The organism is Myceligenerans salitolerans, assembly GCF_017349295.1.
In the GTDB taxonomy this organism is placed as follows: Bacteria; Actinomycetota; Actinomycetes; order Actinomycetales; family Cellulomonadaceae; genus Myceligenerans; species Myceligenerans salitolerans.
Window position 1 is genome coordinate 1 of sequence record NZ_JAFMPK010000020.1, and the last position, 114,651, is coordinate 114,651.

Sequence of the window (114,651 nt, forward strand, 5' to 3'; positions counted from 1 at the left end):
ACCACTCGACATGGGACCGACCACACGGGGTCGCACCGTCCGCTCGGCGCGCTGTCTGCCGCGGGCGCAGACGGCGGGCGCAGACGGCGGGCGCAGACCGCGGGGGCGGCGCCACCAGGCGCCGCCCCCGCCGTCACCGGGCTCGGCCCGGCGTCATCCCGGAGCTCAGCTCTCGCCGCCCGCGCTTCCCGACGTCCCCGCGTTCACGTCGAGCAGGCGGTACTTCTCCACCGCCTTCGCCACCACGTCGGCCGGCACCTCGCCGCGGCGGGCCAGCACCTGCAGCGTCTTGACCACCATCGACGGCCCGTCGATGAGGAAGTACCGACGCGCCGCCGCACGCGTGTCCGAGAACCCGAAACCGTCGGCGCCGAGCACGGCGTAGTCGCCGGGCACCCAGGCCCGGATCTGGTCCGGCACCAGGTGGTCGTAGTCGCTCGTCGCGATGAACGGCCCGGACGCGCCCTGCAGCTTCTGCATGACGAACGGCACGCGCGGCTCGGCCCCGGGGTCGACGAAGGCCGCCTGCTCGGCGTCCAGCGCGTCGCGTCGCAGCTCCGTCCAGCTCGTCACGGACCAGACGTCCGCGTGCACGCCCCAGTCCTCGCGCAGCAGTTCGGCCGCCTCCAGGGCCCACGGCACGCCCACGCCCGAGGCGAGCAGCTGGGCACGCGGGCCGTCGCCGTCGCCCGCCGCCTGGATCCGGTGGATGCCGCGCTTGATGCCCTCGACGTCCACGTCCTCCGGCTCGGCCGGCTGCACCATCGGCTCGTTGTACACCGTGAGGTAGTACATGACGTCCTGGTCGCGCCCGTCGGCACCGACGCCGTTCTCGCCAGGGCCGTACATCCGCTCGATGCCGTCCCGCACGATGTGCCGGATCTCGTAGCCGTAGGCCGGGTCGTACTGCACGATGGCGCGGTTCGTCGCGGCGATGAGCGGGCTGTGACCGTCGGCGTGCTGCAGGCCCTCACCGGTCAGGGTGGTGCGGCCGGCGGTCGCACCGATGATGAAGCCGCGGGTGAGCTGGTCGCCCGCTGCCCAGAACTGGTCGCCGGTGCGCTGGAAACCGAACATCGAGTAGAAGATGTAGATCGGGATCAGCGGCTCGCCGTGCGTCGCGTACGACGTGCCCACCGACTGGAACACGGCCGCCGAGCCGGCCTCGTTGATACCGGTGTGCATGATCTGGCCGGACTCGGACTCCTTGTAGCTCAGCATGAGCTCGCGGTCCACGGCCAGGTAGTTCTGCCCCAGCGTGTTGAAGATCTTCGCGCTCGGGAAGATCGAGTCCAGGCCGAAGGTACGCGCCTCGTCGGGGATGATCGGCACGATCCGCTCGCCGAAGCCCTTGACCTTGAACAGGTCCTTGAGCATGCGGACGAACGCCATGGTGGAGGCGACCTGCTGCGTGCCCGAGCCCTTCGCCAGGAGCTCGTACGACTTGTCCTGCGGCAGCGTGAGCTGCGTCTTGGGCGTCGACCGGCGCTCCGGCACGAACCCGCCGAGCTGGCGCCGGCGCTCCAGCATGTACTCGATCTCCGGCGAGTCCATGCCCGGGTGGTAGTACGGCGCGTCGTACGGGTCGGTGAGCTCGTCGTCCGTGATCGGGATGTTGAGGGAGTCGCGCAGCGCCTTGAGCTCGTCCGTCTTGAGCTTCTTCATCTGGTGGGTCGCGTTGCGCCCGGCGAAGCCGGAGCCGAGACCGTAGCCCTTGACCGTGTGGGCCAGGATGATCGTCGGCTGGCCGGTGTGTGCGCGGGCCGCCGAGTACGCCGCGTAGATCTTGCGGTAGTCGTGGCCGCCGCGCTTGAGGTTCCAGATGTCCTCGTCGGTCATGTTCTCGACGAGCGCCTTGGTGCGCGGGTCGCGGCCGAAGAAGTGCTCCCGGATGAACGCGCCCGACTCGGCGCGGTACGTCTGGTAGTCGCCGTCCGGCGTGGCGTTCATGAGGTTGACCAGGGCGCGGTCCTTGTCGGCCTGGAGCAGGGCGTCCCACTCGCGGCCCCAGACGACCTTGATGACGTTCCAGCCGGCACCCCGGAACTGCGCCTCCAGCTCCTGGATGATCTTGCCGTTGCCGCGCACCGGCCCGTCGAGCCGCTGCAGGTTGCAGTTCACCACGAACGTCAGGTTGTCGAGCTGCTGCTGGGACGCGAGCTGGATCATGCCGCGGCTCTCCGGCTCGTCCATCTCGCCGTCGCCGAGGAACGCCCACACGTCCTGCTGGCTGGTGTCCTTGATCCCGCGGTTGTGCAGGTACTTGTTGGTCCACGCCTGGTAGATGGCCGAGGCCGGGCCCAGGCCCATCGACACCGTCGGGTACTCCCAGAAGTCCGGCATGAGACGGGGGTGCGGGTACGACGGCAGGCCGCCGCCCTCGTGCGACTTCTCCTGGCGGAAGCCGTCGAGCTGCTCCGCGCTGAGCCGTCCCTCGAGGAACCCGCGGGCGTACACGCCCGGCGAGGCGTGACCCTGGAAGTAGATCTGGTCACCGCCGCCCGGGTGGTCCTTGCCGCGGAAGAAGTGGTTCAGACCCACCTCGTAGAGGGTCGCCACGGAGGCGTACGAGGAGATGTGCCCGCCCACGGACAGACCCTCACGCTGCGCGCGGGTCACCATGACGGCCGCGTTCCAGCGGATGAAGGAGCGGTAGCGCCGCTCCATCGCCTCGTCGCCCGGGAAGTAGGGCTCCTCGTGGATACCGATCGTGTTGACGTACGGCGTGGCCGTCGTCGCGGGGATGTGCACGTTGCGCTCGCGAGCCCGCCGCAGCAGGTTGAGCATGACGTACCGGGCCCGCGGGCCGCCCTTGTCGTCGATCAGTCCGTCGAACGACTCGACCCACTCGGAGGTTTCCCCGGGGTCGATGTCCGGCACAGCGCTGAGCAGACCGTTGATCAGCGGTCCGGTCTCGTCAAACGAAGCCACCAGCAACCTCTCCCTTGCCGCTGACGCTCCTCGGGCTCCGCTCCGGGCGAGTGCCTCGTTCCTCGGCTCTCGCCCTTCGCCGCGCTCTTCGTCACGTCAGAGTCGTCGGCACGACCGGTTGGCCGTGCTTCTCTCGTCCTGCGCCACTCGGGGGCGATCGGCGTCGCGGTCAGCGACGCCCACCCGCGCACAGGTGGTCACAGCCATTCTGACCCCTCCCAGCGTGCGCTCACACCATAGGACGGTCAAGAAGCTCAGCGGGATGCGTGATCTGCGTTACTTCGCGCCGACTTTTCGCGGAGGAGACCCGCAGGTGAGACCGAGTATCGCTTTACTGATACCAAGTACGGATTTGGCGGTCCGTGGACGACGGCGGCCGTGGTGCGGCAGGCCCCACGGCCGCTGTCGCGGAGCCGGTACGGCCGGCGCGTGGACCGGCACGGCCTCGCCCCGGACCGACACAACGGTCCTGCATCACTGGCGCGCCCGTGCAGCGCGGCACGTCCGAGTGCACTACCTTTGCCACGAAGGACGCCTGGTCACCACGCGGCCCAGGATCGTGAGATGAAAGGAATGCAGAACCAAAGTGAGCGCGGACACCCAGGGTGCGGACCGACTCGGATTCAAGGCCGACCAAGTGGTTCAGGAGTTCGGCTGGGGCGACGACGTCGATGACGACGTGCGCACCGAGATCGAGAAGATCACCGGCAACGAGCTCGAGGACGAGGACTACGGCGACGTCACCGACGGCGTGATCCTCTGGTGGCGAGATGGCGACGGAGACCTGACCGATGCCATGGTCGACGTCACCACGCTCCTCGACGACGGCGGTCTCATCTGGATCTTCACGCCGAAGGCAGGGCGCGACGGGCACACGACGCCCGGAGAGATCCAGGAGGCGGCCAACACCGCGGGCCTGCAGACGACGAACACCTTCGCGGTGGCCGAGGAGTGGTCGGCCACACGGCTCGCCTTCCGGGGCCGCGGGCACTGATGACCTCGCCCGAACCCGCCGTCGCCCCGGGACAGGCCGTGGGCGCCGGCGACCCGGCGCCCGACTTCACGCTTCCCGACACCCACGGCACCCCCGTGCACCTGGCCGATCTGCGCGGCCAGACCACGCTCGTCGTGTTCTACCCGTTCGCCTTCTCCGGCATCTGCACGAGTGAGCTGTGCGAGCTGCGGGACAACATCGAGGACTTCGAGACTGCCGGGGTGCGGCTCCTCGCGGTCTCCACGGACCCCGTGTTCACCCTGAAGGCGTGGCAGGAGACCGAAGGCTTCGGCTTCGACCTGCTGAGCGACTTCTGGCCGCACGGCGCGGTCGCGCGCTCGTTCGGGGTGTTCGACGAGGAGTCCGGCCACGCGCTGCGCGGTTCGTTCCTGATCGACACCGACGGGATCGTGCGCTGGAGCGTGGTCAGCCCGCGAGGACGCCGGCGCGATCTGGAGGGCTATCGCCAGGCGCTGGCGGAGATCTGACGGCGGCGTCGTGGGTGGACGGCGTGGCCGGGCGTGTCGTGGGTGGACGGCGTGGCCGGGCGTCAGGACAGGTATCCTGGGCTGCGCCGTTCCAGGGCCTGTAGCTCAGTTGGTAGAGCACTACGTTTACACCGTACTGGTCGGGGGTTCGAGTCCCTCCGGGCCCACTTTGTGATGACGCGGGACACCGTTCAGCGATGTTCCGCGTCATCGTTCGCGTCACAGGAGCAACTGGTACAGCACATGGTCCTGCCACTCGCCGGCGATCCGCATGTATCGCGGGGCGTAGCCGAACCGCTGGAATCCTGCCCGCGTCAGCACCGTCTGCGACGCCGCGTTGTGCGGCAGCGTGCCGGCCTGCAGTCGGTGCAGGCGCAGCCCGGCCCGCGCGTGCTCCACAACCGACACCACGGCCCGCGTCATGAGCCCGCGTCCGGCGAGTTCCGCGTCGATCCAGTAGCCGAGGTGTCCGTTCTGGAACGCGCCACGCACGATGTCGGAGAGGTTGAGCCGGCCCACGACGTCGTCGCCGGCCGCGAGCACCAGGAACAGGCCGCGCCCACCGGCCGCCTGCTCCAGCTGGAGGTCGACGACGCGCTTCTGCGCCGCCTCGGTGAAGAAGTCGTCCGGCCGCGCCGGCTCCCACTGCTCCAGGTGCGCGCGGTTGCGCCGGTAGGCGTCGGCGAGCGGCCCGGCGTCGTCGATGGTGACGTCGCGCAGGACGACGTCGTCGGACAGGGATACGGCGAACGGCATGCGACCGATCCTAGAGAACCACCCCGAAGCCGCTCGGGCGCCGCGCGCGCAAGTATATTTTCGGGTGAAATAACGCACTGAGCAGGACTTCACCCGCTACTTCACCCCGTACCGGCTAGTACCACGCTGTGGCCGGTCGTAGCCTCGGAGGCATCACGTCCGGGCACGGTCCTGCCCGGTACGGCCCTTCGAAGGCGGAGTACGAAGCATGCGCGTTCCCGGCACCGAATCCCTTGTTCTCCGGCCGCGCCGCCGCCCGGCGGCCGGCGTGGCCGCGGTCGCGGTCGTCGCGGTCCTCTCAGGCGGCCTCGCGGCCGCTCCGGCGCTGGCCGCACCGGGAGCCCGCGACGTCCTGGTGACCACTCCGGCTGCCGGCGACGTCGCCACGACGGCGCTCTCCGCGGCCTCGTCCGCCGAACTGCCGGCGACCGTGAGCAGTGATCCGCTCCCGACCACCCAGATCGACGGCGTGGCCTGGACCCAGGTGGTGGTCGGCGACACCGTGTACGTGGGCGGGAGCTTCAGCTCGGCGCGCCCTGCCGGTGCAGCGCCGGGCACGGACGAGGTGCCGCGAGGCAACCTCCTCGCCTACGACCTTGCCACGGGAGAGCTCGACACGAGCTGGTCCCCGATGGTGAACGGTGAGGTCAAGGGGCTGGCGGTGTCGCCCGACGAAAGCGTGCTCTACGTCGTCGGGTCCTTCACGTCGGTGGACGGCGTCACGCGGTACCGTTCGGCCGCGTTCGACACGTCCACCGGCGCGCTCACCTCGTTCCGGCCCGCGGTGAACGGCCCGGTGTACGCGGTGGCGACCTCCGGTGACGACGTCTTCCTCGGTGGTTCGTTCTCCAGCGTGAACAACACGGCCCGCTCACGGGTGGCCGCGGTGGACGCCGCGACGGGAGCGACGACGCGCGCGTTCGAGGCGGCGGTCGGCAACCGTTCGGTGCAGGCGATGACCGCGGCGCCCGACGGCGGCTCCGTGGTGATCAGCGGCAACTTCACCGCGGTGGACGGGTCCTCGGATCCCGGTTACGGCCTGGCGCGGCTGGACGCCGCCACGGGCGACCTGCTGCCGCTCCCGGTCAACGACGAGGTCCGCAACGCCGGCGACAAGGCGGCGATCCTGGCTCTGTCCTCGGACGAGAACTACTTCTACGGCACCGGCTACCACTACGGTGGCGGCGGGAACGTGGAGGGTTCCTTCGCCGCGTCCTGGGAGACGGGCGAGCTGGTCTGGATCGAGGACTGCCACGGCGACACCTACTCCATCGTTCCGTTCCGGGGCGCCGCCTACCAGGCCAGCCACAAGCACTACTGCGGCAACAGCGGCGGGTTCCCCGAAACGAGCCCCCGCTCCTACTACCATGGAACCGCCGTCACGCTGACGGTCGAGGGTACGAACACGGCGGACATCTTCGGCTACCCCGACCATCCGGGAACGCCGCGGCCCGAGTTCCTCAACTGGTACCCCGACTTCTCGATCGGCACGTACACCGGGCAGGAGCAGGGCCCCTGGCACGTGACCGCGAGCGGTGACTACGTGGTGTTCGGCGGCGAGTTCCTCCGCGTCAACAACAGGCCGCAGCAGGGTCTCGTCCGGTTCGCGGTGCGGGACGTGGCTCCCAACGCCGACGGTCCGCGCCTCGGCGGCGCGTCGTTCGCGCTGAGCGCCTCGTCGCCCGCGAGCGGCGTCGTCCGGCTGACCTGGCCGCAGAACCACGACCGGGACGACAAGACCCTCACGTACTCCGTGTACCGCGACACGTCGTCGGCCCCCGCGGTCGCCGAGGTCGAGGCGACCGCGAGCTTCTGGGAGACGGAGACCCTGACCGCTCTCGACGTGGGCGCCACGCCGGGATCGACGCACCGCTACGCGGTGGTGGCACGCGACCCGTGGGGCAACGCCGCCTGGTCCGACTGGGTGGACGTCACCGTGACGGACGGCGAGCCGCTCGGCACCTACGCCCAGGACGTCCTGCTCGACGGCGCCAGCCACTACTGGCGGATGGGCGGCACCTCGGGCCCGGTCACCGACCTCGCCGGCGCGTACGACCTGACCGCCGGGACCGATGTCGCGTTCGGTACCTCGGGAGCGCTCGCCACCAGTTCCGACACCGCCGTCACCACCGACGGCACGATCGACTCCCGCACCTGGACCACCGGCACGGCGCGACCCGCACCGCAGACGTTCAGCGTCGAGACGTGGTTCCGCACCACGACGCCGGGCGGCAAGCTCATCGGCTACGGCGACCGCGGGAGCCGTTCGACGTCGAGCAGCTACGACCGGCACCTGTACCTCGACGGAACCGGCAGGCTCGTCCTCGGCGCCTACCCCGGCGCCCTGCGCACCGTCACGTCGTCCGCGCCGGTGACGGACGGCGCCTGGCACCACGCCGTCGGCACGCTCGGAGCCGACGGGATGCGCCTCTACCTCGACGGCGAGCTCGTGGCCACCGACACGAGCACCACCGGCGCGCAGACGTACAACGGCTTCTGGCGCGTCGGCGGGGACAACCTCGACGGCTGGTCGCCCTCCTCCCCGAACCGCAACTTCACCGGGGACATCGACGAGGTCGCCGTCTACGAGCACGTGCTCACGCCCGAGCAGATCGCGCGGCACCATGTCGTGGGCCTGACCGGTGAGGGCCCGAACCAGGCGCCCACCGCGGACGCCGAGCTCGGCATGTCGGACCTGACCCTCACCGCGGACGCGAGCGCGAGCACCGACCCGGACGGCGAGATCGCGTCCTACGCCTGGGATCTCGGCGACGGGGACACCGCCACCGGGCCGACGGTCGAGCACACGTACGCCGCGGCGGGCACCTACGAGGTGACGCTGACGGTCACCGACGACGACGGCGCCACCGACACCTACACCGAGGACGTCACCGCGACCGACCCGCCGCCGCCGGACCCGGCACTCGCGCGCGACGCGTTCGCCCGCACGGTGGCCGGCGGCTGGGGTACGGCCGACACCGGCGGCGCGTGGACCACCGGGGGCTCGGCCTCCCGGTTCTCCGTCGACGACGGGGCCGGAAGGCTGGAGATGGCCGGCGGCCTGACCCTGTCCGCGCAGCTCGGGGACGTGTCCGACACGGCCACGGACGTCACCGTGCGTGCGTGGGCCGACGACGTGCCGTCGGGCAACAGCTACCTGACGGTGCAGGGTCGACGTGTCGGCGGCGACCACCTGGGCGGGCGGCTCAAGCTGTTCCCGGACGGACGCGTCGAGGTGCACACGGTCCGGAACGGGACGCCGCTGGCGGGCGGGACCGTGACCGGGCTGACGTTCGCCGCGGGTGATCCGCTGCTCGTGCGGGTCCAGGTGACCGGGACGTCCCCCGCGACGATCCGCACGCGCGTCTGGGCCGAGGGCACCGCCGAACCGACGACGTGGCAGGCCGTGTCCACCGACGGCACCGCTTCCCTGCAGACCGCGGGCTCCGTGGGCCTCATGCTCTACACGGGCGGCTCGGCGGCGTCCTCCTGGGCGTTCGACGACCTGGTCGTCCTGGAGGCGCAGGACTGACCGCATCGGCGGGCGGCACGCGGCCGGAACCGCAGGCTACGGCTCCGCAAGCGCTCCCATACCCACGGAGCGCGGCGGGGCGGTCAGGTACCGGCCGCGCGCCGTTCGCTCGCGGCGATCTCCTTCGCCAGTTCCGCCTTGAGCTTCGCCACGGCGGACCGGTCCGGATGCATGTCCAGTGCCCGCAGGTGCTGCTTCGCCTCGAACGGCCGGTCCGCCTCGAGCGCGGCACGCACCAGGTGCTGCCCCACCTCGGGCGTGTGTTCCCGGACCCGCCAGTGCCCCACGCCGAGCCCGAGCGCCTCCACCGGCATGCCGGCCGCACGCAGGATCGACAGGCTCTCGGCCAGCGCCCGGCCCTCCGGGTCACGCTCGGTCGCGGTCGTGAAGCGCCGCACGGCGCCCTCCGGGTCCTCGGCGAGCGACAGCCGCCCCAGCTCCAGCAGTGGGTACCATCCGCGCGGGTTCCCGCCGATCTCCTCGGCGAGTGACCAGACCGCGAGATCGGCGGCCTGGCTGCGCATCTCGGCGGCGGTCGGCTCGTCCTCGGTGTCGCGCAGCGGGTCGAGCTCGCCGTGCCCCTCAGCAGCATGTCCCCGGACGATCTCCGCGAGTGCGGTGAACGCCTCGATGTTGTTGGGGTCGTCGGCGAGCTGGGCTCGCAGCGCGTCCTCGTGGATGGTGTCTCCTCGACGTGGGGCCGACGGCGAAGGATGGCGGGCGCCGATACTGGATGCAGAGGTAGGCCGATGGATGAGGCTGCGGAGCCGGTGCATCAGGGCCATACCCTCGACCCTACAGGGGACGGTGCGCCGTGGCCGCTGAAACGGTGGTGCTCCGTGCCGCTGTGGCGCGCGAGCGATTAGTCCGTTTGTGGACTCCGTACAATCCGGCCCGTATTCTCGCTCCGTGCCTGCTTCGCCCAAGACCGCCCCATCGACCGGCCCCGCGCCCCGACGCAGGACGGGTCCGGCGCCCAGCCGCACGGCCGCGGCGGCGCCCGCCCGGGACACCGGGACCACCGACGGGCAGAACCTGCAGCGGGTGCGGGACGCGAGCGGCAAGCTGACCTCCGCGACCCTGCGCCGTCTGGACGAGCACCTGTCGTGGTACCGCGACCTGCCCGCGGAGGACCGGTCCTATGTGGGCCTCGTCGCGCAGGCCGGGGTCAACGCGTTCATCACCTGGTTCGCCGACCCGCATCGCCCGCCGCACGGCGTGGACAAGATGTTTTCCGCCGCCCCACCGGAGCTGACGCGCACCATCTCCTTGCAGCAGACGCTGCAGCTCGTGCGCTGCGGCGTCGACGTGGTGGAGGAGATGTCGGACCAGATCGCCGTGCCGGGGGGCGAGCGGGAACTGCGCGAGGCCGTGCTGCGGTACTCCCGGGAGGTCGCGTTCTCGGCGGCGGAGATCTACGCCCGGGCCGCCGAGGTGCGCGGAGCGTGGGACGCCCGCCTGGAGGCACTGGTCGTGGACGCACTCGTGCGCGGCGACGGCAACGACGCGCTGCGCAGCCGCATGTCGGCCCTCGGCTGGAGCGGGAAGGGGGGCACGCTCGTCGTCGTGGGCACCACGAATCCCGGCCTCGACGAGGTGCGCGCCGCCGAACTGCGTCGCGCGGCGCGGCGCAGCGCGGGAGACGCCCTGGTGGGGATCCACGGCGATCGCCTCGTGCTGGTGCTCGGCGGCGAGGGCGACCTGGTGGAGGCCGCCACGGGCCTGCTCGGCCGGTTCGGCCCGGGACCGGTGGTGATCGGGTCCGCGGTGTCCGGGCTGGACGACGCCGCACGCTCCGCACGATCGGCCCTGGCCGGCATGGCGGCCGCACCGGCGTGGCCGCAGGCGCCCCGCCCGGTCATGGCCGACGACCTGCTGCCCGAACGCGTGCTGACCGGCGACGCCTCGGCCCGGCGCACGCTCGTGACACAGGCGTACACGCCGCTGGCCGAGGCCGGCGGCTCGGTGCTGGAGACGCTGTCGGCGTACCTGGGGACCGGGCGGTCCCTGGAGGCGGCGGCCCGGCGGCTGTACGTGCATCCCAACACGGTGCGCTACCGGCTGCGCAAGGTCTCGGAGATCACCGGCTGGGACCCGCTCGACGCGCGCGAGTCGTTCGTGCTGCAGGTGGCGCTCGCGCTCGGCCAGCTCGGCGAACGGTGAAGCCTTCACGGGAGCCCCGAATCTTGTAGAGATCCCACAACCGCCCTCGACAACCTTGGTACGCGTCGCGACGTCCCGGGTTGACATTGCGTTGGCAGAGTGGACGAGTGCTCGCCGTCGTCTGCCCTGGACAGGGCTCACAGTCCCCCGGGATGCTCAGCCCCTGGCTCGAGCTGCCCGGAGTTGCCGACCTGCTCTCCGCCGCCTCGGAGGCCGCCGAGACCGACCTCGCCACCCACGGCACGACGTCGGACGCGGACACGATCCGCGACACGGCTGTCGCGCAGCCGCTGATCGTCGCGTCGTCGCTCCTCGCGCTCCGCGCCGTCCTGGACGGCAGAGCGGCGCGCGACGTCGTCGACGTGACGGCGGGCCACTCCGTCGGTGAGCTGGCGGCCGCCGCCGTGGCGGGCGTCGTGTCCGACGCCGGAGCGGCCGGACTGGTCGCGGTGCGCGCCCGCGCGATGGCGAAGGCCGCCGCGGCGGCGCCGTCGGGCATGAGCGCGGTGGTGGGCGGGAAGCCCGACGAGGTGCTCGCCGCGATCGAGGCGGCCGGGCTGTGGCCCGCGAACGTCAACGGTGGCGGCCAGGTGGTGGCCGCGGGCGCCCTCGACGGCCTCGCGAAACTGGCCGACAACCCGCCCGAGCGCGCCCGCGTCATTCCGCTGCAGGTGGCCGGCGCGTTCCACACGCCCTTCATGGACTCGGCCCGGGAGGAGTTCGAGCGGGCCGTGACCGGGTTCCAGGGCGCGGCCGACCCGCTGCTCCCGTTCCTGGCCGACCTCGACGGCACCGCCTACACCGGCGGGACGCACGGTCACGGCACCGCCGCGGATGTCCTCTCCCACCTGGCAGCGCAGGTCACGGCACCGGTGCGGTGGGACCTGGTGATGGAGACCCTCGCCGCCCGTGGCGTGACGGCGCTGCTGGAGCTGGCCCCCGGCGGCGTCCTGACCGGCCTCGCGAAGCGTGGCCTCAAGGACGTGGAGACTCTCGCGGTGAAGTCGCCCGACGACATCGACGCCGCCCGCGACCTGATCGCCCGCCACAGCGCCGTCGGCGCCGAGTCCGTTGGCACGACCCCCGGAGCAGCACAGTGACCCTCCTGCAGCAGTCCGAGCCCACCCGCTACTCCCGCATCCTCGCCATGGGTGCGGAGCGGGGGGAGAACGTCGTCACCAACGACGACATCGCCGGGCCCATCGACTCCTCCGACGAGTGGATCCAGCAGCGTACCGGGATCGTCACCCGCCGCCGCGCGGGAGCCGACCGGGACGTGCTCGACCTGTCGGAGGCCGCGGCCCGCAAGGCGCTGGACGCCGCGGGCCTCACCGGCGCGGACATCGACGCCGTGATCGTCTCGACGATCACGCACATGCACATGACGCCCTCGGCGGCCTCGATCCTCGCCGACCGGCTGGGCGCCACCCCGGCCGCCGCGTTCGACATCTCGGCCGCCTGCGCCGGGTACACCTACGGCATCGGCCAGGCGGACGCCCTCGTGCGCGCCGGCCTCGCGCGCAACGTGCTGGTGATCGGCGCCGAGAAGCTGTCCGAGATCATCGACCCGACCGACCGGTCCATCTCGTTCCTCCTGGGCGACGGTGCCGGCGCGGCGGTCGTCGGGCCGTCGGACACCCCCGGCATCGGTCCGACCGTGTGGGGCTCGGACGGCTCCAAGCACACCGCGATCCGGCAGACCCACTCGTGGCAGGAGTGGCGTGAGGACTCCTCGCTCGGCTGGCCGACGCTGCGTCAGGACGGACCCACGGTGTTCAAGTGGGCGTCCTTCCAGATGGCTCCCATCGCCGCGAAGGCGATGGCCGACGCCGGTGTCGCGCCCGAGGACATCCAGGTGTTCGTGCCGCACCAGGCGAACATGCGTATCATCGATCAGCTCGTGAAGCAGCTGAAGCTGCCCGAGTCGGTGGTGGTCGCCCGTGACATCGCCGACACCGGCAACACGTCGGCCGCCTCGATCCCGCTCGCCACCGTGCGTCTCCTGGAGGAAGGACAGGCCACGTCGGGCGACATCGCCCTGCAGATCGGCTTCGGCGCCGGACTCGTGTACGCCGCGCAGGTCATCGTCCTGCCGTAACCTTCGCTTCGTACTGCTCGCCCCGGCGTCGGCCGGGCCGGGCGGTCACGGCAAGTCCCCCGGGAGCCCCGGCTCCCACCGAGAAGAAAAGGAAGCCCCATGGCCAACACCGAGCAGGAGATCCTCACGGGTCTCGCCGAGATCGTCGCCGAGGAGACCGGCCTCGACACTGCCGACGTCGCGCTGGAGAAGTCCTTCACCGATGACCTCGACATCGACTCGCTGTCGATGATGACCATCGTCACGCACGCCGAGGACAAGTTCGGTGTTCGTATTCCCGACGAGGAGGTCAAGAACCTCGCGACCGTCGGTGACGCCGTGAGCTACATCAAGGGCGCGCAGGACTGACGACGACGGGTCGGCGCCGCGTCGTCGTCCTCGCCCGCATCGCCCGACGGCGGTCCGCCGGTGGCCTGCCGCAGCGCAGGCCGTCCGGACCGCCGTCGGACATCATCTTCCACCGCACCACCTAGCCAGGAGCCAGACCCCATGACCTCCGCACGCGACGTCGTCGTCACCGGCCTCGGCGCCACCACTCCGCTCGGCGGGGACGTGCCCTCCACCTGGGAGGCCGCGCTCGCCGGGAAGTCCGGTGCGCGCACCATGGACAACGACTGGGCCGAGCGCTACGAGATCCCCGTGAACTTCGCGGCGACCATCAAGGTCAAGCCGGAAGAGGTCCTCAAGCGGCCGGAGCTCAAGCGCATGGACCCGTCGGCCCAGTACGCGGTGATCGCCGCGCGCGAGGCGTGGAAGGACGCCGGGGAGCCCGAGATCGACGGCGAACGGCTGGGGTCGGTCGTGTCGTCCGGCATCGGTGGCGTCTGGACCCTGCTCGACGGCTGGGACACACTGCGTGAGCGCGGCGCCCGCCGCCTGCTGCCCATGACCGTCCCGATGCTCATGCCGAACTCGCCGACCGCGTTCGTGTCGCTCGACCTGGGTGCCAAGGCCGGCTCCCACGCGCTCGTGTCGGCCTGCGCCTCGGGGGCCGAGGCCATCGGCTACGGCGCGGAGATGATCCGGTCCGGCCGGGCCGACGTCGTCGTCGCCGGAGGCACCGAGGCCACGATCCACCCGATGCCGATCGCGGCCTTCGCCGCGTCCCGCACGCTGTCGTTGCGCAACGACGATCCCGAGGGCGCCTCCCGCCCGTACGACGTCGACCGTGACGGCTTCGTCGTCGGCGAGGGCGCGGCCGTGGTGGTGCTGGAGAGCGCCGAGCACGCCGCCGCACGTGGCGCTCGGGCGTACGCGAAGATCGGCGGCGTCGGGCTGTCGTCCGACGCCTACCACATCACCTCGCCGGACCCCGACGGCACGGGTCAGGTCGCCGCGATGCGGGCGGCGCTGGAGGATGCCGGAGCCGACGGTGCCGACGTCGTACACGTCAACGCCCACGCCACGTCGACCAAGGTGGGTGACCTCACCGAGACGGCGTCGATCCGGCGCCTGTTCGGAAGCGACGCCGACCACGTGCAGCTGTCCGCGACGAAGTCCATGACGGGTCACCTGCTCGGCGGCGCGGGCGCGCTCGAGACGGTGTTCACGGTGAAGGCGATCGCCGACCGGCTCGCCCCGCCGACCATCAACGTCGCCAACCCCGACCCGGAACTCCAGGTCCCCCTGGTACGGGACGAGCCCGCGAAGCTCCCCGGCGGCGACATCGCGGCGATCAACAACTCGTTCGGCTTCGGCGGGCACAACGTGGCGCTGCTGGTGCAGAACGCCTGACGGACGACCACGAAGCCCCGCGACCACGAGGCCCCGGTCCGCGATCTCTCGCGGACCGGGGCTCGGTCGTCGTGACGCCGTGGGGTGGGCGGCCGGCTCGCCGTCAGCCGACCTGGTGCAGCCAGCGGACCGGCGCACCGGCCCCCGCCTGGCGGAACGGCTCCAGTTCGTCGTCCCACGCCGCGCCCAGGGCGAGGTCGAGCGCGTCCCGCACCGCGCGCGGGTCGCCGTGGTCGAGCGCGGCCCGTACCCGGTCCTCGGGGATGACGATGTTGCCATGGACATCCGTCATGGCATGGAAGATACCGAGGTCCGGAGTGTGCGACCATCGGGCGCCGTCGGCGCCCTGGCTCGGTTCCTCCGTCACCTCGTACCGCAGGTGGTCCCAGCCGCGCAGGGCGGACGCGATCCTGGCGCCCGTCCCCTGCGGCCCCTGCCACGAGTATTCAGTTCTGTAGAGCCCGCGCCCCGCGGGTTGAGGTGTCCAGTCCATGGTGACCCGGAGGTCCAGGACACCGCCTGCCTGCCACTCGATATGCGGACAGAGGGCACGGGGCGCAGAATGCACGAACAGCACGCCACGAACAATTCCGCCGGCCATGTCTTCCTCCCTGGTCGAGGCACGTCTTCCCCTACGTCCTCACCGGGCGGTGGCGCTGTGGCCGAGCGTCATGCGTGGTGTCCAGGTGCACTACTGCGTCCGCTGCCCATCCTGCACGACTCCCCGGCCCGGCGCACGCGAAGTAACGCGTTTGCGGCGAGAAATTTCACCTTTCCACCAACTTTCCGTTCCACATTACCGCTTTAACGGACTTTTTGGACCATCGTCCAAGTCAAGAACAGGTGAATCAGAGCCGTGCACGCAACTCGCGCATGGCCTCCTTGCGGGCCTCGCGTTCGAGCCGGTCCAGGTACAGCTTGCCGTCGAGGTGGTCGCACTCGTGCTGCAGGCAGCGCGCCATCAGCCCCTCCCCGGAGACCTCCACCTCGTTGCCGTCCAGGTCCGTGCCCACCACGCGCGCGTAGTTCGCGCGGACGGTCGGGTACCAGAGGTTCGGGACGGACAGGCACCCCTCGCCGCCGTCCTGCGTCTCCTCCCCCAGTTCGACGATGCTGGGGTTCAGGACGTACCCGATCTCGCCCTCGATGTTCCACGAGAACGCGCGCAGGCTGACCCCGATCTGGTTCGCCGCCAGGCCGGCGCGCCCCTCGGCGTCCACGGTCTCCACGAGGTCGGCCACGAGACCGCGTACGCGATCGTCCACGGTGGTGATCCGGTCGCAGGGGGTCCGCAGGACAGGGTCGGGCATCACCCGGATCTCACGCATCGCCATGGACGCAGATTCTTCCACGTCACACCGACAGTCCGTACACGCCCGGTGATGCACCGCCGCGCCGCCGCGACACCCCGCCATTTCGGTCCCGGCGACCACGCCATTTCGAGGCCAAGAACCTGCGATCCCTGTCCCGCGACCACGCCATGTCGCCGCGGCGACCACGCCATGCCGGCCGCGACCACGCCATTGCAGGCCGTGGAAGCGCGGCCACACCCGCAAGATGGCGTGGTCGACGGCCGGGGCACGAGGGCGCACACCGGCCCGGAGGGCGACGGGTGGGGTGCGGGGCGAGGGTGACGCCGGGGGCGGGGCGGGTGGGGCGAAGTTGCGTCAGCCCTTGACGCAGAGGATCGTGCGCAACCGCGCGACGACCTCGACGAGGTCGGACTGCGCCGCGATCACGGCGTCCAGGTCCTTGTAGGCGCCCGGGATCTCGTCCAGCACGCCCAGGTCCTTCCGGCACTCGACGCCGGCGGTCTGAGCGGCCAGGTCGTCGAGTGTGAACTCCTTCTTCGCCCGGTTCCGTGACATCTTCCGACCCGCGCCGTGTGACGCCGACCAGTACGACCGCGAGTTCCCCAGGCCACGCACCACGTAGGAGCCGGTCCCCATGGAACCCGGGATGAGGCCCAGGTCCCCGCGGCCCGCCCGGATCGCGCCCTTGCGGGTGACGATCAGCTCCGCGCCGTCGATCTGCTCACGCGCCACGTAGTTGTGGTGCACGTTCACGCCCCCGTCGAACCGCAGCGCGCCGTCGGCGTCGAGGTCCGGGAACTGCTCCCGCACCGCCTGCACCGCGAGCGACATCATCACGGCCCGGGAGCGGGCGGCGTAGTCCTGCGCCCACCACAGGTCGTTCAGGTAGGCGTCCATCTCCGGCGTACCGGCGAGGAACACGGCGAGCTCCCGGTCGACCAGGCCGCGGTTGTGGTCGAGGCGCTTCGCGATGCCGACGTGCTGCTCGGCGAGGGACTTGCCGATGTTGCGGGAACCGGAGTGGAGCTGGAGCCAGACACGGCCGTCCTGGTCGAGGCAGAGCTCGACGAAGTGGTTACCGCCGCCCAGCGTCCCGAGCTGCTTCCGCGCCCGCGTCTCGAGCTGACGCACCCTCGGGTGGAGCGACTGGAACCGGTCCCAGAACTTCTGCTCGCCCCGCAGCCGCTCCCGGCCGCCGGATCCGGCGACGGGCCGCAGACGCCGCAGGTCGACGGGCTCGTCATGGGCGGTGAACCCGACGGGAATCGCCGCCTCGATCCGGGACCGCAGCCGCGACAGGTCGTCGGGCAGGTCGTCCGCGGTGAGCGAGGTCCGCACCCCGATCATGCCGCAGCCGATGTCCACGCCGACGGCGTTGGGCGACACGGCGTCGCGCATGGCGATCACCGAGCCGACGGTCGCTCCCTTGCCCAGGTGGACGTCCGGCATGACGCGCACGCCCTCGACCCAGGGCAGCGCCGAGATGTTGCGGAGCTGGTTCAGGGCGGCGTGGTCGACGTCGTGCTCGTGGGCCCACATGAGGGTCTCGGCCCGGGCGCCGGAAAGCGCGACCGGGAAGGCGGTGGACATGCTTCTCCTGCTTTCGTCTCGGGATCGGCACCGGAACCTCCGGCCGGGGCCGGCGACAGTCGCCGCGGGCCGTGCCGCGCGGGCACGTGGCGGCGTGCCGCTGAGGCACCGTAGGGGAGCTGCCGTGCTGGGCACCACGGATTTATCGGCTCCGCGAGGTAGGCTCCTCCTCGCGGCACCCGCCGGCCCGGAAGGGCGTCCGGGTCGCCGCACGCCCCGTTAGCTCAGTCGGTCAGAGCAGCGGACTCATAATCCGTCGGTCCTGGGTTCAAGTCCCAGACGGGGCACCCGGTCAGGGAAACGGCGAAGGCCGGGACCGCAGGGTCCCGGCCTTCTTTCCGCTGCTCCCCCGACTGGACTTGAACCAGTGACCTGCCGATTAACAGTCGGACGCTCTGCCAGCTGAGCTACGGGGGATCGTGCCGCCTGTCCGGTGTCCCGCCCGGCGACCTGCAAAAGAGTAGCAGGTCCGGCGCGGTGAGCCCGAATCCAAATCCGCGCGGCCCCGAGCGACGTCCATCACATCACCGCCGAGCGCGGTGGGAACCCGCGACCCGGTGGAACCACCGGCCGGCTCACTCCGGCAGACCGACGGCGGACCGGGCCCGGGCCTCGGCCGCGTCGACCGCGGCGGCGACGGACGGATCGCTCAGGTCGAGGTCCGCGCCCCCCACCACCTGGGAGAACATCTCCCCGTTCGCCCGGCGGCGCACGGCGACCCGTGCGGACCGCCCACCCGGCAGGTTCACCGGGGCGGCGTGCACCACCGACCACTGCACCCGCTCACGCAGGGTCTGGGGGAAGGAGGAGCGTCCCCTGGTCACCAGCCGGAGCACCAGCGGAGGGCCGCCGTCGACCCACTCCACCGTGATGGTGGCGCTCTCCGGATCGGCGGTCGCGCGATCGACGTCGCACCACTCCCGGTCCACGGTGACCTCGCCGCCGCTCTCCACGACGAGTGCGGACCGGGAAGCGACCGCCCAGCCGCCGTCGCCGAGCTCGGCACGTGCCAGCGGCCGGTCGGTCCCGTGCTCGCGCAGGGCGGCGCGGACGGCCTCGGGCAGGCGCAGGAACATCTCCATGAACGCCACGCTACTGCGCCCGTGCCGCGCTGTCCGTGGTCGGCGCCGGCGCGCCCGCGTCGTCCTTCGCCACCTCGTTCCCCGCGCCGTCGACGGCGTCGTCGTCGGCCCGGCTCGCCACGCCACCTCGCCGCAGTCTGCTGAACACCGCCCAGGACACGGCCGTGAGCGGGACGGAGATCACGGCGCCCAGGAGTCCCGCGAGCACGGTTCCGCACGTGATGGCGAGGGCCATCGCCACGGGATGCAGGTTCACCTGCTTCCCGGTGATGAGGGGCTGCAGCACGTTGGCGTCGATCTGGGCGATGACGGTCATCCCGACGGCGACGATGATCGCCGAGGTCGGATCACCGGTGGCCAGGGTGACGACCGCGCTGATCACGATGGCCGCGACCGGCCCCACCATGGGCACGAACACGGCCAGGAACACGACCACCGTGAGCGGCAGCGCGAGGGGGTTGCCCATGAGGGTCAGGAAGATGCCCGCCATCGTGGCGTCGGCCAGGGCGACGAACGCGATGCCGCGCGTGTAGCCGGAGAAGGTGCGCCAGCCGGTGCGGCCCGCGATCTCCCATCGGTCCTGGAGCCGTACCGGCAGCTGCGCGATGAACCACCGCCACATGGCCCCGCCCCCGGTGAGGAAGAACACGGTGAGGAACATGGCCAGCACGATGACGGTCGCGCAGGTGGCGGCGAGGTTCGCGCCCTGCAGCGCCTGGTCGATCACGGCCCCGCTGTTCTCCTCGAACCAGGCACCGCCGTCGACGAGCCAGTCCTCGCTCGTGCCGACGTCGAAGGGAAGTGATCCGGCGAGGGAGTCCAGGCCGGTGGTGAGCTGGGTGGTCAGGTCGTCGGAGCGCGCCGCGATGGTGGAGACGACGTATGCCGCCAGGCCGCCCACGACGGCCAGCAGGGTCAGCAGTGACGCGACCATCGCGAGGCCTCGGGGCAGGGCACGGTCGTAGAGGTTGCCCAGCGGCAGGAGGACCGCGGTGAGCACCAGCGCGAGATAGACCGCGACGAAGGCGATCTGCACGAGGCTGATCACGTAGACCACCAGGCCGATCACGACGGCGATGCCGATGAGCCGCCACGCGGCGTCCCCGGTGGCGCGCAGCCACGTGCGCGCGGGCCCGGCGGCAGCCGCCCGGGGGACGACGGCGGCCGTCGGGTCGTCCGTGGCGGTCGTGTCGTCCGCGGCCGTGGTCGGCTCTTCCGGGCCGGCGTTCCGTACCGGCGCTTGGGTGGTCATGGCCGCTCCTGTCCTCGTCGCTTGCTCGGGTCTCGTCGTGTGATCGGGTCCGCCGCCTCGTGCGGACCTACCGCCCGACGCAACGGAGGAAATGTATCGGTTTGCCAGTCTTCGTAACAGCGCGGCCTGGACACCGTGCGCGCCGGCACAGCAGCATGAGCACGGCAACGCGCGGCAAGCGGTCTCGGGAGGCAGGCATGGGCAGGACGGCGATCGTGGCCGGTGCGGGACTGGGTGGGCTGGCCGCCGCCGTGGCGCTGCGGCGGTGCGGCTGGGACGTCACGGTGCTGGAGCGTTCGCCCGAGCCCCGGACGACCGGGGCGGGCATCGTGCTGATGGCCAACGCGTTGCGCGCGCTCGACGAGGCGGGTGCGGGTGAGTCCGTGCGCGCGCTGGGTGGCGTCGTCCACCCGGGCTCCCTGCGGGACGAGCGGGGTCGCGCTCTGGTGTCGGTGGACCCGGATCTGATCGAGGAGCGCCTCGGGACCCCCGCGATGGTCTTCCGGCGCTCCGAGCTGCAGGAGGTTCTGGCCGGACGGCTCGAGCCGGAAGTGATCCGTCACGGGGCTCGCGTGGCGGAGATCGACCCGGGCGACACCGCCGCGCACGCGGCCGTGACGCTGGACGGCGGAGAACGGCTGACCGCCGACCTGCTCGTGGGCGCGGACGGGGTACGCGGCGTGAGCCGCGGCGTCGTCGCACCCGACGCGCCCGATCCCGTGTACGTCGGCTCCACCACATGGCTGGCGATCACTGCGGCACCGGACATCACGACGTCGTCGCAGACCTGGGGTCCCGGCGGCGAGGTCGGCGTCCTCCCGCTGAAGGACGGGCGGGTCTACTGGTATGCCACGCAGGCCGGCCCGGCCGGAGGCGCGTCCGGCGACGGCGCGCGGCATCTGGACGAGGCCCGGGAGACGTTCTCCGGGTGGCACGAGCCGATCCCGGACGTGATCGGCGCCACCCGCCCCGACCAGGTGCAGCGGGTCGACCTGTACGCCTTGCCACGTCCGCTGCGCACGATGGTGCGCGGCCGCACGGCGCTCGTCGGCGACGCCGCGCACGCCATGCCTCCGAACGTCGGGCAGGGCGGAGCGTCGGCGATCGAGGACGCGGTCGTGCTCGCGGCGTCGGTCGGTGGTGCGGCCTCGGTCGCCGAAGGACTGCGCGCCTACGACGCCGCCCGCCGGTCTCGCACGGCCGGGATCCTGCGCGCCGCGTGGGCGTCCGCACGCTTCGGTGAGCAGCTGCGCAACCCGGTTGCCGTCGCGGCCCGCAACGCGCTGCTGCGCGCCCTGCCGTCGCGCGTCTACCTGGACGGGATGCGCCGCTTCACCGACTGGGCTCCCCCGCGCCTGCCGGCCGGGTGACCCGCGCCGCGCCTCGCCCGTGTCAGGCACCCCGCGCGGTCAGCCGCGCGTGCAGCGCCAGTGCCGACAGGTCCGTCAGTGAGGCGACCTGGTCGATCACCACGCGGAGGCGGGCGTCGTCGTCGGCGGCGTCCTTCCAGTCGGCGGCGAACAGCGGCTCCAGCTGGTCGGGCCGCTCGGTGAGCACCTGGACCAGCTCGGTGAGGATCTCGCGCTCCCGCTCGTAGCGCGGCTCCATGCCGCGCGGCGCCATCACATACGTCACGGCGATTCCCTTGAGGGCCAGGATCTCGAGCTCGGTCGCCTCCGGGACCATGAGCCGCGCCGCATAGCGCGTGAGCGAGCCGTCCCCGTACTCCGCCCGCGTCGCGTCGACCGCGGCGCCCACGAACCGGCCGATGAGCTGGCTCGTCATGTCCTTCAGCGACGCCAGGGACCGTCGTGACCCGTCGTAGGCGCGCAGCAGGTAGCCCTCCCCGCGCAGGTAGTCCTGCAGGCGGCCGATCGCGGCGTCGATCGCGTCGGCCGAGTACCAGTCGCCGTACCAGTCGCGCACGTACTCGGCCACGCGTGCCCGCTCCTCCGCGTGCGCCATGAGGTCGAGGTCGACCCGGCCGGCCACCACGCCGTCCTCGACGTCGTGCACCGAGTAGGCCACGTCGTCGGCCAGGTCCATGACCTGCGCCTCCAGGCATTTGATCCCGACGGGCGCGCGTTCGCGCAACCATGTGAACACCGGCAGGTCGTCGGGATAGACGCCGAACTTGCGGCTCGGCCGCCCGTCGGGGCGTTCGGGACCCGACCCGTACGCCCACGGGTACTTCACGCTCGCGTCCAGGGACGCACGCGTGAGGTTCAGTCCCACGGGCCGGCCGTCCTCCGCGAAGACCTTCGGTTCCAGCCGGGTCAGCAGCCGCAGCGTCTGGGCGTTCCCCTCGAAGCCGCCGATCCCGCCCGCGAGTTCCGCGAGCGCCGTCTCCCCGTTGTGCCCGAAGGGCGGGTGGCCGAGGTCGTGGGTGAGGCAGGCGGTGTCGACGACGTCGGGGTCGCAGCCGAGGCTGCGGCCGGTCTCGCGGCCGACCTGCGCCACCTCGAGGGAGTGGGTGAGGCGGGTGCGGACGAAGTCGTCGTGGCCGGCGCCGAGCACCTGGGTCTTGGCGCCGAGGCGGCGCAGGGCCGAGGAGTGCACGACGCGGGCGCGGTCGCGTTCGAAGGGGGTGCGGAAGACGGACTTGGGCGGTTCCGTGACCCACCGCTCGGCGTCGTGGTCGGTGTACGACGCCGGAGCGGCGGGCACGGCGGTCTCGTTCACGCCCACCAGGCTAGTCCTGGTGTCGGACAGCTCCGGCACGCGGTCCCGCGGCCCGGGCGGGCGGCCGTACCGCGTGCCGGGTCAGCCACGGTGGCCAGGACGCCGGGTGACGGTGAACGTCGCCTCGACGGGCGCCGACTCGCGGTCGCCCAGGGACTGGGTGGCACGCAGCGTGTGCTCGCCCTTCCGGAGCTGCGGGTGGACGCGGGCGGACCACGTGCCGTCGTCGTCCACGACCGTGGTGATCCGGCGGTTCTCGGGCGGCCAGGGCCGGTGGTCCCGGTCCCGGTGGTCCCGGTCGTCGCGGTGCCCGGCCCAGGGCCAGGTCGGGCGGGTGGGCTCGATCGTGACGTCCACGGTGGCGCCCGGGACGCCGGTGCCGGTCACCTCGCGGAGGTGGCGGACCCGGTCGCCGTCGGACAGGTCGACGGCGAGGCCGCCGAGGTCGGCGCGGCCCGTGAGCCATTCCTCGGGGCCGGTCGGGTGGTCGATGACGCGGGTCTCGCCGACGCAGCCGTGCCAGCCGTTGGTGGCGTGGTCGTCGACCCAGTCGGTGCCGATGAGCCACGGCATGTCCTGCTCGATGCTGTGCCCGAGGGTGTCGCCGGCGTTGCGCAGGACGGGTGCGCCGTCGACGTACATCGTGGTGGTGCTGTCGGCCGGGTCGTTCACCAGCGCGACGTGCACCCAGCGGTCCAGGATGATCTCGCCGGACCAGGCGGTGCGGTCACCCTTGGTGGTCTCGACGGGGACCTCGGTCCACTGGAACTCCTTGAGGTTCGACAGGCCGAGTGCGACGGGTGAGGCCGTGTAGTCCCACCGCGACCAGGGCATGCCGGGCAGCCGGGAGCGGTTGCCGGACCGGACGAGGGCCTTCATCCAGGCGTTGGTGTCCTCGGTGAAGCCGCCGTCGATCTTCAGGAACGTCTCGATCGTGTAGCCGTCGGCGAGGTCGACGTCGTTCACCGGGGCGTCCGCGTCGGTGGCGAGGTAGCTGAGGCGCTGCGCCGTCTTGTCGGAGTCGGCGAAGCAGACGGCCGCGCCGTCGGAGGAGAGCGGGTGGACCTGGTCGTGGGTGACGGTGACGTCCTCGACGTGCGCCGTCGGCGACCCCGACTCGCTGATCGGCACGCGGTGCATGTCGTTGTCGCCGGCGACGTCGGGGACGACGGCGTTCTCGGGCAGGACGCCGTCCAGGGTGCCGAAGCGCCAGTGGGCGAGCGTGCCGTCGACGCGGGGGTAGTCGCCGGTGGAGGCGGGCGGCTGGGTCGTCACCGGGTCGGGGCCGGTGAACCCGTCGAGGAGCAGGTCACGAGCGCGCTGCGTGAGGGACGGCTCGTCGGGCGTGCCGGGGCCGAACTCCGGGGCGAAGCCGCCGAACCGGTCGGAGAAGTCGATGTCGATCGTGAACTGCTGGTTCGGGCCTTCGAGGAACGGCTGGTCGTAGGCGGTGAGGGAGTCCTGCGGCTTCCACGTGACCCAGGGTGAGGCGGTCTGCATGGAGATGCGGTCGTTGGTCAGGTCGAACTCGAGCAGGCCGAGGTAGCCGTTCCCGCCGTCGTACGCCATCTGGTAGTCGATGAGGATCTGGGTGACCTCGTGCCCGGCGTCGTTCAGCCGGGTCTGGCGGGCGGCGCCGTGGAAGTGGCCGTTGAACGTGAGGAAGATCTGGTCGTTCGGGGCGATCAGCTCGTCCCACAGCGTGAGGCCGTACTCGGTGTCCTTGGCCGTGGTGCCGTCGGTGTCGACGTCGATCAGGGAGTGGGTCGTGAGGATGACGGGCAGTGTGGGGTGCCTGTCGATGACCTCGTTCGCCCAGGCGATGGTGGTGTCCGACGCACGCCACGTCATGGCGAGCACGAGGAACTGCTGCCCCTCCGCCTCGAAGACGTGGTACTGGCTGAGCCCGGTCGGGTCGCTGCCGCCGTAGGTCTCGTTGCGGACCGCGCGCTCGGGGCCGAACCAGTCGAGGTACGGCTCGGCGTCGAGGTCGTAGTCCTCGTCGGTGAGCCGGTCGTCGGAGTTCCGGACGTCGTGGTTGCCGGGCAGGATCGAGTAGGGCAGGGACGCCGCCTCGAGGGTGCTCATCGCGGTGTCGGCGACCCGCCACTCGTTCTCGACGCCGGCGCGGTCGACGACGTCGCCCAGGTGCGTCGTGAACGGGATGCGCAGCTCGTCCTGGACGTCGGCCAGCCACTCGGTCTGCACCTGGTAGGGGTCCGAGCCGTAACGGGGCACGAACTGGTCGCCGGAGTAGCGTGAGTAGAACTGCGTGTCCGGGAGGACCGCGAGGGTGAAGCGCGAGGCGGCGTCTTCCGCCGTTCCGCTGACAGCGGTGTCGTCGGCCGCGGCGGCGGCGTCCGCGGCCGCGGGGCCGGTCTGTGCGACGGTCAGCGGGGCGAGGAGGCCGAGCAGGGCGAGTGCGGTACCCGCGGCGCGGCGAGCCGTCCGGCTCGTGCGTGCGGGCACGGTGGGTGTGGGGTGCACGGGTGGTCCAATCTCCGGGTGGTGCGGGCCCGCGTCGGCGGGTCCGTCCCAGACTGGGCCCGCTGCCTGAACCCGCCTCTGCCGGACGATGAACTCGCGGAGAACGCCAGGGAAGGCGCCTACCCCTCGGCCGGCGCCGGCCTGTCCTTCGGCATGAGCGCCACCGCCAGGAGCATGAGTGCCGCGCACGCCGCCGTCGCGATGAAGACCAGGTGCATGGCCTGCGCGAGGCCGGGACCCTCCGGCGTGCCGTCCGGGCCCACCTGGGCGTGCGCGTTGACGATGGCGCCGAAGACCGCCACACCGACGGCGGAGCCGAGGGAACGGGAGAACATGTTGATCCCGGTGACGGCGCCGCGCTCGTGCCACGGCGCACTGGTCTGGGCAGCGATGAGCGTGGGCACGGCGGTGAGCCCCATCCCGGCGCCGATGAAGAACGTGGTGGCGGCCACCTGCCACACGGCCGAGTTCTCGCCCAGGAGGAACACCGCGAGAAGGGACCCGGCGATCACCAGCGTCGAGCCGATCAAGCCCGTGGCCCGGAAGCCGATCCGCAGGTAGAAACTGCCCGACCACGTCGCGGTGAGAGGCCAGCCCAGCATCATCGCGGCGAGGGCGAACCCGGCGACCAGCGGGCCGACGCCGAGCACGCCCTGCGCGTAGATGGGGATGTACGTGGACAGCCCGAGCACGATGACGCCGACCATCAGCGCGGCTCCCGTGGACGATCCGATGACACGGCGGCGCAGTACCCGCAGGTCGAACACGGGGTGGGCGGTACGCAGCGCCCACCAGGCGAATCCGCCCAGCAGTGCGACGGCCAGGGCGAACAGCCCCGCCGTCAGCGCGGGCGGCAGGGACGCACCCTCCAGCAGGCCGAGCAGCAGGGCGGTGCTGCCGGCGGTGAGCAGGACCGCGCCGACGTAGTCGATCGGTTCACGCTCCCCGTCGCGTTCCGACTCGTGGAAGCTGCGCCACAGCATCCCGGCGGCCAGCAGGCACAGCGGGACGTTGATCCAGAAGATCCAGCGCCAGGAGGCGAACTGCGAGAACACGCCGCCGAGGGTGGGGCCCACCACGGAGGACATGGCCCAGACGCTGGCCAGGTAGCCCTGGGTCTTCGCGCGCTCGGCGAGGGTGTACACGTCCGACACGATCGTCATGGACATCGGCATCACGGCACCCGCGCCGAGTCCCTGCACGACACGCCCGACGATGAGCCAGGTCATCGACGGCGCCAGCCCGCACAGCACCGAGCCCAGCAGGAACAGCCCGATGCCGGCGAGCATCACGCGCTTGCGGCCGAGGACGTCGGCCAGGCGCCCGTACACGGGCACGCTCACCGCCTGCGCCAGCATGTAGACGGAGAACACCCACGGCAGCCGCTCGAAGCCCCCGAGCTCGCGGGCGATCGTCTGGGCCGCGGTGGCCAGGATCGTGGCGTCCAGCGCGACGAGCGCTGCCGCGAGCATCAGGGAGCCGAGAATCGGGCCGCGCTCGGAGCGCAGGCCGACACTGCGGCGGGTCACGGGCTGGGCGGGAGCGGCGGAGGTCATGCGGCGGCCTCCGCGCCGACGGCGATCAGGGTGTGCACTCCCCGTACAAGGTTGCCCAGGGCACGTTGTATTCCCGGACGCCGCATACCCGCCGCTCCCACCCCCGGTCAGACGGCTGTCCCGAGCGACCCGTACCGCTCGCGGACGGCCCGCAGCCGCCGGCCGGTCTCCCCCGGGTAGGCCCGCGCGAGGTCCTCCGGGGTCGCACCGCCGAGGAAGTTCACGTAGGCCGGACCCCGGTCCACGGCGACCCGGGCGGCGGTGCCCGAGACCCAGCCGCGCACGCCGGCCTCCTTCCCGGGATCCGGCGTCATCCCCGCGACGGTCGCCATGACCGCCCCGTCACGGTGGGCGAAGGCCGTCTCGCCGGCGCCGACCCGCGCGATCGCCCCACCCATCACCCGCAGGTTGACGACGGCCGGCGGCTGATCGGCGTCGCCCACCGCGTCGATCATCACCGCGGCCGCCTCGGGGCCCGGCACGGGGACGAAGCCGGTCGCGATCGCCCCGCGCAGGCCCGCCACCTCGGGACCGCCGCCCTCGAACATCGCGGGGTACGGCTTGGGCGCGACGAGGTCGACGACCGGCGTGTGCGCTCGCAGCGGGGCCAGCGCGCCGTCGGCCTCCCCCGGCGCGCCCGAGAAGCACACCAGCGCCATGACGACGGGCTTGCCGTGCAGTTCGCCGGGCAGGAAGGGCGCCGGCGGAGCGAGCATCACGTTCACCATGCCGGACAGTTCGTCGGGGCCCGCGGCGACGGCCGCGACCACGTCGGACAGCACGCCGGGCTCCGCGCGCCACGCGAGGAGGCCGCCGACCACCTCGGACGTGGGCGCCAGCCGCAGGTCGAGCCGGGTGACGACGCCGGTCCCCGCACCCCCGCCGCGGAGGGCCCAGAACAGGTCGGGCTCCTCGTCCGGGCCCGCCTCGACGACCTCGCCGTCGGCCAGCACGACCTCGGCGCCGAGCAGGTTGTCGAGGGTCAGCCCGTCGCGGCGGCTGAGGAACCCGATCCCCCCGCCGAGCGTGAGGCCCGCGATCCCGACCGTGCCGGTGTCGCCGAACCCCGTGGCCAGTCCGTGCTCTGCCGCCGCGGCGGTATAGGCGCCGGCGGACGCGCCGCCCTGGGCATGCCCGGTGCGGGCCTCCGTGTCGATGCGGACCTCGTCCATGAGGCGCAGGTCGAGCACCACACCGCCGTCGACCAGCGAGGCACGGGTGTAGGAATGTCCGCCGGAGCGGACGACGAGCGGCAGTCCCGCCTCGCGGGCCGCCCGGACGGCACCGGACACCTCGGCGGTCGTGCGCGGCCGCACGAGCGCCGCGGGCACGCGGGGCGCGCCGGCGAAGACCGGCGCCGCGAGCGCGTCGAAGCCCGACGAGCCCGGGGTGAGCACGCGGTCGCCGAAGGTCTCGGCGAGCGCGGCGAGAGAGGGGTGGAGCGAGGCGATGGACACGGAATCCTCCAGGTCTGGGACACACGTTCGACAAAAGATTAGATCTCGAAGGATTAGAAGGCAAGGGCTTCCTGGCTAGGCTCGGCCCATGAGCGACACGCCCGCCGAACCTGCCGCCGCCGCGCCGGAGCCGGTCCCGCCCCCACGCGGGCAGCGTCCGGTCGCCGTGACCCTGTGGAAGACGGCCCAGCCGCTCATCCGCGGGTTCGACGCGATGCTGCTGGAGCACGGCACCTCGTGGCAGGTGTGGCACATCCTGCTCGCGCTCGGCACGAGCCCGCCCCGCACCCAGCGGGAACTGGCCGGCGCGGTCGGCATCCGCGAGGCGACGCTCACCCACCACCTGCGCGCCATGGAGGACAACGGGCTGATCACCCGAACCCGCGTGCCCGACAACCGGCGGGTGCAGCACGTCGAGGTCACCGACGCCGGCGCCCGCCTCTTCTCGCGGCTCCGCGACGCGGCGGTCGACTTCGACCGCCGGCTCCGCGCGGTCATCGGCACCGAGGACGACGTCGCCCGGTTCCTGGACGTGCTGGCGCGCCTGGCCGCGGCCGCACCGGAGGGCGCTCGCGACATCCTGCCCGAGGACTGGCCCCAGGAGCCGGGCTAAACGGTTCAGCGCCTACCGCGCCCGCACCCCGCCGTCGGACTCTGGGGCGACAACTCGTACCGACGAAGGAGTGGAGACGAGTGACGGCGACAACGAAGAAAGTCACGCGGGTGCGCGCGGTGGTCATGGCCGCGGCGCTCGCACTTCTCGGGGCGCTGCTGGTGGTGGTGGCCGATCCGGCGCCGCCCACGGCGGGCGCGCACGGCACCCCCTTGTTCCCCGAGTCACGGACGTATGCCTGCTATCGCGACGGCATCGACAACGGCGAGGGCGGTGGCCTGAACCCGCAGAACCCGAAGTGCGCCGCGGCGCTGCAGCAGCACGGCAACTACGCGTTCTACAACTGGTTCGGCAATCTCATCTCCGACGCCGGCGACCGGCACCGCGAGATCATTCCGGACGGCAACCTCTGCGGCCCCGGCCCCGACTTCGCGGGCATGCGCCCCGGCGGCACGGACTGGCCGACGACGCAGGTGGCCGCCGGCCAGAACGTCACGTTCCGCTACTCGGCGTGGGCGGCCCATCCCGGGAAGTTCATGCAGTACGTCACCCGGGACGGCTGGGACCCGAGCCAGCCGCTGACGTGGTCCGACCTGGAGCCGGAGCCCTTCGACGTCGCGTACGACCCGCCGACCCAGAGCGGTCCGGAGGGCGCCGAGTACTACTGGAACGCGACCCTGCCCAACAAGCAGGGGCGTCACATCATCTACTCGATCTGGGAGCGCTCGGACAGCCCGGAGGCGTTCTACAGCTGCTCCGACGTCGTCTTCGGCGAGGGCGACGGCGAGCCGGAGCCCACACCCACGCCCACCCCCGACCCGACGCCCACGCCGACCCCCGACCCCACCCAGGAGCCGGGAGGCTGCGAGGTCAGCATCACGTCGGTGAACTCCTGGGACGGCGGCTATCAGGGTGCCGGCGAGGTGACGACGGACACCGCCGTGTCCTCGTGGGACCTCGAGGTCACCTTCCCGGGCGGGGACACCGTCACCCAGTCGTGGAACAGCACGTACGCGCAGACGGGCGCCACGGTGACGTTCTCGAACACCGGGTGGAACGGTTCCGTCCCGGCCGGCGGCAGCGCGACGTTCGGGTACCTGGCGAACGGCGGGCCCTCGACGCCGTCGTCCGCCACTCTCAACGGGGCGGCCTGCTCGATCGGCTGACGCACCGAACGATCGGCTGACGCACCGAGCCCTCCGACGACGCCGGGGCGGCGGGCCACACCGGCCCGCCGCCCCGGCGTTCTCGCGCTCGGTCACTCGCCCTCGTCCGGTGGCCCTTGCGGGACGGACGACGGGCGCGCTATCGTCTTGGTCATTCGCCCAAGTCGATCGCCCAAGGAGGGACCGGTGTCCTCGCCGACCAGTGCCGACCGGGGCCGGGCGGTTCGTGCCCGGCTCCTGACCGCCGCGCGCGAACTCATCGGCGAGATCGGCTGGAGCGCGGTCAGCACCCGGAACCTCGCCCAGCGGGCCGGAGTACGGGCGGGCCTGGTGCACTACCACTTCGAGTCCCTGCCTGCCCTCCTGCGCCAGGCCACGATCGAGGGCATGCGCACCACGCTCGACGAGTCCGCCGCCTGGCTGTCCCGTGCGGACGATCCCGCCGACGGCATCGAGGGGCTCCTCACCGGTCTCGACCGGTACGCGGCGGACGACCCCGAGTCCCTCCTCTTCGTCGAGGCCTACCTCGCCGCGACCCGCGACCCGGTGCTGCACTCGCAGATGGCCGAGCTCATGCTCGCCTTCCGCCGGGACGTCGCCGCCGTGCTGGACCGCGCGGGCCATCCCGCGGCGGAGCCGACCGCCGCCGTCGTCCTCGCGGCGCTGGACGGCTTCATGCTGCACAAGGGCCTCGACCCCGGCCTCTCGGCGGGAACGATCGCGCCCGTCCTGCGGCAGCTCGCCGCGGGCACCGGCCGCCCCGGCGCGGCCACGACGGAAGGAGAGCAAGGATGAAGGCCATCGTGTGCGGGGCCGGCATCGCCGGCCTGTCCGCCGCCCACCGGCTGCACCACCACGGGTGGCAGGTCGTCGTGGTCGACTCGGCGCCGGGGCCCCGCGAGCAGGGCTACATGATCGACTTCTTCGGGCCGGGCTTCCAGGCACTCGGCGCGATGGGGCTCCTCCCGCGGCTGCGCGAGGCGGCCAGCCCCGTCGACGAGTTCCGGTACATCGACTCCCGCGGCCGCACCACGGTCGGGCTGCACTACGACCGGTTCACCCAGGCGCTCGACGGGGAGATCGTGAGCATCATGCGCCCCGCCCTGGAACGCATGCTGCGCGAGACCCTGCCCGGCGCGGTCGAACTGCGCTACGGAACCACAATCGAAGGGATCGGCGACGAGACGGTCGACCTGTCCGACGGCACGGTCGCGGCCGCGGACCTGGTGGTCGGGGCCGACGGCATCCACTCGGCCGTGAGGTCGCTCGTGTTCGGTCCCGGACGCGACGACGTACGCCCGCTCGGGATGCACACCGGCGCCTACGTCTTCCGGGACGCCGAGATGTACCAGGAGGTCCGCCGGCAGTTCGTGCTCACCGAGTCGCTCAACCGCCAGATGGGTTTCTACGGGGTCGGTGACGACCAGGTCGCCGTCTTCGCCGTGCACCGCACCCCCGACCTGGACCTCCCCGCCGACCCGCGTGAGGTCCTGCGGCACGAGTACGCCGGACTCGGGCGTCTGGCAGACCGCGCGCTGGCGCACTGCCCGCCGCCCGGCGAGATCTACTACGACCTCGTCGCGCAGATCGACACGCCTCGGTGGCACTCCGGCCGGGTGGTGCTCGTCGGCGACGCCGCGCACGCGGTGTCCCTGGTGGCGGGCCAGGGCGCCTCGCTCGGCGTCGCGGGAGCATACGTGCTGGCCGAGCGCCTGCACCGGGCAGGCACCGTCGCCGACGGGCTGGCCGACTACGAGCGCCTCTGGCGCCCGATGGCCGGGGGCGTCCAGGCGAACGCCCGGGACCGGGCGGCGGACTGGTTCGTCCCGGCGACGACGGCGAAGCTCCTGCTGCGCCGCTGGGGATTCCGCGCGATGCGGCTGCCGGGCCTCGACAAGATCCTGGTGGGCCCGCTGTTCCCGAAGGAGCACCGCACCGTCGCGGACCTGGTCGCCTGACCCGGCGGGGCCGCACCACCCCGGACCGGGAGCGTCACTTGGAGTTGCTGTACCAGCTCAGGCCGCCAGGGAGGTTGAGCGAGTGCTTCTTCGTGCGTGAGTTCCACGTCCAGAAGCCGAGCTTGATGCTCATCGAGGACAAGCCCTTCTGGGTGATGTTGAACTTCAGCGGCCCCAGCGACAGCCGCTTGCGGTACCGGAGGTTGCCTCCACCGAGCTTGACCATTCTCTCCCTCTCCAGCAAAGAGTCGCGGGCCGGGAGGCCCGCGACCGAACTCTGGGCAAAGAGTATCGAACACGTGTAGTCCGACAAATCCAGGTTTGAAACGCGGCGCGACCGCCGTCGTGCCCGCATAGACTCACCTGCGTGGCGGGGATCATCAGGCGCGAGGACGTGGACGAGGTCCGCGAGCGCGCGCGTATCGACGAGGTGGTCTCGGCCCACGTCACGCTCAAGCCCGCGGGCGTGGGCTCGCTCAAGGGCCTGTGCCCGTTCCACGACGAGCGCTCCCCCAGCTTCAACGTGCGGCCCAGCGTCGGGAGGTACCACTGCTTCGGGTGCGGCGAGGGCGGGGACGTCTTCACCTTCCTCATGAAGATGGACGGCATGGGCTTCGCCGAGGCCGTCGAGCACCTGGCCGCCAAGGTCGGCGTCCAGTTGCGCTACGAGGACGGCGGCCCGGCCCGGCCACGCGAGGAGCCCGGGAAGCGCCAGCGCCTGCTGGACGCGCACCGGGTCGCGCAGGAGTTCTACGCGGAGCAGCTGATGACGCCCGGCGCGGCCCCCGCACGGCGGCTCCTCGCGGAGCGCAGCTTCGAACGCGCCGACGCGGAGCACTTCGGTGTCGGGTTCGCACCCCAGGGGTGGGACAACCTGACACGCCACCTGCAGGGACGCGGCTACACACGGGACGAGCTCCTCGCCGCCGGCCTGGTGAGCCAGGGGCAGCGCGGTGTGTACGACCGCTTCCGCGGGCGCGTCGTCTGGCCCATCCGCGATGTCACCGGAGCGACGATCGGCTTCGGCGCCCGCAAGCTGTTCGACGACGACAACGGACCCAAGTACCTCAACACCCCCGAGACCGCGCTCTACAAGAAGTCGCAGGTCCTGTACGGGATCGACCTGGCCAAGCGGGAGATCGCACAGCGCAAGCAGGTCGTCGTCGTCGAGGGGTACACGGACGTGATGGCGGCCCACCTGTCGGGGGTGACGACGGCGGTCGCGACGTGCGGCACCGCGTTCGGCGCGGAACACGCACGCGTCCTGCGGCGCCTCATGGGCGACACGGCCGCGGGTGGAGGCATGCAACTCCGGTCCGGCACCACGCTCGGCGGCAAGGTCGTCTTCACCTTCGACGGCGACGAGGCCGGGCAGAAGGCCGCGATGCGCGCCTTCGGCGAGGACCAGCGCTTCTACGCGCAGACCTTCGTCGCCGTCGCCGACGACGGGATGGACCCCTGCGACCTGCGCGTGGCCAAGGGCCCCGAGGCGGTCAAGGCCCTGGTGGAGAAGCCCACGCCACTGTTCCAGTTCGTCATCGAGACCGATCTGAAGGAGTTCGATCTCGACACGGCCGAGGGACGCGTCGGAGCGCTGCGCAAGGCCGCGCCCCGCGTCGCCGGGATGCGTGACACCGCCCTGCGGCCCGAGTACGCCCGCATGCTCGCGGGCTGGCTCGGCATGGACGAACGCACGGTCGCGCAGGAGGTGAAGCGGGCGGCGAACACGCCGTCGCAGCGTGCGACGACGTCGGGCCGGCGCGGCGACCTGCCGTCCGGGCGCGGTCGGGCAGGCACCGCCCAGGACGGGCGCCCCGGAGGCGAGGGGGGGCCGGGCACGCCGGGTGGCGGGCCGGCGGCGGCCGTGCCGTCGGGCATCCCCGCGCCGGACCCGCGCGACCCCGTGGCGCGTGCCGAGCGGCTCGCTCTCGCCGTCGTGCTCCAGTACCCGCAGCACGTGCCGGACGCGTTCGACGAGCTGGGGTCCGACGCCTTCCTGACCCCCGCCTGGCGTACGGTCCACGAGTCGGTCGTCGCGGCGGGTGGCGCGGTGACCGGTAAGGCGGTCGGCCCGGCGGCATGGGTCGACGAGGTCCTGGACCGCGCCCCGGAGACGGTCGCCCCGATCGTCACGGAGCTGGCCGTCGTGGACCTTCCCGAGGACCGCGAGGCCGCCGTCCCGGGCTTCGTCGAGGGCGTGATCCGCAGGCTGGTCGACATGGGGCTCAACCGCCGCATCGCCCACGCCCGCAGCCGCCTGCAGCGCCTCGACCCGGCCGCCGACTTCGAGGCGTACCAGGCGGCCTTCGCCGAACTCACGAAGATCGAGGGCGAACGCCGCGCCCTCCGCGAGACGGCTTAGACCTCCGGCCGGGCGAGCTGCACCTGGTCGCCGCCGCCCCCGAGAGCCTCAGCCCTTGACCGAGCCCGCCGTGAGCCCGCCCACGATGTACTTCTGAAGGAGCAGGAACAGCACCACCACGGGAACCGCCGCCAGCACCGCACCCGCCGAGAACAACCCCCAGGGAGCGTTGCGCTCGTCCGACGCCCACTGGTAGAGGCCGACGGCGAGCGTCAGCCGGTCCGGGCTCTGCAGCACCGTCTTCGCGATGATGAACTCGCCGAACGTCCCGATGAAGCTGAGCAGTCCCACCACGGCGAGGATCGGGGACACGAGCCGCAGGATGATGGTCCAGAAGATCTGGGCATGGCCCGCCCCGTCGATCTTCGCGGCCTCGTCGATCTCACGCGGCACGGTGTTGAAGAACCCGTACATGAGGAACGTGTTGACCCCCAGCGCGCCGCCCAGGTACACCGCGATGAGAGCGAGCGTCGAGTTGGTGCCCAGCACGGGGATCACGTCTCCGATGGTGAGGAGCACCAGGAAGATCGCCACGACCGCCAGCATCTGCGGAAACATCTGCACGAGCAGCAGGGTGGTCAGGGCCGCACGGCGCCCCGAGAAGCGGAAGCGGCTGAACGCGTACGCCGCGGCACCGCCCATCAGCACCGTCCCGATCGCCGTCGTCGTGGCGATGACGAACGAGTTGACGAACCAGCGCCAGTAGCGCGACTCGAACAGCTCCGCGTAGTTGTTCAGGCCCACCTCGCTGAACAGGCGGTTCGACCCGGTGAACGTCCCCGACGGGTTGAGCGAGGCCGAGATCACGTACAGCAGCGGGACCACGCAGATCACGACCATCACGATCCCGACCACGTGCCGCCAGCCCACCTCGGTCCACCAGCGCACGCCACGCGGGCCGGCGTCGCGCCGGATCCTGTACCGGTCCGGACGGGGCACGGACTCGCGGGGCGCGGTCTTGGTCACGGCACTCACAGTTCCTCCAGGGTCCGGGTGCGGCGGAAGCCGAGCCAGGAGATGAGGCCGACGATCACGAAGATCAGCAGCGACACCGCGCTGGCGAGTCCGTACTGCTTGACGCCCGAGTCGAACGCCACGGAGTACACCATCGAGATGAGGATGTCCGTGTGCCCCACGAGCACCGGCGCGCCCTCGAAGTGCGGCCCGCCGCCGGTCAGCATGTAGATCAGCGCGAAGTTGTTGAAGTTGAACGCGAACGCCGAGATGAGCAGCGGTGCCGTGGACACCATGAGCAGCGGCAGCACGATCGAGCGGATGGCCCGCCACCGGCTCGCGCCGTCCACCCGCGCGGACTCGAGCACGTCACCCGGGATCGACTGCAACGCGCCGGTCGTGACGAGGAACATGTACGGGAACCCCAGCCACAGGTTCACCGCCAGCACCGAGAACTTGGCGAGCCACGGATCCGTGAGCCACGGGATCTCCGCCCCGCCGAGCAGGACCTCGTTGATCCAGCCGAACTTCTCGTTGAGCATGCCCCGCCACACGAGGGTCGCGAGGAAGGCGGGAAAGGCGTACGGCAGGATCAGCAGCGACCGGTAGACCTTGCGGCCCCTGACCCGCGGATCGTTGAACACCATCGCGAGGAAAAGCCCCAGCGCGAAGGTGGTGACCACCGACAGGCCGGCGAACACGAAGGTCCACACCAGCACCTGGAAGAACGGTCCGGCCAGGCGGTCCTCGGTGAAGATGGCGGTGAAGTTCTCGAAGCCCACACCGACCCGCCAGCCCGGGGTGAGCTCCTCCCCGTCCGCCGACACGAAGGAGCCGTGGTCGTTCGGCGTATAGGTCACGCCCGTGGTGGTGTTCGTGAAGGTGTCGGTGGCGGCGTCGTACACGAGCACCGGCGCGGCGACGAACCCGAGCGCGCCGTCCTGGGTGCGCAGACCGCCGGCGGCCGGGTCGCCGGAGAACGGGACGCGCAGGTCGGTGATCTCGGCCGAACGCGAGACGAGCTCGGCGAACTCGAGTGCGGTCCAGCCGTCGACGGCGGTGACGCGAGCGCCGTCGTCGGACCCGGCGGCGGGCTCCAGCGGCGTCTCGGCGTCGCCGACGACGATCTCACCGTCGCGCAGGATCGCGAACCCGAGCTCGCCGTCGCGTTCCACCACCGTGAGCGGGAACGTCTCCGAGCCCTCCACGCGCCGCTCGTTCTGCATCGAGATAGCAGCGATCGCGTCCACCTTCGTGGAGTTGTGGCCGTCGCCGTAGTTGGTGAACGCCACGTACGCCGTGTACAGCATGACGAACAGCTGGAACGCCAGCAGCAGCACCAGGCCGGGATACAGGTACTTCGCCGGGAGCATGCGGCGGGAGAAGTACACCCAGTCCGCGGCGGCCACGGCGAGCGCCAGGAACGCCGCCACGCCCCACGAACCCACCATGACGGCGGTCCAGACCCCGTACAGGCCCAGGGCGTTCACCGCCGCCATGAGCACGATCTTCACGTACCAGCCGGGCCCCGTGCGGCGGGCGTGGGAGTCGCTCCCTCGTGTGCCGCCCCTCCCGGCCGGGCCTCCGAGCGAAACCTCGGTCATCGTCGCCTCTCCGTCGCCTCCGCGGCAGCGCCCGCCGCGGCCGCCGTGCGGCGGGGGCGAGCGCTACCGCTCATGTCGTGATTCGGGCTGGCCAGCCGCGGGCCTCGTCGAACGGCTTCCTCAGGCTCCGCTTCGGGCGCAAGCCTCGTCCCTCGGCCCGCACCCTCCGCTGCGCCCTTCGTCAGCCGCGGGCCTCGTCCAACGGCTTCCTCAGGCTCCGCTTCGGGCGCAAGCCTCGTCCCTCGGCCCGCACCCTCCGCTGCGCCCTTCGTCAGCCGTTGATGGCGCTCTCGATGTTCTCGACCATCGTGTTCCACGACGCGGCCGGGTCGTCGGCCTTGCCCTGGATGAGCTCGACCTCGGTCACGCCCCAGAACTGCCACACGGAGCCCATCTCGGGGATGGACGGCATCGGCGAGGTTCCGGCGGCCTCGGAGAACTGCCGCATGATCTCGTCGTCGACCTGGCCGGCTGCCTCGGTCGAGGCGGGAGCGCGACCGCCCGCCTCGGCGAGACGCAGCTGCACGTCGGTGGAGCCGAGGTAGTTGGTCACGAAGTCGTTCGCGACGAGCGCGTTCTCGGTCTTGGCGCTGATGAACGCGCCCTGCACGCCGACGAACGGCTCGGCGGGCTCGCCGCCGGCGCTCGGGACGGGGAGCACGGAGATGTTCATGTCGGCCGCGGTGAACTCGGCGGCGTACCAGGGGCCGGTCACCATGTAGGGGGTCTTGCCGTCGAGGAAGAGCTGCTTCGCCTTCTCGCCGTCGATCGCCGGGTCGAGCACGCCCTGGTCGCCGAGCTCGCCGAGGTACTCGGCGAACGCCTCGCCGGCGTCACCGCCGAGCGCGAGCTCGGGGCTGTAGGAGCCGTCCGCGTTCTGCTCGAAGACCGGTGCGCCGAACGACGTCTGCAGCGGGTAGAGGTGGTAGGCATCGCCCTCGTCGCCCTGCTGGATGACGACGGGGTAGTCGGCCCCGGTGTCGTCGTTCTGCGCCACCAGGTCGTCAAAGGTCTCGGGCGTCTCGGAGACCAGGTCGTCGTTGCGGACCAGGGCGATGTTCTCGACCGCGTAGGGCACGCCGTACACGGCGCCGTCGTAGGTGAACGCGGCGAGGGACACGTCGGAGAAGCCGGCGGCCTTGTCGCCAAGCTCGATGGGCTGGACCACACCGTTGGTCACGAACTCACCGGTCCAGTCGTGGGCGCCGACGACGATGTCAGGTCCCTCGCCGGTCGGCACCTGCTGCACGAACTCCTCGCGGATGTCGCCGGACGCCTTCTGCACGACCTCCATCTCGATGCCCCGCTCGTCCGAGTAGTCCTCGGCGAGCTCGGTGAAGATGTCGATCCGGGTCTCGTCGACCCATACCGTCAGGCTGCCCTCCAGCTCGGGCGCCGCGCTCGACTCCTCGGCCGCGGGCTCCTCGCCGCCCGCGCAGGCGGCCAGCGCCAGCGTTGCCGCAACGGCGGTGGCCGCCGTCAGGATGCTCCGTCGCATCGGTACTCCCAGTAGGTTCACGGCCACGACCGGCGCGGTCGCGGACCTGGTTCATGTTCCGACGGCGTGGTGCCCGGCGCGCTCGCGCCCGGTCTCCCACCGACCTCACGGAGGCGGTCGCCCTCGGTTCGACGGAGCTGACGGTAGATGCGTTGCAACGCATTGTGCAAGTTCTTGCGATAAAGTTTCAGCATCGGTGTGCGGACGCCCTGGTCGTGACTCGCGGCGGGTCGCACCCCACCGCCGGACGCGGTCCGGCGGTGGCCGGCGACCAGTTCGACGACGAAACGGCGACACGATGCGGACCACCAGTACGACGACACGCGCGGCGTCACCTAGGCTTCCTCTCGTGCGCACCCGACTCTCCGACCTCGCTGCCCAGGCCGGCGTGTCCACGGCGACGGTCTCCCGCGTGCTGAACGGCAAGCCGGGTGTCGCCGGCGAGACCCGGCAGGCCGTCCTGACTGCCCTCGACGTGCTCGGTTACGAACGGCCGGCGGCCCTGCGCGCACGCCCCGCCGGACTCGTCGGACTCGTGGTGCCGGAGCTGTCCAACCCCGTCTTCCCCGCCTTCGCCCAGGCCATCGAGTCGCAGCTGACCGAGCACGGCTACACGCCGTTGCTGTGCACCCAGTCCCCCGGCGGCACCACCGAGGACGAGTACGTCGAGACGCTCATCGACCATGCCGTGGACGGCATCGTGTTCGCGTCCGGCAAGCACGCCGACATGCGCGCGTCACGGGAGCGGTACCAGCGGCTGCGCGGCCGGGGAATGCCGATCGTGCTGGTGAACGGATACGCCGAGGGGATCGACGCGCCGTTCGTCTCCCCGGACGACGCCGCGAGCATCGAGCTGTCGGTCCGCCACCTGGTCTCCCTGGGGCACCGCAGCATCGGGCTCGCGATCGGGCCGGACCGATTCGTGCCCGCGCGGCGCAAGATCGACGCCTTCTGCGCCGAGCTGGTGGCCCACGGGCTCGCCGGCAGCGCGGAGGAGGTCAAGGAGCGGCACGTCGTCGGCACGCTGTACACGCTGGAAGGCGGCCAGGCGGCCGCGAGCGAGCTCATCGCCGCGGGCCACACCGGGATCGTGACGGGGTCGGACCTGATGGCGCTCGGCGCGATCCGCGCCGCCAGACAGCGTGGCCTGTCGGTACCGGGCGACGTGTCCGTGGTCGGGTACGACGACTCGCCCCTGGTGGCGTTCACCGATCCGCCGCTGACGACGGTACGCCAGCCCGTGGCCGACATGGCCCGCGCGGCCGTCTCGGCCCTGCTCACCGAGATCCACGGGGAGCGTGCGCCGCGCACGGAGCTGCTCTTCACGCCCGAGCTCGTGGTACGCGGGTCGACGGGCGCGGCGCCCCACGCGTAGTCGCGGCCGCTGGTTGTACGCTGCCTGCAAAGTGCTGCAACAATCTTGCAGCGGCGTCGCACCCCGACCGATGCCTCGCCTGCCCGAAAAGACATTCCCGACTTGCAAGGACGACTCATCGATGACCCGCACCGAACTCCCCGCCGCTCCCTCGACGGCGCCCGGCCTGGTCCACGCGCCCGCCCCGGGTACCGAGTGGTGGCGTGACGCCGTCATCTACCAGGTCTACCCACGCTCGTTCGCCGACGGGAACGGCGACGGGATGGGCGATCTGCCCGGCATCACGACCCGGCTCGACCACCTGGCGAAGCTCGGCGTCGACGCGATCTGGCTCAGCCCGTTCTACCGCTCCCCGCAGAAGGACGCGGGGTACGACGTCACCGACTACCGGCAGATCGACCCGCTGTTCGGCACGCTGGACGACTTCGACGCGATGCGCGCCCGCGCGCACGAGCTGGGCCTGCGGGTCATCGTCGACCTGGTGCCGAACCACAGCTCCGACCAGCACGTGTGGTTCCAGGAGGCGCTGGCGTCCCCCGCCGGCTCACGCGCCCGCGAGCGCTACGTCTTCCGCGACGGCAAGGGCCCCGACGGCACCGAGCCGCCGAACAACTGGCAGTCGATCTTCGGCGGGCCCGCGTGGACGCGCCTCGCACCTCGCGACGACGACGGCCCCACCGGTCCCCAGTGGTACCTGCACCTGTTCGACTCCTCGCAGCCGGACCTCAACTGGGAGGACGCCGAGGTCCGGGCCGAGTTCGAGGACGTGCTGCGGTTCTGGCTGGACCGGGGCGTCGACGGCTTCCGTGTCGATGTGGCGCACGGCATGGTCAAGGCGGAGGGACTGCCCGACTGGGGTGGCAAGGTCGCCATGGTCGAGGGCTCGGACGCGGAGGAGCTCGCCGAGGGCACCGGCGCGGCGGGCGGCTCGAACGAGGGCCCGATGTTCGACCAGGACGGCGTGCACGAGATCTACCGTGCCTGGCACAAGGTGCTCGCCGAGTACGACGGCGACCGCTGCCTCGTCGCCGAGGCGTGGGTCAGCCCGATGTCGCGTCTCGCGCGGTACGTGCGCGAGGACGAGATGCAGCAGGCGTTCAACTTCGCGTTCCTCACCACGAAGTGGGACGCCGCCAGGATCCGTGCCGTGGTGACGGAGTCGCTCGAGACCATGGACGCGGTCGGCGCCCCCACGACGTGGGTGTTGTCGAACCACGACGTCGTACGACACGCGTCGCGTCTCGGCCTGGCCGACATGGCCGAGGGCCCGATGAACGGGATCGGCCCGCGTGACCCGCAGCCGGACGCCGAGCTCGGACTGCGGCGTGCCCGCGCCGCCACGCTCCTCATGCTCGGGCTGCCCGGGTCGGCCTACGTCTACCAGGGTGAGGAACTCGGGCTGCCCGACCACACGACGCTGCCCGACGAGGTCCGCCAGGACCCCGCGTTCTTCCGCACCGGAGGTGAGGAGACCGGCCGCGACGGCTGCCGCATCCCGCTGCCCTGGGAAGCGGACCGGCCCGGCCTGGGCTTCGGGTCGTCGCAGGCGACGTGGCTGCCCCAGCCCGACTCCTACCGCGAACTGGCCGCGGACCAGCAGTACGGCGTCGACGGCTCGACGTTCGAGATGTACCGCGCCGCGCTGGGCCTGCGGCGGGCGGAGGGTCTCGGCCGGGGCGGGCTCGCCTGGGTGGCCGGGTACGCGCGGGCGGAGGACGTCGTCGCCTTCCGCGTGGCCGGCGTCGTCGTCGTGACGAACCTCGGCACCACGCCGGTGCCGCTGCCGGAGGACGCCGAGGTCCTGATCGCCTCGGGCCCGCTGACGACGTCGCACGCGGGCACCGCCCTCCCGACGGACACGACGGTCTGGCTGCGCGCCTGACCCAGCCGACGGCGCGGTCCGGATCCGCGCCCGCCTCGCCCGGAAGGCGATGGACCGGACCCGCCGTACGGCGCGCCGCCGTGCCGCCCGGCCGCGCCTGCGCAATGGGGACATCTCCCCGTCGCGATTCGTAGCGTCCGTGCTGGTCACCGGTTACGTTTCGCAGGGAGAACGACGTCCGTCCGACGAGAGGCTCGTAGATGCCCGGCTCCAGGACCCTCCGGGTCGAGACCGCGGAATGGCAGCAACTTCAGCGCGCCGCACGCGCGGGCGCGACGGACGGAGTGGCGGGGATCCTCGCGGACCATCTGGCCGCTCCCGTCAGAGCGCTGCTGGTGACGACGTCCGGGGACCGCGGTGTGCGCTCGCGGCTGACGATGGTCGGCGGGCAGGCCGTGATCGCCGCCCAGCGCATCGCGTCGGTCGAGGGCGAGATCCGGGCCGAGCCGGGTGCACAGTTCACGTTCGCGGGCCCCGACGAGCTGTGGCCGTCGCTCGCCCGGACCCTGCCGGACACGGAGCTGCTGCGCGCGCCGGCCTCGGCCGCCGTCGGGGACGACGAGCCGTTGGCTCCGGGGTTCGAGGAGGCGCAGAAGCTCCTGGGCCGCGAGGAGTGCAACCTGCGCGTGCAGGTCGAGGCCTGGCGCGGGGGCGACGTCCCGGTGATCGTGTGGGGCCGGCTGTGGTCGGTGGCCGACGACCGGCTGATCGACGTGCGCGCCGACGACGGCGACCTGCGGCTCGTCGAGCGACCGGCGGGCTCCGTCGCGAAGGAACTGCGCTGGGCGCTGACCGGAGCAATCAGCGCTACCGCGGGTGCCGCGCCCACCCCTGAGGGGGCGGCCGGGTGAGCGAGCAGCTGTGGGGCCAGGACATCGAGCAGGTCCGGGAGCTGTCCCGGACGTTCGAACGTTCCGCCCAGAACCTGGAATCCTCCCGCCAGCTGATCGACGGCGTCGTGTTCGGCTTCGACGGCTGGGGCCCGAACGTCGAGCAGATGCGCGACCTGTGGTCCGGCGACCTCGCTCCCTCCCTGACCGACGCCGCGGACGCCCTCCGGGACGCGGGCGACAAGGCCGCGCGGAACGCCGACGACCAGCAGGACACCACCGACTCGTACGGTGGCAGCGCCTTCGCGGGTGCGACCGCCGCCGGCTCCGCCCCGGTCGGGAACCCGTTCGCGGGCGTGACCGGCACGATCTCCGGCGAAGCCGACGGCGGCGGCGGGCTGACCGACTGGTTCGGGGACCGCCTCGACGATGCCGGCAACGGGCTCGACTGGCTGGGCGGGCAGGCGTCCGACGGCGCGAACTGGGTGGGCGACCAGGCCGCCGACCTCGGGGACTGGTTCTCCGACACGGCGTCCGACGTCGGCGGCTGGGCGGCGGACACCGGTGCGACGTACGCGGACAGCTTCGGCGATCTCTGGGACACGGGCGGTCAGCTCTGGGACGCCACCGGCGGCTCGGTGCTGGACGGCCGGTGGCCCCGCACCACCGAGGTGGTCGCCTCCAACGTGCTGTTCGCGGGCTCCGTCGTCGATCACCTCGTGACGAACGCGACCTTCGGTCAGGTGGATCTCAACGTCTTCGACGACGGCGAGCCGTACGCGGACCCTCCGCGGCCCGTCGACCTGGAGAGCGACGCCGGCCGGTACCCGCAGAACATCGAGGACGTCATCTGGAGCATCTCGGACGCCTACAGCGCGGGTGACTCGGAGGTCCGCGTGACCACCATCGAAACGCCCGACGGACCGCGTGTCATCGTCAGCGTCCCGGGCACTCAGGAATGGGACCCGAGGACCGGTGACAGCCCGATGGACCTCACGGGAAACCTGGTCACCGCGGGCGGTGGCACGTCGACCATGACGGAGGCCGTCGAACTCGCGATGCAGAACGCGGACATCCCGCCGGGGGCCGAGGTCATGATCGCCGGGCACTCCCAGGGCGGCATGACGGCGGCCGATCTCGCCTCGGATCCCGGCTTCGTGTCCGAGTACAACGTGACGAACCTGATCACGATCGGCTCGCCGATCGACAGCAACCACATCGACCCGGGTGTCAACGTCCTGGAGTTGCAGCACGAGTACGACGTCGTACCCCGCCTCGACATGGGCGACGGCCTCCTGAACCCCCTCGGCCCGCTCCACCCGTCGCTGCCGAGCGGGTACGAGCAAGCCGGACCGAACCACACCGGGGCCACGCTCGAGAACCCGCCCAACCCGTTCGACCTGTTCGGGGGCAACCACTCGCATCAGGAGTACGGGAATTCGCTCCGGGATGCCACCACTCCGGGCGATCCCACGTACAACCCTTCGCTTGCCGCCTACGAACAGGAGCTGCGAAACTCCGGGTTCCTGGGCGAGAACGACGCGTCGAACACGAGCGCCGTCGATATCCACGTCGGGAGGAACCACTGACCATGGCACGACTCGGACGACTGCGCGCTGCGGCGATCCTGGCGGTCGGCGCCGCCCTGACCCTCAGCGGATGCGGCTCGGCGTCGTCGACCGAGGACTGCGAGGAGGCGTTCGAGTCCGCCGCGCTCAGTGTGACGGGCGTCTCCGCGGCAGAGTTCACCTGCACCGAGTCCTTCGGCGATCCGCAGCAGGAGGGCACCGTGACGCTCAGCGCGGGAACCGAGGAGGAGGCGCTCGGCATCCTCGACGACGTCCTCCAGGCCTACGCGTCGTCGGCAGGTCTCGAGGACGCGATGCTCCCGTACGTCGACTATGCCTCCGAGGACGCGAAGCTCGATGTCCACGCGTCCGACCTCGGCTTCAACGGAAGCCCGAGCATCGGTGTGCTCCGCGACCACTACGGGATCGAACCGTAGCGTCCCGCCGCAGCTCCCGAGCCGGTGGCAGGCGGCGTGCCCGCGTCCATGACGTGCCCGGCGTGGGTGGTCGCTCCACCCACGCCGGCGTGTCGCCCTCCGGCGCTACTTCCAGGCGTCGTTCAGGCCCAGCGATCCGTCCGGCCCCACCGTGGCGGTGCGGTTCGCGCCGCTCTCCCAGGTGACGTTCCCGCTCTCGTCGATCTTCACGTACTTGTACTCGAACGCGGTGCCGGCCGGGAGGTCGACCGTGCCGGTCCATGTCGGGTACGAGGCGGCCGACAGCGCGACGCCGTCGGACGGCGTCCACGACCCGAGCTCCGGCCGGTCGCCCACCAGGTAGACGCTCTGGCCCCAGACGGTCTCGGCGTGCACCGCGACGGAGACGTCGCCGGCATCCGGCGTCGGCGACGGCGCGCTGCCCGACGTCGCACCGATGTGCACCGCGAGCGCACCGTACGCCGGCAGCGTCGCGTCGAGCCGTCCGGCCCCGTCGACGGTCAGGGTGACCGAGCAGTCGGAGGCCGCGACGACGTCGCAGTACGTCCCGGCGGGAAGCGAGGTCTGGTACGTGCGGGTCACGGACGAACCGGTGTTGTTGATGGCGACGTAGCCGCGGTCACCGCGGCCGTACCCGATGTTGTTGCTGCCGTCGTCCCACCAGTTCGTCACGGAGGTGCCGGCCACCTCGTTGTGGAAGCCGACCATGCCCCGGATCTCGGTCCAGCGCTGGGTGCAGGTGAACACGCCGCCGCAGTTCGCATCCGGCACGGAGGTGTCCGTGGATCCGGGCACGCCGGCGTCGTGGCCGGAGAACTCGTAGCCCGAGTAGACGGTGGGCGAGCCGTACGGCCAGGACAGCATGAACGTGTTGGCCAGCACGTACTTGGCCCCCCACGTGTAGTTCATCGTCTCGCCGTTGCGCTCGGTGTCGTGGTTGTCGACGAAGACGCTCGCGACGTCGCTCGGCAGCTTGTCGTCGCCGATGTAGCGCAGGTTCTTGATCTGGCCGTCGAAGTCGTTCCTGAGCTGGCGGCCGTAGTCGAACTCGTGCACGTCGCCGTTGCCCGTGTACTCGGACGGCTGGATCGGTTCGCCGGCGGCGCCGATGACCTCCTGGACCCAGAACGCGCCCGAGCTCTGCGCCTTGATCGCGGCGAGATCCTCCGCGGGCATGTGCTTGGCCGCGTCGATGCGGAAGCCGGCGACGCCGAGCGACGTCAGGTCGTTGAGGTAGTCCGCGAGCCGGCCGCGCACGTAGTCGGAGCCGGTACGCAGGTCCTGGAGGCTGACCAGGCGGCAGTTCTGGACCTCCCAGCGGTTGCCGTAGTCGCTGATGTCCGTCCTGCAGTCGTTGAAGTCGTTGCCGCCGTAGATGCCGGGGAAGGAGTCCTGGCCGTAGGTGCTGCCCGCGACCCCCGACCCGGAGTCCGCGGCCATGTGGTTGACGACGGCGTCCGCGATGACGCCGACACCGGCCGCGTCGCACGCGTCCACCATCGCGGCGAACTCGGCACGGGTGCCGAGCTTGGACTCGATCTGGTAGGAGACCGGCTGGTAGGACGTCCACCACTGGGTGCCGGTGACGTGCTCGTTGGGTGGCGACACCTGCACGTAGCCGAAGCCCGCGGGACCGATGGTGCTGGTGCACTCCGAGGCCACCGAGTTCCACGTCCACTGGAAGAGGTTGAGGATCACGTCCCTGTCGCCACGCGGGGGTGTGCTGGCGGCCGCGTCCTTTGAGGTGGTGGCCGTCATGAGGCCGAGTGCCACCATGGTGGCGAAGGCCGCGAGAAGTGCTGTGAGCAGGGCGAACAACGGTGTTCGGCGCGTCATTGCGTCTCCCGGGGTTGTACTGACTGGATGCGCAGCAACCGTGCTGCAAGATTTTCCGAACTTCGTTGCAAGACGATACAGACTGCCCTGCCGAAAGAAAACCCCACGCTCCTCCTCCCGCCTCCCGCCTCCTGCCTCCCGCCTCCCGCCTCCCGCCTCCCGCCTCCCGCCTCCCGCCTCCCGCGATGCTCCCCGACGCCTCGGCGTCGACCACGCCAATTCCGACGCTGCCGACCACGCCATCTCGGGGGCATGGTTGCGCTCCCACCACCCAGAGATGGCGTGGTCGTCCAGAGATGGCGTGGTCGCGCGCGGTCGGCGTGGTCGCGCGCGGTCGACGTGGTGGTGCACGGCTGGCGTGCTCGTCCAGAGATGGCGTCGTCGCGCACGCCCGGCGTGGTCGCGCACGCCCGGCGTGGTCGCGCACGCCCGGCGTGGTCGCGCACGCCCGGCGTGGTCGCGTACAGATGGCGTGGTCGCGCGCGGCCGGCGGTGGTGTCGGGGTCACGGGTGGGTTTGGGACAATGGGGCGCGTGACTTCCCTTCTCGACCGCGCCGACACGCCCGCACCGGCACCCGTCCTGCCTCCCCTGCGGATCGGGCCGATCACCGTGGCGACGCCCGTGGTGCTCGCCCCCATGGCGGGCGTGACCAACCGGGCCTTTCGCACGCTGTGCCGCGAGGCCGGGCGGAGCACGGGCTTCGACCCGGGCCTGTACGTCGCGGAAATGGTCACCTCGCGCGCGCTCGTGGAGCGCAACGAGGCCGCGCTGCGCATCGTCACCTTCGGTGGGGACGAGTCACCCCGGTCCGCCCAGGTGTACGGCGTCGACCCGGCGACGGTCGCCGCGGCGGTCCGGATCATCGCCGCCGAGGACCGTGCCGACCACGTCGATCTGAACTTCGGCTGCCCCGTACCCAAGGTGACGCGCAAGGGCGGGGGCGCCGCCCTGCCGTGGAAACGCCGGCTCTTCACCGACATCGTGCGCGCGGCCGTCGACGCCGCGGAGCCGTACGGCGTGCCGGTGACGATCAAGATGCGCAAGGGCATCGACGACGACCATCTCACCTACCTCGAGGCCGGGCGTATCGCCGAGGGCCTCGGTGTCGCCGCCGTGGCACTGCACGCCCGCACCGCGGCGCAGCACTACTCCGGTGTCGCGGACTGGGAGTCGATCGCCCGGCTCAAGGAGGCGGTCCGCACGGTGCCGGTGCTGGGCAACGGTGACATCTGGTCCGCCGAGGACGCTCTCGACATGGTTCGCCGCACAGGAGCCGACGGCGTCGTCGTGGGCCGCGGCTGCCAGGGGCGCCCCTGGCTGTTCGCCGACCTGGCCGCCGCCTTCAACGGTTCGGACGCCCGCGTGCGGCCGGGCCTGCGTGAGGTGGCCGACGTGCTCTACCGCCACGGCGAGCTGATGATCGACTACTACGACGGCGACGAGCATCGCGGCGTCCGCGACCTGCGCAAGCACATGGCCTGGTATCTCAAGGGCTACGCCGTGGGCGGCGAGACCCGGCACGCCCTCGCCCGCGTCTCCTCCCTGGTGGAGCTCCGCGAGCTGCTCGACGGCCTGGACCTGACGATCGGCTACCCGGGCAGCGATGCCGAAGGCCAGCGCGGCCGCGCCGGCTCGCCGAAGACGCCGCACCTCCCCTACGGCTGGCTCGACTCACGCGACCTCGACACGGAGTTCGAGGCCAAGCTCCGGGAAGCCGAGCTGAGCGTCAGCGGCGGGTGACCGGGCCGGTCCCGCACGTCCGCACCTGCGTGACGGGGCCCGGCGCGCTCCCTGCGGAGCCGTTTCCGCTCCGTGATCTGCCGGAACGGCGCCCCGCTGGCACAATCTGGCCCATGCCGATCCCCTCCGTCCGGCGGAGCAGGCAGGGCGCCCTCCCCAGAACGGCCGACGTCGTCGTCGCCGGTGGCGGCGCCGTCGGGGCCGCCGTCGCCTACCAGCTGGCCGATGCCGGTGCGAGCGTGCTGCTCGCCGAGGCGTTCACCCTGCCCGACGGCGCCGACCCGGTGCACTTCTCCGCCGCGGCGCAGCGGGCCGCCCCGCCCGCGCCGATCACGAGGCGGGACGACGGCGGGCACGCCCCGGCCGCCGGCCGCTCGATCGAGGCTCTCGACCTGCGCAGCGCCGAACTCTATGCGAGCCTCCCGGCGCGGTCCGGAGCCGGCGTCGGGTACGGAGCGTCGACGCGGGCCAGCCTCCACCTGCTGCCCGACGACGACACCGTCGCCGCCTACACGAACGCCGTCGCACGGCAGGCTCGGCGCGGCCTCGACAGCATGATGATCCGCGCCCAGGACGCCGCGACGCTCAACCCCTATGTCGCCGCCTGGCAGTACGCGGGAGCGGCCCTCATCGCCCCTGAGCGGTGGCACGCGCCCGGCGCGGCCGCGGCCGACCTCCTGGCCGCCGCGTCAGACCGGGGCGCGGTGCTGCGCGAGCACTGCATGGTTCAGGGCATCGAACGGTCCGGCGGAACCGTCTCCGCCGCCTGGACCGAACACGGGAAGGTCCGTACCGGCGCGGTCGTGCTCTGCGCCGGGTCGCACTCGGCACGGCTCGCCGCCTCGGACCTCTCGTCCGGGCCCGCTCCCGTGGACACCGGGCCGGCCGGCACGCCCACGCCGGCCCCGGCCGACGACCTCGGGGACCGCGAGCGCCTGCGGCTTCCGCTCGTCGCCCGGCGGCGGGCGCTCGGCTTCACCCTGCCGCTCGTGCCGCGGCCCGGCCAGGTCCCGGCCACACTCGACGTCGGCTCCACGTTCTGGTTCGCGAACGCCGAGCCGGACCGCGTCATGCTCGGTGTCGAGCGGCCCGACCGGCCCCTGGAGGCGGGTCACGAACCCCGGCTCGTGCCCTTGCTGCGCCGGGCGGCGGCACACTGCGCCCCCGCTCTGGGCGAGGCCCCGCTGGCTCCGGGCTGGCTCGGCACGCGGACCGAGACACCCGACGGTCTCCCCCTCCTCGGCGCACACGGCTCCGGGCTGCTGTACGCCACCGGTTTCGACGGTGCCGCCGCGCGGGTGGCGCCCGCCGTCGGCGAGGTCGTGCGCGACTTCTTGGAACAGCACGAACCGGACATCGACGTGAGCCCCCTCGGCGTGGAAAGATTCTGGCGATAGCACGATGCGCCACAAGCGCTGAGGGAAGGATGGGGCATGTCTCAGGAGAAATTCCTTGAGCCCTGGCAGTTGCGGGCGGCGTTCGCCCGCTCCCTGTCAGACATGTACGGGAAGGAGGTCCCCGCCTACACCGCGCTCCTGGAGGTCAGCCACGAGGTCAACGCCGACTTCGTCGCCGCGTACGGCGCCGACGCCGAGCGGCTCGGCTCGATCGACCGTGTGACGGCGGAGCGGCACGGCGCGATCCGGGTCGGGACGCCCACCGAGATCGCGCAGGTGGCACGGATCTTCGGAGCCATGGGAATGCGCCCGGTCGGCTTCTACGACCTGCGCGACGCCTCGTCGTCGTCCGTCCCGGTGATCTCCACCGCGTTCCGTCCGATCGACCGCGACGAACTGGCCCGCAACCCCTTCCGCGTCTTCACCTCGATGCTCGTGCCGGGCGACCGCCGGTTCTTCACCCGGGACCAGGAGCGCCGCCTCGACGAGTTCCTGGGCGCCCGGCGTCTCTTCGGACCCGAGCTGCTGCGGCTCGCCGACCGCGCGGAGACGGAAGGCGGGCTTCCCGCCGCCGACGCCACCGAGTTCCTGCGCCTGGCGACCGAAGCCTTCGAGCTGTCCCGCGAGCCCGTGGACCAGGCGTGGTACCGCGAGCTGGAGGCCGTCTCCGCGGTCGCCGCCGACATCGGCGGCGTCACCTCCACCCACGTCAACCACCTCACCCCGCGCGTGCTCGACATCGACGACCTGTACGCCCGGATGACCGCCCGCGGCATCACGATGATCCCCGCGATCCAGGGGCCGCCCCGCTGGGAGGGCCCGGACGTGCTGCTGCGGCAGACGTCGTTCCGCGCGCTCGCCGAGCCGCGCACGTTCCGCACGCCGGACGGCCAGGTGGTCGAGGACTCGCTGCGCGTGCGGTTCGGGGAGGTCGAGGCGCGCGGCATCGCGCTGACCCGCGAGGGTCGCGCCGCGTACGACACCGCCGTCGCCCAGCTCGACGAACGCGCCGCCGGTGTCACCGAGGCCGAGCGACAGGCGATCGGCCGCGAGATCTGGCAGCGGACGTTCCCCGACACCGAGGCGGCCCTCGCCGACCAGGGACTCGGCTACCTCACCTACGAGCTGTCCGACGAGCACGGGGACGGCGGCGGTGCCGGGCACCACGGCAGCTCCGAGGGCCCCGGCACGCTCGCCGGGACCCGGGCACCCCGCGTTGTCCGTGCGCCCGTCGTCTACGAGGACTTCCTGCCCCGCTCCGCCGCCGGCATCTTCCAGTCCAACCTCACCGAGGAGGGCGCGAAGGACGCCGGCCAGACCGGTGCCAAGCGTGACGACGACTGGATGGCCGGCGCCCTGGACCGCGAACTGCACGACCCGTTCGAACTCTATGCTCGACAGGTCGAGCGGTCGCGTCGTGCCACCGCCGAGACCCTCGGTGTCGATCCCGAGACCCTGACCCCTGCCACGAACCCCGGAGGACAGTCATGACCGCCACCACCCCGGCGCAGTCCCTCTCGCCCCTCAGCACCGAGCTGCGCGCAGCCGCACTGGCCGCGCTCGAACGCCTCGGCGCGAACGTCCCCGACGTCGGCGAGGAGGCCGGCATCCCGGTGCGTTCGCCCCTGTCCGGCGAGCGGATCGTCACGGTACGTCGCGACGGCGCCGAGGAGACACGCGCCGCCGTCACCCAGGCCGCCGACGCCTTCACCACCTGGCGTTCCGTGCCGGCCCCCGCGCGCGGGCACGTCATCAAGCGGTTCGGCGAGCTGCTCGCCGAGCACAAGGCCGATCTGGCCGAGCTCGTGACGATCGAGGCGGGCAAGATCACCAGCGAGGCCCTGGGCGAGGTCCAGGAGATGATCGACATCTGCGACTACGCCCTCGGGCTGTCGCGGTCGATCGGCGGGCGCACCGTGCCGTCGGAGCGGCCCGGACACCGCCTGATGGAGACCTGGCACCCGCTCGGCGTCGTGGGTGTGATCAGCGCGTTCAACTTCCCGGTCGCCGTGTGGTCGTGGAACACCGCGGTCGCGCTCGTCTGCGGCGACACCGTGGTGTGGAAGCCGAGCGAGAAGACGCTGCTGTCGGCGGTCGGGTCGGCCGCACTGCTGGACCGGGCGCTGGTCGAGGCCGGCTACCCGTCCGAGGTGTCGCGGCTGGTGCTCGGGGAACTGGAGGCGGGCGAAGCGCTGGTTGCCGACGAGCGGGTCGCGCTGCTGTCGGCCACGGGGTCCGAGCGGATGGGCGCCGCCGTGGCTCCCGTCGTCGCCGGCCGAATGGGCCGCTACCTGCTGGAGCTCGGCGGGAACAACGCCGCCGTCGTGACGCCGTCGGCCGACCTGGACCTGACCACGCGCGGCGTCGTCTTCTCGGCGGCGGGCACGGCGGGCCAGCGCTGCACCACGCTGCGCCGCCTCGTCGTGCACTCCTCCATCGTGGACGACGTCGTCGCCCGGCTGGTCCGCGCCTACGAGGGCCTGCCGATCGGCGACCCGCGTGCGGACGGCACCCTGGTGGGCCCGCTGATCGACGCGGCGTCGGCCGAACGGATGGCCGAGGCCCTCACCGAGGCGCGGGCGGACGGCGGTGAGGTGCTCGTCGGTGGCGGCCGCGTGACGGTCGACGGCGCTCCGGGAGCCACCTACGTGGCGCCGGCGATCGTGCGGATGCCCGGCCAGACCGCCGTCGTGCGGCGGGAGACGTTCGCCCCGGTGCTGTACGTGATGACGTACGAGACCTTCGACGAGGCGATCGCCCTGCACAACGGCGTGCCGCAGGGCCTGTCCAGCTCGATCTTCACGCTGGACGCCCGTGAGGCGGAGCGGTTCCTGTCGGAGGCCGGGTCGGACTGCGGCATCGCGAACGTCAACATCGGGACGTCCGGCGCGGAGATCGGCGGGGCGTTCGGCGGCGAGAAGTCCACGGGCGGCGGGCGCGAGTCGGGCTCGGACGCGTGGAAGCAGTACATGCGCCGCGCGACGAACACGATCAACTACTCGGACGAGCTGCCGCTGGCCCAGGGCGTCAACTTCGGCTGATCCCTGCGGCCGGGCGGGCGAGCGGTCGGTCCGATGTCGAGCGGTCGGCTGGATGTCAGTGCGGTCGGTCCCTCAGGGGGCCGACCGCACTGACATCGGACCGACCGCTTCTGCCAGAACCGGCGGACCCGCCCTTCGGTCAGCCGCGGCAGTCCGCGCACGTCCCCCACAGCTCGATCGTGTGGTCGATGTCGGTGAAGTCGTGCGCGGCCCCGACCTTGGCGGCCCATGCCTCGACCGTCGGCCCGTCGATCTCGACGGTGCGGCGGCACGACCGGCACACCAGGTGGTGGTGGTGCTCCACGCGCTCGCAACGGCGGTACAGCACCTCGCCGTCGGCGTTGCGCAGCTGGTCCACCTCCTGCGCGTCGGCGAACGTCTGCAGCGTCCGGTACACCGTGGCGAGGCCCACCGAGTCTCCCCGGGCGCGCAGCACCTCGTGCAGCTGCTGCGCGGAGCGGAACTCGTCCTGCTGGTCGAGCGCCTCGGCGACGGCGGCCCGCTGCCTGGTCATACGAGTCGTCACGTACACACCTCCTGGTCGGTTCGCGCTCGTGCCCCCGGCGGCAGCTCGACGTCGTCGGGCAGGTCGGGGTGAGGGTCCGTGGCGGGACCGCGCCGGGCGACGAGCGGACGCACGGCGGCAGCCACAGCGTAGACCGCGATCGCGAGCACCACGATCGTCGCACCGGGTGACACGTCCTGGAAGTAGGTGATAGTCAGGCCGGTCACACAGACCACGACGCCGACCACGCTCGCCGTGCCCATCGTCCTGGCGAACGAGTGCGTGAGCTGCTGCGCGACGGCGACCGGAACGATCATCAGCGCGCTGACGAGGAGCAGGCCGACCACCCGCATCGCGACCGTCACGGTGAGCGCCGAGACGACGGCGACCATCGCGTTGAGCAGCCACACGGGCAGACCCGAGGCCACGGCGAACTCCTCGTCGTGGCTCACGGAGAACAGCGCGGCACGCAGCCCGATCCCGACCAGGAGGATCACGGCGGACAGCACGACGGTGAGCGCCAGGTCGGTGCCCGACACGGTCGAGATGGAGCCGAACAGGTACTGCATGAGATTCCCGTTCGATCCCCCGGCGAGCCCGATCAGAAGCACGCCGCCCGCGATACCGCCGTAGAACATGATGGCGAGCGCGAGGTCACCGGAGGTACGTCCCCGCCGTCGTACCAGTTCGATCGCGAGGGCGCCGGCGACGGCGGCGACCACCGCCCCGGGGACCGCGAACGCTTCGGGGGCGACGCCGAGCGCCGCACCGATGAGCCAGCCGAGGGCGACGCCGGTGAGGGCGATGTGCCCGATGCCGTCACCCAGCAGGGACAGCCGGCGCTGGACCAGATAGGTGCCGACGACGGGTGCGCCGGCGCCGACGAGGAGCGCGGCGAGCAGCGCGCGCTGCATGAACGGGTCGGTCAGCATCCAGCCGAGCTCGCTGAGCAGGTTCACGACACCACCTCCTCGGTACTTCCGTTGACGGGGTTCTGGGTGAGCGGCGCGGGACGGCGGGCTTCGTCGTCGTGCGGGTGCAGGTGACGGTGAGCGGCCGCGTCGTGATCGGCGCGTGGGCGCGGTGGGGCGCCGTCGTGCACGACCAGGCCGTGCCGGAGGACGACCGCGCGGGACACGATCTCGTCGAGCTCGCCGAGTTCGTGCAGGACGACGAGCACGGTGACGCCGCGCTCGACCAGGCGTCGCACGCTCGCGGCGAAAGCCTCCTGACTGGGGTGGTCGACGCCGGCCACGGGCTCGTCGAGAACAAGCACGTCGGGGTCGCGTACCAGGGCGCGGGCGATGAGCACGCGCTGCTGCTGCCCGCCGGAGAGCACGTGCATCGCCGACTCGGTACGGTCCGCGAGACCGACCTGGTCCAGCGCGTCGCGCACGCGGGTGCGCCAGCCGCGCGGCAGCCACCAGCGGCGGCCGCTCAGGAGGCCTGATGCGACGACCTCGGCCGCAGTCGACGGGACGCCCGTCCGTGCACCGGCCCGCTGGGGCACGTAGCCGACGCGCTCCCACGGCACACGATCGGTGCCGAGCCTCGCGCCCAGCACCCGGACGGTGCCCTGCGACGGTGCGGCGACACCGACGAGCGCCTTGACGAGGGTCGACTTGCCCGAGCCGTTGGCACCGAGCAGCGTGACGGCCTCTCCGGCCCGCACGGTCAGGTCGACCCCGCGCAGGATGTGGCTGGCGCCGGCATGCACGTGCAGGCGCTCGACCTCGATGACGTGTTCGGCGGTGGTACGGCTCACTCGCACACGAGCCCTTCTTCGAGAGCGGCCAGGTTCTCGCGCATGACGCTCAGGTAGTCCGCCCCGGCGGCGGTGGCATCGTCGCTCAGGCCCTCCAGCGGGTCGAGCGTCGCGGTCTCCAGGCCCAGATCGGCCGCCAGCGTCTCGGCGACCTTCGGGCTGACGAGGGTCTCCGAGTAGATGGTGGTGACGCCGGCATCGCGGGCGATGTCGCCGACCTCGCGCAGACGTGCGGGGGACGGCTCCGTCTCCGGGTCGAACGACGCGAGCCCGACCTGGTGCAGCGAGTAGCGCTCGGCCAGGTAGCCGAAGGCGGCGTGGCTGGTCACGAACGTCGCGCCCTCACAGGTGGCGAGCCCGTCGGCGAACTCCTGGTCCAGCTCATCCATCTCCCGGCCGAGCCGCAGCGCGCCGGCGGCGTACTCGTCCGCGTGCTCGGGGTCGACGACGGCGAGCTCGTCCGCGACGGCCTGGCCGAGCGCGGCCATGCGGCTGGGGTCGAGCCAGAAGTGCGGGTCGGTCGAGCCGTGGTCGTGCCCGTCCTCCTCGTGGGTCTCCTCCTCGTGCTCGTCGTGGGTCTCCTCCTCGTGCTCGTCGTGCGCGCCCTCCTCGGTGGCACCGAGGTCCGCGAACACGGCGGCGTCGACGACGTGTTCCGGTGCCCGGGTCTCGACGCCGTCGTCCACCGCGGGCTGCATGCCCGACAGGTACACGACCAGATCGGCGTCGCCGATCCGGCGCGCCTGCGCCGGAGCGAGCTCCAGGTCATGGGGCTCGGCCGAGGGCGGCGTGAGGTTGTCCACCGTCACCAGCTCACCTCCGACCTGTTCGGCGACGTACTGAAGCGGGTAGAAGGAGGCGAGCACGGTGACGCCGTCCGAACCGGGGTCCCCCGGGCCACCCGCGGCGGAGCATCCGGCGACGAGGAGAGACGTCGCCGCGAGGGCGGCGGGCACGGCGAGGAGTCGGCGATTCATGAGAACGATTCTCACGCTTGGTGAGAACGGAAGTCAAACTCCCTCGGCCACGGGATCTCGCCTGTGGAATACCCGGGGGTCGCAGGCCCGTGGCGGGTAGGCTGGAGCCCGTCATCCAGCCGCTCCGCGGCGACCAATTCCACCTGGAGAGATACCCCCGTGTCCGACAAGTCATCGCGCTCCGCGCAGACCGCCAAGCTCGACGCCGTCGTCTCGCTCGCCAAGAAGCGAGGTTTCGTCTTCCAGTCGGCGGAGATCTACGGCGGAACGCGGTCGGCGTGGGACTACGGCCCGCTGGGCGTCGAACTCAAGGAGAACATCAAGCGCCAGTGGTGGCGCGCGATGGTGACGAGCCGGAGCGACGTCGTGGGCCTGGACTCGGCGGTCATCCTGCCGCGTCCCGTGTGGGTGGCCTCCGGCCACGTGGGCGCGTTCAACGACCCGCTGACGGAGTGCCTGAACTGCCACAAGCGGTTCCGCGAGGACCACATGGTCGAGGAGTTCGAGGAGAAGAAGGGCCGCGCCCCGGAGGGCGGCCTCGCCGAGATCGCCTGCCCCAGCTGCGGCACCCGCGGCCGGTGGACCGAGCCCCGTGACTTCAACATGATGCTCAAGACGTACCTCGGCCCGGTCGAGGACGAGTCCGGCCTCCACTACCTGCGGCCCGAGACGGCGCAGGGCATCTTCGTGAACTTCGCGAACGTGGCCCAGTCCGCCCGGATGAAGCCCCCGTTCGGCATCGGCCAGATCGGCAAGTCGTTCCGCAACGAGATCACGCCGGGCAACTTCATCTTCCGCACCCGCGAGTTCGAACAGATGGAGATGGAGTTCTTCGTCACCCCGGGCGAGGACGAGACCTGGCACCAGTACTGGATCGACTACCGCACGGACTGGTACACGGACCTGGGCATCTCACGCGAGAACCTGCGCCACTACGAGCACCCCAAGGACAAGCTGTCCCACTACTCGACACGCACCGTCGACATCGAGTACCGGTTCGGCTTCTCGGGCAGCGAGTGGGGCGAGCTCGAGGGCGTCGCGAACCGCACGGACTTCGACCTGAAGACACATGCGGAGCACTCGGGCAAGGACCTGCAGTACCGCGACCCGGCGACCAACGAGAGGTACTACCCGTACGTCATCGAGCCGGCCGCCGGCCTGACCCGGTCGCTCATGGCGTTCCTCATCGAGGCGTACGACGAGGACGAGGCGCCGAACACCAAGGGGGGCGTGGACAAGCGCACGGTCCTGCGGCTCGACCCGCGCCTGGCCCCCGTGAAGGTGGCGGTGCTGCCCCTCTCCAAGTCCGCGGAGCTGCTGCCCACGGCGGAGAAGATCGCCGACGAGCTGCGCAGGTACTGGAACATCGACTACGACGTGACCCAGGCGATCGGCAAGCGCTACCGCCGCCAGGACGAGATCGGTACCCCGCTGGCCGTCACCGTCGACTTCGACACGCTGGAGGACCAGGCGGTCACGGTGCGGCACCGCGACTCCATGGAGCAGGAGCGCATCGGAATCGACCAGCTCGTCACCTACCTGGCGGGCCACCTGCCGGGGGTCTGAGCGACCACCGAGGTCCCGTCACGAGCACCGAGAGCCACCGCCCACGCCGGGCCACCGCCCTCGGCGCCATGACGGGTGGTCGAGCACACCCTTCCGGTGTGCAAGACTTAGGCAATGCTTACCTCACCTGCGGTGGCTCCAGCCCGTGAGGTGACCCGCACCCCTGATCGAGCGCGCCGCAGGACGCTGGTCCTGCTCGGCCTGGTCGCCGCCCTCGGCGGGACCATCCTGGCCAGCCTCGCCCTCGGAGTCCGCGACATCGATCCCGCGGTCGTGTGGGACGCCCTCACCGGCTGGGCCACCGGCATGCCGCTTCCCGACGACCAGGACCACCGTGTCGTCGTCGAGCAGCGCCTGCCGCGCACCGTCGTCGGCATCACGGCCGGAGCGGCCCTCGCGCTCGCCGGGACACTCGTCCAGGGCGTCACGCGCAACCCCATCGCCGATCCGGGCCTCCTGGGCCTGAACGCCGGCGCCAGCCTCGCGATCGTCCTGTCCAGCGTGGTTCTCGGCGTGAGCTCGCCGCTGGGCTTCATCTGGTTCGCCTTCGCCGGCGCGGCCGGCGCGGCGCTGCTCGTCTTCTCGATCGGCGCCGGCCGTCCCGTGCGGCTCGCCCTCGTGGGCGCCACCGTGACGGCCCTCCTCACGCCGCTCATCACCATCACCCTGATCCAGAGCTCCACCGCGTTCAATCTCTACCGGACGTGGGCGGTCGGATCGCTTGCCGGGGTGCGCTCGGCGGCGCTGGCCGACCTGTGGCCGTTCCTCGTCGTCGGCGCCGTCCTCGCCGCCGCGATGGCGCACCGCATGAACATGCTCGCACTCGGCGACGACGTCGCCACCGCGCTCGGCCAGCGGGTCGGCACCACACGGGTGGTCTCCGGGGTCGCGATCGTCATGCTGTCCGGCACGGCCACCGCACTCGTCGGCCCGATCGCACTGATCGGGCTCGCCGTCCCGCACGCCGCACGGCGCCTCGTGGGTACCGACTACCGCTGGATCACCGCCGTGGCTTTCCTCCTCGGCCCCGTCGTCCTCCTGGTCGCCGACGTGACCGGTCGCGTCGTGCTGCCGCACTCCGAGCTGGAGGCAGGCGTCGTCGCGGCGGCGATCGGCGCCCCCGTTCTCATCGCCGTCGCACGTAGCCGCTCCCTGGCAGGGGTGTGATCATGGCCTCCTCTCCGAGCATCACGACCACCGTCCCTCGGGCCGCAGGCCTCAGGGACGCCATCGGACACCTGCGCACCGCACGACGACGTCGGCTCGGGATGGTCCTCGCCACGTGCGCCGTGGCACTCGCCGCGCTCGGGACACTCGGCCTGATGCTCGGGGACTCCACGATCGCACCCGGGACCGCACTGCTCGCCGCGTTCGGTGCGGGTGATGCCGGCGACCTGTTCATCATCCAGAAGCTGCGCCTGCCGCGCGTCGTCGCGGCGGTCCTGGTCGGGGCCATGTTCGGGCTGGCCGGCGCGTTGTTCCAGTCGACGCTGCGCAATCCGCTCGCCTCCCCCGACATCCTCGGCATCGCCGCGGGGGCCAGCCTGGGCGCCGTGACCGGCCTGCTGACGTTCGGTCTCGCGGGGATCGCCGTGGCGGTGTCCGCGTTCGGCGGCGGGCTCGCGGTCGCCCTGGCCATCTGGTTCCTCGCCTGGCGCCGGGGGCTGCACTCGATCCGGTTCGTCCTGGTGGGCGTCGGGTTCGCGTACCTGTGCCAGGCGTTCATGACCTGGTTGCTCGCCCGGGCGGAGGAGCGCGAGGCCGCCTCCGCGCTGTTGTGGACCGTCGGGTCCGTGGCCGACGTCCGCGGCGAGGATCTGGGCGTTCTCGCCGTCGGCGCCCTCGTGCTCACGATCGGTGTCGCGGTCGTGGCCCGCACCCAGGGCCCGCTCGCCCTGGGCGACGACAACGCCCGGGCCCTCGGCGTCCACGTCGACGCCGCGCGGGTGACCACGCTCCTGCTCGCCGTCGGGCTCGTAGCACTGGCCACGTCGTTCGCCGGACCGGTCGCGTTCGTGGCGCTCGTCGCACCCGCGATCGCCCGCCGCCTCCTGTCCGACGGCAGTCCGGCGTTGACGGCCTCCACCGCGGTCGGGGCCCTGCTGGTCCTGGCCGCCGACCTGATCGGCAACCACCAGGTCTTCGGCGTGGCCGCACCCGTCGGCATCGTCACCGGACTGGTCGGCGCCCCGTACCTGTTGTGGCTGCTGGCCACGAACGAGAGAAAGGAGCGCCGGTGATGGCGCGCTCCGAGAGCACCGAGCTCCGCACGACGGTCACCGACGAGCGGGTGCCCGCTGCCGACCGGGCACCCGCCGCCGGTCCCACGCTTCGCGCCGAGGGCGTCGCGCTCGGCTACGAAGGCCGCACCGTGATCGACGGCCTCGACCTGACCCTCCCGGCCGGGAGGATCACCGCGATCGTCGGGCCCAACGCCTGCGGGAAGTCCACGCTGCTGCGCGGCATGGCGCGTCTGCACCCGCTGTCCGGCGGAAAGCTGCTGCTCGGCGACCGTGACGTGTCGACCATGTCGCGACGGGAGCTCGCCCGCGCGGTCGGGATGCTGCCGCAGTCGTCGATCGCGCCCGACGGCGTTCGCGTCGCCGAACTCGTCGCGCGCGGCCGGTACCCGCACCAGGGGTGGTTCGGGCGCCACTCGTCCGACGACGACGCGGTGGTCGCCTCCGCGCTCGCCGCCACCGGCGTGGCCGACCTGGCCGACCGCCCCGTCCAGGACCTGTCCGGCGGGCAGCGCCAACGCGTGTGGATCGCGATGGTGCTGGCGCAGCAGACCGACGTCGTGCTGCTGGACGAGCCGACGACGTTCCTCGACGTCCGCCACCAGCTCGACCTGCTCGACCTGCTCACGTCGTTGAACCGGGAGCGCGGGACGACGGTCGCCATGGTGCTGCACGAACTCAACCTCGCGGCTCGCTACGCCGACCACCTCGTGGTCATGAACACGGGGCGGATCGTCGCCGAGGGCGACCCGGGCGAGGTGCTCACGAGCGACGTCGTCCGTGGCGCGTTCGACCTGGAGTCGGACGTCGTCCCGGATCCCGTCTCGGGCACCCCGATGGTCGTGCCCCGCGGCCGCTTCCACACGGCGCGCTGACCCGAGCGGCACCCGCAGCGGTGCGACGGACGCCACACCCCGCACGGAATTTCGTGATGCGGACGTGACGTAATGCGGTCATAGATGAGGTTAGGCTCGCCTCACATGAGCCTGGCGTCGCCGGGCCCCGGACACCAAGGAGGACCCGTGCGAGTTCGCCGCACCCTCACCGCAGCGACCGGCTTGCTGGCCGCGTCCGCCCTCGCACTCGCCGGCTGCGCGTCGTCGACCCCCGAGGACGACGCCGCGCCGGCGGCCGAGGAGACCGCCGACCAGTTCCCGATCACGATCGAGCACGCGCTCGGTACCACGACGATCGAGGAGGCGCCCACGCGCGTCGCCACCTGGGGATGGGGCTCCACCGAGGCCGCGATCGCGTCCGGTGTCTTCCCGGTCGCGGTCGCCGAGCAGGTCTGGACCGTCGGGGAGGACGCGTTGCTCCCGTGGGTCGAGAACGCGTACGAGGAGGCGGGTGAGGAGCTGCCCGTCATCCTCGACGACTCGGCCGCCGGCGAGGAGGTGCCGTACGAGCAGTTCGCCGAGGTGGCCCCGGACCTGATCGTCGCCACCTACTCCGGGCTCACCGAGGAGCAGTACGCGCTGCTCGAGGAGATCGCGCCGGTGGTCGCCTACCCCGATGCCCCGTGGACCACGCCCTGGGACGACAACATCACGCTCACCGCCGAGGCTCTCGGCCGGAGCGAGGCCGGGGCTCAGGTCCTCACCGAGTTCGAGGACTACACCGCCGGGATCGCGGCCGAGCACCCCGAGTTCGAGGGCAAGACCATCGCGGCGATCGTCGACGACCCGCAGAACGGCCAGATCTTCGTCTACAACTCCGCCGACCCCCGCGCCGGGTTCCTCGAGAAGCTCGGCTTCACCACTGCCCCGGCCGTCGACGAGCTCGACCCGACGGGCGGCGAGGACTTCTTCTACACCCTGTCCTACGAGGAGCTCGACAAGCTCGAGTCCGACGTCGTCGTGGCCTACACCTACACCGAGGAGCAGGCCGAGGCGCTCCCCGACAGCAAGGAGCTCAGCGCCCTGCCCGCGCTCGAGGACGGCATGGTGGCGCAGGTCGTCGGGACGGTGAACGTGTCGTCCGTGTCACCGCCCACCGCGCTGTCCTACGACTGGCCCGAGGGCGTCCCGGCGCTGGCCGAGGACCTGGGCGAGCTGCTGGGCTGACCTGACGACGGCGCGAGGGGCGGGGTCCGCGGCGGACCTCGCCCCTCGCGTCTTCCCGGCGTGTGCCGTTCTCAGCGCTCGACGAAGCGTGTGCCGTCCGGCGTGAGCTCCGGCTCCCAGACCACGCGGTGGATGACCCAGCGCTCCAGGGCGCCGCGCACCGCCATCGCGACCGCTCCCCACACCGCGAAGAGGACCAGCGCGGTGAGCCAGTTGCTGCCGAACGTGCCGAACCCGATCGCGGCCAGCAGCGGAAGCGCCAGGCCCACCCCGAGGAACACCGGGAAGATGTGCACCCCGACCCACTGCAGTGCGGACAGCGGATCGAACCGCCGCTCGGCGATGACGCCGCGGTAGTCGAGCACCTGGACCACGTGGTCCGCACGCCACTTGGGCACGTGCCGGGCCACCGTCCACTGCGCGTCCCGGGCCTCCAGGTGCTCGCTCTGCGTGGGCAGCCAGATGCCGAGCATCTGGTGCACCTCCGCAGGCGTCATGTACCCGCGGTCGAGAATCGTGAGCGAGTGCCACGGCGGCTGCTTCATGTAGGCCGGACCGGGGATCGCGAGCGAGACCAGGAACAGCACGGACCCGCCGACGCCGAGCAGCCAGGTCAGGGCATCGGGAACCCAGGCGATGATCAGGAAGGTCAGGCTGACGGCGCCCGCGCCCAGCAGGGCGCAGAGGATGCGGTTCTTGGTGGTCATGGTGCTTCGATCCTACCGAAATCGGTCACGCCGAGACGAAAATCACGCGAGACCGTTCGTGCGGCCGAGCAGAAGAGGCCGCGACCGGCCACGGGTCCGTCGCTCGCTGTCAGCCACACCTGGGACACTGGTCCCGTGCCCCTGTACCGAGACGACGCGATCGTGCTGCGCACCCAGAAGCTGGGCGAGGCGGACCGGATCGTCACGTTCCTGACCCGGGAGCGCGGCAAGGTACGCGCCGTCGGGCGGGGCGTGCGCCGGACGTCGTCGCGGTTCGGGGCGAGACTCGAGCCGTTCATGGCCGTGGACGTGCAGTTCCATACGGGCCGCACGCTCGACACGGTCACACAGGTGGAGACCGTCGGCGCCTACGCGCGGCGGATCTGCGAGGACTACGAGCTGTACACGGCCGGCACCGCGATGCTGGAGGCGGCCGACAGGCTGGTCGACCAGGAGCACGAGCCGGCGCTGCAGCAGTACTGGCTGCTGGCGGGCGGGCTCAGGGCGCTCGCCGAGCGCCAGCACGCGGCCGGGCTGGTACTGGACTCCTACCTGCTGCGAGCCCTGGCCGTGGGCGGCTGGGCGCTGTCCGCGGTCGACTGCGCGCGGTGCGGCGAGAGCGGGCCCCACACCGCGTTCAACGTGGCCCAGGGCGGCGCGGTGTGCCCGCGCTGCCGTCCGCCGGGGTCGCCGTCGCCCGCACCCCAGACGTTCGCGCTGCTGGCCGCGCTGCTGTCGGGCGACTGGGACACCGCCGAGGCCTCCACGACGCGGCACCGCAACGAGGCGAGCGGCCTCGTGGCCGCCTACGGCCAGTACTACCTGGAGAGGACACTGAGATCGTTGAGGATGGTCGAGCGCTCATGACCGACGTGCAGTCGAGCCCGCGGGGCTCGTACGCGGAGCCCTACCCGCATCCGTCGGGAGCGCGGGCACCGCAGATCCCGCGGCAGTTCCTGCCCCGGCACGTGGCCGTGGTGATGGACGGGAACGGCCGCTGGGCGAACGCGCGCGGGCTGCCGCGCACGGAGGGGCACAAGGCGGGCGAGAGGTCGCTGCTCGACGTCGTGGCCGGTGCCGTCGAACTCGGTGTCGAGCACGTCTCGGCGTACGCGTTCTCGACGGAGAACTGGAAGCGCTCACCGGACGAGGTCGCCTTCATCATGCGGTTCACCAAGGAGGTGATGGAGCGCCAGCTGGAGACGATGGCGTCGTGGGGCGTGCGGATCCGCTGGTCAGGACGGCGGCCCCGGCTCTGGAACTCGGTCATCAAGGTGCTGGAGCGGTGCGAGGAGGCGACGCGCGACAACGACCGCTGCACCCTGACCATGTGCATGAACTACGGCGGGCGCGCCGAGCTGGCCGACGCCGCGGCCGCGATCGCGCGCGAGGTGGCGGCGGGACGGCTGGACCCCCGCAGGATCACGGAGAAGACGGTGCAGCGGCACCTGTACGTGCCCGACGCGCCCGACGTCGACCTGTTCCTGCGATCCGGCGGCGAACAGCGGACCAGCAACTTCATGATCTGGCAGGCGGCCTACGCCGAGATGGTCTACCTGCCGGAGGCCTGGCCGGACGTCGACCGCCTGCACCTGTGGCGCGCCGTCGAGGAGTTCGCGCGGCGCGATCGACGCTACGGCGGAGCGATCGACGCGGTGAAGCCCGCGTAACGCCGCCCGGCGCTCCTAGCGGCCGCGGTCCCGCCGGTCCACGTCCTGCCCACCGCCCAGGTCGGTGCAGTCGACGACGGTGGCGGCGTGCGCGCGGAGGTAGTCGGCCGCGCCCTTGTCACCCGTGACCGCGGCGGCGATGGCCTCCCAGTGCCGCCGCCCGACCACGACGGGGTGTCCGGGCCGGCCGTCGTGCACCGCGCGACGCAGGGTACCGGCGCCCAGGACGCCGCCGTCGGGTCCGAGCATGCGCCGGACCGCCGCCGACGGCAGGTCCGGGAGGTCGACGAGCGTGATCACGGCGACGTCGGCACTGGTCCCGGCGGCGGCCGCGAGGCCGGCCCGGAGCGAGGCGGACGCGCCGTCGACCCAGTCGGGCACGACGGCGGTACCGGCCCAGCCCGGCACGAGGGGCCCGGCCTCGTCCGCTCCCGCGCCGAGCGTCACGACGACGTCCTGACATCCGCCGTCGAGCAGCGTGCGGCAGGCGATCTCGACCCAGGGCGTCCCGTCCTCGGCCCGCGCGAGCGCCTTCGGACCGCCGAACCGGGACCCTGCCCCGGCGGCCAGCACGATTCCCACGGCACGCACCATGCGGCCACGCTACTGCGTCGCCGCCGACGATCTCGTGGGTCCTTCGCGGGTCTCAGTACGGCGTGCGGTGGTCGGCCGCCCGCCAGGCCGCGAACGGGTCCCCCGCCGTCGCGATCCGGCGGGCGATCACCGGACTCGGCCACGTGTCGCGCTCGCGGCCGAGCAGGTCGTAGAACTCCCGGTCGTCGAACCCGGCACCGGCGGCGTCGTCCCGGTCGGCGGCGAACACGACGCGGTCGACGCGGGCCCAGAGGGCGGCCGTCAGGCAGAGGGGACACGGCTCGCAGGACGAGTACAGCACCGTCCCGGCCAACGAGAACGATGTCAGCACCCGGCAGGCGGCGCGGATCGCCACCACCTCGGCGTGCGCGGTCGGGTCGAGATCCCGGGTCACGCGGTTGACTCCGGTGGCGATCTCCGCGCCTTCGCGGACCACCACCGCGCCGAACGGCCCGCCGCCGTCCCTGACGTTCTCGGTGGCGAGCGTGACGGCGCGGGCCAGCCTGCGGTCGTCGTCGGAGCCGGGTACGTCGATGGCGTCGTCGTGCATGAACCGACGCTACCTGCCCACGACCTCCACGGTGGCACCCGCCCGTTCGAGCGCGGTGCGGTAGCGGTCGGCCTCGGCGGCGGTGACGCGTTCCACGACGGTGGCGGGGATCGTGCGGAACAGCGAGCGCGCGTCGTCCATCCCGAGGGCCGTGACCCGGCGCAGCGCGCTGATGAGCTCCATCGCGTCGCGCTCGAGCGTCGCGTCCACACCGACGAGCCGAACGGTGAAGGGCCCGTCGACCGAGAAGGCAGGGTCCGCGGCGGCCCGCCGCGGCACCAGCACGTCGATCATCAGGTAGGCGACGAAGACCAGCACCGCCCAGCCCGCCACGGCGCTGACCGGGCCGATGACGGGCATCAGCTCCAGCCCTGCGGCCGCCGTGACGACCACCGGTGCGCTGAGCACGGGAGCGGCGTGCAGGAGCAGCCGGTGCGCGACGGCGCGCGGATCCAGCTCCCGCACGGCGCGGATGCCCCGCACCGCGAGATGTGCCACGGCCTGCTCGGCCCGGACGCGGGTGAGTCCGTATGCCACGATCCATCCCTCCGCCTCGACGCGCCGACCGGGACGGGGCACGCCGGGTGGACGCCGCCGCTCGGCGCCGTCGAGGGGTTCGAGTCCGAGGATCGTGCGCACCCTCCCCCGGGACGAGCCACCGGTGTCGAGGACGCGCACCACGGAGTCCCTGGGGTCGGCGACGTCGTGGGCGGGGTGCCGTACCGCGAGGACCAGCAGGACGGCCGCCACCGCCCACAGGACAGCGTCGAACCACCCGGCGAGCGCCTCCCGCGCCTCGACCGAGGCCGTGTAGATCAGCGCACCCACCAGGAACAAGGCGACCCGTGTGCCGTGCTTCACAGGTGGCAGTGTGCCAGAGATCGCAGGGCCCTCCTGACGAGATTCGGACCATTTCACCCGGGAGAAACAGAGTGCTTGCACGCACCCGGGAGGACAACGCTGTCAGCCGCCCGCGGCGGACCGGGCGGGTGGCGCGTGACCGCGCCGCCCGCCCGGCAGCCGTCAACCTTCCGCGCGCTCCGCGCGGTTGACCGCCGAGACGATCGCCTTCAGGGACGCCGTCGTGATGGACGGGTCGATGCCCACGCCCCACAGCACGTCGTCGCCCACCTGGCACTCGACGTAGGCGGCCGCCGTCGCGTCACCGCCCTCGGACAGGGCGTGCTCGGTGTAGTCGAGCACACTGACCTCGACCCCGACGTGCGAGATCGCGTCGACGAACGCGTCGATCGGGCCGTTGCCGGACCCGGTCAGGGTCTGCTTCTCCCCGCGGTCGACGACCTCGACCTCCATCGTGGCCGGCCCGCCCTCGGCGGACGTCACCCGGGTGTGCTCCAGCTTCAGGCGGCCCCACGGCCGCAGGCCCGACTCGACGGCACCGGCGGAGCCTTCCTCGATCGGCAGGTACTCGTCGGTGAAGATGCGCCAGATGTCGTCACCGCTGACCTCGTGACCGCTCGTGTCGGTGACTCGCTGCACGGCGCCGGAGAACTCGATCTGGAGGCGGCGGGGCAGGTCCAGGCCGTGGTCGTGCTTGAGCAGGTAGGCGACCCCGCCCTTGCCCGACTGGCTGTTCACCCGGATCACGGCCTCGTAGGACCGGCCCACGTCACGCGGGTCGATCGGCAGGTAGGGCACGCCCCACGGCAGCTCGTCGACGGTGACCCCGGCGGCCTCCGCCTGCCCGGCCATGTGCTCGAAGCCCTTCTTGATCGCATCCTGGTGCGAACCGGAGAACGCCGTGAACACCAGGTCCCCCACGTAGGGCGTGCGCTCGGGCACGGGGAGCTGGTTGCAGTGCTCGACGGTGCGCCTGATGGCGTCGATGCCTCCACCGACAGTGAAGTCGATCTGCGGGTCGATGCCCTGCGCGAACAGGTTCATGCCGAGCGTGACCAGGTCCACGTTGCCGGTGCGCTCACCGTTGCCGAACAGGCAGCCCTCGATACGGTCCGCGCCCGCCAGGTAGCCGAGCTCGGCGGCCGCGACGGCGGTGCCGCGGTCGTTGTGCGGGTGCAGCGACACGATGACGTTCTCGCGGTGGTTCAGGTGCCGGCACATCCACTCGATCGAGTCGGCGTACACGTTGGGCGTGGCCATCTCGACGGTGGCGGGCAGGTTGATGATGACCTTGCGCTCCGGGGCGGGCTCGAAGACCTCGAGCACCTCGTTGCAGATGCGGACCGCGAACTCCAGCTCGGTGCCGGTGTACGACTCCGGCGAGTACTCGTAGTAGATCCGCGTCTCCGGCAGCGTCTCCTCGAGCTTGCGGCACAGCTTCGCGCCGTCCAGCGCGATGTCGACGATGCCGTCCTGGTCGGTGCGGAACACGACCTCGCGCTGCAGCACCGACGTCGAGTTGTACAGGTGGACGATCGCCTGCTTCGCACCGCGGATCGAGTCGTACGTGCGCTCGATCAGGTGGGCACGGGACTGCGTCAGGACCTGGATGACGACGTCGTCCGGGATCCGGTCCTCCTCGATGAGGCGGCGGACGAAGTCGTAGTCGGTCTGGCTGGCGGACGGGAAACCGACCTCGATCTCCTTGTATCCCATCTTCACGAGCAGGTCGAACATCCGCAGCTTCCGCTCGGCGTCCATCGGCTCGATGAGGGCCTGGTTGCCGTCCCTCAGGTCGACCGCGCACCAGCGCGGCGCCTGCTCGATGCGCTTGGTCGGCCAGGTCCGGTCGGGCAGGTCGACGGTGATCTGCTCGTGGAACGGCCGGTACTTGCTCACCCGCATGCCCGAGGGCTGCTGGGGGTTGTCCTCGACGAGTCCGCCGGCGGTGCCGTACACGGGGTCACCGTGCGTCGGCGCAGGGGCGGTCGTGCTCTCCGTGCTGGTGTTCATGACTTGCGCGTCCTCCGGGTAGAAGTGACCTTCTCTCAGCGACGGCCCGGGTCACGGGCCGCGGCCGGCATCACGAAGCCACCGCGGCGAGGAGTCCGGCCTCTTTATGGGGCCTCGCCGCGGCACCGAAGGAGGAGGCTCTTCGCCGGGTGCACGCTGTCACTGTACCTCCGCGTGTTGCCCCCACCACACCTGTCCAGCATGTGACGCGCGGTTGGCCACCGCCGACAACGCGCACGACGACGGTGTGACGGTCCCCGACAACCGCGCCGGACGCGTCAGACCCGCTTCGTCTCCAGGAAGTCCGCGATGCGCCCGATCGCGTCCTCCAGGACGTCCACCCGCGGCAGCATGACCAGGCGGAAGTGGTCCGTGACGGGCCAGTTGAAGCCGGTCCCGTGGGTCACCAGGATGTGCTTCTCGCGGAGCAGTTCGAGCACCAGCTTCTCGTCGTCCTCCACCGCGTAGACCTCGGGGTCCAGGCGGGGGAAGCAGTAGAGCGCGCCCTGCGGGGCGACCGTGCGTACCCCGGGGATCTCGTTGAGCAGGCGGACCGCCGTGTCGCGCTGTTCGAGCAGCCGGCCGCCGGGCAGGAGGAGCTCGTCCACGACGGCCGGGTCGCCGCCGAGCGCCGCGGGGATCGCGTACTGCGCCGGGACGTTGGCGCACATGCGCATGTTCGCCAGCAGGGTCAGTCCTTCGAGGAAGTCCGTGGCGAGCTGCCTCGGGCCGGTGACGGCCACCCAGCCGGAGCGGAAGCCGGCCACACGGTAGGCCTTGGACAGCCCCGAGAAGGTCAGGCACAGCACGTCGTCGCCCGCGAACGTGGCGGTGTGGTGGTGCGTCGCGCCGTCGAACAGGATCTTCTCGTAGATCTCGTCGCTCAGGAGCACCAGCCCGTGCCGCCGCGCGACGTCGGCCAGCGCCCGCACCGTCTCCGCCGGGTAGACGGCGCCGGTGGGGTTGTTCGGATTGATCACCACGAGCGCCTTGGTGCGCGGCGTGATCCTGGACTCGAGATCGGCCAGGTCCGGCGACCAGTCGGCGGACTCGTCGCACGCGTAGTGCACGGGCGTGCCGCCGGTGAGTGTCACCGCGCCGGTCCACAGGGGGTAGTCGGGCGCGGGGATCAGGACCTCGTCGCCGTCGTCCACGAGCGCCTGCAGCACGAGCGAGATCATCTCGGAGACCCCGCTGCCGATGAACACGTCGACGGGGCCGAGGTCCAGTCCGTGACTCGTGTAGTAGGCGGCCACGGCCTCGCGTGCGGGCAGGATGCCCCGTGAGTCGGAGTAGCCCTCGGCCTCGCGCAGGTGCTGGCGCAGCCCGTCGACCACCACGTCCGGCGCCTCGAACCCGAACGGCGCGGGGTTGCCGATGTTCAGCTTGAGGACCTTGTTGCCCTCGGCCTCGAGACGCTCGGCCTCGACCAGGATGGGCCCGCGCACGTCGTAACGGACGTCGCGGAGCTTGTTCGACTGTGTGATGGGGCGCACAGAAGGCATTCTCACACTCATCGGCGCGAACGGAGCGCCGCGTCCACGTCCGGATCGCCGAGCGCGCCCAGCCAGTCGAGCAGCGCCGGGTACGTGGCGGGGTTGCGTGCCACGTGAGGGCGCAGGTGAGGGGCCTCCTGCACGATGACCGCGAGGTCGGCGAGCGGGGTACGAGGATCGAGAGCGGCCTCCGGCGTCCAGCCGCTCCGGGGCTGCGCGGCCGGCTGTCCGCCCTGGCCCGGGTACGTTCCCCGCGAACCGGCCTGCACCGGCTGCATGACGGCGGTCTCGCGCGCGGCGTCCCGGTCGGCCACCCTCCGCATCTCGCGCGCGGTCGGCTCCTTCGCCACCTGCGACACCGACGGCTGCTCGCCCGACGTGACGCGGTGCTCCTGGCCGGCGTAGGTGCGCACCGCACCGGTCGAGGAGACCCGCTTGCGGGGGCGGTCCGGCGTCGCCGGACCGGGCTGGTCCGGGGCACCGGCCGGACCGCCGCCGGCCGAGGGCGCACCGGCGGGCGGGGCCGTCTCGATGCCACCGGAGGCGGGGCGCAGGATCGCGGTGACGTCCCGCGTCGGCTGGGGTTCGTCGCGCGGGTCCGTCACCGCGCCGCCCGAGGCACCGGCGTCCGGCACCGCCCCGGCGGGGGCACCGGTACCGGCCGGGGCGGGCTCGGCGGTGCCCTGGACGACGGGCGACGCACCGGACGGGGTGAGGACCTCCGTCTCGGGCGGTGCGCCGGCGGCGACGCGCGTCCCGCCCGTGGGGATCTGTTCCCGCTCCCGTGCGGGCTTCTCCGGCAGCGTCGCCGGCCGCGCCTCCGCCGCCGGGGCCCAGATCCAGGCCGGGCTGTGGTCGACGCTCCCGTCGCCGGCGATACCGGAGGTCTGGAAGTGCTCGCGGACCGCCTTGGGCACCATGAGCGCGGACGCGGCGATACCCGGCAGTCCGAGCGCCATGACGAGGTCCACGATCCGTACGCCGGCCCCGGCGCCGGAGGTCGCGACGACCACCACGAGGCCCAGCACGCCCGTGACACAGGCGGCGCCGACGGCGGGCACGTGCCCGGAGGACGTGTCTCGCTTCAGGGAACGCTGCCCGAACCAGGCGACCCCGGCGATCACGAGGCTGAGGATCAGCCGGAGCAGCGGTGCCACGTCGAACCCGTCGGCGACGAGGCTGACGAGCCCGCCACCCGCACTGCACAGCGACAGCAGCAGGAGTACCTGGAAGGCGCGGGTCGCGGCGCGCACCCACACGTCGACGGCGCCCGGGACGGGCGACGCGCCACGGGACTCCCACACCGGCGAACGCCGCACGGCCGGGGCGGCCGCCAGCGCGGCGAGGGCGGGCAGCAGGACGAGGCCGAACCGCTGACCGTGCGTGGACTCCACGCCGGGCAGGTCGCCACCGGCGGTGAACACCGCCAGGACGATCAGCACGACGCCGAGAGCGAGCAGGACCAGCCGTGCCGCGCGGTCCCGACGCCACGTCGCCACCACGAGGAGCAGGAGAAGACCACCGACCATGGCGAACCCGAGGGGGGCGCGCAGCATGGGGCCGAGCTCACGGTCCGTGACGTAGGTCTGGACGAGCGAGACCGTGGCACCGACGGCAACGAGACCTGCCGCGGCGGCGAACACGGCACGCCACCGGTCGTGGACCCGGCCGTCGAGCTCGGCCGGGCCGAGTTCGCTGTCGCGGGGCGTGGCCGCGAGGAACGCTCCCGCGAGGCTCAGACCGACCCCCGTGCCCACTCCCGACCCGTTCGCCAGGTCGAGACCGACGACCACCAGCGCGACGACAGCGGCCGGCACGTTGCCCCAGACGCGCCACCTGCGCGTCGACTGCACCGTCCACGACGCGGGCAGTGCGCCGAACCGTGCCAGGTACGGCAGAGCGAGCGTGGCGAGCGAGACCGTCGTGGCGAGCACGACCTCGACCCGGTCGGCACCGCGGTCCGCGGCGCTCCACGGCAGGGCGAGCGCGAGCAGGAGGACGAGCGCGGCGACGACGTCGCGCACGTAGTCCCCCGGCCGGTAGGTGGCGAAGGGAGAGGCGGCGTCCAGACCCGTCCGAGGGTCGTCGCCGGTTCCGGCGCTCCGGTGCTCCGCACGCTCTGGGGCGTGGATATCCGTCATTCACAACTCCTGAGGTGACGCCACGAGCCCGCCGGTGGCGGGCAGGCGGCATGAATGTCCGCCACCGTTTCTACCCGGTCAAGCCGGAACATGCCGTTGCGAATCGCGGCGACACACGTCACATCGTGGGATCTCCGCACCTCCCTCACATCCGCTCCGCCATCGGCGGCCACGGACGCCGGAGCCGCGACGGGGCCGGCCGGCCCGTCGACTCAGACGCCGAGCTGGTAGACGCCCCAGTGCGCCAGCACCAGGCCCAGGGCGACCGTGCCGGCCGCGACGGCCCAGAAGCCCACCGTGACGACCCGGGCACCGCGCCGGCGGCCGCCACCGGATCCGTCCGTGTCGGACACGCCGCCAGAGGCGACACGCCACCCCACGGCACGACAGCGCAGCAGCAGGACCGCCGCCGCCACCACCGCGGCGATGCCGAGCACCCGGACCACGACCCAGCCGCCCTGGACCACCAGGGCGTTCTGCTCGTAGTCCAGTGCCAGCCGGGCGACGGCCAGCAGGTAGGCCACGAGACCCACCGCGGTCGCGACGGCCGTACCGGCCATCACCCCCAGCGGTACGGCCATCCCGGGGGCGAGGCCGTGCCGGGTACGACCGGCCAGGCGGTTCGCCAGGAGGGCCGCACCGCCGCCGAGCAGCAGCGCGGCGGAACCGATCACGATGCCCAGCACGACGACGCCGTCGGCGTACCAGTGCGGCTCCGGCACGGGCGCCGCCAGGTAGAGCTGTCGCGGCGGAGCGCCCGCGATCCGCGGCGCGGCGGTCGCCGTCTCCGGCAGGCCCTGCACCCAGGCCGCCGCGTCGCGTGCGTAGCCGGCGTGCAGGTGCAGGTCGTCACCGTGGGGCACGATGTCGTCCCCGAGCGGCTCGTCCGACACGTTGATCCCGTGGTTCGCCCCGTCGTAGAACCGTACGGTGACCGGCGCCCCGCCGCCGGTGGCCGTGTCCGCCAGGACCTGCCGCACGCCCTGCTCCATCGGCATCGAGGGGTCCGTCGCGCCGTACGCCATGAGGAGGGGATCCGTCTGCCGGCCCAGCCACGGACGGACGTCGAAGTCCGCGTACTCGAACCCTCCGCCCGGCAGGCGCATGCCGACCGCCCGGGGGATCGCCCGGAACACACCCTGGGGTACCCCGGTGTTGCGCAGATAGCTGTCCATCGCGAACGCCGCCTGCTGCCGAGGCGGCACGACGGGCGCGGACACCCAGATCTGGAACGCCAGACGCGGGTCCTGCGCCATCATGACCGGTGCCACCCAGCAGCCCTCGGACTCCGCGTACAGTCCCACCCGGTCCGGGTCGACGCCGGGCACCTCCCGCAGGAACTCCACCGAGTGCTGGTAGTCACCCGCCATCCCGCCGTAGTCGCGGTGCCGCGTCGAGTAGTGGGCGAGGTACTTGTCGGGCACGAGAGTGACGATGCCCGCGCTCGCCAGGGCCGTGGCGGCCTCCGTGAACGCCTCGCTCGCCTTCCCCGTCCCGGCGCCGTGCACGAAGACGACGCCCGGCGCACTCTCGCGGCCGGGCTCCCGGCCCGCTCCGGTCACCGGCTCGCGCAACAACCCGTCGACCGACGCGCCGTCGTCCAGATCGATCGTCACGGCGGTCTCACGCACCTCGTAGCGCCCGGGCTCCGAGAACCCGTCGAGCCCTCCGGCTTCGCCCGCGCCGATCGTCGTGTCCGCCGAGGCGGGCCTGATGTGCTCGGTGACCGGGACAGGATTCCATCCCGGCCCGGCCAGAGCACCTGCCGCCGCCAGCCCGAGCAGGATCGCGGCACTGGTCACGGCTGTGCGGAAGAGCATCTTCCGAGGTTACCCGCCGATCCGGGAGTCAGAAGCCCAGGCGCCGCAGTTGCTTCGGGTCACGCTGCCAGTCCTTGGCGACCTTCACGTGGAGGTCGAGATACACCCGGCTGCCGAGCAGCGCCTCGATGCCCCGGCGCGCCTCCGTACCGACGGAACGCAGCCGGGAACCGCCCCGGCCGATGACGATCGCCTTCTGCGAGTCGCGCTCCACGAACAGGTTGACGCGGACGTCGAGCAGCGGCGGGCGCCCCTTCGCCTCGTCGCCCGAGCCCTCCCGCTCGACGATCTCCTCGACCACCACGGCCAGCGAGTGCGGCAGCTCGTCCCGCACGCCCTCCAGCGCCGCCTCGCGCACGAGCTCCGCGACCATGACCGCCTCGGGCTCGTCGGTGAGCTCGCCACCGGGATAGAGCTCGGGGCCCTCGGGCAGGTGCCCGACCAGGACGTCGGACAGCTCGCCGACCTGGAACCCGTCCTTGGCGGAGACCGGCACGATGTCGGCCCACTCGCGGTCCACGGACGCCGCGAGCTCCTGCACGGCGAGCAGGTGGTCGACCATCGCGGAGCGGTCCACGGTGTCGGCCTTGGTCACCACCGCCACGACCGGCACCTTGAAGGACCCGGTCCTGCGTGTCGAGACCGTCTCCGCGAGCTGCTGCGCGATGTACCGGTCACCCGGCCCGATCTTCTGGTCCGCCGGCAGGCAGAACGCGATGACGTCGACCTCGCTCAACGTGTCCCGTACCAGGTCGTTGAGCCGCTCGCCGAGCAGCGTGCGCGGCCGGTGGAGGCCCGGCGTGTCCACGAGGACCAGCTGCGCGTCGGGCCGGTGCACGATGCCGCGGATGGTGTGCCGCGTGGTCTGCGGCCGCGCGGACATGATCGCGACCTTCTCCCCCACCAGCGCGTTCGTCAGCGTGGACTTGCCCACGTTGGGCCGGCCGACCAGGCAGGCGAAGCCGGACCGGTGGACCGGAGAGGTGTCGTCGTTCACGCGTGTGCTTCCTTCTCGTACTTCGGCGGTCGCCCGGGCTTCGGCGGATGCGCGGCGTCCACCGGCTGCCCGGCGTCCGGGGGCGGGCCGACGACACCGGACGGCGCGGGCTCGTCCCCATTGTCGCCGTCCGCCGGGGTGACCCTGCGTACGACGATGGTCGCGAGCTGCTTGCGACGTCCCTCGACCCGTTCCGCCGTCAGGTGGAGGCCCGAGACCTCGGCCGCCGAACCCGCGAGCGGCACCTTGCCGAGCGCCTTGGCGAGCAGCCCACCCGTGGTGTCGACGTCGTCGTCGTCCAGGCGCAGGTCGAAGAGCTCACCGAGCTCGTCGACCGGCATCCGGGCCGGCACGCGGTAGGCGCCGTCGGACAGTTCCTCCGGCTCCTGGACGGGGACCGTGTCGTGCTCGTCGGTCAGCTCGCCGACGAGTTCCTCGAGCAGGTCCTCGATCGTCACGAGGCCGGCGATCCCGCCGTACTCGTCCACCACGAGCGCGATGTGTGACGCCGAGGCCTGCATCTCGCGCAGCAAGGCATCGACCGGCTTGGACTCCGGCACGAACACCGCCTCGCGCGCGACCTCCGCGGCCGGCTGCGCACCGGCGCCCTCGCCCTCGTCGACGGGCCAGTGCACGGCGGCGACGACATCCTTGAGGTACGCCACGCCGACGACGTCGTCCACGGACTCCCCGATCACCGGCACGCGGGAGAAGCCCGAGCGCAGGAGCAGCCGCAGCACCTTGGTGAGCGGGGTGTCGGCGGCGACGGTGATCATGTCGGTGCGGGGCACCATCACCTCGCGGACGATCGTGTCGGCCAGCTCGATCGCGGAGCGCAGCAGCTCCCGGTCCTCCTCCTCCAGATCCTCGGACTCGCCGACGCGGTAGGCGACGTCGCGCCGGTCCTCCTCGACGGCCGACGGGGCCCGCGGGACCGAGAGCCGCGTGAGCCGTGCCACGCCCCGCGACACCACGGTCAGCATCGGTGCGAGGGCGAGCAGCACGTGGACCGGCCGCCGGAAACCGAGGGCGCGCGGCGAGACCCGCACGAACAGCACGCCGACCCCCAGGCCGGCGGCCAGGGCGACGAGCATGACGAGCAGTTCCGGAACGGGGTCGCCCGACGGCGGGTCCGGGATCGCCTGCTGGACCAGGAGGGTCGCGGCGGCGATCGCCACCACCTCGGCGGTCACGCGCACCAGCGCGAACGAGGCCACCGTCGCGGTCGGCTCCACGACGAGGGCCAGCGCGGAACGGGCCCGGGCGGCGCGGGCCGGATCGGGCTCGGGTCCGTGCTCGGCGTCCGCGAGACACTCCGCGAGCCCCGACCGGGTGACGCGCAGGAGCGCGGCCTCACCGGCCGAGAGCACGCTCGCCAGGGCGAAGCCCACGAGAGCGGCCAGGGCGAGAAGACTTGCCGTCACGACGGGTTCCTCAGCGGTTGGCCAGGAAGGTCAGGAGAAGCCGGCGCTGCAGCGCGAACATCTCCTTCTCCTCCTCCGGCTCGGCGTGGTCGTAGCCGAGGAGGTGCAGAATGCCGTGCACGGTCAGCAGGAGAAGTTCCTCGGCGGTGGAGTGCCCCGCCGTCCGCGCCTGCTTGGCGGCCACCTCGGGGCACAGCACGATGTCGCCGAGCGTGCCGGGGGCCAGCTCCTCACCCTCCCGTCCGGGGCGCAGCTCGTCCATCGGAAAGGACAGCACGTCCGTGGGGCCGGGCTCGTCCATCCACTGCACGTGCAGGTCGCTCATCGTCGTGGCGTCCACGAACAGGACCGACAGCTCCGACTGCGGGTGAACGTGCATGGCATCCAGCACGTACCGGCCCAGGGCGGCGAACTCCGCCTCGTCGACCTCGTGTCCGGACTCGTTGTTGACCTCGATGCTCACCCGTGCTCCTAGCGCCGGCGCCGCTGCGGCGGCCGGTGGTCCTGGGGCTGGCGCCCCGGACGCTGCCCGTTCGTCACGACGTCCCACCGGGCGTACGCGTCGATGATGTCGCTCACGAGCCGGTGGCGTACGACGTCGGCCGAACCCAGACGGCAGAACTCGACGTCGTCGACGCCTGCCAGGACGTCCTCCACCGCACGAAGACCCGAGGTCTGGTTACCGGGCAGGTCGACCTGCGTGGCGTCACCCGTGATGACCATCCGGGAGCCGAACCCGAGGCGGGTGAGGAACATCTTCATCTGCTCCGTCGAGGTGTTCTGCGCCTCGTCCAGGATGATGAACGCGTCGTTCAGCGACCGGCCGCGCATGAAGGCCAGCGGCGCGACCTCGATGGTCCCGTTCTCCACGAGCTTCGGGACCTGCTCCGGGTCGATCATGTCGTGCAGGGCGTCGTACAGGGGCCGCAGGTAGGGGTCGATCTTCTCGGTGAGGGAACCGGGCAGATAGCCCAGTCGCTCGCCCGCCTCGACGGCCGGGCGGGTCAGGATGATGCGGTTGACCTGCTTGGCCTGGAGGGCCTGCACGGCCTTGGCCATCGCGAGATACGTCTTGCCCGTACCGGCCGGGCCGAGCCCGAACGTGATCGTGTTCGCGTCGATCGCCTCGACGTAGTGCTTCTGCCCGGGTGTCTTGGGCCGGATGGTGCGGCCGCGGTTCGACAGGATGTCGAAGGTCAGGACGTCGGCAGGGCGCTGGGCCGACGCCGCCGTGAGCATCCTGATCGAGCGGGTGACCACCTCGGGTGTCAGCTGCGTGCCGGCCTCGACGACCTGGATCAGCTCGTCGAGGAGCCGTGCGACGAGCTCGACGTCTCCGGGAGGACCCGACACGGCGATCTCGTTGCCGCGGGCATGGACGTCGACCTGGGCGAACCCGTCCTCGATGGCACGGAGCACGGCATCCTGGCTGCCGAGCAGAGCGACCATCGGGACATGGGCCGGGACGACGACGCGATGTTCGGTGCCGCGCTGCGGCCTGCGGTCCGTCTGCTGGGCGGGTGCGTGCGATGCGGAAGTTGTCATGGGCCGGCTGATGCCGATGCGCTCCTCGATCCGGGTCTGGATGACCCTCTCATCCTATCGACCCGGACCCGGTCCGCGCCGCCCCATTTCCGTACCAGTTCGGAGCCCGGTGCCGGAAGTTCCTCACGGCCCGCCCGGGGTACGCGGCTCGGCGTCCGACCGTCGCTCCTCGCCGCGGTTCGTCGCCGGCTCAGAAGCCCGCGAGCTGCGTTCCCGCCAGCACGTGGGCGTGGGCGTGGAAGACGGTCTGACCGGCCTTGGGGCCGACGTTGCAGATCAGACGGTACTGACCGTCCGCCAGGTCGGAGGCGACCTGGTCGGCCAGGCCGACGACGTCGGCCAGGACCTCGGGGCTCGCGCCCGCCAGCGCCCCCACGTCGGCATGATGCCTGCGGGGCACCACCAGCACGTGGACGGGCGCCTTGGGGTCGATGTCCTTGAACGCGACCGCCGAGTCCGACTGCCCCACCACCTCGGCCGGGACCTCGCCCGCGACGATCTTGCAGAACAGGCAGTCGTCGCTCTTCTCCCCGGCCTTCTCCGTACTCATCTGCGTGCTCCTCACCATGGCCGCAGATTACCGGGCACGGACCACCGGCGCCCGCACTGGGCCGCTCGCCCGCACGGGGCCGCTCCACGAGGCGCTGCCCGCACCGGACGAGGTGGCCGGACGGCGGCGGGCACCGGCCCGATCTCCCGGGCGGGACCCGACGCCACGGGCGTCCGGCCCCTACTCGAAATTGTTATCTCGTCCGAAGTGCCAGACTTCGCCAACTGTGGTTGAGTCTGCCCGTTCGACGGGTGGCGCCCCAGACCCCCGCAGATCGGACACGTTCTCGCCGATGCCGCCGCCCTGACCGGCGGTTGTCCGTACACCCAGGAGGTTCAGCGTGGGTTGGTTCATCACCCAGTCGCTCCTATTCATCATCATCACCGCGATCATCTTCTTCCTGATCGGCCTGTGGGTCGGCTGGATCCTATGGGCCCGCCGGAACAAGACCACCGGCAAGCACACCGCCGAGACGGTCGAGAGGAAGTCGCCGGCGAGCACGTCAGCCAAGAACTCGGTGGAGAAGGCCGGCGCCACCACCTCGGGCACCGCGACGACGGCCGCGGACTCGCACGAGACCACCACGCCGCTCGCCGCCACCGCCGGTGAGACCGGCAGCGACGGTGAGACCCGCAGCGACGGTGAGGCCGGCAGCACCGGTGAGGCCGAGGACACGCCGGACCCGGCCGCCGCGGCCGGCGAGGCGGACGGCTCCGGCGGGGCGAGCACGGAGCCGTCGGACATCGAGGACGAGAACCTCGCTGTCTACGCAGGCGTCGAGGCGCAGGTCGTCGCCGAGGCGGAGGCCGCCACCCGGGAGGCCGCGGTCGACGAACCGGAGGCCGGGACCCAGGACGACCTCACGCGCATCGAGGGTGTCGGACCGAAGATCGCCGCCGCGTTGCGGGCCGCGGGCTACGGCTCCTACGCCAAGGTCGCCGAGGCCTCGGAGGACGACCTCCGCCAGGCACTCGCCGCCTCCGGGATCAAGTTCGCCCCGGCCGCGATGTCCTTCGCCGCGCAGGCGCAGTACCTGGTCGAGGGTGACGAGGAAGGGCTGGAGGAGTACCAGGACTACCTGATCGCCGGGCGCGAGCGGCGCAGCGCCGACTTCGTCGAGGAGGTCGACTACACCGACGTCGACGAGATCGAGGGCCGGGACGCCAAGGAGGCTGCGCTTGCCGCCGACGCGGCGAAGGCGGCCGAGGCGACGGGCGAGGACGTCGACACCGAGGCGGTGGCCGACGACGCGACGACGGCCGGGAGCGACGCCAGGACGGCGGGAGACGACGCGACCCCGGCGGGAAGCGACGCCGGGACGGCGGGAGACGACGCGACCGCGGCCCGAAGCGACGCCGGGACGGCGGGAGACACCGCCGCCGCGGCGGGTGCGGCCGCCGCACCGGACCAGCCGGCCGATGACGACCTCAAGGTGATCGAGGGCATCGGCCCGAAGATCGAGAAGGCCCTGAAGGCCGCCGGGATCACGGCGTACGCACAGGTCGCCGCTGCGTCCGAGGCGGAGCTGCGCGAGTCGATCGGCAAGAGCGGCATCAAGTTCGCCCCGTCCGTCAAGACCTGGGCCCAGCAGGCGCAGTACCTGGTGGAAGGCGACGGCGAGGGCCTCGACGAGTACCAGGACTACCTCATCGGCGGTCAGGAACGCGGCACGACGACGTTCGTCGAGGACGTCGACTACACCGACGTCGACGAGGTCGAGGGTGAGGCCGCCAAGGCGGCCGCGCTCGCGGCGGACGCGAAGAAGGTCGCGGAGGCAGAGGGCGGGAAGGCATGAGCTCGCTGAAGCCCCTGCTCGCCCCGGTGACCGTGGCGGTGCTGGTCCTGGCCGGGCTGTCGGGCTGGCAGGACACCGTCTTCCGCGAGCAGATCGAGGAGAAGCTCACCGCGAGCTCCCGAGAGGCGCTCTCCGGCGTCGGTCTCGACGCGGCCGAGGTCGCCTTCACCGGTCGCGACGCGATCGTGGAGGCGGACACCGCCGGGGCCGCGGCCACGGCGGGCGCCGTGGTCCGGGACGTCACCGGCGTGCGGGCCGTGCAGGCCATGGGCCCGGAGGGCGAGGTCGAGCCCAGCTCCGCCGCGCAGACGACGCCGGCCGACGACGGCGTGGACGACGACGGTGCCGGAGGCGGAACCGAGGACGACGAGGCGACCGACGACGTCGCTTCCGACGGCGCCGATCAGGAGGAGGAAGCCGACGTCGCGGACGATACGGAGGGCTCGGACGACTCCGGTTCCGACAGCGACGACGCGCAGGACACCGACTCCGACGCGGACGCCACGGATGCGGACACCGACTCCTCCGACTCGGACCGCGAGCCCACGAAGAAGGAACGCGACAGGGCGCAGGAGGACCTGGTCGAGATCCCGAACATCACCTTCGTCACGAACAGCGCCCGGCTGACCAAGGACGGCAGGAAGGTGGTCCGGCAGGCGGCCGACGTGCTGGAGGAACACCCGGACATACGCGTCCGGATCGAGGGCCACACGGACTCCCGGGGTGACGAGGACGACAACCTGAGACTGAGCGAGCGCCGTGCGCTCACGGTGCTGGACCGGCTCGTCGACCTCGGCGTGGACGAGGACCGGCTGGCCCACAAGGGCTTCGGCGAGTCCGATCCCCTGATCGCTCCGCGAACCTTCGCGGATCTGGAGAAGAACCGCCGCGTGGAGTTCGTGGTCCTGGACTGACTCCGAGGACGGCCGTCACAGGCCTCCGTGCCCGGGCAGGTCCCGGACCGGCCGGATGTCAGGACCAGCGGCCCAGGCGCTCGTTCAGCATGGCCACCGCCACCGGGCCCGCCGTCGATGTGCGCATGACGTGCGGGCCCAGGCGGGCGGTCACGGCACCGGCCGCGGTGAACGCGTCCAGCTCGGCGTCGGAGATCCCGCCCTCGGGGCCCACGACGACGAACAGCTCCGGCGCTCGTGAACCCTCCGCGCCGGACGACGACGGCACCCCGGGCGCGGACGGCACGCCACCCGCCGGCCCCTGCGGCAGGGCGACGTCGCGCAGCGGCGTCGTCGCCTCCTCGTGAAGCACGACCACCGCTCCCCCGGCGACGACCACGTCCCGCACCCGGGCGGCGAGCTGCCTGGTGGTGACCGGCTCCCCGACCCGCGGCATCCGCGCACGCCGTGCCTGCTTCGTCGCGGCGCGCACGGTGGCCACCCACTTCGCCTGCGACTTCGCCGCCCTGGGCCCGCGCCACACCACGATCGACCGTTCGGCCTGCCACGGTAGGACGGCGTCCACCCCGGTCTCCGTCGCGGCCTCGATCGCCTGCTCGTCCCGGTCCCCCTTCGCGAGGGCCTGCACGAGGGTCAGGACGGGCGCGGGCGCCTCCTCGGCCACCACGCCACGCACCCGCAGACGGACGTGGCCGTCGTCGACCGACTCGACGACACCTTCCAGCCGCAGCCCGGCACCGTCCACGACGTCGATCCGTTCACCCGGCCCACGCCGCTGCACGACACCTGCGTGCCGCCCTTCGGCGCCGTCGAGCACGAACACCGAGTCGACGCCGTATCCGGCCAGTGGCGTGCCCTCGGCGAGGAAGACCGGTGCGCTCATCGCGGGGGCACCGGCCTCAGCGTCCGGACAGCTTGTCACGCAGCCGGGAGAAGACTCCCGGGTGCGCGGCGGCGAGGCGCGGCTCGGGACGTTCCTCGCCGCGCAGTGCCGAGAGCTTCCGCAGCAGCTCGGTCTGCTCGTCGGTGAGACCCGTCGGCACCTGGACCTCGATGTGCACGTTCAGGTCGCCGCGTCCCGCGCCGTGCAGGTGCCCCACGCCCAGGTTCTTGAGCGTGACGATCTGTCCGGGCTGCGTGCCCGGCCGGATGTCGATCTCCTGCGGTCCGTCGAGGGTGTCGAGCGAGAGCGTCGTGCCGAGGGCCGCGGCGGTCATCGGGACGGGCAGCGTGCAGTGCAGGTCGTCGCCCCGGCGCACGAACGTGTCGTGCGACCTCTCACGGATCTCGACGTACAGGTCACCGGCCGGGCCTCCGCCCGGACCGGTCTCGCCCTGCGCCGAGAGCTTGATCCGGGTCCCGGTGTCCACACCGGCCGGCACGTTCACCGTCACGGTGCGCCGCGAGCGCACGCGGCCCTCGCCGGAGCAGTCCGGGCAGGGCTCCGGAATGACCGTGCCGAACCCGCCGCACGCGGAGCACGGCGCGGTCGTCATGACCTGGCCGAGGAAGGACCGCGCCACACGCTGCACCGAACCGCGCCCGTGACAGACGTCGCAGGTGCGGGAGGTGGTGCCGGGGCGGGCACCGTCACCGGAACAGGTGGAGCACACCACGGCCGTGTCGACCTGCAGCTCACGCTTGACGCCGAACGCCGCCTCGGCCAGGTCGATGTCGAGGCGGACGAGGGAGTCGTTGCCGCGGCGGGCGCGCGGCACCGGGCCGCTCGGCTGACCGCCGCCGAAGAAGGTCTCGAAGATGTCCTGGAACCCGAACCCGTTCCCGAACCCGCCGCCGGCGCCGCCGCCCGGAGCGCTCGGGTCGACGCCCATGTCGTACTGCTGGCGCTTCTCCGGGTTGGAGAGCACCTCGTACGCGCGCGCGACGTCCTTGAACTTCTCCTCGCCGTCGCTGCCGGCGACGTCGGGGTGCAGGGTGCGGGCGAGCTTGCGGTATGCCTTCTTGATCTGCTCGGGCGAGGCGTCCCGCGGGACACCCAGGATCTCGTAGTAGTCGGTCACAGGTCTCTCTTCGCTCGCTCTGGGTCGGAAGGCAGCGGGGCCGGGCGGCCGTGAAGCACCCGGGTCTGCGGGTGCGTCCGGTCGTCGGGCGGGTCGACAGGGATCCGGGGCCTCACGTGGGCAGCACCCGGGAGAGGTAACGTGCCACGGCACGCACGGCGGCGATGGTGCCCGGATAGTCCATCCGGGTCGGTCCGATGGAGCTGAGGAGCGCGACCGTGTCGCCGTCGGAGCCGTAGCCGGTGCTCACCACGGAAGCACGAGAGAGCCCCGCGAGCTTGTTCTCGTGCCCGATGCTGACCGCGACGTTCTCGTCGGAGGTCATCTCCGTCAGCAGCCCGAGAAGCACGACCTGCTCCTCGAGAGCCTCCAGGAGCGGGCTCAGGCCCTGGTCGAACCCCATGCCCGCACGCGCCAGATTGGCCTGGCCCGCCACGACCAGACGTTCCTCCTGCTCCTCGTCCAGCGCGCTCGTGACGACCTCGCCGATCGCGGTGACGAGAGGCCGGTGCTCCGGCGCGACGACGGCTGCCACCTCGCCGAACGCCACGTCCATCTGGGTGAGGCGACGGCCGGCCGCCGCGGCGTTGAGCCGCGCGCGCAGCTCGCCGAGGGTCGCCTCGTCGACATCGGCCGGCACCTCGAGGAACCGCTGTTCGACCCGGCCGTTGTCGGTGATGACGACGACCAGCAGTCGGTTCTCGCCCGTGGGGACGAGCTCCAGGTGCCGCAGGCCGGAACGCCGCAGCGACGGGTACTGCACGACGGCGACCTGACCGGTGAGCTGCGCGATGAGCCGGCCGGCACGCCCGATGACGTCGTCCAGGTCGACCGCCTGGGACAGGAACTTCTCGATGGCCCGTTTCTGCGGCTGACTGAGCGGCCGTGCCTCGGAGAGCCGGTCCACGAACAGCCGGTAGCCCTTGTCCGTCGGGATGCGACCGGCGGAGGTATGGGGCTGTGCGATGTACCCGGCGTCCTCCAGGGCGGCCATGTCGTTGCGCACCGTGGCGGGCGAGACGCCGAGCTGGTGACGTTCCGTGAGCACACGCGAGCCGACGGGCTCCTGTGTGTGCACGTAGTCCTCCACGATGGCGCGCAGAACCTCGAGGCGGCGCTTGTCGCTCATGAGTCACCTCCACCCAGCACTCTCGCTCTACGAGTGCCAATCCTACGCGGGGTGACGGACACCCGAAACGCGCCGCGCCAGGGCCGCCTCCGTGACGCGCGCCGCACGCGCCAGATGGCGCCGCGCGTTGCGGCTCGCACCCGTGGCGTTCGCGAAGGCGTGCACATGACCACTCACCACCTGCACCGACGTCGGCACTCCCGCGCGACGCAGCCGCTCGGCGTAGGCCAGTCCCTCGTCACGCAGCACGTCGAAACCGGCGACGACGACGTGTGCGGGTGCCACGCCCGTCAGGTCCTCCGTGAGCATCGGCGACACCCGCGGATCCTTCGCCTGGCCCGGGTCGCTCAGGTAGCGGCCCAGGTACCAGTCCACGCGTCGTGCCGGAAGCCCGTACCCGTCGAACATTCTGCTCGACGGGTACCTGGTGGTCGCGTCCGTCGCCGGGTAGAGCATGAGCTGGAAGTCCGGCCCGCCCGTGCGAGCGCCGGTCGGACCGTCGTCGTCGCGGGCCAGGTTCGCGACGACGGCCGCGGCATTGCCGCCGGCACTGTCCCCGCCGACGGCCACCGGAAGCCGGTCCAGCGCCGGGCGCCAGCGCCGGGAGTTGGCGCGCACCCAGCGGAACGCGGCCAGGGCGTCGTCGATGCCCTCGGGGAACGGATGTTCGGGAGCGAGACCGTAGCCGACGGACACGACCACGAGGTTCGAGCTCAGCGCCAGGAAGCGGCAGACCGGGTCGGCCGTGGACAGGCCGCCCACCACCCACCCGCCGCCGTGGTACCAGACCAGTACGCCCTCGGGCGGGACGTCGGGGTCCGCCTGGTACACCCGCAGCGAGAGACGTTCCCGGGGCCCGGGAATCGTGAGGTCCTCGACACGGTCCACGGCGGGCCGCGATCCCAGCAGCCGCGCCTGGCGTCTCACCCGGTCACGGGTCGCGTCGACGCCGGCGTCGGGCAGCGGCCGCAACGCGCCCAGACGTCGCGCGATCCGCACCTCCGGATAGAGGGACTGCCCGTCGACGACGTGGGGCGCTCCGGCGAGCCGGCGCAGCAGCGGCTCCGGCATGCGGCCGATCCCCAGGGCCGCGGCGTGCGCGGCCCCGAGAGCGAGGTCCACCAGTAGACGTGCCATGCTCAGAAGCTACCGGCGCAGCGCCGAACCCTCACGTCAGGCGCCCGTTCCACGCCTGGCGGCATAAGGCGGTGCCTGAGGCGGGCGGGGCTCGGCCACGCGACCGGACCGCCGAAGACCGGGCGACCGCCCGATCCGCCGGCGGTACCTCACCGGGAAGGCTGGAACCAGCGCCGACGAGAGGTCGGTGCCGGTCCACCAGAAGGTAGAGGGAGCAGAGATGTTCGGGTTCACCGACTACTCCGAGTACCGCCGGAACGAGCAGGAGATCACCCGCCGGAACGAGCGGAAGCGCGCCGAACGAGAGATCCGGGAGACCCGGGGTACCCGGGAGGCGCGCGGCCGCCGTGACCGCCGGGCAGGCAGCGACCGTGCCGCAGCGCGGCCCGCCAGGGCCCGCTGGGCCTGACATGACCGCCACGACGGTGCGCCCGCCGCACGACCTGCTGCGGCACGCCGTCGCCGCCCGGGCGATCACGCGCCCGCGCGTGGCCGGCGAGACGGTGGGCGACGAGCCCCACCGTGCCGCGTCGGACGCGTGCTCCCACTGGCCGACGTATCCCGTGTGGGCGGCGCTGTTCGCGGCCGAGCCCGGCACGGGGCCGTGGTCGGCGGTCGCAGACCTTCCGCGGCCGGGCCGGCCGCGAGCACGCCGTCGGCGCACGGCGCGCCTTGCCGGGGCGGGCGGGTGGACGGCCCTACGATCGACGTCGTGCACGACCGATACGGAGCCGACGTCCTGAACCCCGAGTTCCCCGGGGCGCACCGCGGGCGGCGCAAGCCCGAGACCAGGCCCGTCGCGGCGGAGCCCGGGCTCGTCGTGGAGGACGTGGAGACCGGCTGGGTCGGTGCGGTGGTGCGGGTCGAGAAGTCGGGCGGCATGCGGGTCGTCGTGCTGGAGGACCGGCGCGGGCGGACGCGGTCGTTCCCGCTGGGGCCGGGCTTCTGGGTCGAGGGGCGCCCGGTCGAGCTCACGGCGCCGGTCACGGCCGGCGCGTCACGGGCGCCATCGCGCACCGCCTCCGGGTCGGTGGCGGTGCCGCGCTCGCCCGCGCGCGTGGCGCGCGGCTCGCGCATCTGGGTCGAGGGCAGGCACGACGCCGAGCTGGTGGAGAAGGTCTGGGGTGACGACCTGCGCATCGAGGGTGTGGTGGTCGAGATGCTCGACGGTGTCGACAACCTCGCCGAGCGGCTCGCGGAGTTCGGGCCCGACGACGGCCGCCGGGTGGGGGTGCTCGTCGACCACCTCGTTCCCGGGTCGAAGGAGCGGCGCCTCGCCGACGAGGCCCTCCGAGGGGTACGCCCGGGAAGCGTGCTCGTGCTGGGTCATCCGTACGTGGACGTGTGGCAGGCGGTGCGGCCGGCGCGCGTCGGGCTGGAGCGCTGGCCGGTGGTCGAGCGAGGCGTCGAGTGGAAGCACGGGATCCTCCGGGAGCTGGGCTGGCCCGCCGGGTCGCAGGCGGACGTGGCACGGGCCTGGCAGCGGATCCTCGGCTCGGTGCGCGACTTCCGGGATCTCGATCCCGCGCTGCTGGGACGCGTCGAGGAGCTGATCGACTTCGTGACGGCGCCCGGTACGGCGTGACCGTGCCCGCCACCGCGGCCGGTCCGCATCGTTACGGCAACGGACCGCGCGATTCTCGACCACGACGGCGTGCGAAGCCCTAGGGTGGGCGTATGTCCGAGACGCCCCAGACCCCGGGCGGCGAGCCGAGCCCGCAGCCGGAGTCCACGCCCCAGCCGAACCACGACGCCGCTCAGCAGCCCGCCGCCCAGCCGCCGGCCGGTGAGCCTTCCGCCGGTGCGCCCCAGCAGCCGTACGGCGCCCAGCCGGGTCAGCCGCCGCACGGCGCACCGCAGCCGGGTCAGCAGCCGTACGGCGCGCAGCCAGGGCAGCCGCCGTACCAGGGAGCCCCGGGCTACGCGCCGGTGCCGCTGCGTCCCGACGAGGAGCGCACCTGGGCGACGCTCGCCCACATCGGCGGCATCATCCTGAGCTTCATCGCGCCGCTGGTCGTATGGCTGGTGTTCAAGGACCGCAGCCGGTTCGTGGAGGCCGAGGCGAAGGAAGCGCTGAACTTCCAGATCACGCTCATCATCGCGGGAATCGCGATCTCCGTGATCACAGCGATCACCTTCGGGTTCGGCGTGATCCTCTACCTCGCGTTCATCGCAGCCCTGGTCTTCATGATCATGGCCGCCGTGGAGTCGTCGAAGGGGCGCCCGTACCGGTACCCGGTGAACATCCGCATGATCAAGTGATCGGCGCCGTCTGATCGCTTCACGTTCGAGGCGGTGGGTCCCGACGGGCCCACCGCCTCGACTCGTCCGGGCGGCCGGCCCCCGGCAGAGGCGGCCGTTCGCGGCACCGGCGCCCGGCCGGCGCCGCCATCGGGCCGGGCCGGTGCCCGGCATCGGGCCGGCCCGGCTCCGATGTCAGCGAACCTCCACGTCAGGCCATGACCGGGCCGCCCGTGAGGCGGCGATAGGCGAACGCCAGCGCGAGGTAGCTGAGCGGCATCGTGATCAGCCAGCCGAGCAGGCACGGGATCGCACCCAGGATGTTGATCCCCACGAGCGCCAGCTCGAGGAGGAACACCGCGCCGAAGTTCCGCCCTACCAGCCGGAAGCTCGCCATGAGCGCCTCCCAGGCGTTCTGGTTCCGGTCGATCACGCCCTGGTAGGTGAAGACGGCGAAGACGGCGACCACGAGCAGGCCGATCCCGCACACCAGGCTCCCGACGAAGTAGGCCGCGATCAGCAGCAGCGCCGCCACGACGATCATGCCGAGATTCGGTGCCCGGAACAGCGACGCGAACGTCGGCTTCTGGCCCGAGACCTCGCGCAGAGCCGCATTGGTACCCAGTCCCTGGAGGATGCCGGCCAGGACCACACCGACCAGCCCGAGCAGCGACCCGCCGGTGTCGACCTCGGCCGACGCGCTCCCGGAGTTCCACACGCTCTGGAAACTCGTGAAGTTGCCGGAGTTGAACGCGAGGCCCACCACGATCAGCAGCAGCGCGAACAGGACCCACAACAGCGGGTTGCCGGTGAACCGGCCCCAGGCGTACCCCAGCGCCTCACCCACCCGGAAGCTGCCGACCGGAGCGGCTCCGCCGCCACCGGCCCCGGCGCCCGCTGCTCCACCGCCGCCGTAGGGAGGCGGTGTGCCGTGACCGCCCGGAGGCGACGCGCCGGGCCCTCCCGGAGGCTCGGCCGCGTACCCGCCGGGCGGGGGCGCCCCGTAGCCGCTGGACGGCAGGACGCCGTCCGGCCGTGGAGCGGGCGCCCCGGGCAGGTTCGTGCCGGACGGCGTGCCGGCGGCGCCGTGCGCCTCGGGCCCGCCCGGTCCGGACGCCTCGGGCTCCGGGCCGGGCCGGTCGGCGGGATCACGTGGCGTGTTCTCGGTCATCGTGCGCCTTCCTCTCACCAATTCTCCGGGCAACTCTCACCCGCGTGCTTACCTGGCGCGACCCGAACTCGTACTCACCGGTCGATAGCGGGCACCTCGACGCCACGTGCCACTCGCGGCGCACGTGCGCCCGGCAGCGTGATCACGCCGGCAGCTGCTCCGCCTCGATCGGTTCTGCCTGCACCCTGCGGAAGAGGTGAGCGCCGAAGAGCACCGAGAACGGCCCGACCGCCAGGAACGCGAGACCACACGTGCACGCGGCCGCGAACGAGTACCCCACGACGACGAGATACGCGAGGACGACGATCCCCAGGTTCGCCGTGACGAGCTTGACGCTCGAGGTGATCGCCTCGATGGCGTTCATGTCCTTGGCCAGGACGAAGTAGGGTGCGGCGATCATGAGGACACCGGCGACGATCTGAAGCAGCCATCCGAGGAGGGGAACGATCGAGACCACGCTGGTGACGACGACCATGAGGACCGCGAGCAGCAGGATGCCGCTCCAGTTGCGCAGGGCGAAGAAGTCACCGAAGCCGATGCGCTGCTTCCGCGTGGACGCCAGTGCGGCGGCGTAGAACGTCATGCCGAGCACCTGCATGATCACGCTGGAGAGAGAGCTCAGCACCACCGCCATGGGCTCCGCCGACGCGGCGGTGAACTCCGTCTGCCAGCGAGCGATCGCAGCCTGGTCGTTGCTCTCGGCCAGCCGTGGCAACTGACCGAGGGCCTGGGAGAACCAGGGGTTCATCACGAGGAAGACGACGATCGCCACGGCCGCGAACAGCAGAGCCATCACGATCCACACACCGGCGTTGCGGCCGAAGGACTGCCAGGCGTACCGGTGCGACTCCCCGATGGACGGCGGAGCCCAGGGCACCGAGTGCCCTGTCGGAACCGGTGTCTGCGCCTGGTACCCGGGTGGCGCGTACTGGCCGTACTGCGGCTGACCGTACCTCGGCGGACCGGACCGGTCCGTGCCGGGTTCGCGCGGACCGGACGGCGGCTGGGGCTGTCCTCCGCTCGCGTCCGGCGGGCCGTACGGGTTCTGCCGGCCTCCTTCAGGCTGCTGTCCGTACGGGTCCTGCGGGTTGTGGCCGTCCCGGCCGTCCTGGCCGGGCACGCCGCCGTCGTTGCTCATCGACTCATCTCCCGAGAGGTCTTGGTGGCCACAACCTAGCCGGAGTGGCTGACACCTCCCAAGCACCCGGCCTGCACCGACACCCGTTCGTGTCAGGCGGTCAGGTCTCGCACGACGGCGTCCGCGAGCAGCCGGCCCCGCCGCGTGAGCACGGCCCTCGCGGCCATGCCACCCGGCCCCAGCGCGGCGGTACCGTCGAGCAGGCCGCGCGCGACCAGACCCGCCACCGCCTGGCGCCCGGACGGCCGCAGCACCCGCAGGTCGAGCCCTTCGGCCAGCCGGACGCCCAGCATGACCCGCTCCAGGTACGCCTCGTCGGCCGTGAGCAGCTCCCGGCCCGCACCCGGCGATCTGCCCGCCTCCAGCGCGGCCGCGTACCGCCGCGGGTGCTTCACGTTCCACCAGCGCACACCCGCCCGGGCACCGCCGTCGTCCGCCTCGGCCGCCGCCACGTACGAGTGGGCCCCCGGCCCGATGCCCCACCAGTCGTGCCCGCGCCAGTAGGCCAGGTTGTGCCGGCACGCGTCCTCGGCGGTCCGCGCCCAGTTCGACACCTCGTACCAGCCGAGGCCCGCCGCGCTCAGCAGTTCGTCCGCCAGCTCGTACTTGGCGGCCTGGTCGTCCTCGTCGGGCAGGGTGAGCTGTCCCCGGCGCACCTGCGCCGCCATCTTCGTGCCGGGCTCCACCACCAGGGCGTAGGCCGAGACGTGGTCGACGCCGGTGGCGGTCGCCACGTCGAGGGACTCGCGCCAGTCCGCGAGCGTCTCGCCAGGGGTGCCGTAGATCAGGTCCAGGGAGACCCGCAGCCCCGCGTCGCGTGCCCACCGCACCACGTCGGGGATCCGGGCGGGATCGTGTGTCCGCTCCAGAGTCGCCAGGACGCGCGGCACGGCGGACTGCATGCCGAACGAGACCCGGGTGAACCCGGCCGCCGCCAGCTCCTCCAGGGACGACGGCGTCACGGAGTCCGGGTTCGCCTCGGTCGTCACCTCGGCCCCGGGCGCCAGCCCCCACGTGCCGCGGACGCGGTCCAGGATCCGCACGAGGTCGCCCGCGGGGAGCATCGTCGGCGTCCCTCCGCCGAAGAAGACGGTGGAGACGGCCCGCTCCGGCAGCCCTACGTCGGCCAGCACCTTCGCGGCCAGCTCGACCTCACGCAGCGCGGTGCCGGCGTACGCCGCCTGCGACGCGCCCCCGCCCAGCTCCGCGGCGGTGTAGGTGTTGAAGTCGCAGTAGCCGCACCGCACGGTGCAGAACGGGACGTGCACGTACACCCCGAACTCCCGCCCGCCGCCGGACCGCGGTGTCCCCACCCAGGGAGGCAGGGCGCCGTCGTCGGGCATCGGGACGCCGTCAGGAAGCGCGGGCACCGCAGGCCGTCCGGAGCGTGCGGGTCACTTCTTCTTGTCCTTGCCCGACGACGGGTCGCTGGACAGCGCGGCGATGAAGGCGTCCTTCGGAACCTCGACGGAGCCGATGTTCTTCATCCGCTTCTTGCCTTCCTTCTGCTTCTCCAGCAGCTTGCGCTTGCGGCTGATGTCACCGCCGTAGCACTTGGCCAGCACGTCCTTGCGCATCGCGCGGACCGTCTCGCGCGCGATCACGCGCGCGCCGATCGCGGCCTGGACCGGGACCTCGAACTGCTGCCTCGGGATGATCTCCTTGAGCTTCGCGGTCATCAGGACGCCGTAGTCGTACGCCTTGTCACGGTGCACGATCGCGCTGAACGCGTCGACCTGGTCGCCCTGCAGCAGGATGTCGACCTTCACGAGGTTGGCCGCCTGGTCGCCGGACGGCTCGTAGTCGAGCGAGGCGTAGCCGCGGGTGCGGGACTTGAGCTGGTCGAAGAAGTCGAACACGATCTCCGCGAGCGGGAGCGTGTAACGCAGTTCGACACGGTCCTCGGACAGGTAGTCCATGCCCTGCATCTGCCCGCGGCGGTCGGTGCACAGCCCCATCACGGTGCCCACGAACTCGCTCGGCGTCAGCACCGTCGCCCGCACCACCGGCTCGCGCACCTCGCCGATCTTCCCGGTGGGGAACTCGGACGGGTTGGTGACCTTGACCTCCTCGCCGTCCTCCATCGTGACGTCGTAGACGACGTTCGGCGCGGTCGAGATCAGGTCGAGGTTGAACTCGCGTTCCAGGCGCTCCCGCACGATCTCCAGGTGGAGCAGGCCGAGGAAGCCCACACGGAACCCGAAGCCCAGTGCCACCGACGTCTCCGGCTCGTAGTTCAGCGCGGCGTCGTTGAGCTTGAGCTTGTCCAGCGCGTCGCGCAGCGCCGGATAGTCGGACCCGTCGATCGGGTACAGGCCGGAGAACACCATCGGCTTGGGGTCGCTGTAGCCGCCGAGCGCGTCGGTCGCGGGCTTCGCGGCGCTCGTGACGGTGTCACCCACCTTCGACTGCCGCACGTCCTTCACGCCGGTGATCAGATACCCGACCTCGCCGACGCCGAGCCCCTTGGTGGGGATCGCCTCCGGCGAGTGCACACCGATCTCCAGGAGCTCGTGCGTGGCGCGCGTCGACATCATCGCGATGCGCTCCCGCGGGTTCAGGTTGCCGTCCACGACGCGCACGTACGTGACGACGCCGCGGTAGGTGTCGTAGACGGAGTCGAAGATCATCGCGCGCGCGGGCGCGTCGGCGTCGCCGGTCGGGGCGGGGACCGTCTCCACGATCTTGTCGAGCAGGGCCTCGACACCCTCGCCGGTCTTGCCGCTGACCTTCAGCACGTCCGCCGGGTCGCCGCCCACGAGGTGCGCCAGCTCCTCCGCGTACTTCTCGGGCTGCGCGGCAGGCAGGTCGATCTTGTTCAGGACCGGGATGATCTCGAGCTCGTTCTCCATGGCCAGGTACAGGTTGGCCAGGGTCTGTGCCTCGATGCCCTGGGCGGCGTCGACCAGGAGCACGGCGCCCTCGCAGGCGGCGAGGCTGCGCGAGACCTCGTACGTGAAGTCGACGTGGCCCGGCGTGTCGATCATGTGCAGCGCGTGCGGCGTCTCGGTCCCGTCCTCGCCGACCACGGCCCACGGCATGCGGACCGCCTGCGACTTGATCGTGATGCCGCGCTCGCGCTCGATGTCCATGCGGTCCAGGTACTGCGCCCGCGCGTCCCGCGGCTGCACCACTCCGGTGAACTGCAGCATCCGGTCGGCGAGCGTGGACTTGCCGTGGTCGATGTGCGCGATGATGCAGAAGTTGCGGATCAGCTCGGGCGGCGTGGCGTTGGGCTGGATGCGCGCGACGGCGGGCTCGGTGGGAATCGGGGGCAAGGCGGGTTGCTCCTGGACTGTGGTGGGTGCTGGCGCGTGAGTCTGTGGACGACGGCGACGCGGCTGGGCTCGCCCGACCACGGACCGTCAGGGGAATTGTCCCACGGGAGCCCCTAGGCTTACGCGCGAGCGGCGGGACCGTGCCCCGCCCCCCGGCGAACGAGGAGCAACACACGATGTCCGAGCGCGAGATCAAGTCCTGGCTCACCGACATGGACGGCGTCCTGGTCCACGAGGGAACGGCACTGCCGGGCGCGGCGGACTTCGTCAAGCGCCTGCGTGACAAGGACGTGCCCTTCCTCATCCTGACGAACAACTCCATCTTCACCGCACGCGACCTGCGTGCACGCCTGTCGTCCAGCGGCATCGAGGTGCCCGAGACGGCGATCTGGACCTCGGCGCTGGCCACGGCCCAGTTCCTGCACGAGCAGATCCCGGGTGGCAGTGCCTACGCCATCGGGGAGGCGGGTCTCACCACGGCCCTGTACCAGGCGGGCTACACGCTCACGGAGTCCGATCCGGACTACGTCGTGCTCGGCGAGACCCGCACCTACTCGTTCGAGGCGATCACCCGCGCGATCCGTCTGATCCAGGCAGGATCGCGGTTCATCGCGACCAACCCCGACGTCACGGGCCCGTCGCAGGAGGGGCCGCTGCCCGCCACGGGCTCGGTGGCCGCCATGATCACCGCGGCCACGGGCCGCAAGCCGTACTTCGTGGGGAAGCCGAATCCCATCCTGTTCCGCTCCGCCCTGAACCGGATCGGCGCGCACTCCGAGACGACGGCCATGATCGGGGACCGGATGGACACCGACGTGATGGGCGGCCTGGAGGCCGGTCTGCAGACGTTCCTCGTGCTCACCGGCTCCACGAGCCCGCACGAGGTCCAGAACCACCCGTTCCGCCCGAGCCGCGTCGTGGACTCGATCGCGGATCTGGTCGACCTGATCTGAGTGTCGGCGTGCGACGCTACCGTGAGCGCATGACCACAGCCGGCATGCAGAACGGTCCCGCCACGCGCCGCGAGACCCTCGACCACCTGGCCGTGCTCGAACGGCTGCAGGATGCCTTCCACGCCGGGATCGACGGTGTGGACCCCACGGCCGCCGTACCGGCCTGCGGCGACTGGACCGTGCGAGATCTCGTGGAGCATCTCGCGCAGATCCACCACTGGGCCGCGGCGCAGGCCCGCGGCCAGGCCACGCCGCCACTGGGCGAGGGCCCGTTCGAGCTGGCGCCGCACTACGCCGCACGGGCCGCGGAACTGCGCGAGACGTTCCGTCTCCTCGCACCGGACGCCCCGGCCCGGGTGCTGTCGCACCCGGAGCCGCTCGGGCCCGGGCCGGTGTCGTTCTGGCACCGGCGCCAGGCGCACGAGACCCTCGTCCACCTGCACGACCTCCACGCGGCCACCGGTGGACACGCCCGTGAGGACCTGGTCGGGGACATCCCGCCCGAGGTGTGGGCCGATGCGGTCGACGAGGTGGTCACCGTGTTCCAGCCGCGGCAGGTGGGGCTCGGCCGGATGCGACCGCTGCACGTCCACGTCCTGCTCCAGGCCGACGACACGGCCGGCATCGGCACGTGGCTCCTGGGCTCGCCGACATCCGACCGCGCACGCGAGATCGTGCCCGACGTGACGGTCACGGGTTCGTCCCGCGCGCTCGCCCTGCTGCTCTGGCGCCGGCTCACCCCCGAGCAGGCCGGCCTCACGGTACGCGGTGCCCGCGAGGATCTGGACGCCGTCCTGGCGGAGCCGATCGTCCCCTGACCGGAGGGCGACGCTTTTAGCATCGGAAACAGGCTTCCGCCACCCCAGTGAAGGTGAAATACTCCCAGGTAGGTGCCCATTTTGACCGGTTACCGGCAGGATGGGCACGGCCCGCGCCATGCCGGGCCCGCCCTTCTGTCCCGACTGCCGGAGCACCGACATGCCGCAGCCCGTGAGGCTCACCGAGCTCACCGATCTCATGCCCATCACCCGGACCACCACGGCTCCCGACCCGCACGCGGTCTACCGAGGTCTCCGGGATCAGTGGGGGCCGGTCGCACCGGTCGAGCTGGAGCCCGGGGTCCCGGCCTGGCTCGTGCTCGAGCACGCCGACATCGTCCGGATCGCCCGGGACGACAAGCTGTTCACGCGCCGGAGCGAGAACTGGAACGGCCACTCCCGCGGACTGCTGTCCACCGGCACCAGGCTGCTGCCGATGATCCCGCCCACCGAACGGTTCTCCTCCCACTTCCAGGACGGTGCCGAACGGGCACGGCTGCGCGCGCCGCTGGACGACGTCTTCAACGACCTCGACGAGCCCCTGCTCGGCGCGATGCTCCGGCGCACGTGCAACCAGCTCATCGACGAGTTCGCCGAGGACGGCAAGGCCGACGTCGTCTCCCAGTACTCCGCCGTGCTTCCCCTGCTGGCCGTCGGCCAGCTCTTCGGGTTCGACTTCCGCACCGGCCGCCGCGTCGCTCACCTGGCACGTGAGGTGATGAGTCCGGTGGCGAGCAACACCGACGTGCTCCCCGAGCTCGAGGGCATCCTCACCGACCACATCCGCGCCCGGTATGCCGAGCCGACCGACGACCTCACGAGCAGGCTCATCGAGCACGGCGCCTTCACCGCGCCGGTGGAGGTGGCCCACTCCCTGATCACCGTCCTGGCCGGCGCCAACGGGCCGCTGGAGTCCTGGGTGTCGTCCACGCTGCTCAGCCTGCTGACGGACCGCCGCGCGCCCGGCATGGTCGGGAGCGGCTACTACGGTGTGGACCAGGCCATGGAGGAGACTCTGTGGGGAAACTCGCCGAGCGGCAACCTGCCGCCGCTCATCGCGACCAAGGACTTCCTGATGGGCGACAAGTACATCGAGCGCGGCGACGCGCTGGTCCTCGCCGTGAGTGCGGCCAGCCACGAGATCGCCCGGCAGAGCCACGACGCCTGGGACCGCGCCGAGAACCGCAGCCAGCTCGCCTTCGGCAACGGACCGCACCGCTGCCCGGCTCCACGGCTCGCCCGAATCGTCACCCGGAACGCGGTGGACACCCTGCTGAAGCGGCTCGACGTGCGCCTCGCCATCGACGTCGACCAGATCGAGTGGTTCCCCTCGCCCTGGGAACGTCGTCCGATGCGCCTGCCGGTCACCTTCACGCCACCGATCGAGGTCCGGCCGCACTGGAGCGACGGGACGCTGGCGGTCGCCGCGGGTCATCCGCTGCGCACCTGAGCCGATCCGGTAGCGTCCGCTTCGTGACATTTTCAGCGGAGAATCCCTACCCTGGCGACTTCGAGGGCGAGGTCCGGCCCGTCTACAACCCGGAACTGGACGGCGAGCCCGACCCCGGCGAGGTCGTCTGGACATGGGTGCCCTACGAGGAGGACCACTCCCGCGGGAAGGACCGCCCGGTGCTGCTCGTCGGCCGGGACGGCCCGTACCTCCTGGGCCTGCAGCTCTCCAGCAAGGACCACGACCACGACGCCCTGCAGGAGGCGCGCGAGGGCCGTATCTGGATGGACATCGGTACGGGCGCCTGGGACCGGGACGGCCGCGACTCGGAGGTCCGCATCAACCGGGTCATCCGGATCGACCCCGACGACGTGCGCCGCGAGGGCGACATCCTCGACGAGGAGATCTTCGACGAGGTCGTGAAGTACATGGACCGCGCCCTCGAGCTCACCTGAGCCCCACGTCCACCCGTCCTCACCGCCCGTTCGGCCGGTACCCTTCCGGCGTGAGCGACAACCGATGGGTCCGGCTGCTCGGCGAGATCGCCCGGGCAGTCCTCAAGGCATTGCTGTCCGACGGCGACCGGGACGGGCGGTCCGCGCGGTCGGCGCCGAGCACCGCGTCCTCGGGCACGCCGGCTCCCACGCCCCGACCGCCGGGCGGCGGCGGGCGGGGGACGCAGTCTCCCTCGACCGGCAACGGCGCCTACCCCGGGGACTACCTCGGCACTCTCCGCCCCGTCTACTCCCCGAACCTGGACGGCGAGCCCGACCCGGGCGAGGTCGTGTGGACCTGGGTGCCCTACGAGGAGGACCACAGCCAGGGCAAGGACCGGCCCGTGCTGCTCGTCGGGCGCGACGGGAAGTGGCTCCTCGGCCTCCAGCTCACCAGCAAGGACCATGTGCGGCACGGCGAGCAGGACGGCCGCGGGGGGCGCCGCTGGATGGACATCGGTACCGGTCGCTGGGATCGCCAGGGCCGCCCCAGCGAGGTGCGGCTCAACCGTGTCATCCGCATCGCGCCCGACGCGGTCCGGCGCGAGGGGGACGTCCTCGACAAGGCGATCTTCGACAGGGTGGCCGCCGCGCTCTAGCGAGGAGCCGTGGGCCGGCCGGAGCGAGGAGTCTCCGCTCGGCCGGCCACGTCAGGGCTGTACGGAGACGACGACGAATGCCGCGAGCAGGACGAGATGCACGACGCCCTGCAGTGTCTTCGCCCTGCCCTGCACGATGCTCAGGATCGCCACCACGACCGACACGGCGAACAGCACCACCTGCGTCTGGTTCAGCCCGAGCCAGAGCTCTCCCGGTAGCCAGATCATCGCGACCGCGATCGTCGGGATCGTGAGGCCGATGGAGGCCATCGCCGAGCCGTAGGCCAGATTGAGGCTGGTCTGCACGCGGTTCCGGGCGGCGTTGCGCACGGCAGCGATGGACTCGGGCGCCAGGACCAGGAGCGCGATCACCACACCGACCACCGTGTGGGGCAAGCCGGCCGAGGTGACGCCCTGCTCGATCGTGGGCGACAGCAGCTTCGCCAGCCCCACCACGGCCACGAGCGACGTGACGAGCAGGCCGAGGGAGAACAGCGCCTCCCGGCCCGACGGAGGGGACAGGAGTTCGGCGTCGTCCTTGTCGATCACCCCGATGACGCGGCCGTCGCCGTCGGACGTGACGGGCAGGAAGAAGGCACGGTGCCGCACGGTCTGGGTGAACACGAACGCCCCGTACAGCACCAGGGACGCCACCGCGGCGAAGCCGAGCTGGAACGGCGTGTACTCCCCGCCGGGCGCCGAGGACGTGTAGCTCGGCAGGATGAGCGTCACCGTGGCCAGGGCGACCACGGTGCCCAGAGCCGACCCCGTGCCGGAGGCGTTGAAGCTCACCAGGTGATGCTTTGCCGCACCCACCAGCAGCGACAGGCCCACGATCCCGTTGAACGTGATCATCACCGCCGCGAACACGGTGTCGCGCGCATAGGTGCTCGCGCCATCGCCTCCGCTCGACATCAGCATGACGATCAGGCCGACCTCGATCACCGTCACCGCGACCGCGAGGATCAGTGAGCCGTACGGTTCGCCCACCTTGTGCGCCACGACCTCGGCGTGGTGGACGGCCGCGAGCACCGATCCCGCCAGGACGGCGGCGATCGCGACGAGCACCGCCGGGTGTGCGTGGTGCGTCCAGGTCGCGGCGAGCAGGGTGACCGCGAGGACGGGGACCACCACGGCCCATTGCAGAGGTCCTCGTACACTCGCGCGGGTCATGGCCCGATCCTAGGAGGCGGCGAGGCCGAGAGATGTTGCCGGGGGCACGCGCGGGCGTGAGATCGGCCACGGAGGGCCGTCAGGTCGACGATCTTTCCGGGAACCACAACGGCGCGCCGTCTGGTACCGTTGAGGGCTGCGTGTCCGCCCAGGTCGGCGGGCACCGTCGCAGCCCCTCTCCACGGGTTCCCCACCCCAGTCCCGGGTCTGCGTCCGCTCTCTACGACCTATCCGCTCGCCGTCAGGCGAACACACCAGGAAGTCCACCAGTGGCAAACATCAAGTCCCAGCTCAAGCGCATCAAGACGAACGAGAAGGCGCGCCAGCGCAACCGTGCCGTCAAGTCCGAGCTCAAGACGCACGTGCGCAAGGTGCGCGAGGCCGTCGCCGCAGGCGACAAGGAGGCCGCGTCCACCGCGCTGCAGACGGCGGCCCGCAAGCTCGACAAGGCTGTCTCGAAGGGCGTCATCCACAAGAACCAGGCCGCGAACCGCAAGTCGGCCATCGCGAAGCAGGTCGACGCGCTCTGATCGAGCCTCCACGCTGATCGCTGCGAAAGGCGCCGTTGCCCTTTAGGGCAGCGGCGCCTTTCGGTGTACCCGGAAACCGGCCGACGCGGCCGGGGTGAAATAGTCTTTTACGACCAAGCTATACCAAAGCACGGAAACCGGCTACGGTGGGTCGCCTCAGATCGGAGTCATACCAAAGGAGGTCACTCCGATGCCCCAGATCCATCGAGTCATGGCCGCTGTGGTCTGCGCCGCGGCGATCACGACCGCGCTCGGCATGTCCGGGTGTGCCGCCCCCGGGCCGACGAGCGCCTTGTCCGGGCCCGCGGTGTCGCAGAGCCCGACGGCTTCGGAGAGCCCGGCGGCCACACCGAGTCCGACGGCGGAGCCCGAACCGGTCACGACGACCAAGAAGGTCACCAAGAAGGAAGCGATCCCCTTCCAGAAGGTCACGAAGAACGACCCGAACCTCGACAAGGGAACGAAGAAGGTCACGACGAAGGGCGTCAAGGGCGTCCGCACCACGACGGTCCGCATCACCTACGTCGACGGCGAGGAGACGGACCGCGAGGTCATCAAGAAGGTGGTCACCAGGAAACCGGTCGACCAGGTCACGTCGATCGGCACCCGTACTCCTCCTCCGCCTCCTCCCGAGCCGGAGCCCTCGAACTGTGATCCCAACTACTCGGGCTGCGTGCCGATCGCCTCGGACGTCGACTGTGCGGGCGGCAGCGGCAACGGCCCCGCGTACGTCAGCGGCCCGGTCCGGGTGACCGGATCGGACGTCTACGGGCTGGACAGCGACGGGGACGGAGTGGGCTGCGAACCGTGACGGAGAGACGCGGCTCGCGGGACGGTCGTCATGAGACACCACCGTCCCGCGAGCCGCGCGCCCCTTCCGGGGCGGCCCTACCTGGTCGGGGTGAGGGCCGGAGCCTGTGAGGCCCTCACGCCTGGACGGCGTCCTTCGCCGTCGCGCGGCGCGTCGCCTCGGCGAACTCCTCGCGGATCGACTCCGACGGCGCCGGGGTGAGCAGGCTGACGACGATCGCGACGATCCCGCCCAGGAGGAAGCCCGGGACGATCTCGTAGAGCGTGTCGGCCAGCGGGGACCGGCCCCACACGAAGGCCACCGTGGCACCGACCACCATGCCCGCCAGCGCACCCCAGCGGGTGAGGCGGCGCCAGTACAGGCTCAGGATGACGATGGGACCGAACGCCGCACCGAAGCCTGCCCAGGCGAATCCGACCAGATCCAGGATGGTGTCGGTGCGGTCGAACGCGATGAGCCCGGCGACCACGGCCACCACCAGCACGCCGAGGCGGCCCAGTGCCACCTGGGTGCGAGCGGTCATCTGCTTGCCCGTGATCTTGACGAGGTCCTCCACCAGCGCGGAGGAGGAGACGATCAGCTGCGAGGAGATCGTCGACATGATCGCCGCGAGAACGGCGGCCAGCACGAGACCCGCGACCAGGGGGTGGAACAGGACCTGCGAGAGGTAGAGGAACACCGTCTCCGGGTTGTCCAGCGTCGCGCCACGGACGTTCACGTAGGCAACGCCGATCAGACCGGTGACGATCGCACCGACGGTGCTCACGATCATCCAGCTGATACCGATGCGCCGGCCCGCGACGGCGTCCCGCGGAGAGCGGATCGCCATGAAGCGCACGATGATGTGCGGTTGGCCGAAGTACCCCAGGCCCCACGCGGCGGCGGAGATCACTCCGGTGGCGGACGCGCCCGCCAGGAAGGACAGGTGGTTGACCGCCTCGCTCGTCTCCGCGGCGAGGATGCCCTCCCGGACCGGTCCCCAGCCGCCCAGATCGACGAAGGCCACGACCGGGACGGCCACGAGGGCGAGCAGCATCAGGCAGCCCTGCGCGACATCGGTCCACGTGGCGCCGAGGAACCCGCCGAACAACGTGTAGGCGAGCGTCACCCCGCCGACGACCCAGATCCCGGTCGTGTAGTCGAACCCGAACGATCCCTCGAAGAAGGTGCCGCCGGCCACCATGCCCGAGGAGACGTAGAAGGTGAAGAACACCAGGATGATGGCGCCGGAGGCGACGCGCAGCAGGCGCGACGTGTCGTGGAGGCGGTTCTCGAAGTAGCTCGGGATCGTGATCGAGTTGCGCGCGGTCTCCGTGTACGCGCGCAGACGGGGCGCGACGAACTTCCAGTTGAGCCACGCACCGATCGTCAGGCCGATCGCGATCCAGGACTCGACGAGCCCGCTCACGTAGATCGCGCCCGGCAGCCCCATCAGCAGCCAGCCCGACATGTCCGACGCCCCGGCGCTGAGCGCGGCGACGCCCGGGCTCAGCCGGCGGCCACCGAGCATGTAGTCGTCGAGATCATCGGTGCGGCGGAACGCCGCGTAGCCGATACCCAGCATCGCGGCGAGGTACCCGACGATCGCGATCGTCTTCCAGACTTCGGGGGTCATGGAGTTACTCCAGCTTCGTTGCGAAAAGTACTCCGCACGATCCTTCACCACCCGCCGGCAGGTGTCTTGTCCGGGCTACCCGCGACGGGCCTGCGTTATGGCCAAAACGGCCTTCTCGACCGCGTAGACCGGATCACGGGCCTCACCCTTGACGTCCGCGTCCGCCTGGGCGACCGCGCTGATCGCCGCGGCCAGCCCCTCCGGCGTCCAGCGACGCAGGTCCTTGGTGGCGCGATCCACCTGCCAGGGCGCCATGCCCAGATCGCGGGCCGTGATCCCGCCGCCACGCATCGCGGCGACCTTCGCCAGGTTCCGCAGCCGGACGGCGAGGGCGGCCACGATCGGCACCGGGTCGAGCCCGGTGGAGAGCGCATGCCGAAGAAGGGAGACGGCGGCACCCGGGTCTCCGGCGACCGCCGCGTCGGCCACGCGGAAGCCGGTCGCCTCGACCCGGCCTCCGTAGTACCGGTCGACGGTGGCCTCGGTGATCGTCCCGGTTGTGTCCGCGATGAGCTGGGAACAGGCAGAGGCGAGTTCACGCAGGTCGTTCCCGAGCCCGTCGACGAGCGCCCGCACGGCGTCCGCGTCCGCCCGACGGCGGGCCGCCTTGAACTCGTTCATGACGAACGACGCCTTCTCGCCGTCCCGCGTGATCGGATCGCAGACGAGCACCGGCGCGCCCGACCTGATCACCGCGTCGAGCATCTTCTTCCCGCGCTGCCCACCGCCGTGCACCACGACGACCGTCGTCTCCTCGTCCGGCCGGGCGACGTACGCGACGACGTCCTGGACGAGGTCCTCCGTGCCCGACTCCGCACCCCGTACGACGACGATCTTCGCCTCACCGAACAGGGACGGGCTCGCGGCGACGGTGAGCTGCCCCGCCGTGTAGGTCGCGCCCTCGAGTTCGACCTTCTCGACCTCGGGGTCGCGCTCCCGCGCGAGGCGGACGACGCCGTCGACCGCACGCTCGGTGAGCAGCGGCTCCGCACCGCGCACCAGGACGACCGGGGCGAGCGCGGGCTCGTCCCACGAGCGACCGGGAGTCTTGGCCGATGGGCGGGAACCGGTCCTGCGACGAGTAGCTGGAGGCACGAGGGAAACTGTAGTTCGGCTCTCCGACATCCCGACGGGATCGTCTCCGGATCCTCAGCATCCGCCGACCGCCAGGGAACCGTCCCGGACGGTCAACACGAACGTGCCGCACTCATCGGTGCGCAGCACGGCCGCGCCCACCCCCGCGTACAGGTCGAGCGCCGCGTCGGTCGGGTGGCCGTACCCGTTGTCCTCGCCCGCGGAGATCAGCGCCACGGCTGGGCTCAACTGCTCCGCGAGCGCCGGCGACTGGGTCCGGGACCCGTGATGGGCCACCTTGACCACGTCGACGTCCGCGACCCCGCGGCGTCGCGTCTCGGCGAACAGCGCAGTCTGGCCCGCGTCCTCCAGATCACCCAGGAGCACGATCTCGAGCTGCGACACGCGCAGGAGCAGGATCACGCTCGCGTCGTTCGCACCGACACCCGACGTGTGCGCCCCACCGGTCCCACGCCCCGGAGGCGTGCCGGGCGCGGTGCCGGACAGTCCGGCGAGCAGCACCTCCCAGGTTGCGGCCCCCACGGTTCCGCGGCTCCCGGCGACGGCACTCCTCACCGGGACACCGGCCGACGCCAGTTCGTCGAGAGTCCGGGCCGCGTTCGCTTCCGGCTCCGGCAAGGGCGACACCAGCGCCGAGTCGACCTGCCGTCCGGCGAGCACCGCGGTCAGGCCGCCCACGTGGTCGGCGTGGAAGTGGCTGAGCACGAGCAGGTCCACCCTGGTGACGCCCAGCTCGTCGAGGCAGCGGCCGGCCGCGTCACCGTCGGGTCCCACGTCCACGACGACGGCGGATGCCTGGCCGGTCCGGACGACGAAGCCGTCCCCCTGTCCGACGTCGCAGGCGGCGACCACCCAGTCGTGCGGCACGGACGAGCGGGTGGCGACGCGCGGAACCACCACGGCGCCGAGCACGACACAGACGACCACGAGGCCGGTGAGCAGCGGCATGTGTCTCCCGCTGCCGGGCGGACGTCTTCCTCGTGCCCCGGGACCGCTCCCGGCCACAGCCCGGTAGGCCTGCCGGGCCCGGGAGCGGGCGCCTCGTCGCCACGCGTCCGGCCACCCGCGCGGGCGGCAGGCAAGGAGCAGCGCACATCCTGCCGCCGTCGCCACGGCCAGGAGGACGGCGCCTCCCGGTCCACCGGGCCAGGGCACCGCACGGCCCGGCACGGCCGAGGCGTGAAGCGCCACCTGGGCGATCCACCAGGTGGCGCCGCTCGCGACCCAGGCCACCAGCTGGGCGGCCCACGGCCACCACGGGGCGAGCACCGTGGCGCCGAGGCCGAGGACCGTCGCGGGGACCAGGGCCGGCGCGGCGAGGAGGTTGGCCGGCACCGACACGAGTGACACCTCCGGCTCGAGCAGGACGAGCACGGGCCCGCAGGCCGCCTGCGCGGCGAGCGGGACGGCTACCGCGAAGGCGACGGGTCTTCCCGTCCAGGGCGCGATTCGCGACACGAGCGGGGGCACGAGCAGCACCAGCCCGGCCGTGGCCGCCGCCGACAGCGCGAAGCCGAAGGAGCGTGCGAGCCATGGATCGGCGACCAGCAGCCCGATCACCGTTCCGGCGAGTGCGGGCACGGACTGGGCGGGCCGCCCGAGCACCGTCCCGACCAAGGCGAACCCTGCCATGACCGCGGCCCGCAGGACGCTCGGCTCGGGCCGGACCAGCGCGACGAAGGCGGTGCCGGCGACGGCGAGGAGCACGACGCGGGCCCAGCGCGGCGCGCCGAGAGTGCCGGCGATACCCGTGAGCAGGGCGATCACGATCGCGAAGTGCCCGCCCGAGACGGCCGTGATGTGGGTCAAACCGCAGTTCTCCATCGCCTCGGCGAGCGGTCCGGGCAGGCGGGTGGTGTCGCCGATGGCCGCTCCGGGCACGAGGCCCCTGGCCTGTGGCGCGAGATCCTCGGTCACCGCCATCAGGGCGTCTCGGTGCCGTTCGAGCAGCCGCAACGCTGCCGGGGGCGACCGCTGCACGGTCAGGACGTCGGCGGCGAGGCGAGCGGACTCGGCCCGGCCCGGTTCGGCGGACCGCAGCGGGCCACGCGCGACGACCGTCGCGCCGAACCGCGGGCCGGCCACGGCCACGCCGTGCGTGCCGCCGGTTCCCACGGTGCCGTCCGCCTCGGTGCTCGGCGGCGTCCACGTGACCATCACCCGGGCGCGCGTCGCCTCGGTCACCCGCCGCGCCGTGACCTGGCGGACGTCCAGCATGAAGCGGACGGGCCCGGCCGCCTCCCGCTGCCCCGCGTTCCCGTCACCGCCGGCGGTGCCGTTCCCCGCACCCGATGCCGTCCCGGCCGGCGCCGGTCCGCCCCACGGGACGGGCTCTGGTTGCGAGATCACCGTTCCCACCAGCTCACCGGTGAACCCGCCGCTCGCCAGCCCCTCGATCGTGGCGGCCCGTGAGGTGGTCACCGTTGCCGTCGCGACGACCCCGAGCGAGCACGCGGCAGCGAGCGCCAGGTGCACGACACCGCTGCCCCCTGCTCTGGCGATCCCCGCGCCGCCGGTCGCACGCCCGCCCCGCCGCGTCCCGCGCAACGCGGCGAGTGCGATCATGCCGCCGCCCGTGAGCGCCGCGAGCCATCCGCACGCGACTGCGAGCGCCGGAGCGGCGGTGTCCCCTGTCGCGGTCCAGGCGCCGATCCAGGCCAGCATCGCGGCGGGCACCAGGCGCAGGTCGATGCTCTTCATACGCGTGCCACCGGACGGATCTGTTCCAGTACGGCCGGCCCGATCCCGGACACGTCGTCGAGCTCGTCGACCGCGGCGAAAGGGCCGTTGGCCGTGCGCCACTCGATGATCCGTTGCGCGAGCGCCGGTCCGATGCCGGGCAGGGTCTCGAGCGTGGTGGCGTCGGCGGTGTTGAGGTCGACCGCCTCGCCGTTTCCGCCGCCCGGGGAGCCGGCGGTTTCCTCCGGGCTCGTACCGTCGGACGCGGCGAGGGCCTCTCCGGGCCGCGGGACGTGGATCTGTTCGCCGTCGTTGACGGGCCGGGCCAGGTTCACGCCCGACAGGTCGGCTTCGCTCGTCGGGCCGCCCGCGGCCTCGACGGCGTCCGCGACGCGTGCGCCGCCGGGTAGTTCCACGAGCCCTGGCTCCCGCACCGCGCCGACGACGTGTGCGACCACGCCCGTGCCCGTTCCGCTCTCGTTGTCGGAGCTCGTTCCGGTGCCGGTCCCGGCAACGCCGGACCGGTCCACGCCACCGCCTGGTCCGGCCGGTGCCTGCTCGCCGGCCCCTGTGACGATGCCCGCGCCGGTGCCGGGGTCCGTGCCGGACCCGTCGGTGGTGGTCCCGTCCGCCGTGCCGTCATTCGCCCCGGCGGCGGAGCCGACCGGCCGTACGCCTCCGGTACCGAAGGTGTCCCAGCCCAGTGCGACGACACCGGCCGCGCATGCGAGCAGCAGGACCGCGACGACCGCGACGACGCCTGGGCGTCGATCGAGGAACCAGCGTCGTGCCGTGCCGTCGTCGTCGGTCCCGACGGGGTGCCCGTGTGCCGCCGCGTAGGCGGTGGCGACCCTGCCCGCGGACCGCCGTTGCCGCAGTCGGTCCACGAGGTCGTCGGTGGTCTCGTGCGCCACCGGCATCACGTCCGTGTCTGCTCTCATGCCCCGAAGCTAGGCGGGCGGGAAACACGTTCCCGGGGTACCCGGCACCCCCTGTGCACAGGTCGGGCGAGGCACAGCCCGCTGTCGGTGTCCTCTGCGCAGGGGCGCACGGGCACGGGATGCCCTCGAGCGGTGTTCACGATCGGGTCTCTCCGGGTCGAGCGCCGAGTGAGCGCCGGCGGCGGCCTCTCACCGAAATGGCTCCCGGCAGCACCGATGAGTTCCGTGCCGCACCGGCGTCAACCTCACGAAGCGGCGAACACGCCGTCGCCCCGCCCCAGAAGGAGACCTCGCGATGTCCGAGAAGAAGTCACTGACCCTCGACGCCCCCGGCGCCGTCCTCACCTACGACGTGCGGGAGCCGGTGACGCCGTCCGGCGCCCCTCCGCTGGTCATGATCGGCCTTCCGATGGGTGCGCACGGCTTCGACAGCCTCGCCGAGCACTTCTCCGACCGGGTGGTCGTCACGTACGACCCACGAGGCGTGGAACGCAGCACCCGTGAACCGGGTAGCGGCACACAGGCCGCGGACCATGCCGGTGACGTCCTCCGGGTCATCGAGGCCACCGCCGGCGGCACTCCGGTCGATCTCCTGGGATCGAGCGGAGGGGCGGTCGTCGCGCTCGAGCTGGCCGCCGGTCACCCGGACCTGCTGCGCACCGTCGTGGCCCACGAACCGCCGCTTGCCGACCTTCTACCGGACCGGGACGTCGTGGTGGCCGCCATGCGGGACGTTCACGACACCTACCTGGCCAAGGGGTCGGGTCACGCGACGGCGAAGTTCATCGCCCTCGTCATGGAGTCCGGTGAGCTGACCCCCGAGTACCTCGACCGGCCGGCTCCCGACCCGGCCGCGTTCGGGATCCCGGCCGAGGACGACGGGGCCCGGGACGACGTGATGTTCTCGTCCAGCATGGTGTGGATGCCGCGGCACCAGCCGGACTGGACGGCCCTGGCCCGTCCGGGGACGCGGGTCGTGATCGGTGTGGGGGCCGACACGGGCGACGAGATCACGGGTCGTGCCTCCCGCGGCGCGGCGCGGCAGCTCGGCCAGGAAGCCACCGTCTTCCCGGGCGGTCACAACGGTTTCATGGGAGGTGAGTACGGCCAGCCGGCGGGTGACCCGGCCGGCTTCGCGGCCACGCTCCGCACCGTCCTCGGCGAGTGACACGGCGCGCCGGCGCCCGCCGGGCACCTCGCCGCGGTCGGTCAGTGCGCGTGGTCACCGAGGTCCGCGACGACGACGGCCAGCGTTCCGGGACCGACGTGCACCCCGATGACCGCGCTGATGTCCGAGACCTCCACCTCGGCCCGCGTGCGCGTGCGCACCCGTCCGGCCAGCGTGCCGGCGCGTTCCGGGGCTCCGAAGTGCTGCACGCCCACCACGGGTCTGGTGGCGGCCGCGATGGACTCGCCGGCCACATCGAGCAGGCGCTCCATCCCGGCCGCGCGGGTACGTACCCGCTGGGCGAGCTCGATGCGGCCGTCGCGCATCGTGAGGATCGGCCGGACGCCGAGGACCGTTCCCAGCGCCGCGGCGGGGCCGGACAGGCGTCCGCCGCGGCGCAGATGCTCCAGCGTGTCGACCATGAACACCGAGGTCGAGGAGTCCGCCACGGCACGTGCTCGCGCCGCGACGTGTGCGGCGTCGCAGCCGGCCGCCGCGCACTCCGCGGCTGCCCGGGCGGCGAACCCGAGGCCGGGCCCGACGGTCCGGGAGTCGACGACCTGGACCGCGAGCGGCGAGCGCGCCGCCGCGGCGCCGGCCGCGCCGACCGTACCGGACAGTTCGCCCGACAGGTGCAGGGAGACGATCGCGTGTGCGCCCTCGTCCGCGAGGTCCCGGTACTGGGACGCGAAACGCTCCGGGGACGGCTGGGAGGTGGTGACGCGGGTGCCGGCGTCGAGCCAGCGCACGACGTCGGCAGCGGTGACGTCCACGGACTCGTCGTAGGAGTCCTGCTCGGTCACCACCCGCAGAGGAACGACGCGCGGGCCGGACCCCGGCGCGTCCAGGGGCAGTCCCGACGTGGAATCCGTGACCACCCGGACCGCCTGCTCCGCGCGCGGCCCCCGGTCTCCCGCGCGCGGCGGACGGTTCCTCGCTCGCGGCGGACGGTTCCTCGCTCGCGGCTCGGGGTGTCGACGGAAGAGTGGCATGGCCGAGCGATTCTATCGGCAGATCATCCTGCCGGGCGCGCGCCGGGACGGTGCGGGCTTCCCGCCGCGTCCGACGGCCGCCCTCGTGGCGGCCGGCCGTCCACAGACCGCACCCATCATGAGAATGAATCTCAGAGTCGCGATACGATCCTGCGCGAATCGTTCCGACGAGCCAGGAAGGTCCTCCTCCCGTGCCCACCCTGCTGATGATCGAGAGCTGGCTGCAGTCCACCGGGCTGAGCCTCCCTCCGCTGCTACGTTCGCTCGGGCACGAATATGTGCTGGTCACGCGAGATCCACGGGTCTACGCACTGCCGGACGGCGGCACGCATCCCGTGCTCGAACTCGCCGCGGAGGTCGTGGTCGCGGAGACCAACGACGACGACGCCACCGTCGAGGCCGCCCACCGGGTCGCCGCCCGCCACGACATCGGCGGGGTGCTGAGCACGTGCGACTACTACCTGCCGACGGTGGCGGTCGTGGCCGAGGCTCTCGGGCTGCCGGGCTCGCCGGCGGACGCGCTGCGCACCGCGACGAACAAGCACCGGGTCCGGGCGGCCATGGCGCGTGCCGGCATTCCCGACGTGCCCCACACCGTCGCGGCGACCTGGGACGAGGCGCGCGCCGCCGCGACCGCCCTCGGCTACCCGGTGGTGGTGAAGCCGGTGGACCTGAACTCCGGCACCGCGGTGCGGCGCGTCTCCGGCGAGACCGCCCTGGCCGACGCGTTCGCCGAGATCACCGCGCCCGAACGGAACACACGGGACCAGCCGCTGGCCCGTCTCGCACTGGTCGAGCAGGTGCTGGAGGGTCCGGAGTACAGCGTCGAGGCGGTCACCCGCGACGGCGTCACCACGGTACTGGGCGTGACCGCCAAATCGGTGACCGAGGTGAGCCGCCCGGTCACGGGCGGCACGCACGCCGTCGGCTACGTCGAGAGCGGTCACGACTTCCCCGCACCGCTGGACGCCGCCGAACGGGCCACGATCACGGGACACGTGACCCGGGTGCTCGACGCGGTCGGTTACTCCCACGGCATCAGCCACACCGAGGTGCGGCTCACCGCGCACGGACCTCGCCTGGTCGAGCTCAACCCGCGTCAGGGCGGCGGATACATCTTCGACCTGGTGCGGCTCGTGACAGGGTACGACCCGCTGCGAGTGCTGACCGAGCTGGCCCTGGGGCGCGAGCCGGCCGCGGCCCCGCCGGCGGCGGGCAGCGCCGCCGTCCGGTTCCTCCTGGCACCGGAAGACGGCTTCCTGGCCGGAGTGGCCGGTGCCGAGGCGCTGACCGGGGACGCCCGTGTGCTCGCTCTCGATCTGCCCCATCCGGGTGCGGTACTGCGCGCGGCGGACAACAACGACCGGATCGGCCACGTCCTGGTCGCCGATCGTGACGGCGACCGGGCGGCCCGCTGGGCCGACGAGATCGTGGCCGGCCTGCTCGTGGACGTACGGCACCACGCCCCCGTGCCCGCACACACCCTCTGAGCACACGGACGCGGCCCGGTCCGGGACCCCCACCCCGGACCGGACCGCGCGTTCAACGACCGGTCACAGCACCCCGCGGCGAGCCGCCCGGGCGAGACGCCGCGGCACGCGCACCACGCTCCCGTCCGGCGTCGCGACCGGGACGAGTGCCGGCAGGCTCGTCGTCCACTGCGCACGGCGGGACCTCGTCCGGGACCGCGACATCTTTCGCTTCGGAACCGCCATCAGGCACGCTCCCTTCCGCTCGGGGCGCCGCCGGCCGCCGCCTGAGCACCGCCGGCCGCCCCACCTGCGCCACCGCGCGCCCCGTACCGCTGCCGGAACTTCTCCACGCGCCCGGCGGTGTCGACCACGCGCGAACCGCCCGTCCAGAACGGGTGGCTCGCGCTCGAGATGTCGACGTCGACCAGCGGATAGGTGTTGCCGTCCTCCCACTCGATCGTGGCATCGGGACGGCCGGGTCCGGCCTGCGTGCGGCCTACCAGGGTGGATCGCGTCAGGAACGCGAAGCCCGCGCTGCGGTCCCGGAACACCACCGGCCCGTACTCGGGATGGATTCCCCGCTTCATCCGTCAGCCCTCCTCGTGGTCCTCGTGACCCTCGCCCTCGTGAGCGTGCTCGCCGTCCTCATGGCCCTCGTCCTCATGGACGTGCTCGTCGCCCTCGTGGTCGTGCCCCTCGTGGGCGTCGTGATCGGGCATCTCGCCCAGCACTCCCGCGATCTCGTTCGGTGCGACGCCCAGCTCCGCGGACTTCCACACCTCGCCGGTCTGGACGTCCACGGCGTGAATGGCCCCGTCGGCCGGGTCGGTCACGTACACGGACCCGTCCAGCGCCAGGATCGACGGGCGCGGCTCCTGCCACTCCAACGGCTCCTCCCAGGCATCGATCACCTCGATCGAGTCGACCACCTCGCCCTTCTCCGGGTCGATCACGTGCACCTGACCATCGGTGCCGAGCACGAGAGCCTCGCCGTCGTCACCGCGCGCCAGCGACCGGAACGTGTACGACGACGGCAGGTCGACCAGCGTGAGCTCGCCCGACCGGGTGTCGATCAGGGAGACGCGCTCGGGACGCTCGAGCTCGGCGTCCGGGTCCACCTTGTAGTCGCCCAGCACCACCGGCGACTCCTCGGAGCCCGCCTGGTTCCCGATCCGCCCGTAGGAGTCGGGCGCGTCCACCTTGGTGATCTCGCCGTCGCGCACCAGGATCGCGCCGTCCTCGCAGCCGATCAGGACCGCCTCGTCGGCCGCCATGGCCTCACCGTGCACGCCGGGGCAGTCGTCGCTCGCGGCGAGCTCCTCGCCGTCGGCGTCCAGGACCCGGATACCGGTGCGCTCCTCCTCGGTCCCCTCGGAGACCACGAGCGTGTCGTCGGTCAGCTCGACCGCCACACCGTGATGCGGCGCCGGAAGGGTCTCGGACCGCGCCGGCTCGCCGTCGGCCACGTGTTCCGCGTCGAGGATCGAGACCTCCCCGGTCCCGTCGTCGAACAGCGCCGTCCGCCCCTCGTGGACGACGACGTGCCCGGGCTCGGTCGCCGGGTACACCGTGTCGGTCAGCACCGGGTCCGCCGTCCAGTAGTGCGCGTGGTCGCCGTGCGCCTGGGCCCACGTGCCCAGGTCCAGCACCTGGAACCCGCCGGTGGTGGAGACCATCAGATGCCGTTCGTCGCCGGCCGGGTTGAGCCGGTTGAAGCCGTCGAGCGGGATGTCGCCGACCTCCTCCAGACTGAGCGCGTCGAGTACCTTGATGCCGCCGTCGTACGTGACGGCGATGCGCGCGGTACGCGACTGCGCCTCGGTCGCCGCGTTGCTCTCGGAGGCGGACGGCGTCGCCTCGGCCTCCTCCGGGACGGCCGACGAGCCGGTCGAGGCGCAGGCACCGAGAAGCGCGAGCGGCAGCGCGGCGGCCACGGCCACGGCGGCCCGCCGGGTGCGACGGCGGGTGAAGGACGGGGTGTTCATCGGGACTCCTTGAATTCGACGTGGCGGCGAACGACCGGGTCGTACTTGCGCAGCACGAGCCGGTCCGGGTCGTTGCGCCGGTTCTTCCGGGTGACATAGGTGAAGCCGGTCCCCGCGGTGGAGACCATGCGGATGATCGGGCGCAGGTCGGCGCGCTTCGTGGCCATCAGCCCTGCCTCGCCTTCCACCGGGGATTGAGCTTGTTGATCACGAAGGTCCGGCCACGGCGGCGGACCACCTTCGCGCCGGGCTTGTCCTTCAGGGAGCGCAGGGAGGCGCGCACCTTCATCTCGGTTCTCCTTCTTCTCGCGGCACTTCTGGCGGTGTCTGGCGGTGTCTCGCCGTATCGCGCGGTATCCGGCGGTATCTCGCGGCCGGGCCTACCAGCTCGACTTCGTCACGCCGGGCAGCTCGCCACGGTGCGCCATCTCGCGCAGCCGGATGCGGGACAGCCCGAACTTGCGCAGGTGGGCGCGCGGCCGGCCGTCGACGACGTCGCGGTTGCGCACGCGCGTGGCGCTCGCGTCGCGCGGCTGCCGCCGGAGCTCCGCGGCAGCTTCGACCTTCGCCCCCTCGGAGGCGGACGGGGACGCGATCACGCGCTTGAGTTCCGCGCGCCGCTCGGCGTACCTCGCGACGACGGCGCGGCGGCGCTCGTCCGCGGCGATCTTCGACTTCTTGGCCATCAGACCTTCTCCCCCCGCGCGAGGATCTCGGCCACGACGACGTCGATCCCCCGCCGGTCGATCGTCTTGATGCCCTTCGCACTCACGCGGAGCGTGACGTGCCGCCCGAGCGACGGCGCCCAGTAGCGCTTCTTCTGGATGTTCGGGTTCCAGCGGCGCCTGGTGCGCCGATGGGAGTGCGACACCGAGTTCCCGAACCCCGGTTTGGTGCCGAGCACCTGGCAGACGGCCGACATGGCTTCCTCTCCTCGCTCATGACAATCGTTCTCAAACTCGGGGTACAGTACCCGCATTGAGAATGGTTATCAAATGCGTGTGGCGGCCGCGGGCGGCCGCACGCCGACCCCGAGGAGGTCCGTATGCCCCGTCACCGCCCTGCCGACCAGCGCGTCCCGATCAGCGTGCTCGCGTCGGTCGACCCCGTCCTGCGCGACTCCGCCGTGCTCGGCCTCGTCGTCGACTCACCGGGCACCGTGGCGCTGCGGCACGACATCCTCGCCGAGGAGGGCTTGATCAGGCGCGTGGTGGTCGACGCGTCCGGCGTCGTCGAACAGGTGCTGGTGCCGCTCGAGCACGCGTGCCTGTCGTGCGCCGTGCGGGAGGACGCGCTGCCCACGCTCGCCGCGCTCACCGAGGACGGGCGCTGGAGCGACGTCATCATGGCGTTGCCCGTCAGCGCCGAGTCGCTGCCGGTGACGCGCGCCCTCACCGCGGAGACGCGACGCGGCGGCCTCCTGGACGGGGCCCGGATCGCGACGGCCGCGACCGTCGCCGACGTCGAGACGTTCGAGCACGACCTGCTCGCCGCCGACCTCCTCGCCGAGCGCGGCATCGCCCTGACCCCCGACGACGAGCGCTCCGTGGGCGAGGCCCTCGCCGCCCAGGTGGAGCACGCCGATCTCGTCGTGGCCGCCGGCGAGGCGGTGGCGGCGCCCACCGGGTCGGGACTCGTCGACCGGCTCCGGGCCGAGGACTCGGCACGGGTGGAGGGCCTCCACGGCGTGACGGCCGCCGACCTGGCCGCGGGCCGCCACGACCCGGTGCGCGGCGAACGCCGCAGCAACCCGCTGGGGGCGCGCCGGGCGACGGGCGACGCACACGCCACGGGCGACCGGAGCTGGACCCTGGAACTGCGTTCCGACCGGCCCTTCCACCCGGAACGCCTGCTGGACCGCATCGAGGACCTCGGCACCGGGCGCCTGCGGAGCCGCGGCGTGTTCCACGTCGTGGACCGCCCGCTGTCCGCCTGCCTGTGGGACGGTGCCGGCGGACAGCTCTTCCTCGGCGACCTCGGCACCTGGGACGAGGCCGCGGCGTCGGCCGAGCCGCACACGCGGATCGTCGTCGTCGGATCCGCGGACGACGACGCGAGCACCGAACAGGACGTCCGTCACGACCTGGTCGACGCCTTCCACGACGCCCTCGTCCGGCCCGACGAGATCGCCGACGGCGGCCTGTCCTGGCTGGGCCGCCAGGACGTCCTGAGCCCCTGGCTCGGCTCGCGCTCCTGATCCGCCGTGCCGCCGGATCAGCCGCCTTCCTCGTGCGGCGCGTCCGTGCGGGTGTGGATCCGGGCGCCGTCGTCGTTGAAGATGCTGATCACCTGGGCCGGCTTTCCTCCGGTGGCGCTCATGGCGTGCGGCGTGCGCGTGTCGAACTCGGCGGCCTCGCCACGGGTGAGCACCAGGTCCTGGGCACCGAGCCGCAGGCGCAGCCTGCCGCTGAGCACGTAGAACCACTCGTAGCCGTCGTGGACGCGCTGCTCGGGCAGGGTCGCGGCGGGCTGGTAGGTGATCTTGTAGGTGTGGATCGGCGAGTTCTCGGGCGCGAGCGGCGCGATGACCAGGCCGTCGCGGCGGACCACCGGCCGCCGCACGCGAGGATCGGTGTCCTCGGGCGGCAGGAGATCGTCGACGCGGATGCCGAGGCGGCGGGTCAGCGGCAGCAGGAGTTCCAGGCTCGCCTGCCGCTTGCCCGACTCCAGCCGGGAGAGGGTGCTGGCCGACATCCCCGCCCGGGAGGCCAGGTCGTCCAGGGTCCAGCCGCGGGCCCGGCGCGCGGCGCGCAGGCGCGGACCGATCTGTCTCAGGTCGTCGGACACGGAACCTCCTTGCCAATTCTGCAAGATCACTTGCACCCAGCCTAGCTCGCCGGTGATGGTGGCCGCATGAACGAGACATGGGATGTGATCGTCGTCGGCGGCGGTGCGGCGGGACTGTCGTCCGCGCTGATGCTGGGCCGGGCCCGGCGCCGGGTCCTCGTGGTGGACGCCGGGAGCCCGCGCAACCGGTTCGCCGCCCACATGCACGGAGTGCTGGGCAACGAAGGAACCGACCCCGCCGAGCTGCTGGCTCGCGGGCGCCGGGAGGCGGCCGGCTACGGCGTCGAGATCCGGGGCGGCAGGGTGGACCGCGTGGACGAGGCGGACGACGTCGTGACCGTCGCCCTCGACGACGGGACGACGTCGTCGGCGCGGGCACTCGTCGTCGCGACCGGCATGACCG

At 72.1% G+C, this 114,651-nt stretch carries 103 protein-coding genes and 3 tRNA genes (1 of these 106 only partly in view); 49 read left to right on the top strand and 57 right to left on the bottom strand.

The window, feature by feature from the left end; all coding sequences use genetic code 11:
- Positions 1–165: 165 nt before the first annotated feature.
- Positions 166–2,931 carry a pyruvate dehydrogenase (acetyl-transferring), homodimeric type gene (gene aceE / locus J0911_RS03015; RefSeq protein WP_207273993.1) on the bottom strand — a complete coding sequence of 922 codons (2,766 nt, stop codon included), beginning with the start codon at positions 2,929–2,931 and terminating at the stop codon, positions 166–168.
- Between the two features lie 586 nt (positions 2,932–3,517).
- Between aceE and J0911_RS03020 the strand changes: the two genes are divergently transcribed.
- The 3 genes from J0911_RS03020 (at position 3,518) to J0911_RS03030 (ending at position 4,580) form a co-directional block, all read left to right on the top strand.
- A complete protein-coding gene (locus J0911_RS03020) occupies positions 3,518–3,925 on the top strand; it encodes a DUF3052 domain-containing protein (RefSeq protein WP_207273994.1) in 408 nt (135 codons plus the stop codon).
- Positions 3,925–4,413: a peroxiredoxin gene (locus tag J0911_RS03025; protein ID WP_207273995.1), complete on the top strand. Its 489-nt coding sequence runs from the start codon at positions 3,925–3,927 to the stop codon at positions 4,411–4,413. Before J0911_RS03020 ends, J0911_RS03025 begins: the two co-directional genes overlap by 1 nt.
- A 94-nt stretch (positions 4,414–4,507) precedes the next feature.
- Positions 4,508–4,580, top strand: a tRNA-Val gene (locus J0911_RS03030).
- Positions 4,581–4,632: 52 nt separating this feature from the next.
- Here the strand turns inward: J0911_RS03030 and J0911_RS03035 are convergent.
- On the bottom strand, positions 4,633–5,169 hold the full coding sequence (locus tag J0911_RS03035; protein ID WP_207273996.1) for a GNAT family N-acetyltransferase: 537 nt from the start codon (positions 5,167–5,169) through the stop codon (positions 4,633–4,635).
- Between the two features lie 208 nt (positions 5,170–5,377).
- On the opposite strand from J0911_RS03035, the gene J0911_RS03040 reads away from it, so the two are divergent.
- Positions 5,378–8,701, top strand: coding sequence for a LamG-like jellyroll fold domain-containing protein (locus J0911_RS03040; RefSeq protein WP_207273997.1), 3,324 nt, complete (start codon positions 5,378–5,380; stop codon positions 8,699–8,701).
- An 83-nt stretch (positions 8,702–8,784) separates the two neighbouring features.
- Here the strand turns inward: J0911_RS03040 and J0911_RS03045 are convergent, their stop codons facing one another.
- On the bottom strand, positions 8,785–9,486 hold the full coding sequence (locus J0911_RS03045) for a hypothetical protein (protein ID WP_207273998.1): 702 nt from the start codon (positions 9,484–9,486) through the stop codon (positions 8,785–8,787).
- A gap of 124 nt (positions 9,487–9,610) precedes the next feature.
- Here J0911_RS03045 and J0911_RS03050 point away from each other — a divergent pair, with 124 nt between their 5' ends.
- From J0911_RS03050 to J0911_RS03070, 5 genes are all read left to right on the top strand, one after another.
- Positions 9,611–10,864, top strand: a complete 1,254-nt coding sequence (locus tag J0911_RS03050; RefSeq protein ID WP_207273999.1) for a PucR family transcriptional regulator — start codon at positions 9,611–9,613, stop codon at positions 10,862–10,864.
- 107 nt (positions 10,865–10,971) lie between these two features.
- On the top strand, positions 10,972–11,964 hold the full coding sequence (locus J0911_RS03055) for an ACP S-malonyltransferase (protein WP_207274000.1): 993 nt from the start codon (positions 10,972–10,974) through the stop codon (positions 11,962–11,964).
- Complete coding sequence (locus J0911_RS03060) at positions 11,961–12,962, top strand: beta-ketoacyl-ACP synthase III (protein ID WP_207274001.1); 1,002 nt, start codon at positions 11,961–11,963, stop codon at positions 12,960–12,962. Before J0911_RS03055 ends, J0911_RS03060 begins: the two co-directional genes overlap by 4 nt.
- Positions 12,963–13,061: 99 nt before the next feature.
- Positions 13,062–13,310 carry an acyl carrier protein gene (locus J0911_RS03065; RefSeq protein WP_207274002.1) on the top strand — a complete coding sequence of 83 codons (249 nt, stop codon included), beginning with the start codon at positions 13,062–13,064 and terminating at the stop codon, positions 13,308–13,310.
- 141 nt (positions 13,311–13,451) lie between these two features.
- Entirely contained in the window at positions 13,452–14,696 is a 1,245-nt protein-coding gene (locus tag J0911_RS03070) for a beta-ketoacyl-[acyl-carrier-protein] synthase family protein (RefSeq protein WP_207274003.1), read from the top strand.
- A 103-nt stretch (positions 14,697–14,799) separates the two neighbouring features.
- Here the strand turns inward: J0911_RS03070 and J0911_RS03075 are convergent, their stop codons facing one another.
- The 3 genes from J0911_RS03075 to J0911_RS03085 form a co-directional block, all read right to left on the bottom strand.
- Positions 14,800–15,297 (bottom strand): DUF3145 domain-containing protein, encoded by a 498-nt coding sequence (locus J0911_RS03075; RefSeq protein WP_207274004.1) that lies wholly within the window; start codon positions 15,295–15,297, stop codon positions 14,800–14,802.
- A gap of 247 nt (positions 15,298–15,544) precedes the next feature.
- A complete protein-coding gene (gene def, locus J0911_RS03080) occupies positions 15,545–16,030 on the bottom strand; it encodes a peptide deformylase (protein ID WP_207274005.1) in 486 nt (161 codons plus the stop codon).
- Positions 16,031–16,363: 333 nt separating this feature from the next.
- Positions 16,364–17,599: an RtcB family protein gene (locus J0911_RS03085; protein ID WP_207274006.1), complete on the bottom strand. Its 1,236-nt coding sequence runs from the start codon at positions 17,597–17,599 to the stop codon at positions 16,364–16,366.
- Between the two features lie 213 nt (positions 17,600–17,812).
- Here J0911_RS03085 and J0911_RS03090 point away from each other — a divergent pair.
- Positions 17,813–17,886 (top strand) — tRNA-Ile (locus J0911_RS03090).
- Positions 17,887–17,943: 57 nt separating this feature from the next.
- On the opposite strand, the gene J0911_RS03095 is transcribed toward J0911_RS03090, so the two are convergent.
- The 3 genes from J0911_RS03095 to J0911_RS03105 all read right to left on the bottom strand — a co-directional run bounded on the left by J0911_RS03095 (position 17,944) and on the right by J0911_RS03105 (position 19,933).
- Positions 17,944–18,016 (bottom strand) — tRNA-Asn (locus J0911_RS03095).
- 158 nt (positions 18,017–18,174) lie between these two features.
- On the bottom strand, positions 18,175–18,681 hold the full coding sequence (locus tag J0911_RS03100) for a hypothetical protein (RefSeq protein WP_242636212.1): 507 nt from the start codon (positions 18,679–18,681) through the stop codon (positions 18,175–18,177).
- A 10-nt stretch (positions 18,682–18,691) separates the two neighbouring features.
- On the bottom strand, positions 18,692–19,933 hold the full coding sequence (locus tag J0911_RS03105) for an AI-2E family transporter (RefSeq protein WP_207274007.1): 1,242 nt from the start codon (positions 19,931–19,933) through the stop codon (positions 18,692–18,694).
- Positions 19,934–20,088: 155 nt separating this feature from the next.
- On the opposite strand from J0911_RS03105, the gene J0911_RS03110 reads away from it, so the two are divergent.
- Positions 20,089–21,303 (top strand): FAD-dependent monooxygenase, encoded by a 1,215-nt coding sequence (locus tag J0911_RS03110; protein ID WP_207274008.1) that lies wholly within the window; start codon positions 20,089–20,091, stop codon positions 21,301–21,303.
- A 22-nt stretch (positions 21,304–21,325) separates the two neighbouring features.
- On the opposite strand, the gene J0911_RS03115 is transcribed toward J0911_RS03110, so the two are convergent.
- The 4 genes from J0911_RS03115 to J0911_RS03130 all read right to left on the bottom strand — a co-directional run bounded on the left by J0911_RS03115 (position 21,326) and on the right by J0911_RS03130 (position 28,115).
- Positions 21,326–22,624, bottom strand: coding sequence for a deoxyguanosinetriphosphate triphosphohydrolase (locus J0911_RS03115; protein ID WP_207274095.1), 1,299 nt, complete (start codon positions 22,622–22,624; stop codon positions 21,326–21,328).
- 72 nt (positions 22,625–22,696) lie between these two features.
- Positions 22,697–25,102 (bottom strand): metallophosphoesterase, encoded by a 2,406-nt coding sequence (locus J0911_RS03120; RefSeq protein ID WP_207274009.1) that lies wholly within the window; start codon positions 25,100–25,102, stop codon positions 22,697–22,699.
- A 119-nt stretch (positions 25,103–25,221) separates the two neighbouring features.
- On the bottom strand, positions 25,222–26,658 hold the full coding sequence (locus tag J0911_RS03125; RefSeq protein WP_207274010.1) for an MDR family MFS transporter: 1,437 nt from the start codon (positions 26,656–26,658) through the stop codon (positions 25,222–25,224).
- A 107-nt stretch (positions 26,659–26,765) separates the two neighbouring features.
- Positions 26,766–28,115, bottom strand: a complete 1,350-nt coding sequence (locus J0911_RS03130) for an FAD-binding oxidoreductase (RefSeq protein WP_207274011.1) — start codon at positions 28,113–28,115, stop codon at positions 26,766–26,768.
- Positions 28,116–28,203: 88 nt separating this feature from the next.
- On the opposite strand from J0911_RS03130, the gene J0911_RS03135 reads away from it, so the two are divergent.
- The 4 genes from J0911_RS03135 to J0911_RS03150 all read left to right on the top strand — a co-directional run bounded on the left by J0911_RS03135 (position 28,204) and on the right by J0911_RS03150 (position 31,852).
- Complete coding sequence (locus tag J0911_RS03135) at positions 28,204–28,728, top strand: MarR family winged helix-turn-helix transcriptional regulator (RefSeq protein ID WP_207274012.1); 525 nt, start codon at positions 28,204–28,206, stop codon at positions 28,726–28,728.
- Positions 28,729–28,808: 80 nt separating this feature from the next.
- Positions 28,809–29,894 carry a lytic polysaccharide monooxygenase auxiliary activity family 9 protein gene (locus J0911_RS03140; RefSeq protein ID WP_207274013.1) on the top strand — a complete coding sequence of 362 codons (1,086 nt, stop codon included), beginning with the start codon at positions 28,809–28,811 and terminating at the stop codon, positions 29,892–29,894.
- A 186-nt stretch (positions 29,895–30,080) separates the two neighbouring features.
- Positions 30,081–30,689: a TetR/AcrR family transcriptional regulator gene (locus tag J0911_RS03145; protein WP_207274014.1), complete on the top strand. Its 609-nt coding sequence runs from the start codon at positions 30,081–30,083 to the stop codon at positions 30,687–30,689.
- Positions 30,686–31,852 (top strand): FAD-dependent monooxygenase, encoded by a 1,167-nt coding sequence (locus J0911_RS03150; RefSeq protein WP_207274015.1) that lies wholly within the window; start codon positions 30,686–30,688, stop codon positions 31,850–31,852. Before J0911_RS03145 ends, J0911_RS03150 begins: the two co-directional genes overlap by 4 nt.
- Positions 31,853–31,886: 34 nt before the next feature.
- Here the strand turns inward: J0911_RS03150 and J0911_RS03155 are convergent, their stop codons facing one another.
- Complete coding sequence (locus J0911_RS03155; RefSeq protein ID WP_123813808.1) at positions 31,887–32,078, bottom strand: DUF4236 domain-containing protein; 192 nt, start codon at positions 32,076–32,078, stop codon at positions 31,887–31,889.
- Between the two features lie 141 nt (positions 32,079–32,219).
- Between J0911_RS03155 and dnaG the strand changes: the two genes are divergently transcribed.
- Positions 32,220–34,214 carry a DNA primase gene (gene dnaG / locus J0911_RS03160; protein WP_207274016.1) on the top strand — a complete coding sequence of 665 codons (1,995 nt, stop codon included), beginning with the start codon at positions 32,220–32,222 and terminating at the stop codon, positions 34,212–34,214.
- Between the two features lie 48 nt (positions 34,215–34,262).
- Here dnaG and J0911_RS03165 read toward each other — a convergent pair whose 3' ends face one another.
- The 3 genes from J0911_RS03165 to J0911_RS03175 all read right to left on the bottom strand — a co-directional run bounded on the left by J0911_RS03165 (position 34,263) and on the right by J0911_RS03175 (position 38,270).
- Entirely contained in the window at positions 34,263–35,180 is a 918-nt protein-coding gene (locus J0911_RS03165; RefSeq protein ID WP_443677259.1) for a sugar ABC transporter permease, read from the bottom strand.
- A gap of 5 nt (positions 35,181–35,185) precedes the next feature.
- The gene (locus J0911_RS03170; RefSeq protein WP_207274017.1) at positions 35,186–36,772 is read right to left on the bottom strand and encodes an ABC transporter permease subunit; all 1,587 of its coding nucleotides are present in this window, start codon (positions 36,770–36,772) and stop codon (positions 35,186–35,188) included.
- Between the two features lie 271 nt (positions 36,773–37,043).
- On the bottom strand, positions 37,044–38,270 hold the full coding sequence (locus J0911_RS03175; protein WP_207274018.1) for a sugar ABC transporter substrate-binding protein: 1,227 nt from the start codon (positions 38,268–38,270) through the stop codon (positions 37,044–37,046).
- A 298-nt stretch (positions 38,271–38,568) separates the two neighbouring features.
- On the opposite strand from J0911_RS03175, the gene J0911_RS03180 reads away from it, so the two are divergent.
- The 5 genes from J0911_RS03180 (at position 38,569) to J0911_RS03200 (ending at position 44,362) form a co-directional block, all read left to right on the top strand.
- On the top strand, positions 38,569–39,645 hold the full coding sequence (locus J0911_RS03180; RefSeq protein ID WP_207274019.1) for a LacI family DNA-binding transcriptional regulator: 1,077 nt from the start codon (positions 38,569–38,571) through the stop codon (positions 39,643–39,645).
- Positions 39,646–39,766: 121 nt separating this feature from the next.
- Entirely contained in the window at positions 39,767–41,527 is a 1,761-nt protein-coding gene (locus J0911_RS03185; RefSeq protein WP_207274020.1) for a glycoside hydrolase family 13 protein, read from the top strand.
- A 200-nt stretch (positions 41,528–41,727) separates the two neighbouring features.
- Complete coding sequence (locus J0911_RS03190; RefSeq protein WP_207274021.1) at positions 41,728–42,378, top strand: hypothetical protein; 651 nt, start codon at positions 41,728–41,730, stop codon at positions 42,376–42,378.
- The gene (locus J0911_RS03195) at positions 42,375–43,946 is read left to right on the top strand and encodes an alpha/beta hydrolase family protein (protein WP_207274022.1); all 1,572 of its coding nucleotides are present in this window, start codon (positions 42,375–42,377) and stop codon (positions 43,944–43,946) included. The genes J0911_RS03190 and J0911_RS03195 overlap by 4 nt, the downstream gene beginning before the upstream one ends.
- A gap of 2 nt (positions 43,947–43,948) precedes the next feature.
- Positions 43,949–44,362, top strand: coding sequence for a hypothetical protein (locus J0911_RS03200; protein ID WP_207274023.1), 414 nt, complete (start codon positions 43,949–43,951; stop codon positions 44,360–44,362).
- A 105-nt stretch (positions 44,363–44,467) separates the two neighbouring features.
- Here J0911_RS03200 and J0911_RS03205 read toward each other — a convergent pair whose 3' ends face one another.
- On the bottom strand, positions 44,468–46,198 hold the full coding sequence (locus J0911_RS03205; protein ID WP_207274024.1) for a carbohydrate-binding module family 20 domain-containing protein: 1,731 nt from the start codon (positions 46,196–46,198) through the stop codon (positions 44,468–44,470).
- Between the two features lie 524 nt (positions 46,199–46,722).
- On the opposite strand from J0911_RS03205, the gene dusB reads away from it, so the two are divergent.
- From dusB to amaB, 4 genes are all read left to right on the top strand, one after another.
- Complete coding sequence (dusB, locus tag J0911_RS03210) at positions 46,723–47,940, top strand: tRNA dihydrouridine synthase DusB (RefSeq protein ID WP_207274025.1); 1,218 nt, start codon at positions 46,723–46,725, stop codon at positions 47,938–47,940.
- A gap of 113 nt (positions 47,941–48,053) precedes the next feature.
- Entirely contained in the window at positions 48,054–49,337 is a 1,284-nt protein-coding gene (locus J0911_RS03215; protein WP_207274026.1) for an NAD(P)/FAD-dependent oxidoreductase, read from the top strand.
- 36 nt (positions 49,338–49,373) lie between these two features.
- A complete protein-coding gene (gene hglS / locus J0911_RS03220; RefSeq protein ID WP_207274027.1) occupies positions 49,374–50,828 on the top strand; it encodes a 2-oxoadipate dioxygenase/decarboxylase in 1,455 nt (484 codons plus the stop codon).
- Positions 50,825–52,378 carry an L-piperidine-6-carboxylate dehydrogenase gene (gene amaB / locus J0911_RS03225; protein WP_207274028.1) on the top strand — a complete coding sequence of 518 codons (1,554 nt, stop codon included), beginning with the start codon at positions 50,825–50,827 and terminating at the stop codon, positions 52,376–52,378. The genes hglS and amaB overlap by 4 nt, the downstream gene beginning before the upstream one ends.
- 139 nt (positions 52,379–52,517) lie before the next feature.
- Here amaB and J0911_RS03230 read toward each other — a convergent pair whose 3' ends face one another.
- The 4 genes from J0911_RS03230 to J0911_RS03245 are packed head-to-tail and all read right to left on the bottom strand — an operon-like array spanning position 52,518 to position 55,625.
- On the bottom strand, positions 52,518–52,892 hold the full coding sequence (locus J0911_RS03230) for a Fur family transcriptional regulator (RefSeq protein ID WP_207274097.1): 375 nt from the start codon (positions 52,890–52,892) through the stop codon (positions 52,518–52,520).
- 8 nt (positions 52,893–52,900) lie between these two features.
- Positions 52,901–53,815 carry a metal ABC transporter permease gene (locus J0911_RS03235; protein ID WP_207274098.1) on the bottom strand — a complete coding sequence of 305 codons (915 nt, stop codon included), beginning with the start codon at positions 53,813–53,815 and terminating at the stop codon, positions 52,901–52,903.
- A gap of 23 nt (positions 53,816–53,838) precedes the next feature.
- Positions 53,839–54,648 (bottom strand): metal ABC transporter ATP-binding protein, encoded by an 810-nt coding sequence (locus tag J0911_RS03240; protein WP_207274099.1) that lies wholly within the window; start codon positions 54,646–54,648, stop codon positions 53,839–53,841.
- Positions 54,645–55,625 (bottom strand): metal ABC transporter substrate-binding protein, encoded by a 981-nt coding sequence (locus J0911_RS03245; RefSeq protein ID WP_207274029.1) that lies wholly within the window; start codon positions 55,623–55,625, stop codon positions 54,645–54,647. The genes J0911_RS03240 and J0911_RS03245 overlap by 4 nt, the downstream gene beginning before the upstream one ends.
- 159 nt (positions 55,626–55,784) lie before the next feature.
- Between J0911_RS03245 and J0911_RS03250 the strand changes: the two genes are divergently transcribed.
- From J0911_RS03250 to J0911_RS03270, 5 genes are all read left to right on the top strand, one after another.
- Positions 55,785–57,191 (top strand): glycine--tRNA ligase, encoded by a 1,407-nt coding sequence (locus J0911_RS03250; protein WP_207274030.1) that lies wholly within the window; start codon positions 55,785–55,787, stop codon positions 57,189–57,191.
- A gap of 114 nt (positions 57,192–57,305) precedes the next feature.
- The gene (locus tag J0911_RS03255) at positions 57,306–58,358 is read left to right on the top strand and encodes a FecCD family ABC transporter permease (RefSeq protein WP_207274031.1); all 1,053 of its coding nucleotides are present in this window, start codon (positions 57,306–57,308) and stop codon (positions 58,356–58,358) included.
- Positions 58,359–58,360: 2 nt separating this feature from the next.
- Positions 58,361–59,431: a FecCD family ABC transporter permease gene (locus J0911_RS03260; RefSeq protein ID WP_207274032.1), complete on the top strand. Its 1,071-nt coding sequence runs from the start codon at positions 58,361–58,363 to the stop codon at positions 59,429–59,431.
- Positions 59,431–60,306 carry an ABC transporter ATP-binding protein gene (locus J0911_RS03265; protein WP_207274033.1) on the top strand — a complete coding sequence of 292 codons (876 nt, stop codon included), beginning with the start codon at positions 59,431–59,433 and terminating at the stop codon, positions 60,304–60,306. The genes J0911_RS03260 and J0911_RS03265 overlap by 1 nt, the downstream gene beginning before the upstream one ends.
- Positions 60,307–60,453: 147 nt before the next feature.
- Positions 60,454–61,494, top strand: a complete 1,041-nt coding sequence (locus J0911_RS03270; RefSeq protein ID WP_207274034.1) for an iron-siderophore ABC transporter substrate-binding protein — start codon at positions 60,454–60,456, stop codon at positions 61,492–61,494.
- Positions 61,495–61,565: 71 nt separating this feature from the next.
- Here J0911_RS03270 and J0911_RS03275 read toward each other — a convergent pair whose 3' ends face one another.
- Positions 61,566–62,201, bottom strand: a complete 636-nt coding sequence (locus tag J0911_RS03275) for a hypothetical protein (RefSeq protein WP_207274035.1) — start codon at positions 62,199–62,201, stop codon at positions 61,566–61,568.
- Between the two features lie 135 nt (positions 62,202–62,336).
- Between J0911_RS03275 and recO the strand changes: the two genes are divergently transcribed.
- Complete coding sequence (recO, locus tag J0911_RS03280; protein WP_207274036.1) at positions 62,337–63,068, top strand: DNA repair protein RecO; 732 nt, start codon at positions 62,337–62,339, stop codon at positions 63,066–63,068.
- On the top strand, positions 63,065–63,871 hold the full coding sequence (locus J0911_RS03285; protein ID WP_207274037.1) for an isoprenyl transferase: 807 nt from the start codon (positions 63,065–63,067) through the stop codon (positions 63,869–63,871). The genes recO and J0911_RS03285 overlap by 4 nt, the downstream gene beginning before the upstream one ends.
- Before the next feature lie 15 nt (positions 63,872–63,886).
- Here the strand turns inward: J0911_RS03285 and J0911_RS03290 are convergent, their stop codons facing one another.
- The 12 genes from J0911_RS03290 to J0911_RS03345 form a co-directional block, all read right to left on the bottom strand.
- A complete protein-coding gene (locus J0911_RS03290; RefSeq protein WP_207274038.1) occupies positions 63,887–64,465 on the bottom strand; it encodes a nucleotidyltransferase family protein in 579 nt (192 codons plus the stop codon).
- A 52-nt stretch (positions 64,466–64,517) separates the two neighbouring features.
- Positions 64,518–65,015, bottom strand: a complete 498-nt coding sequence (locus J0911_RS03295; RefSeq protein WP_207274039.1) for a nucleoside deaminase — start codon at positions 65,013–65,015, stop codon at positions 64,518–64,520.
- Positions 65,016–65,024: 9 nt separating this feature from the next.
- Positions 65,025–65,876, bottom strand: coding sequence for a ribosomal protein L7/L12 (locus J0911_RS20975; RefSeq protein WP_207274040.1), 852 nt, complete (start codon positions 65,874–65,876; stop codon positions 65,025–65,027).
- A 162-nt stretch (positions 65,877–66,038) separates the two neighbouring features.
- On the bottom strand, positions 66,039–67,889 hold the full coding sequence (gene leuA / locus J0911_RS03305) for a 2-isopropylmalate synthase (protein ID WP_207274041.1): 1,851 nt from the start codon (positions 67,887–67,889) through the stop codon (positions 66,039–66,041).
- Between the two features lie 278 nt (positions 67,890–68,167).
- A complete protein-coding gene (locus J0911_RS03310; protein ID WP_207274042.1) occupies positions 68,168–69,385 on the bottom strand; it encodes a pyridoxal phosphate-dependent aminotransferase in 1,218 nt (405 codons plus the stop codon).
- 17 nt (positions 69,386–69,402) lie between these two features.
- Positions 69,403–71,526: a DUF7937 domain-containing protein gene (locus J0911_RS03315; protein ID WP_207274043.1), complete on the bottom strand. Its 2,124-nt coding sequence runs from the start codon at positions 71,524–71,526 to the stop codon at positions 69,403–69,405.
- Positions 71,527–71,738: 212 nt separating this feature from the next.
- The gene (locus J0911_RS03320; RefSeq protein WP_207274044.1) at positions 71,739–73,346 is read right to left on the bottom strand and encodes an alpha/beta hydrolase family protein; all 1,608 of its coding nucleotides are present in this window, start codon (positions 73,344–73,346) and stop codon (positions 71,739–71,741) included.
- 28 nt (positions 73,347–73,374) lie between these two features.
- Complete coding sequence (gene era / locus J0911_RS03325; protein WP_207274045.1) at positions 73,375–74,343, bottom strand: GTPase Era; 969 nt, start codon at positions 74,341–74,343, stop codon at positions 73,375–73,377.
- Positions 74,340–75,767 (bottom strand): hemolysin family protein, encoded by a 1,428-nt coding sequence (locus J0911_RS03330; RefSeq protein ID WP_207274046.1) that lies wholly within the window; start codon positions 75,765–75,767, stop codon positions 74,340–74,342. The genes era and J0911_RS03330 overlap by 4 nt, the downstream gene beginning before the upstream one ends.
- A 10-nt stretch (positions 75,768–75,777) precedes the next feature.
- Complete coding sequence (gene ybeY, locus J0911_RS03335; protein ID WP_207274047.1) at positions 75,778–76,230, bottom strand: rRNA maturation RNase YbeY; 453 nt, start codon at positions 76,228–76,230, stop codon at positions 75,778–75,780.
- A gap of 8 nt (positions 76,231–76,238) precedes the next feature.
- Complete coding sequence (locus J0911_RS03340) at positions 76,239–77,312, bottom strand: PhoH family protein (protein WP_207274048.1); 1,074 nt, start codon at positions 77,310–77,312, stop codon at positions 76,239–76,241.
- Positions 77,313–77,502: 190 nt separating this feature from the next.
- Positions 77,503–77,862 carry an HIT domain-containing protein gene (locus J0911_RS03345; RefSeq protein ID WP_207274049.1) on the bottom strand — a complete coding sequence of 120 codons (360 nt, stop codon included), beginning with the start codon at positions 77,860–77,862 and terminating at the stop codon, positions 77,503–77,505.
- Positions 77,863–78,202: 340 nt separating this feature from the next.
- Here J0911_RS03345 and J0911_RS20690 point away from each other — a divergent pair, with 340 nt between their 5' ends.
- Together J0911_RS20690 and J0911_RS03355 are read left to right on the top strand one after the other, a co-directional pair.
- A complete protein-coding gene (locus J0911_RS20690; protein ID WP_207274050.1) occupies positions 78,203–79,657 on the top strand; it encodes a helix-hairpin-helix domain-containing protein in 1,455 nt (484 codons plus the stop codon).
- Positions 79,654–80,571, top strand: coding sequence for an OmpA family protein (locus J0911_RS03355; RefSeq protein WP_207274051.1), 918 nt, complete (start codon positions 79,654–79,656; stop codon positions 80,569–80,571). The genes J0911_RS20690 and J0911_RS03355 overlap by 4 nt, the downstream gene beginning before the upstream one ends.
- 58 nt (positions 80,572–80,629) lie before the next feature.
- Here the strand turns inward: J0911_RS03355 and J0911_RS03360 are convergent, their stop codons facing one another.
- The 4 genes from J0911_RS03360 to J0911_RS03375 form a co-directional block, all read right to left on the bottom strand.
- Positions 80,630–81,454: a 16S rRNA (uracil(1498)-N(3))-methyltransferase gene (locus J0911_RS03360; RefSeq protein ID WP_207274052.1), complete on the bottom strand. Its 825-nt coding sequence runs from the start codon at positions 81,452–81,454 to the stop codon at positions 80,630–80,632.
- 16 nt (positions 81,455–81,470) lie between these two features.
- The gene (gene dnaJ / locus J0911_RS03365; RefSeq protein ID WP_207274053.1) at positions 81,471–82,592 is read right to left on the bottom strand and encodes a molecular chaperone DnaJ; all 1,122 of its coding nucleotides are present in this window, start codon (positions 82,590–82,592) and stop codon (positions 81,471–81,473) included.
- A gap of 112 nt (positions 82,593–82,704) precedes the next feature.
- Positions 82,705–83,721, bottom strand: a complete 1,017-nt coding sequence (hrcA, locus tag J0911_RS03370; protein ID WP_207274054.1) for a heat-inducible transcriptional repressor HrcA — start codon at positions 83,719–83,721, stop codon at positions 82,705–82,707.
- Between the two features lie 42 nt (positions 83,722–83,763).
- Positions 83,764–84,858, bottom strand: a complete 1,095-nt coding sequence (locus J0911_RS03375) for an alpha/beta hydrolase (protein ID WP_207274055.1) — start codon at positions 84,856–84,858, stop codon at positions 83,764–83,766.
- 220 nt (positions 84,859–85,078) lie between these two features.
- Here J0911_RS03375 and J0911_RS03380 point away from each other — a divergent pair, with 220 nt between their 5' ends.
- The 4 genes from J0911_RS03380 to J0911_RS03395 all read left to right on the top strand — a co-directional run bounded on the left by J0911_RS03380 (position 85,079) and on the right by J0911_RS03395 (position 87,120).
- Complete coding sequence (locus tag J0911_RS03380; protein ID WP_207274056.1) at positions 85,079–85,267, top strand: hypothetical protein; 189 nt, start codon at positions 85,079–85,081, stop codon at positions 85,265–85,267.
- Position 85,268: 1 nt separating this feature from the next.
- Positions 85,269–85,601: a hypothetical protein gene (locus tag J0911_RS03385; protein WP_207274057.1), complete on the top strand. Its 333-nt coding sequence runs from the start codon at positions 85,269–85,271 to the stop codon at positions 85,599–85,601.
- Positions 85,571–86,443, top strand: a complete 873-nt coding sequence (locus J0911_RS03390) for a DUF3097 domain-containing protein (protein ID WP_207274058.1) — start codon at positions 85,571–85,573, stop codon at positions 86,441–86,443. The genes J0911_RS03385 and J0911_RS03390 overlap by 31 nt, the downstream gene beginning before the upstream one ends.
- Before the next feature lie 92 nt (positions 86,444–86,535).
- Positions 86,536–87,120, top strand: a complete 585-nt coding sequence (locus J0911_RS03395; RefSeq protein WP_207274059.1) for a DUF4870 domain-containing protein — start codon at positions 86,536–86,538, stop codon at positions 87,118–87,120.
- A 190-nt stretch (positions 87,121–87,310) separates the two neighbouring features.
- Here J0911_RS03395 and J0911_RS03400 read toward each other — a convergent pair whose 3' ends face one another.
- The 4 genes from J0911_RS03400 to lepA all read right to left on the bottom strand — a co-directional run bounded on the left by J0911_RS03400 (position 87,311) and on the right by lepA (position 92,686).
- Positions 87,311–88,270, bottom strand: coding sequence for a DUF2189 domain-containing protein (locus J0911_RS03400; protein ID WP_207274060.1), 960 nt, complete (start codon positions 88,268–88,270; stop codon positions 87,311–87,313).
- Positions 88,271–88,412: 142 nt separating this feature from the next.
- Positions 88,413–89,408, bottom strand: coding sequence for a proline-rich domain-containing protein (locus J0911_RS03405; protein WP_207274061.1), 996 nt, complete (start codon positions 89,406–89,408; stop codon positions 88,413–88,415).
- Between the two features lie 92 nt (positions 89,409–89,500).
- On the bottom strand, positions 89,501–90,778 hold the full coding sequence (gene hemW, locus J0911_RS03410) for a radical SAM family heme chaperone HemW (protein WP_307864884.1): 1,278 nt from the start codon (positions 90,776–90,778) through the stop codon (positions 89,501–89,503).
- 24 nt (positions 90,779–90,802) lie between these two features.
- Positions 90,803–92,686, bottom strand: a complete 1,884-nt coding sequence (gene lepA, locus J0911_RS03415) for a translation elongation factor 4 (protein WP_278186737.1) — start codon at positions 92,684–92,686, stop codon at positions 90,803–90,805.
- A 176-nt stretch (positions 92,687–92,862) separates the two neighbouring features.
- On the opposite strand from lepA, the gene J0911_RS03420 reads away from it, so the two are divergent.
- The 5 genes from J0911_RS03420 to J0911_RS03440 all read left to right on the top strand — a co-directional run bounded on the left by J0911_RS03420 (position 92,863) and on the right by J0911_RS03440 (position 97,000).
- Positions 92,863–93,639 carry an HAD-IIA family hydrolase gene (locus tag J0911_RS03420; protein WP_207274062.1) on the top strand — a complete coding sequence of 259 codons (777 nt, stop codon included), beginning with the start codon at positions 92,863–92,865 and terminating at the stop codon, positions 93,637–93,639.
- 29 nt (positions 93,640–93,668) lie between these two features.
- On the top strand, positions 93,669–94,457 hold the full coding sequence (locus tag J0911_RS03425; protein WP_242636216.1) for a maleylpyruvate isomerase family mycothiol-dependent enzyme: 789 nt from the start codon (positions 93,669–93,671) through the stop codon (positions 94,455–94,457).
- A 160-nt stretch (positions 94,458–94,617) separates the two neighbouring features.
- Positions 94,618–95,907, top strand: a complete 1,290-nt coding sequence (locus J0911_RS03430) for a cytochrome P450 family protein (RefSeq protein ID WP_207274063.1) — start codon at positions 94,618–94,620, stop codon at positions 95,905–95,907.
- Positions 95,904–96,362, top strand: coding sequence for a type II toxin-antitoxin system PemK/MazF family toxin (locus J0911_RS03435; protein ID WP_242636242.1), 459 nt, complete (start codon positions 95,904–95,906; stop codon positions 96,360–96,362). Before J0911_RS03430 ends, J0911_RS03435 begins: the two co-directional genes overlap by 4 nt.
- A gap of 50 nt (positions 96,363–96,412) precedes the next feature.
- Positions 96,413–97,000: a type II toxin-antitoxin system PemK/MazF family toxin gene (locus J0911_RS03440; RefSeq protein ID WP_207274065.1), complete on the top strand. Its 588-nt coding sequence runs from the start codon at positions 96,413–96,415 to the stop codon at positions 96,998–97,000.
- A 51-nt stretch (positions 97,001–97,051) separates the two neighbouring features.
- Here the strand turns inward: J0911_RS03440 and J0911_RS03445 are convergent, their stop codons facing one another.
- Positions 97,052–98,173: a calcium:cation antiporter gene (locus tag J0911_RS03445; RefSeq protein ID WP_207274066.1), complete on the bottom strand. Its 1,122-nt coding sequence runs from the start codon at positions 98,171–98,173 to the stop codon at positions 97,052–97,054.
- Between the two features lie 269 nt (positions 98,174–98,442).
- Here J0911_RS03445 and rpsT point away from each other — a divergent pair, with 269 nt between their 5' ends.
- Both rpsT and J0911_RS03455 read left to right on the top strand, forming a co-directional pair.
- Positions 98,443–98,703 carry a 30S ribosomal protein S20 gene (gene rpsT, locus J0911_RS03450; RefSeq protein WP_207274067.1) on the top strand — a complete coding sequence of 87 codons (261 nt, stop codon included), beginning with the start codon at positions 98,443–98,445 and terminating at the stop codon, positions 98,701–98,703.
- A 190-nt stretch (positions 98,704–98,893) separates the two neighbouring features.
- Entirely contained in the window at positions 98,894–99,514 is a 621-nt protein-coding gene (locus J0911_RS03455; protein ID WP_242636217.1) for a G5 domain-containing protein, read from the top strand.
- Between the two features lie 115 nt (positions 99,515–99,629).
- Here the strand turns inward: J0911_RS03455 and putP are convergent, their stop codons facing one another.
- The 4 genes from putP to J0911_RS03475 form a co-directional block, all read right to left on the bottom strand.
- Complete coding sequence (putP, locus tag J0911_RS03460; protein WP_207274068.1) at positions 99,630–101,129, bottom strand: sodium/proline symporter PutP; 1,500 nt, start codon at positions 101,127–101,129, stop codon at positions 99,630–99,632.
- A gap of 75 nt (positions 101,130–101,204) precedes the next feature.
- The gene (gene holA, locus J0911_RS03465; RefSeq protein WP_307864885.1) at positions 101,205–102,224 is read right to left on the bottom strand and encodes a DNA polymerase III subunit delta; all 1,020 of its coding nucleotides are present in this window, start codon (positions 102,222–102,224) and stop codon (positions 101,205–101,207) included.
- A gap of 54 nt (positions 102,225–102,278) precedes the next feature.
- Complete coding sequence (locus tag J0911_RS03470) at positions 102,279–104,924, bottom strand: ComEC/Rec2 family competence protein (RefSeq protein ID WP_207274070.1); 2,646 nt, start codon at positions 104,922–104,924, stop codon at positions 102,279–102,281.
- The gene (locus tag J0911_RS03475) at positions 104,921–105,844 is read right to left on the bottom strand and encodes a ComEA family DNA-binding protein (protein ID WP_242636218.1); all 924 of its coding nucleotides are present in this window, start codon (positions 105,842–105,844) and stop codon (positions 104,921–104,923) included. Before J0911_RS03475 ends, J0911_RS03470 begins: the two co-directional genes overlap by 4 nt.
- A gap of 295 nt (positions 105,845–106,139) precedes the next feature.
- On the opposite strand from J0911_RS03475, the gene J0911_RS03480 reads away from it, so the two are divergent.
- Positions 106,140–107,012, top strand: a complete 873-nt coding sequence (locus tag J0911_RS03480) for an alpha/beta hydrolase (protein ID WP_207274071.1) — start codon at positions 106,140–106,142, stop codon at positions 107,010–107,012.
- A gap of 41 nt (positions 107,013–107,053) precedes the next feature.
- Here J0911_RS03480 and J0911_RS03485 read toward each other — a convergent pair whose 3' ends face one another.
- Positions 107,054–107,890, bottom strand: coding sequence for a DegV family protein (locus tag J0911_RS03485; protein WP_307864886.1), 837 nt, complete (start codon positions 107,888–107,890; stop codon positions 107,054–107,056).
- Between the two features lie 305 nt (positions 107,891–108,195).
- Between J0911_RS03485 and J0911_RS03490 the strand changes: the two genes are divergently transcribed.
- Positions 108,196–109,494: an ATP-grasp domain-containing protein gene (locus J0911_RS03490; RefSeq protein WP_207274073.1), complete on the top strand. Its 1,299-nt coding sequence runs from the start codon at positions 108,196–108,198 to the stop codon at positions 109,492–109,494.
- A gap of 63 nt (positions 109,495–109,557) precedes the next feature.
- On the opposite strand, the gene rpmF is transcribed toward J0911_RS03490, so the two are convergent.
- The 7 genes from rpmF to rpmB all read right to left on the bottom strand — a co-directional run bounded on the left by rpmF (position 109,558) and on the right by rpmB (position 112,383).
- A complete protein-coding gene (gene rpmF, locus J0911_RS03495; RefSeq protein WP_207274074.1) occupies positions 109,558–109,719 on the bottom strand; it encodes a 50S ribosomal protein L32 in 162 nt (53 codons plus the stop codon).
- Positions 109,719–110,063, bottom strand: coding sequence for a type B 50S ribosomal protein L31 (locus J0911_RS03500; RefSeq protein WP_207274075.1), 345 nt, complete (start codon positions 110,061–110,063; stop codon positions 109,719–109,721). Before J0911_RS03500 ends, rpmF begins: the two co-directional genes overlap by 1 nt.
- 3 nt (positions 110,064–110,066) lie before the next feature.
- Positions 110,067–111,461 (bottom strand): zinc metallochaperone AztD, encoded by a 1,395-nt coding sequence (aztD, locus tag J0911_RS03505; RefSeq protein ID WP_207274076.1) that lies wholly within the window; start codon positions 111,459–111,461, stop codon positions 110,067–110,069.
- Positions 111,458–111,628: a 50S ribosomal protein L33 gene (gene rpmG, locus J0911_RS03510; protein WP_207274077.1), complete on the bottom strand. Its 171-nt coding sequence runs from the start codon at positions 111,626–111,628 to the stop codon at positions 111,458–111,460. Before rpmG ends, aztD begins: the two co-directional genes overlap by 4 nt.
- A complete protein-coding gene (gene ykgO / locus J0911_RS03515) occupies positions 111,628–111,750 on the bottom strand; it encodes a type B 50S ribosomal protein L36 (RefSeq protein ID WP_123813716.1) in 123 nt (40 codons plus the stop codon). The genes rpmG and ykgO overlap by 1 nt, the downstream gene beginning before the upstream one ends.
- Before the next feature lie 91 nt (positions 111,751–111,841).
- Positions 111,842–112,147: a 30S ribosomal protein S14 gene (gene rpsN / locus J0911_RS03520; RefSeq protein ID WP_207274078.1), complete on the bottom strand. Its 306-nt coding sequence runs from the start codon at positions 112,145–112,147 to the stop codon at positions 111,842–111,844.
- Positions 112,147–112,383, bottom strand: a complete 237-nt coding sequence (gene rpmB, locus J0911_RS03525; protein WP_207274079.1) for a 50S ribosomal protein L28 — start codon at positions 112,381–112,383, stop codon at positions 112,147–112,149. Before rpmB ends, rpsN begins: the two co-directional genes overlap by 1 nt.
- A 123-nt stretch (positions 112,384–112,506) precedes the next feature.
- Here rpmB and J0911_RS03530 point away from each other — a divergent pair, with 123 nt between their 5' ends.
- Positions 112,507–113,658: a GTP-binding protein gene (locus J0911_RS03530; protein WP_207274080.1), complete on the top strand. Its 1,152-nt coding sequence runs from the start codon at positions 112,507–112,509 to the stop codon at positions 113,656–113,658.
- A 17-nt stretch (positions 113,659–113,675) separates the two neighbouring features.
- Here the strand turns inward: J0911_RS03530 and J0911_RS03535 are convergent, their stop codons facing one another.
- Complete coding sequence (locus tag J0911_RS03535) at positions 113,676–114,248, bottom strand: helix-turn-helix domain-containing protein (RefSeq protein WP_207274081.1); 573 nt, start codon at positions 114,246–114,248, stop codon at positions 113,676–113,678.
- Positions 114,249–114,314: 66 nt separating this feature from the next.
- Here J0911_RS03535 and J0911_RS20135 point away from each other — a divergent pair, with 66 nt between their 5' ends.
- A protein-coding gene (locus J0911_RS20135; protein ID WP_242636219.1) for an NAD(P)/FAD-dependent oxidoreductase crosses the window boundary here: on the top strand, positions 114,315–114,651 show its beginning. It continues 599 nt past the right edge of the window; 337 of the gene's 936 nt are visible here — the first part of the coding sequence; the start codon lies at positions 114,315–114,317; the stop codon falls past the right edge of the window.

Excerpts from the sequence above, each read along its gene's own strand:
- J0911_RS03445 (WP_207274066.1), bottom strand. The coding sequence starts at position 98,173 with ATGACCCGCGCGAGTGTACGAGGACCTCTGCAATGGGCCGTGGTGGTC.
- J0911_RS03470 (WP_207274070.1), bottom strand. The coding sequence starts at position 104,924 with ATGAAGAGCATCGACCTGCGCCTGGTGCCCGCCGCGATGCTGGCCTGG.
- rpmG (WP_207274077.1), bottom strand. The coding sequence starts at position 111,628 with ATGGCCACGAAGCGCGCCGACCTGCGCCCGATCATCCGCATGGTCTCC.
- J0911_RS03400 (WP_207274060.1), bottom strand. The coding sequence starts at position 88,270 with ATGACCGAGAACACGCCACGTGATCCCGCCGACCGGCCCGGCCCGGAG.
- J0911_RS03420 (WP_207274062.1), top strand. The coding sequence starts at position 92,863 with ATGTCCGAGCGCGAGATCAAGTCCTGGCTCACCGACATGGACGGCGTC.
- dusB (WP_207274025.1), top strand. The coding sequence starts at position 46,723 with ATGGGGCGCGTGACTTCCCTTCTCGACCGCGCCGACACGCCCGCACCG.
- J0911_RS03235 (WP_207274098.1), bottom strand. The coding sequence starts at position 53,815 with ATGCTGACCGACCCGTTCATGCAGCGCGCGCTGCTCGCCGCGCTCCTC.
- aztD (WP_207274076.1), bottom strand. The coding sequence starts at position 111,461 with ATGAACACCCCGTCCTTCACCCGCCGTCGCACCCGGCGGGCCGCCGTG.
- J0911_RS03075 (WP_207274004.1), bottom strand. The coding sequence starts at position 15,297 with ATGGCCGGCGGAATTGTTCGTGGCGTGCTGTTCGTGCATTCTGCGCCC.
- J0911_RS03105 (WP_207274007.1), bottom strand. The coding sequence starts at position 19,933 with ATGACCACCCAAGCGCCGGTACGGAACGCCGGCCCGGAAGAGCCGACC.
- J0911_RS03155 (WP_123813808.1), bottom strand. The coding sequence starts at position 32,078 with ATGGTCAAGCTCGGTGGAGGCAACCTCCGGTACCGCAAGCGGCTGTCG.
- J0911_RS03205 (WP_207274024.1), bottom strand. The coding sequence starts at position 46,198 with ATGACGCGCCGAACACCGTTGTTCGCCCTGCTCACAGCACTTCTCGCG.
- J0911_RS03070 (WP_207274003.1), top strand. The coding sequence starts at position 13,452 with ATGACCTCCGCACGCGACGTCGTCGTCACCGGCCTCGGCGCCACCACT.
- J0911_RS03190 (WP_207274021.1), top strand. The coding sequence starts at position 41,728 with ATGCCCGGCTCCAGGACCCTCCGGGTCGAGACCGCGGAATGGCAGCAA.
- J0911_RS03045 (WP_207273998.1), bottom strand. The coding sequence starts at position 9,486 with ATGGCCCTGATGCACCGGCTCCGCAGCCTCATCCATCGGCCTACCTCT.
- J0911_RS03385 (WP_207274057.1), top strand. The coding sequence starts at position 85,269 with ATGACCGCCACGACGGTGCGCCCGCCGCACGACCTGCTGCGGCACGCC.
- J0911_RS03380 (WP_207274056.1), top strand. The coding sequence starts at position 85,079 with ATGTTCGGGTTCACCGACTACTCCGAGTACCGCCGGAACGAGCAGGAG.
- J0911_RS03355 (WP_207274051.1), top strand. The coding sequence starts at position 79,654 with ATGAGCTCGCTGAAGCCCCTGCTCGCCCCGGTGACCGTGGCGGTGCTG.
- rpsN (WP_207274078.1), bottom strand. The coding sequence starts at position 112,147 with ATGGCCAAGAAGTCGAAGATCGCCGCGGACGAGCGCCGCCGCGCCGTC.
- J0911_RS03200 (WP_207274023.1), top strand. The coding sequence starts at position 43,949 with ATGGCACGACTCGGACGACTGCGCGCTGCGGCGATCCTGGCGGTCGGC.
- J0911_RS03040 (WP_207273997.1), top strand. The coding sequence starts at position 5,378 with ATGCGCGTTCCCGGCACCGAATCCCTTGTTCTCCGGCCGCGCCGCCGC.
- J0911_RS03315 (WP_207274043.1), bottom strand. The coding sequence starts at position 71,526 with ATGACGGATATCCACGCCCCAGAGCGTGCGGAGCACCGGAGCGCCGGA.
- J0911_RS03530 (WP_207274080.1), top strand. The coding sequence starts at position 112,507 with ATGCCCCGTCACCGCCCTGCCGACCAGCGCGTCCCGATCAGCGTGCTC.
- J0911_RS03255 (WP_207274031.1), top strand. The coding sequence starts at position 57,306 with ATGCTTACCTCACCTGCGGTGGCTCCAGCCCGTGAGGTGACCCGCACC.
- J0911_RS03025 (WP_207273995.1), top strand. The coding sequence starts at position 3,925 with ATGACCTCGCCCGAACCCGCCGTCGCCCCGGGACAGGCCGTGGGCGCC.
- J0911_RS03475 (WP_242636218.1), bottom strand. The coding sequence starts at position 105,844 with ATGAGAGCAGACACGGACGTGATGCCGGTGGCGCACGAGACCACCGAC.
- J0911_RS03170 (WP_207274017.1), bottom strand. The coding sequence starts at position 36,772 with ATGACCGAGGTTTCGCTCGGAGGCCCGGCCGGGAGGGGCGGCACACGA.
- rpmB (WP_207274079.1), bottom strand. The coding sequence starts at position 112,383 with ATGTCGGCCGTCTGCCAGGTGCTCGGCACCAAACCGGGGTTCGGGAAC.
- J0911_RS03125 (WP_207274010.1), bottom strand. The coding sequence starts at position 26,658 with ATGACCTCCGCCGCTCCCGCCCAGCCCGTGACCCGCCGCAGTGTCGGC.
- J0911_RS03360 (WP_207274052.1), bottom strand. The coding sequence starts at position 81,454 with ATGAGCGCACCGGTCTTCCTCGCCGAGGGCACGCCACTGGCCGGATAC.
- J0911_RS03405 (WP_207274061.1), bottom strand. The coding sequence starts at position 89,408 with ATGAGCAACGACGGCGGCGTGCCCGGCCAGGACGGCCGGGACGGCCAC.
- J0911_RS03035 (WP_207273996.1), bottom strand. The coding sequence starts at position 5,169 with ATGCCGTTCGCCGTATCCCTGTCCGACGACGTCGTCCTGCGCGACGTC.
- J0911_RS03065 (WP_207274002.1), top strand. The coding sequence starts at position 13,062 with ATGGCCAACACCGAGCAGGAGATCCTCACGGGTCTCGCCGAGATCGTC.
- J0911_RS03135 (WP_207274012.1), top strand. The coding sequence starts at position 28,204 with ATGAGCGACACGCCCGCCGAACCTGCCGCCGCCGCGCCGGAGCCGGTC.
- J0911_RS03275 (WP_207274035.1), bottom strand. The coding sequence starts at position 62,201 with ATGACCACCAAGAACCGCATCCTCTGCGCCCTGCTGGGCGCGGGCGCC.
- leuA (WP_207274041.1), bottom strand. The coding sequence starts at position 67,889 with ATGAACACCAGCACGGAGAGCACGACCGCCCCTGCGCCGACGCACGGT.
- J0911_RS03150 (WP_207274015.1), top strand. The coding sequence starts at position 30,686 with ATGAAGGCCATCGTGTGCGGGGCCGGCATCGCCGGCCTGTCCGCCGCC.
- J0911_RS03215 (WP_207274026.1), top strand. The coding sequence starts at position 48,054 with ATGCCGATCCCCTCCGTCCGGCGGAGCAGGCAGGGCGCCCTCCCCAGA.
- amaB (WP_207274028.1), top strand. The coding sequence starts at position 50,825 with ATGACCGCCACCACCCCGGCGCAGTCCCTCTCGCCCCTCAGCACCGAG.
- J0911_RS03175 (WP_207274018.1), bottom strand. The coding sequence starts at position 38,270 with ATGCGACGGAGCATCCTGACGGCGGCCACCGCCGTTGCGGCAACGCTG.
- J0911_RS03100 (WP_242636212.1), bottom strand. The coding sequence starts at position 18,681 with ATGGAGATGTTCCTGCGCCTGCCCGAGGCCGTCCGCGCCGCCCTGCGC.
- J0911_RS03265 (WP_207274033.1), top strand. The coding sequence starts at position 59,431 with ATGGCGCGCTCCGAGAGCACCGAGCTCCGCACGACGGTCACCGACGAG.
- J0911_RS03395 (WP_207274059.1), top strand. The coding sequence starts at position 86,536 with ATGTCCGAGACGCCCCAGACCCCGGGCGGCGAGCCGAGCCCGCAGCCG.
- J0911_RS03285 (WP_207274037.1), top strand. The coding sequence starts at position 63,065 with ATGACCGACGTGCAGTCGAGCCCGCGGGGCTCGTACGCGGAGCCCTAC.
- putP (WP_207274068.1), bottom strand. The coding sequence starts at position 101,129 with ATGACCCCCGAAGTCTGGAAGACGATCGCGATCGTCGGGTACCTCGCC.
- J0911_RS03185 (WP_207274020.1), top strand. The coding sequence starts at position 39,767 with ATGACCCGCACCGAACTCCCCGCCGCTCCCTCGACGGCGCCCGGCCTG.
- J0911_RS03295 (WP_207274039.1), bottom strand. The coding sequence starts at position 65,015 with ATGCACGACGACGCCATCGACGTACCCGGCTCCGACGACGACCGCAGG.
- hrcA (WP_207274054.1), bottom strand. The coding sequence starts at position 83,721 with ATGAGCGACAAGCGCCGCCTCGAGGTTCTGCGCGCCATCGTGGAGGAC.
- rpmF (WP_207274074.1), bottom strand. The coding sequence starts at position 109,719 with ATGGCGGTTCCGAAGCGAAAGATGTCGCGGTCCCGGACGAGGTCCCGC.
- J0911_RS03430 (WP_207274063.1), top strand. The coding sequence starts at position 94,618 with ATGCCGCAGCCCGTGAGGCTCACCGAGCTCACCGATCTCATGCCCATC.
- J0911_RS03480 (WP_207274071.1), top strand. The coding sequence starts at position 106,140 with ATGTCCGAGAAGAAGTCACTGACCCTCGACGCCCCCGGCGCCGTCCTC.
- J0911_RS03110 (WP_207274008.1), top strand. The coding sequence starts at position 20,089 with ATGAGCACGGCAACGCGCGGCAAGCGGTCTCGGGAGGCAGGCATGGGC.
- hglS (WP_207274027.1), top strand. The coding sequence starts at position 49,374 with ATGTCTCAGGAGAAATTCCTTGAGCCCTGGCAGTTGCGGGCGGCGTTC.
- J0911_RS03375 (WP_207274055.1), bottom strand. The coding sequence starts at position 84,858 with ATGGCACGTCTACTGGTGGACCTCGCTCTCGGGGCCGCGCACGCCGCG.
- J0911_RS03230 (WP_207274097.1), bottom strand. The coding sequence starts at position 52,892 with ATGACCAGGCAGCGGGCCGCCGTCGCCGAGGCGCTCGACCAGCAGGAC.
- J0911_RS03085 (WP_207274006.1), bottom strand. The coding sequence starts at position 17,599 with ATGTCCACCGCCTTCCCGGTCGCGCTTTCCGGCGCCCGGGCCGAGACC.
- J0911_RS03455 (WP_242636217.1), top strand. The coding sequence starts at position 98,894 with ATGCCCCAGATCCATCGAGTCATGGCCGCTGTGGTCTGCGCCGCGGCG.
- def (WP_207274005.1), bottom strand. The coding sequence starts at position 16,030 with ATGGCGATGCGTGAGATCCGGGTGATGCCCGACCCTGTCCTGCGGACC.
- ykgO (WP_123813716.1), bottom strand. The coding sequence starts at position 111,750 with ATGAAGGTGCGCGCCTCCCTGCGCTCCCTGAAGGACAAGCCCGGCGCG.
- J0911_RS03260 (WP_207274032.1), top strand. The coding sequence starts at position 58,361 with ATGGCCTCCTCTCCGAGCATCACGACCACCGTCCCTCGGGCCGCAGGC.
- J0911_RS03245 (WP_207274029.1), bottom strand. The coding sequence starts at position 55,625 with ATGAATCGCCGACTCCTCGCCGTGCCCGCCGCCCTCGCGGCGACGTCT.
- J0911_RS03320 (WP_207274044.1), bottom strand. The coding sequence starts at position 73,346 with ATGCTCTTCCGCACAGCCGTGACCAGTGCCGCGATCCTGCTCGGGCTG.
- J0911_RS03425 (WP_242636216.1), top strand. The coding sequence starts at position 93,669 with ATGACCACAGCCGGCATGCAGAACGGTCCCGCCACGCGCCGCGAGACC.
- J0911_RS03340 (WP_207274048.1), bottom strand. The coding sequence starts at position 77,312 with ATGACAACTTCCGCATCGCACGCACCCGCCCAGCAGACGGACCGCAGG.
- J0911_RS03345 (WP_207274049.1), bottom strand. The coding sequence starts at position 77,862 with ATGAGTACGGAGAAGGCCGGGGAGAAGAGCGACGACTGCCTGTTCTGC.
- J0911_RS03290 (WP_207274038.1), bottom strand. The coding sequence starts at position 64,465 with ATGGTGCGTGCCGTGGGAATCGTGCTGGCCGCCGGGGCAGGGTCCCGG.
- J0911_RS03180 (WP_207274019.1), top strand. The coding sequence starts at position 38,569 with ATGCGGACCACCAGTACGACGACACGCGCGGCGTCACCTAGGCTTCCT.
- J0911_RS03500 (WP_207274075.1), bottom strand. The coding sequence starts at position 110,063 with ATGAAGCGGGGAATCCATCCCGAGTACGGGCCGGTGGTGTTCCGGGAC.